Source organism: Kitasatospora azatica KCTC 9699 (assembly GCF_000744785.1).
Taxonomy (GTDB): domain Bacteria; phylum Actinomycetota; class Actinomycetes; order Streptomycetales; family Streptomycetaceae; genus Kitasatospora; species Kitasatospora azatica.
Window position 1 is genome coordinate 3369828 of sequence record NZ_JQMO01000003.1, and the last position, 114760, is coordinate 3484587.

Genomic DNA, 114760 nt, shown 5'->3' on the forward strand with positions numbered 1-114760 from the left:
ACTACGCGCACTTCTGCTACCTGCTCGCGGTGATCTGCATCGCGGTCTCGCTGCGGGAGCTGATCAGGGCACCGATGGAGAACGGCCACGAGCTGGCCGCCTGCCTGGTGGCGCCCGGTGCCGGGCTGTACTTCCTGGGCTTCTGCTACTCCCGTTGGCGGATGTACGGCAGCGCCGCGCTGAGCCGGTTCGCGGCCGCGCTGGCCTGCTTCGCGGTGATGCCGCTGACCCCGCTGCTGCCGGCCGTCGCGGTGGCCGGCCTGGTGGCCGCCCTGGTGATCGCGCTCAACGTCGTCGAGTACTGGGTGATCACCACCGGGCGTCCGGTGATCTTCCTGCACACGCCGAAGTGCTGGGTCCGCTGGCGGCAGCGCAGCCGGGACCTGAACAAGTCCGAATGACGAAGTCGGACTGTCGCGGCTGCCCTGGCCTGGGCGTTGACCCTCCGTCAGCCGCCCGGTGAGCATGAACGGGAATCGGGGGCCGGGGAGAACCGAGCAGGTTCGGGGCCGGCCCGGAAGAGGAGGCAGGACCATGTCCCGGCAGAGTTTCGCCGAGTTCATCACCGCGGTCGCGGCCGATCCCGAGCTGCTCGCCCGCTACGACCGGTACAGCCTCGCCCAGTTGACCTTCCACGCGAAGAACGCGGGCTACGAGTTCGGGCCGGCGGACATCGAGGCGGTGGTCGGCGCACTGGAGATCACCACCATTCTGGAGAAGGACCGCCAGGACGTGGACGGCAACGCCGCGCTGTGGCGCGAGATGTGGGGCGTGCGCCACCTGGACTACCTGGCCAGCCGGGTGCGTACCCGGTTCACCGACGAGGAGTTCCGCGCGCTGGTCGGCGGACTCGAGGAGACCGCGGCATGAGCGAGCAGAACGTCATCGAGTTCCTCACCCTGCTGGCCGACCGGCAGGACCTGTTGGACGAGCTGCGGGTGAAGAGCAAGTCCGAGGTGCTGGCGGCCGCCGCCGAGCTCGGACTGCCCTTCACCGAGGAGGACTTCGACCCGCTGGTCTGGGGTCTGGAGATCAAGCTCGCCGAGCACCGGGGCGACAGCTTCGACAACACCTTCCCGCTCTGGGCCACCATGTGGGGCCGCTACTACCTGGACTACCTGGTCGAGGACGTGGTGCCGAGCCTGCGCCAGACCGGCCTGCTGGCCTGAGCCCCGACCGGCCCCAGACGAGGAGACGCTCCCGTGGCGAGTGAAGAGAATTTCGACTACATCGTGGTGGGGGCCGGTTCGGCCGGCTGTGTCGTCGCCCGCCGGCTGCTGGACCGGCTGGACTGCCGGGTGCTGCTGCTGGAGGCGGGCGGCTCGGACGACCGGGCCAGTGTGCACGCCACCGACCTCGGTTCGATGACCTCCATGTGGGGCCCTGAGGACGTGAGTTGGCCGTACCGGACGGCTCCGCAGCCGGGCCTGGACGGCCGTCGGATCGACCTGACCCAGGGTAAGATCATCGGCGGCGGCAGCTCGATCAACGCCATGATGTACGTGCGCGGCAACCGGCACGACTTCGACCACTGGGCCGAGCTCGGCAACCCCGGCTGGTCCTACCAGGACGTGCTGCCGTACTTCCGGCGGGCCGAGCGCTACGCGGGCAAGCCCTCGCAGTACCGCGGCACCGACGGTCCGCTCTCGGTGATCGACTACGAGAACCCCAGCGCCGTCTCGCAGGCCTTCGTGGCCGGCGCGGCCGAGCTGGGCCACGACGTGGAACACGACTACAACGGCGAGCGGCAGGAGGGTGGCGGGTTCTTCTACCAGTCCACCCGGACCCCGGACAACCAGCGGGCCTCCACCGCGGCGGGCTACCTGGACCCGGTGCTCGACGACCCGCGGCTGACCGTGCTGACCGGCGCCCTGGTGAGCCGGGTGCTGGTCGCCGACGGGCGGGCCACCGGCGTGGAGTTCCGCCAGGACGGGCAGACCAGGACGGCGCGGGCCGACGCCGAGGTGATCCTCACCGCCGGCGCGCTGGCCTCGCCGAAGCTGCTGCTGCTCTCCGGCATCGGCCCCGAGGAGGAGCTGCGCCGGCACGGCGTCCCGCTCGTCCACGAGCTCGCCGGGGTCGGCCGCAACCTGCAGGACCACCTGCTCTTCGGCGTCGGCTACGAGAGCCTCCAAGACCTTCCGTTCCCCCAACTGCTGGCCGAGGCCGGTCTGTTCGCCCGTTCGCGGGAGCGCGAGGGGATCACCGGCGGCGGGCCCGACCTGCAGTTCTTCTTCGGCCCGGTGCAGTTCATCGCCGACCAGTACAAGACCGAAGGGCCGGGGTTCACCTTCGCCCCGATCCTGGCCCAGCCGCGCAGCCGCGGCTTCGTCCACCTGAGCTCGGCCGACCCGGCCGCGCTGCCGGTGGTGGACCCGCACTACCTGACCGCCGAGGCGGACGTGCAGGTGCTGGTCCGCGGCCTGGCGCTGTCCCGCGAGATCGTCCACACCAGCGCCTTCGACCCCTTCCGCGGGCGGGAGTTGGCGCCCGGCCCCGAGGCGGTCGACCCGGCCGAGCTGGCCGGCTACGTGCGCCAGAACGCCTCCACGGTCTGGCACCCGGTGGGCACCTGCCGGATGGGCCACGGGCTGGACGCCGTGGTCGACGCCGCGCTGCGGGTGCACGGAATCGAGCGACTGCGCGTCGCGGACGCCTCGATCATGCCGACCATCACCACCGGCAACACCAACGCCGCGACGATCATGATCGCCGAGAAGGCCGCCGACCTGATCACCGACGCCGCACGCTGACCAGAAAGGTCACTCAACAGATGACTGACACCTTCGACTTCATCGTGGTCGGCGGCGGTGCGGCCGGCCTGGTCGTGGCCGCCCGGCTGACCGAGAACCCCGAGGCCCGAGTCCTGGTCCTGGAGGCCGGCGACGACAGCCACCCGAACATCCTGCGGGACCCGGAGCTCTGGGCCGCGACCAACCTGTCCCGGTTCGACTGGGCCTACCTCAGCGAGCCGCAGCCCACCATGGGCGGCGACCAGGTGTACTCGCCGGCCGGCTTCGGCCTGGGCGGCACCTCGAACATCTACCACGCGATCCACCAGCGCGGCCGCGACGCCGACTACGACTCCTGGGCCTACGGCGGCGCGACCGGCTGGTCGGCCGCGGACGTGCTGCCCTACCTGCAGAAGCTGGAGAACCAGGAGGACGGCACCAACCCGACCGGAGGCCTCGGCGGCCCGATCAACGTGGTGGACTCCGGCGCCGAGGGCAACGCGGTCTCGCAGACCTTCCTGGACGCCTGCGCCGAGCTGAACTACCCGGTCATCGCCGACCACAACGCGGGCGTCTCCGGCGCCGGCTACCACCACATGGACATCACCAAGGACGGCGAGCGCAACGGCACCTGGGCGGGCTACTACCAGCCGGCCAAGGACCGCCCGAACCTCACCGTGCGGACCGAGGCGATCGCCGGCAAGCTGATCATCGAGGGCAAGCGCTGCGTCGGCGTCCAGTACCTGAAGGACGGTCAGACGCACACCGCCCGGGCCGACCGCGAGGTGATCCTCTCGGCCGGCTCGCACGAGTCGCCCAAGCTGCTGATGCTCTCCGGCATCGGCCAGCCCGAGCAGCTCTCCGCCTTCGGCATCGAGGTGGTCGAGGCGCTGCCCGGCGTCGGCGAGAACTACCAGAACCACCCGCTGGTGATCGGCCCGACCGGCTACCTGGACCGCCCCGGCCCCGACACCGGCACCGCCAACGAGCCCGCGCTGTTCTGGAACTCGCAGCCCGGCCTGCTCTCGCCCGACCTGGAGATCTGGTTCCTGCCGCGGGCCCCCTGGGGCGAGCAGCTGATCGCCCGGCTGGCCGAGTGGAAGGTCACCGGCGACACCACCGGCATCACCGAGCAGAACGACGTCGACCCGCGCCTGGTGATCACCCTGCCCGGCCTGGTCCGTCCGCTCTCCCGCGGCTGGGTCCGACTGGCCGGCACCGACCCGACGCAGCGCCCGCGGTTCAGCCCCAACTACTACGGCGAGCCCGCCGACCTGGACGCGATCACCACCGCGGTGGAGATCGCCCGGGAGATCTACCGCACCGAGGCCTTCACCAAGGAGTGGGGCATCACCGAGCTCACCCCCGGCCCCGATGTGACCACCCGGGCCGAGCTGCGCAAGTGGTGCAGCCTCAACACGGGTTCGTTCCACCACTACACCGGCACCTGCAAGATGGGCGTCGACAGCCTCGCCGTGGTTGACCCGCGGCTGAAGGTGCGCGGCATCGAGGGCCTGCGGGTCGCGGACGCCTCGGTGATGCCCTCGGTGGTGTCCGGACACACCCACACCACCACGGTGATGATCGGCGAGCGGGCGGCCGACTTCATCAAGCAGGACCACCAGCTCTGATCCCGCTCCATCACGCTGCGCCCGAGGAGAGATGATGATCCATCAGTTCATTCTGGCTGCCCCGAAGCCGGGCATGACCGCCCAGGAGTTCCAGGACTACTGGGTGAACGTGCACGCGGTGAAGTTCGCCGCCAAGATCCCGCAGATCCGCAAGTACCTGATCGACAGCCGGATCCCGTTCGCCGGCGACCTCGGCTCCCCGGCGCTGCCGCACCAGGGCATCGCCGAGATCTGGCTGGAGAACGGCGAGGAGCAGCTGGCCTCGCTGCAGACCGACGAGTTCCTCCAGGGCGCCCGGCTGGACGAGCCGAACTGGGCCGCCTTCTGGCAGACGCTGGTGATCGACACCGCCGCGCACGAGATCGTGCCCGGCCCCGCCGAGGCGCAGCCCGGCCGGGTCAAGCTGACCGTGCTGCTCAAGCGCGCCCCCGGCCTGGACCTGGCCGAGTACCGGGCCCGCACCCTGGGTGCCTATGCCGAGGTGGTGGCCAAGGCCCCCGGCCTGCGCCGGGCCCTGCACGCGCACACCCAGGACGGCTACTACGTCTTCGGTGAGGCGAGCTTCGACAGCGTCGAGCAGCTCTGGTTCGACGACGAGCAGGCGCTGGCCGCCGCGCTCGAGTCGCCCTGGTTCGCCGAGCTGAAGGCCGCTCAGGAGGGTCTGGTCGACCCCAAGTACGTCTTCTCGCTGGCTTCCACCGAGACCTGGATCATCGGCCCCGAGGCCCGCTGACCGCCCGCCCTCCCGCTGAAGGAGACACCGCCGATGGCGAAGAAGCGCATTCTCATCGTTCTTTCCGAGTACGGCTACTGGGGCGAGGAACTGGTCGGCCCCCTGGAGACCTTCGACAAGGCCGGCTACGACGTCACCTTCGCGACGCCGACCGGCAAGCGGCCGGTGCCGCTGCCGCCCAGCTTCGACCCGGAGTACATCGACCCGCCGCTGGGTCGCGGGGTGACCAGCACCGAGATGGCCGAGAAGGTCATCGCGCTGGACAAGTCGGACCGGCTGGACCACCCGCTGGACCTGTCCTCCTGGCTGCCGGACCGGCCGTACCGCAGCCGTTCCGACTTCCTGCGCGCCTGGGAGGGGTACCACAACCGTCGCCAGCACGTGCAGGCGCAGATCGCCGAGCGCTACGACGCGCTGCTGATCGTCGGCGGTTCCGGCCCGATCGTGGACCTGGGCAACAACTGGCGGGTGCACGACCTGGTGCTGGCCTTCTACCACCTGGACCTGCCGATCGCCGCCGAGTGCTACGGCGTCACCTGCCTGGCCTTCGCCCGTGAGCAGGACGACCGGATCAGCATCATCCGCAACAAGCACGTCACCGGGCACTGCATCGAGTACGACTACAAGGACAGCACCGGGTTCATGGGGACCGACTTCGTGATCGGCCCGCCGCCGTACCCGCTGGAGTACATCCTGCGCGACGCCACCGCGCCGCACGGGGCGTACCACGGCAACTACGGCCACGAGACCTCGGTGATCGTCGACTACCCGTTCATCACCGGGCGTTCCACTCCCGACTCCTACCTCACCGGCCAGAAGCTGGTCGAGGTCCTGGAGCAGGGCCTGCGCCAGTGGGGCTTCCGGCCGGACCTGTACCAGGCCTGAGCCGGCGGCTCCCCAGCGAGGCCCTGGGCGGGCGGCCGCATCCGGCGCGCACCGCGCGGCCGCCCGCCCGACCCCGTGTCGAAACCGCTCGTATCCGAAGTCGCAGAGATGAGGCTGACATGGCCAGCAGCAGGCCCGCCCGGGTGGCGATGCTCGAACAGTTCAAGGCCGACGGCGTCCAGTACATGTTCGGCAACCCCGGCACCGTGGAGCAGGGCTTCCTGGACGAGCTGCGGTCCTTCCCCGAGGTGCAGTACATCCTGTCGCTGCAGGAGGCCGTGGTGGTCGGCATCGCCGACGGCTACGCCCGGGCCACCCGCAAGCCCACCCTGCTCCAACTGCACTCCGGTGTGGGGCTGGGCAACGGCATCGGCATGCTCTACCAGGCGATGCGCGGCCACGCCCCGCTGGTCTGCGTGGTCGGCGAGTCCGGCCTGGCCTACGACAGCATGGACGCCCAGATGGCCGCCGACCTGGTCGGCATGGCCAAGCCGGTGACCAAGTGGGCGACCCGGGTGGTGGACCCGCAGTCCACCCTGCGGGTGCTGCGGCGGGCCTTCAAGGTGGCCGCCACCCCGCCCTACGGCCCGGTACTGGTCGTACTGCCGGCCGATGTGATGGACCAGGACACCACCGAGGACGCGGTCCCCACCTCCTACCTGACCACCACCAGCATCCCCGACGCCGGCTCGATCGAGCAGGCCGCGAGCCTGCTGGCCGGCGCCCGGCACCCGCTGATCCTGGCCGGCGACGGCGTGCACTTCTCCGGCGCCCAGGCCGAGTTGGCCGAGTTCGCCGAGGCCTGGGGCGCCACCGTCTGGGGCGCGGACTGGGCCGAGGTCAACCTGCCGGCCGAACACCCGCTGTTCGGCGGCCAGTTGGGCCACATGTTCGGCGAGGCCAGCGCCAAGGTGATCAACCCGGCGGACGGCGTGCTGATCACCGGCACCTACACCCTCAACGAGGTCTACCCGCTGCTCGACGGGGTCTTCTCGCCCGGCACCAAGGTGGTCCACCTGGACCTGGACAGCGGTGCGATCGCCAAGAACTTCCCGGTCGACCTCGGCCTGCTGGCGGACCCCAAGCAGACCCTGCCCAAGCTCACCGAGGCGCTGCGCCGCCGGCAGACCGGCGAACAGAAGTCCGACGCGCTCGCCCGGCTGACCAAGGCCCAGCAGGACAAGAAGATCGCGGCCATCGAGGAGAACGCCACCTTCCTGTCCGGGGTGGGCCAGGACCCGCTCTCCGCCGAGCTGTTCGGCTTCGAGCTGGCCAAGCAGCTGCCCGCCGACGCGGTGCTCTTCGACGAGGCGCTGACCTCCTCGCCCGGCCTCTTCAAGCACCTGCCGGCCAACCTGCCCGGGCACTGGCACCAGACCCGCGGCGGCTCGCTGGGTGTCGGCATCCCCGGTGCGATCGGCGCCAAGCTGGCCCACCCCGAGCGCACCGTGATCGGCTTCACCGGCGACGGCGGCAGCATGTACACCGTCCAGGGCCTGTGGACCGCGGCCCGCTACGACATCGCCGCCAAGTTCGTGATCTGCAACAACGGCCGGTACCGGCTGCTGGACCTGAACATCGAGGAGTACTGGAAGACGGTCTCGGTCGAGCACCACGCCTTCCCGGACCCGTTCGACCTCGACCAGCCGGCGATCGACTTCGTCAAGCTCGCCGAGTCGCTGGGCGTGCGCGCCGTCCGGGTGGAGAAGCCCGAGCAGGCCGCGCCGGCCATCACCGAAGCCCTCGCCCACCCCGGCCCGTTCCTCATCGACCTGGTCATCGGCCGTTCCTCCTGAACGAGTTGACCACCTAGTTAAGGAGTGCGCCGTGGCGCTGAACGGCCAGAAGATCGCCGTCCTGATGGAGAGCGACTTCTACGAACCGGAGATCCTCTACTACCAGCGCCGGTTCGCCGAGGAGGGAGCCGAGGTGCACTTCCTCACCCGGCTCTGGGGCGGTGACCGGCTGGTCTTCCGCGGCCATGAGCACCGGATGCCGTTCGAGGTGACCGAGTCCTTCGAGGAGCTGGACGAGTACGGTCTCAAGGAGTACGCGGCGCTGATCGTGCCCTCCGGGATCGTCGCCGACCGGCTGCGCTACACCGAGAAGGTCGACCAACTGCCGCCGGCCGCCGTGCTGCTGCGGCGGGCCTTCGCCGACCCGGCGATCGTCAAGGGGATCATCTGCCACGGCATGTGGCTGGCCGCGCCGATCCCCGCGGTGATCCGCGGCCGGCGCGCCGTGGTGCACAACAACCTGCTCGGCGACCTGCGCAACATGGGCGGGATCTACGTCGACCAGGACGTGGTGGTGGACGAGGACCTGGTCACGGCCAGGACCGGCAACCACTGCCACCTGTTCGCCCGCCAGATCATCGAGGAACTGACCAAGCGGAGCAGCCGGCGCCACGCCGCGCTGTCCTGACGGGCTGACAGGGGGAGAGACACAGATGACCGACCTGGTCACGCGCGCCGTGCCGGCGCCGGTGGAGCCGGTGGCCGAGGCCCTGGTGGGCCGAATACCCGTGCTCGACCTGAGCCCCGTGGTGGAGGGTGGACGCCGCCCCGCCAAGGCGGTGTTGGGGGAGGCCTTCCTGATCAGCGCCACGGTCTTCCGGGAGGGCCACGGCAAGCTCGGCGCCAACGTGGTGCTTCGCGACGCCGAGGGCCGCCCGGGGCCGTGGACACCGATGCGCGAACTGGCCCCGGGCACCGACCGGTGGGGCGCCGAGGTCACCACGACCACCATGGGCCACTGGAGCTACACCGTGGAGGCCTGGAGCGACCCGGTGAGCAGTTGGCTGGACCGGGCCGTGATCAAGCTCCCGGCCGGCCAGGACATCGAACTCACCCTGGAGGAAGGCGCCCTGCTGCTCGAGCGGGTGGCGGTCGGGGTCCCGCGCGGCTCCGGCCGCACCGCGGTGCTGACCGCCGTGGACGCGCTGCGCGACCGCACCCGGGCGCCGCTGACCCGGCTGGCCGCCGCGCTGCTGCCGGGCGTGGCGGTGGTGCTCGGCCGCTACCCGCTGCGCGAGCTGGTCACCGCCTCGCCGACCTACTCGCTCCAGGTGGAGCGGCGCCGGGCGCTGTACGGCTCCTGGTACGAGTTCTTCCCGCGCTCCGAGGGCGCCACCCTGGAACCTCCCTCCTTGCCCGGCAACGGGCAGGAGGGGCCCATGCGCTCGGGCACCTTCCGGACCGCCGCCGAACGGCTGCCGGCCGTCGCCGCCATGGGCTTCGACGTGCTCTACCTGCCGCCGATCCACCCGATCGGCCGCTCCTTCCGCAAGGGCCCCAACAACACCCTGACCGCCGGCCCGCAGGACGTCGGCTCGCCCTGGGCGATCGGCTCGCCCGAGGGCGGGCACGACGCGATCCACCCGGACCTCGGCACCATCGAGGACTTCGACGCCTTCGTGGACCGGGCGACCGAGCTGGGCCTGGAGATCGCGTTGGACTTCGCCCTCCAGGCCTCGCCCGACCACCCGTGGGTCGAGCGGCATCCGGAGTGGTTCAGCCACCGGATCGACGGCACTATCGCCTACGCCGAGAACCCGCCGAAGAAGTACCAGGACATCTACCCGATCAACTTCGACCAGGACTTCCACGGACTGGTCGCAGAAACGTTGCGGCTGCTGCGCCACTGGATGTCGCACGGCGTGCGGATCTTCAGAGTCGACAACCCGCACACCAAGCCGGTGCACTTCTGGGAACGGGTGATCGGCGAGATCAACCGGACCGACCCGGACGTGGTCTTCCTGGCCGAGGCCTTCACCCGCCCGGCGATGCTGCAGACCCTGGCGAAGATCGGCTTCCAGCAGTCCTACACCTACTTCACCTGGCGCAACACCAAGCAGGAACTCACCGAGTACCTCACCGAGTTGACCGAGCAGACCGGCGCCTATCTGCGCCCGAACTTCTTCGTCAACACCCCGGACATCCTGCCGAGCGGGCTGCAGCACCAGGGCCCGGCCGCCTTCGCGGTGCGCGCCGTGCTGGCCGCCACCCTCTCGCCCAGCTGGGGCGTCTACGCCGGCTTCGAGCTCGCCGAGAACACCCCGGTGGCCGCCGACGGCGAGGAGTACCTGGACTCGGAGAAGTACCAGCTGCGCCCGCGCGACTGGACCCGCACCGACACCCTCGCCCCGCTGATCACCCGGCTGAACGAACTGCGCCGCATCCACCCGGCCCTGCAGGACCTGCGCAACCTCGACTTCCTGCCCACCGACAACGACCAGGTGATCGCCTACGCCAAGCAGACCGGCGAGGACCAGCTGATCGTGGTGGTCAACCTGGACCCGAGCAACGTCCAGCAGGCCATGGTCACGCTCCCCGGGATCACCGGCCCGGTCGCGGTGCACTGCGAACTCACCGGCGGCGACCACACCTGGCACCACCAGAACTACGTCCGCCTCGACCCCGAGCAGGGCCCGGCACACATTCTGACGGTCCGCCAGGAGGATTGAGATGCCCGCGACCCTGTGCGCCACCTGCCTGAGCGCGGAGCACGGCGCCGAGCTGCAGGCCGACGAACTGCTGCGCCCGCTGCTGCCCGCGCTGCTGCCCTGGCTGGTCACCCGCCGCTGGTTCACCCACGAGCAGGGCCACCTGGAGGGACTGACCCCGGTCAGCGCCTCGGTCCTCGACGGCGGCGCGGACGCGCCGGTGCTGCTGCACTCGCTGCTGGACGCCCGGCACGGAGGCAGCGGCGCCCACCACTACCAGCTGCTGGTCGGGCTGCGCCCCACCCTGCCCAACTCGCTGGCCAAGGCCGAGATCGGCCGGGCCAGCGGTGGCCGCTGGGACGGCTGGTCGCTCTACGAGGCCACCGAGGACCACGAGTTGATGGAACGGCTGCTGGAGCGGACCACCCGCGGTCCGGAGGCCGGCGAGCTGCGGATGTCGCTCACCGGCGCCGAGCAGGTACCGCGCGGCCTGAGCGCCCGGGCCCTGGCGGTCGAGCAGAGCAACAGCACCGTGATCTACGGCGACCGACTGCTGTTCAAGATCTTCCGCCAGCCCGAGCCCGGCCCGCACCCGGAGACCGACGCACTGCGCGGGCTCACCCGGGTGCACTGCGACCGGATCCCCGGCCTGGCCGGCTGGCTGCACACCGAGGGCGACCCGCAGGACTCGGTGGTGCTCGGCATCCTGGAGGAGTTCCTGCCGGCCCGCGGCGACGGCTGGAAACTGGCCGTCGAGCAGGCCGCCGACTGCATCAGCGGCTCCTGCCGCACGGTGCCCGCGCTGGACGGCTTCACCGACGAGGCCCGCACCCTGGGCGCCGCGGTGGCCGAGGTGCACACCGCGCTCGGCGAGGCCTTCGGCCAGGTCGAGCTCGGCCCGCAGGAGATCGTCGAGCTGGTCGACCGGATGCGCCAGGAACTGCGCGCCGCCACCCGCCAGGTGCCCGAACTGGAGCCCTACGCGGGCCGGGTGGGCGGGCTCTACGAGGACTTCGGCAAACTCGCGCTGCGCGGGCGGGGCCTGCGGGCCCAGCGGATCCACGGCGACCTGCACCTGGGACAGGTGCTGCGCACCGAGGACGGCTGGAAGGTCATCGACTTCGAGGGCGAGCCGGCCCGCCCGGTCGCCGAGCGCTACCTGCCGCAGCCGGTGCTCAAGGACGTGGCGGGCATGCTGCGCTCCTTCGAGTACGCCGGCCAGCAGGCGCTGGCCGGCCTGCCCGCACTGCCCGAGGACAGCCAGTCCTCGGCCGGGGAGTCGGCCGAGCAGGCGGCCGCCCGGCTGCGCCGCAGCCGCCGGGCCTACGCCTGGGCCGTGCGCAACCGGCGGGCCTTCACCGCCGGTTACGCGGCCGCCGGCGGGGTCGACCCGCACTGCCACCCGGTGGTGCTGCGCGCCTTCGAGGCCGAGAAGGCCGTCTACGAGGCGGTCTACGAGGCCCAGCACCGGCCGGCCTGGCTGCCGATCCCGATGGCCGCGATCCAGCGCCTGGTCTTCGGCCGCTGAACCGCCGTCCCCCAGTTCACCGTTCTCCCGAGTCTCGCGACTCCCTCGACGACAGGATCTGCTCCCGTGACTCCGCGCCTCGCTCTCGAACTGGATCCCCCGGTCCTGCAGCTCTCCGCGGCGCGGCCGTCCGCGCAGGAGTCCGCCCGACTGCTGGCCGGCCGGCACCACGACCCGCACGCCGTGCTCGGCGCCCACCCGGTCCGCGGCGGGGTCGCGCTGCGGGTGCTGCGCCCCGGCGCCGACTCGGTGGTGCTGGAGACCGAGGTCGGCCGGCTGGCCCTGGCCCCGGCCGCCGACGGCCTGTTCACCGGCCTGCTGCCGCCGAGTTGGCAGGCCGCCTACCGGCTGCGGGTGATCGACTCGAACGGCGAGCGGGTGGAGGAGGACGGTTACCGGTTCGCGCCCACCCTCGGCGAGTTCGACCTGCACCTGATCCGGGAGGGCCGCCACGAGCAGCTCTGGCAGGCGCTCGGGGCGCAGCCGCGCACCGTCGACGGGGTGGCCGGCACCGCGTTCGCGGTCTGGGCGCCGAACGCCGAGGGGGTGCGGCTGGTCGGCGACTTCAACTACTGGGACGGCACCGGGTCCCCGATGCGTTCGCTGGGCGCCAGCGGGGTCTGGGAGCTGTTCGTGCCCGGCATCGGCGAGGGCGCGACGTACAAGTTCGAGATCGCCACCCGGGACGGGCAGCTGGTGCAGAAGGCCGACCCGATGGCCCGCCGCACCGAGGCACCGCCGGCCACCGCCTCGGTGGTGGCCGACTCGCACTACGTCTGGGGCGACGCGCGCTGGCTGGCCCGTCGCGGCGAGACCCCCTCCCTGGCCTCCGCGATGTCCGTCTACGAGCTGCACCTGGAGTCCTGGCGGCCGGGCCTGACGTACCGTCAGCTCGCCTCGGTGCTGCCCGCCTACCTGCGGGAGCTGAACTTCACCCATGTGGAGTTCATGCCCATGATGGAGCACCCGTTCGGTGGTTCCTGGGGCTACCAGGTGTCCGGTTTCTACGCCCCGACCGCGCGGTTCGGTTCGCCGGACGACTTCAAGTACCTGATCGACGCGCTGCACCAGGCCGGGATCGGGGTGATCGTCGACTGGGTCCCGGCGCACTTCCCCAAGGACGGCTTCGCGCTGGCCCGTTTCGACGGCGAGCCGCTGTACGAGCCGGCCGACCCGCGCCGCGCCGAGCACCCCGACTGGGGCACCCTCACCTTCGACTACGGCCGTGCGGAGGTGCGCAACTTCCTGGTCGCCAACGCGGTGTACTGGTGCGAGGAGTTCCACATCGACGGGCTGCGGGTGGACGCGGTGGCCTCGATGCTCTACCTCGACTACTCGCGCGTGGACGGCCAGTGGCTGCCCAACGAGCACGGCGGGCGGGAGAACCTGGACGCGGTCCGGTTCCTGCAGGAGATGAACGCCACCGTCTACCGGCGCTGCCCGGGCGTGGTGACCATCGCCGAGGAGTCCACCGCCTGGGACGGTGTCACCCGCCCCACCGACAGCGGGGGGCTGGGCTTCGGCCTGAAGTGGAACATGGGCTGGATGCACGACTCGCTGCGGTACTTCAGCCGGGACCCGATCCACCGCCAGTACCACCACAACGAGTTGACCTTCTCGATGGTCTACGCCTACTCCGAGCACTACGTGCTGCCGATCTCGCACGACGAGGTGGTGCACGGCAAGGGCGCGCTGGTCTCCAAGATGCCCGGCGACTGGTGGCAGCGGCGGGCCAACCACCGCGCCTACCTCGGCTTCATGTGGGCCCACCCCGGCAAGCAACTGCTGTTCATGGGCCAGGAGTTCGCCCAGGGCGCCGAATGGGACCACGAGCAGGGCCCGCAGTGGTGGCTGCTGGACGACGACTGGCCGTCCGCCGCCGACCACCGCGGTGTGCAGCGCCTGGTGACCGAGCTGAACCGGATCTACCAGGACTACCCGGCGCTCTGGCAGCAGGACAGCGACCCGGCCGGCTTCCAGTGGCTGGACGCCGACGCCGGCGCGGACAACGTCTACTCCTTCGTCCGCCGCGACGCCGCCGGCCGGACCCTGGTGGCCGTCAGCAACCTGTCGCCGACGGTCCGCGCGCAGTACCGGATCGGGCTGCCGGCCGGCGGCCGCTGGTACCCGGTGCTGGACACCGACGACCCGCGTTTCGGCGGCAGCGGCGCCGGCTCCACCGAGCCCCTGACGGCCGACGAACTGCCCTGGCAGGGCCAGCCGTTCAGCGCCGAGCTGACCCTGCCGCCGCTGGCCACCGTGTGGCTCTGCCCGCAGGGCCCCGAGCTGCCGCTGGCCCCCGCCCGCCCCGACTCACCGCTGAGGACCGACGATGACGCCTGAGCTCGCCGCCCGCCTGGTGAAGGCCTACGACATCCGGGGCCTGTCCCCGCAGGAACTGGACGAACCGGCCGCGCACCGGATCGGCACCGCCTTCGCCCGACTGACCGGTGCCCGTGAGATCGCGGTGGCCCGCGACATGCGCGACACCTCACCCGGCCTCGCGGCGGCCTTCACCGAAGGGGTGCGCGAGCAGGGCGTCGCCGTGGTGGACGCCGGCCTCGGCTCCACCGACTACCTGTACTTCGTCTCCGGCCGCCTCGGGGTGCCCGGCGCGATGTTCACCGCGAGCCACAACCCGGCGGCCTACAACGGCATCAAGCTCTGCCGGGCCGGCGCCGTACCGGTCGGCGAGGGCAGCGGCCTGGAGCTGATCCGGGCCGCGCTGACCGAGCCCGCGCCGCCCCGGGGCGGGCTGTACGGCGCCCGGCGCGAGGTCGCGCTGCTCGACGAGTACGCCGCCCACCTGCACGGCCTGGTCGACCTGTCCGCGCTGCGGCCGCTGAGGATCGTGGTGGACGCGGGCAACGGGATGGCCGGCCTGACCGTCCCGCTGGTCCTGAACCAGCCCCAACTGACCATTGTGCCGATGTACTTCGAGCTGGACGGGACCTTCCCCAACCATGAGGCCGACCCGCTGAAACCGGCCAATGTGGCCGCGCTCAAGGAGCGGGTCCGGGCCGAGGGCGCCGATCTGGGCCTGGCCTTCGACGGCGACGCCGACCGCTGCTTCGCGGTGGACGAGCGCGGCGAGGCGGTACCGGCCTCCTCGGTGATCGCACTGGTGGCCGCCCGGCTGCTGGCCGACGAGCCGGGCGCGGCGGTGGTGCACAACCTGATCACCTCACTCGGCGCGGTCGAGGTGATCGAGGAGTCCGGCGGCAAGCCGGTCCGCTCCCGGGTCGGCCACTCCTTCGTCAAGGCGCTGATGGCCGAGCACCAGGCGGTCTTCGGCGGCGAGCACTCCGGGCACTACTACTTCCGGGACTTCTGGTTCGCCGACACCGGGATGCTCGCGGCGCTGCACATCATCGCCGAACTCGCGGCCTCCGATGGCCCGCTGTCGCGCCTGGTGGCCGGCTACCGGCGCTACCAGAGCTCCGGCGAGGTGAATGTCACGGTGGCCGATCCGAGCGCCGCAGTGGCCGCCGTGGAGCGTTCGCTGGGCGACGGCGGCGCCCGGGTGGACCACCTGGACGGGCTGACCGCGAGCTTCCCGGACGGGTCCTGGTTCAACCTGCGGGCCTCCAACACCGAGCCGGTGCTGCGGGTCAACGCCGAGGCGGGCGACGCCGCGACGCTGGCCGCGCTGCGGGACCAGGTGCTGGCGGTGCTGCGGGCCGCGGAGCCGGCGGCGGGCTGACCGGTGCCCCGGCCGCGGACGGCCCCCGCCGTCCGCGACCCGGGCCGCCGGGTCAGCTCAGCTCAGCGGGACCGTCATCCTGGCCGGAGCCTGGAGCGGCGGCAGGCCGGCTCCGGTCAGCGCCCGCTGGTACAGCGCCATCGCCTCGGCCACATGGCCGTTCGCCTGCCAGACGTCCCCGGCCTGGCGCCACACCTGGGCCGTGTTGCGGTTCGACGGGCTCTGCAGCAGCTCGCGCTCCACCGCGCGCAGCGTCTCGGCGGCGGCCTGCTCCTCGCCCTTCTCGAACTGCGCCTGGGCCAGCAGCACCCGGGCGAAGGCGGAATCCGTACGGGCCTCGCCGCGCAGCAGGCCCAGCGCCCGACTGGCCCGGTTGATGGCGGAGTCCGGAGTGCCCTGGCGCAGGGCCAGCCGGGTGAAGCCGATCTCCACCTTCGCCTGCTCGACCGCGGTGCCGCCCTCCAGGACCGACTCCTGGGCGTCGCCGAGCAGCGACTCCACCCGGTCCAGGTCACTGCTGTCGGAGTCCAACAGGTAGACGGCGCAGTTGAGTTTGAGGATGCCCAGGTGCCGGGCGTTGTCCGTCTCGGCCATCAGCACCAGGGCCCGCTCGGTCAGTGCCAGCGCCTCGGCGAGCTGCCCGCGCGAGTTCGCCACCTGGGCGGCGTTCCAGTAGACCGAGCCGCGGGCCACCCGGGAGCCGGCCTGCTCGGCCAGCTGGGTCAGCCGGTTGACCAGCAACTGCGCCTGGGTCAGATCGCCGCGGTGGTAGTAGCAGCTGATCAGGGTCGAGCCCAGCTGGATGTGGTCGTCGGTGAAGTCCAGGCCGAGCCGGTCGAGCCTCTTCATGGCCCGCTCGCCGACCTCGACGCTCATCATCTGGTCGCCGGCGTCCCGGTAGGCGCGGCACAGGGCGACGGCCAGCTGGGCCCACTCGGCCGAGCCCGGCACGGTGGCCGGGTCCTCGTACAGCGTGGTGAACAGCTGGATGGCCGCCTCCAGCCGCCCGAGCTTCTCGAAGGCCAGCGCCTGGCCGAGCTTGGCCCGGTGGATCATCGCCTCGCCGAGCAGCGGGGCGTTGGCCAGCGCCTCGCTGAACGACTGCAGGGCCTCGCCGTTGGACCCGTTGCGCAGCGCCATGTCCCCGAAGGCGACCTTGAGTTCGAGCTCCTTGACCCGGGCGTCGTCACGACCGGTCTTCAGATAGTCGACCGTGCACCCGACCCGTTCGGCGAGCGCCTTCAACACGGTCTCCGACGGGGCTCGCTTGCCGGTCTCGATCAGCGACACGTAGCTCACCGAGATATCCGCGGATGCGAGGTCCTGCTGGTTCAGACCGCGCTTCTGACGCAGCTCGCGGAGCCGCTGCCCGATGCCATTCGTCCCGCTCTGTGATTGGTCCATGGTTCTCCGGTCAACGGGGAGGACGGCTGATCGAGCCGTACCTCGGGGGTGCCCATTTGACTCCACTGTTTACACCACCTGCTGGCAGTCGCCAAGGCTACTGGTCGGCATACGCGGCGCGCAGCCGACGACAACGCTTTCTCCATACCGTCCTCTTCCCCGAGATCGCATGGTCACTCTCCGTGCCATGAGGTTACTTGTAAAAGATGATCATTGACAGCCGGGGTCAACTCGGATTGACTCTGGTTGTCAACAAATCTGACTAGCGAAAGGCACCACTGCCATGCGCAAGATCCTCTCGCTCGCTGCTGCGGCTCTCGTCCTGACTCTCTCGGGTGTGCTGCTCAGCATCGACAGCGCCGCCGACTCGGGTGCTGGATCCACCACCCCGATCACCAGCTCGGCGACCCAGCCTCCGGCCACCGCCAGCCCGATGGGCACCAGCTCGGCCGGCTCCTGCTGCTGACCTCCGCCCATCTCGCCAGAAGGGACCCACTCATGCGGATCGACCTCCTGACCAGGGAATACCCTCCGGAGGTGTACGGCGGCGCCGGCGTCCACGCGGCCGAGCTCACTCGTGCGCTGCGGCACCTGGCCGACGTCGAGGTCCGCTGCCTGGGAGCACCGCGCTCGGAGCGCGACACCACCGCCTACCCGGTGCCCGAGGATCTGGCCGCAGTCAATCCGGCTTTACAGTTCCTCGGCGCCGATCTGCGGATCGCCTCCGACTGCGCCGGGGCCGATCTGGTGCACAGTCACACCTGGTACGCCAACGCCGCCGGCCACCTGGCGAAACTGCTGCACGGGGTCCCGCACGTGATGACCATGCACAGCCTGGAGCCGCTGCGGCCCTGGAAGGCCGAGCAACTCGGCGGCGGCTACGCACTCTCCAGCTGGCTGGAGCGCTCCGCGGCCGAGGCGGCCGACGCGCTGATCGCGGTCTCCGCGGCGATGCGCGAGGACATCCTGCGCGCCTACCCGGCGGTGGACCCGGACCGGGTGCAGGTGATCCACAACGGGATTGACACCGATATTTACCAGGCCGACCCGCGCACCGACGCGCTGGACCGCTTCGGCATCGACCCGGAGCGCCCGATCCTGCTCTTCGTCGGCCGGGTGACCAGGCAGAAGGGTCTGCCGCACCTGCTGCGGGCGGCCTTCGAACTGCGCCCCGAGGCCCAACTGGTGCTCTGCTGCGGCCAGCCGGACACCCCGGAGATCGCCGCCGAGGTGGCCGACCTGGTGGCGGAACTGAGCCGTTCGCGCAGCGGCGTGTTCCGGATCGACGGCATGCTCGACAGTCGCTCGGTACGCCAACTGCTCACCCACGCCTCGGTCTTCGTCTGCCCCTCGCTGTACGAGCCGATGGGCATCGTCAACCTGGAGGCGATGGCCTGCGGGACGGCGGTGGTGGCCACGGCGGTCGGCGGGATCCCCGAGGTGGTCGAGGACGGCGGCACCGGCCTGCTGGTGCCCTACCAGGCCCGGCCCGACGGCACCGGCGAGCCCGCCGACCCCGACCGGCTGGCCGCGGACCTGGCCGCCGCGCTCAACCGGCTGCTCGACGACCCCGACCTGGCCGAGCTGCTCGGTGCCGCCGGCCGTCGCCGCGCGGTCGAGCGGTTCTCCTGGACCGGGGTGGCCGAGCGCACCCTGCGGGTCTACGAGAAGCTGGTCGGCTGAGCGGCCGTGGCCGCCTCGTCGGTGCGCGAAGTTCTCGCGGTTCCATCGGCCTCGCGCCCGGCCGGTACCGGGCGCGGCGCCAGCAGGCTCAGCGCCGGGCCGGCCGCGGCGGTCGCCAGCAGCGCCACCACCAGCAGTGCCTCGAAGAGCCGGTGCCCGATCAACCCGGCCTGGTAGCCGGTGCTCAGCACCACGATCTCGGTCAGGCCCCGGGTGTTCATCAGCACCCCGAGCCGCAGCGCGTCCCGGGCCGGGTAGCCGAACCGGGTGCCGACCAGCGCGCAGGCGACCAGCTTCGACACCGTCGCCACCACCAGCAGCAGGCCCACCAGCAGCAGGAAGTGACCATCCGTCAGATCGGCGCCCAGGTCCACCTGCTGGCCGGCGCCGAGGAAGAAGCAGGGCAGCAGCACGGCGGCCAGCTGGCTGATCGCCGGATGCGTCGCGGTCGAACCCGGCCGGCCGTGCGAACTCCCGGCCGCACTGTCCAGCACCCTGCTCCCCGCGTCCTGGCCGGCGGTCGGCGTGCGGTGGCCGGGCCAGGCCAGGCCGAGCATCAGTCCGCCGAACAGCGGGTGCAGCCCGAGCCCGGAGGAGACGGCCGCCGCCAGGCAGATCGCCCCGGTGGTGGTCACCGCGCCCGCCACCCGGGTGGAGCTGCCCGGCCGCCGGGCCCGCCGCCGCGCCACCAGCCCGGCCGCGCCCGCGCCCAGCAGCGCGGCCACCAGCTGCACCCAGCCCATCCGGCCGGCCAGCCAGAGCGCCAGCCCCAGCAGGCACCAGCAGACGCCGTCGCCGATCGAGGCGGCCAGCAGGCTGAGCCGGCCCACCGTGGTCCGCTCCAGCCCGCGGTCCTGCAGGATCCGGGCCAGTACCGGCACCGCCGTCACGCCGAGCGCGCAGGCCAGGAAGAGTGCGAAGGGGCCGGTCCCGATCCCGGTCCCGGACAGCTGCCGGGCGTGCAGTGCGGGGGCGAGCGCCACGCCGGCGGCGCCGGGGGCCAGCAGGGAGACGGCGGCCAGTACCAGCGGCGCCCGGCCGAGCGGTCGGGCACCGGCCCGGTCGGCCGGGGTGACCAGGTGCCGACCGATCTCGAAGGCGTAGAGCGCCACCGCGAGTTGGGCCAGTCCGTTGAGTACGGTCTGTACGTCGTGGCCGAACAGTCGGCTGTGCACACCGGGCAGCAGTCGGCCGAGCAGGGTGGGGCCGAGCGCCACGCCGACCGCGATCTCGGCGAGCACGGCGGGCTGCCCGAACCGGGTGGCCAGCTTTCCGGCGGCCCGGCTGAGGCCGAGCAGCAGGGCCAGCCCGGCGAGCAGCAGGGTGGTGGTGTCGAGAGATCTCACCGCTTCCGGCCCCGCTTCCGGCCACCGAGCGTGGTCGGCGCCCGGTCGGCGACCGGGTGAACGGGCAAGCTGGGCGCCATGCTGAACCTCCCGCACTCCGGGTGGCTATCGGCGTGCTGCGATCGACTGATTGTTACTGTTGAATTGACTGAAAGAAATATATCCAGTCACAGTCAATCGTCCCCGGTCCTTCCCGCTGCCGGGCCGCACTGTCCGATGTACCCGTCCCGTCGCAAGCTGTCGATTTGCCCGTGACTCTTCGTGCTCCCCGCTCCTGCGTCCCAGGTTGTCCGCAAGTTGCCACCGCCCGAGTTCACCCGATGTCCGATCGCTGGACGGCTCCCGGGCGGCCCGGCGCCCGGGTGCGAGGATGGCGACAGTACCGTCGCGGTGATCAAGGAGCCTTGCCATGACCAGCAGCGCTGTCCATCCCCAGCGGATCGCCTTCCTCGGCACCGGCAAGATCGGCGAGGCGCTGCTCTCCGGCCTGCTGCGGGCCGGCAAGCGCCCCACCGAGCTGCTGGTCACCGCCCGTCGACCCGAACGGGCCGCCGAACTGGCCGAAAAGTACGGGGTGGTGGCTTGTACCAATCGGGAGGCGGCCAAGCTCGCCGACACCCTGATCCTGGCGGTCAAGCCGCAGGACATGGGCATCCTGATGGAGGAGATCGGCCCGCACGTGATGCCCGGCCGGCTGGTCATCTCGGCCGCCGCCGGCATCCCGACCCGCTGGTTCGAGGCCCGGCTGCCGGCCGGCACCCCGGTGGTCCGGGTGATGCCCAACACGCCGGTGCTGGTCGACGAGGGCATGAGCGTCATCTCGGGCGGCTCGCACGCCAGCGAGGATCACCTGCTGCGCACCGAGGAGATCTTCCAGTCGGTGGGCAAGGCGCTGCGGCTGCCCGAGTCCCAGCAGGACGCCGCCACCGCGCTCTCCGGCTCCGGCCCCGCCTACTTCTACTTCCTGGTCGAGGCGATGACCGACGCCGGCATCCTGCTCGGCCTGCCCCGGCACGTGGCGCACGACCTGATCGTGCAGTCGGCGATCGGCGCCTCGGTGATGCTGCGCGACTCCGGCGAGCACCCGGTCAAGCTGCGCGAGGCGGTCACCTCGCCGGCCGGCACCACCATCGCGGCCATCCGCGAGCTGGAGAACCACGGCGTGCGGGCCGCCCTGCTCGGCGCGCTGGAGGCGGCCCGGGACCGGTCCCGCGAACTCGCCTCCGGCGGGAAGTAGCTCGGAGAACAGGACCGGGCCGACCCCTCCCCAAACAGCGGCGCACCACCTACGCTCTCGCCAACATCTTCGTACCGGCCAGTAGGCACTGCGCCGGTGGTGAGCGAGGTCCCGGATGACCACCGAAGTCACAGCGCGGCTGCGCCAGGCCCGCACCGCGCTGCTGGTCGCCTTCCTGCTCCAGGGCGTCACCTTCGCGCTGCTGGTCACCCGGATCCCGGGCATCCAGCGGCAGTACGGGCTCTCCGACGGCACGCTCACCGTCTTCCTGGCCGCCGTACCGATCCTGGCCGGGGTCGGCTCGATCACCTCCGAGCAGATCGTCAAGCGGACCAGCCCGCGTTCGGTGCTGCGGATCGTCCAGCCCGCCGTCTGCCTGACCCTGGTCGGGGTCGGCCTCGGGCACCAGCTCTGGGAGCTCGGCCTGGCCCTGGCCGCCTTCGGCCTGCTGGTCGGCGCGCTGGACGCCTCGATGAACATGCTCGGCGTCGGCCTGCAGCACCGCTACGGCCGCTCGATCATGCTCGGCTTCCACGCCGCGTTCAGCCTCGGCGGCATCCTCGGCGCGCTGCTGGCCAGTGCCGGCGCCCACCTGAGCCTGCTCACCCTGTTCGGTGGCAGCGTGGCGGTGCTGATCCCGGCCGCGCTGGTGGCCGGACGCCACTTCGCCGGCCCGGACGAGCTGGGCAGCGCCGTCCAGGAAGCCGCCGAGGCCGCCGCCCGGTCCATCCCGTGGAAGCCGCTGCTGCCGCTGTGCGCGGCGATGGCCTTCGCCTACATCGCCGACTCCACGGTCTCCAACTGGAGCGCCAAGTACCTCACCGAGACCCTGCACAGCACCGACCGGGTGGCCGCGCTGGCCTACGCCGGCTACATGGTCGCGCTGCTGCTCGGCCGCACCTTCGGCGACCGCGGCGTCCAGCACTTCGGTGCCGTGACCGTGGTGCGCTGCGGGGCGGCGGTGGCCGCGCTGGGCTTCGGGATCGCCGCCCTGGCCCCGGCCGCCTGGGCCGGCATCGCCGGCTTCACCGTGCTGGGCCTGGGCATCTGCGCGGTGATCCCGCAGGTCTTCGCGGCCGGCGGCCGGCTCTTCCCCAAGGACTCGGACGCCGCCGTGGCCCGGCTCAACCTCTTCAACTACGTGGGCTTCCTGGTCGGCTCCCCGCTGGTCGGCGCGATCGCCGGGGCCGTCTCCTTCCGCTGGGCGCTCTGCGCGCCGATGCTCCTGGTGCTCGCCGTCGTCCCGCTCGCCGGGCACTTCGCCCCGGCCGCACGCCATTCGCTAGCCTCGGACCATGCCCCGAGTCGACTCTGACCAGCCCTGCCAGCTGCGCCTCTTCTGGGACGAGGGCGTCACCGCCTACGACTTCGGCCCGCAGCACCCGATGGACCCGACCCGGCTGGCGCTCACCATGCGCCTGGTCGAGGCCTTCGAGCTGCCCGCCGCGCCCGGTGTGACGGTGGCCGGCGCGCCGCCGGCGGGGGAGTCCACGCTGGCCCTGGTGCACCGGCCGGAGTACATCGAGGCGGTCCGCCGGGCCGGCGAGCACCCGCAGGGCCTGGACCCGCGGCACGGCCTGGGCACCGAGGACAATCCGGTGTTCCCCGCCATCCACACCGCCTCCGCGCTGATCGCGGGCCAGTCGGTGGGCGCCGCCGAGGCCGTCTGGCGCGGCGCCGCCCGACACGCCGTCAACTTCGCCGGCGGCCTGCACCACGCGATGCCGGGCCAGGCCTCCGGCTTCTGCGTGTACAACGACGCGGCCCTGGCGATCGCCCGGCTGCTGGAGCTCGGCGTCGAGCGGGTCGCCTACGTGGACGTGGACGTGCACCACGGCGACGGGGTGCAGCGGGCCTTCTGGGACGACCCCCGGGTGCTCACCGTCTCGTTGCACGAGCACCCCAGCACGCTCTTCCCGCAGACCGGCTGGTCCACCGAGACCGGCGGCGAGGACGCCCCGGGCTCGGCCGCCAACCTGCCGCTGCCGGCCGGCACCGGCGACGCCGGCTGGCTGCGCGCCTTCCACGCCCTGGTCCCCGAGCTGCTGGCCGGCTTCCGCCCGCAGGTGATCGTCAGTCAGCACGGCGCGGACACCCACCTGGAGGACCCGCTGGCCCATCTCGCGGTCACCGTGGACGCCCAGCGCGCGGTGGCGGCGAGCCTGCACGAGCTGGCCCACGAGCACTGCGAGGGCCGCTGGGTGGCGCTCGGCGGCGGCGGTTACGCGGTGGTGGACGTGGTGCCCAGGACCTGGACCCATCTGGTCGCGATCGCCGCCGGGCGGCCGATCGAGCCGGAGACCGAGACGCCCGAGCAGTGGCGCGCCGAGGTCTACCGCCGGACCAGACGCCCGGCCCCGTTGCGGATGACCGACGGCGCCGACGCGCACTTCCGCGACTTCGCCGAGAGCGGCTACGACCCGGGCGACCGGCTCGACCAGGCGATCCTGGCGGCCCGTCGGGCGGTCTTCCCGCACCACGGCCTGCTGCCGTAGCCTCGGTGGTGGCGACGGAGCGCAGTGGAGCTGCTACAGAACGCCGACCGGTCGGCTGATGCAACCGACTTATTCCCGACCGTACAAGGAGTCGGCATCTCCCTCTTCCCACCCGTACCACGCGCAACTACTCTGGGGATACGCGTGTGTCGGTCGAGTCACCGGAGGGGAAGCCGGTGCCTTGCACACGGTTAAGGGTCGGGTGAGGTCATGAGTTCCGGCGAACGCCCCCTGCAAGAGGTCAACTTCTTGACCGTGGCGGAAGTCGCTTCGGTGATGAGGGTGTCCAAGATGACGGTCTACCGGTTGGTGCACAGCGGAGAGCTGCCGGCCATCCGGGTCGGCCGGTCCTTTCGGGTGCCCGAACAGGCGGTCCACGACTATCTCAAGGACTCCTACGTCGGGCGGCAGAGCGCCTGACGTTCACGCTCGGGTGGTCCCGATTACAGGTGGGACCGCGCGGACGGTAGGCTAGGCCCTCCGTCAGTCGTATGGACTCCGTCTCTCACGGGCGGGAGTCTCAGTGAGCGAGGGTTGTTCCGTGGGCTCTGTCATCAAGAAGCGTCGCAAGCGTATGGCCAAGAAGAAGCACCGCAAGCTTCTGAAGCGGACCCGCGTGCAGCGTCGCAACAAGAAGTAACACCTGCGGAGCTCGCTCCAGGTGCCTGGGTGCTGCCCGTTCCGACCGAAAGGCCGGGGCGGGCAGCACCCGTTTTCATGTCCCGACGCGGTACGGTGCAACCACGCGTGGCAGCTGTGGCTCGGAGGGTGGCGGACAGGTGGGCAAGGTCGTGCTGGTCACCGGGGTGGCCCGGCAGCTCGGCGCCCAGTTCGCCGAGCGGATCCGGCATGAGCCCGGAGTGGACCTGGTGGTCGGGGTGGACGTGCTGCCACCGCGCCCCACCTTCCCGAGCGGCCCGAGACCGTCGGTGTCCGGCCGGCCCCTGGCCGACTACGTCTTCGCCCCGGTCGACCTGCGCCGGCCGGCGATCGCCCGGGTGCTCGCCGAGCACGCGGTGGACACCGTGGTGCACCTCAACGTCAGCGGCACCAACCCGGGCGCGCCGGGGCGGGCCACCGTCAAGGAGATCAACGTCATCGGCAGCATGCAGCTGCTCGGTGCCTGCCAGCAGTCCGCGCAGGTCCGCCGACTGGTGGTGAAGTCCACCACCGGCGTGTACGGCTCCACCTCGCGCGATCCGGCGGTCTTCGCCGAGCGGACCCAGCCCAAGACCCTGCCGCCGGGCGGCTTCGCCAAGGACGCCGCCGAGGTCGAGGGCTACGTCCGCGGCTTCGCCCGGCGCCGCCCCGATGTCGCGGTCACCGTGCTGCGGTTCGCCAACCTGGTCGGGCCGGTCTCGGACACCCCGCTGGCCGAGTACTTCGCACTGCCGGTGCTGCCGACGGTGCTCGGCTACGACCCGCGGCTGCAGTTCGTGCACGAGGACGACGCCGTCGAGGTGCTGCGGCTGGCGGCGATCGACCCGGCCCCGGGCACCAAGCAGCAGGCGTTCGACAGGGCCGGCACCTTCAACGTGGCCGGCGAGGGCGTGCTGCTGCTCTCCCAGTGCGCCCGCAGGCTCGGCCGGCCCACCCTGCCGATGCTGCGCCCCGCACTCGGCTGGGCGGCGGCGCTGGCCAAGCAGTCCCGGGTCTCGGACTTCTCGCCGGAGCAGATCGACCTGCTGACCCACGGTCGGGTGGTGGACACCACCGCGCTGCGCGAGGTCTTCGGCTACCGGCCGTCCTTCACCACCCCCGAGGCCTTCGCCGACTTCGCCGCCGGACAGCGCGGCGGTCTGCTGCCGCCCGAGCGGCTGGCCGCCGTCACCGACCGGCTGGCCGCCCTGCTGAACCGTGACCCGCAGCCGCGGGACCGCCACGACAGGAGCTGAGGCCCGATGACAGCCGCCCCCGATCACTTCAGCGGCGAGGCCAAGGTGATCCCGATCGAGTCCGCGCCCAGCTGGGCGGGCACCGAGGACGATCCCGCCGCCCCCTTCGGCGAGCGGCTCGCCGACTCGGTCGCCGGTCTGCTGGCCGGCCGGCTCGGCGCGGCCGCGCAGTCCGTGCTCGGCAAGGACTGGGAGGACCGGGCCGCCGGCGGGCTGGCCTTCCTGCGCCGGCGGATCACCGGCGACTACGAGGTGGACGAGTTCGGCTTCGACGAGGAGCTGACCGAGGAGGTCTTCCTCTCGCTGCTGCGGCCGCTGGCCGAGAAGTACTTCCGGATCGAGGTGCGCGGGATCGAGAACATCCCGGCCGAGGGCGGCGCCCTGGTGGTGGCCAACCACTCCGGGGTGGTGCCGCTGGACGCGCTGATGACCCAGGTGGCGATCCACGACCACCACCCGGCCGGGCGCCACCTGCGGATGCTCGCCGCCGACCTGGTCTTCATGCTGCCGGTGGTCGGCGAGCTGGCCCGCAAGGCCGGGCACACGCTGGCCTGCAACGAGGACGCCCAGGCGCTGCTGGAGCGCGGCGAGGTGGTCGGGGTCTGGCCGGAGGGCTTCAAGGGGATCGGCAAGCCGTTCGCCGACCGGTACAAGCTGCAGCGGTTCGGGCGCGGCGGGTTCGTCGCCTCGGCGCTGCGCGCCGGGGTGCCGATCGTGCCCTGCTCGATCGTCGGGGCGGAGGAGACCTACCCGATGCTCGGCAACGCCAAGACGCTGGCCCGGCTGCTCGGCCTGCCGTACGTGCCGATCACGCCGACCTTCCCGTGGCTGGGCCCGCTGGGCGCGATCCCGCTGCCCACCAAGTGGACCATCCAGTTCGGCACCCCCATCGCCACCGACCGGCACCCCCCGGAGGCGGCGGAGGACCCGATGCTGGTCTTCAACCTCACCGACGAAGTCCGCGAGACCATCCAGCACACCCTCTACCGGCTGCTGGTGGAACGCCGGTCGGTCTTCTTCTGACGTCTCCCGGTGTCTCCTGACGTCTCCGTCTCCTGACGTCGAGAAGGGGTGGGGCGCGGTCTGCGCCCCACCCCTTCCCGGTCCGTCAGCTGCCGTCCAGGCCGAGCCCCGGGAGCAGACCCGGGATCAGCGGTGGCAGGTTGAGCCCCTGCGGGGCGGACGGGGTGGCGCTCGGCGAGGCTGCCGGGGCGTCGGGCGAGGCACCCGAGTCGGCAGCCGGGCTGCCCTGCGCGGGGCCGGACGGCGCCGGCGAGGCCGCCGGGGCCTGCCCGGTCAGACTGCCCGTCAGCCCGTTGACCAGGCCGCCCACCGGGTTGCCGCCGACCGGGTTGGCCGGCGCGCTGCCGCCCTGCGCCGCGCCGCCCGCCGGGGACTGGCTCGCCCCCTGGTGGCTGCCCGGTGCGCCCTGCTCGGCCGGGTGCGCGCCCTCGCCGACGACGGGGCTGCCGCTCGGGGCCGGGCCGTTGCTGCTGCCCGCCGCCGGTGAGGCCGGGTGTCCGCCGCCGGGGCGGCCCTGGGCCGGGTCGAGGTGCAGCGGGGCCACGTCCTCGTTCATGTCGCCGAAGAGCTGGTCGACCTGGCCGGCCACCGGGGTCAACTGGGCCGGCAGCTGCGGCTGCAGGTCGTTCCAGTGGTTGTCCTGCGCCTCGGTGAACTCGGCCAGCTTGCGCATCGGGTCGAGCGAGCCGTTCGCCCGGTAGACCGAGCGCAGCAGCTCGCGGCCCTTGGCGGCCTCCGCGTGCATGTCCTTCAGCGCGGCGCCGAGCCGGCTGACCGTCTCGGGGCTCAGGCCACTGGCACTGCCCTGACCGACCAGCGAGCGGGCCTCCTCCAGCCGGGTCGAGGCCTGGTCCAGCAGCAGCGAGCCGCGCTCGGCGTCCGATCCCGCCAAGTCCAGCCGCAGGCCCTCGAGTCCACGCTTCATCCCGTACAGCGGGTCGCCGGGCAGCGCGCCCGAGCTGGCGGTGGCCACCCCGGCGAAGCTGCCGACGGTGACCCCGGCGACCAGCCCGGTGATCGCGAACCTGCGCCCCCAGCGCCGCCGGTGGCCCACCCGCTCGGCGCGGTGCCGCCGTTGGCGGGGCACCAGCAGGCCGCCGCCGGCCACGGTCTGCTCGAACGCGGCCATCAGCTGGGCGCGTTGCACCGCACGGGTCTCGGCGCCCAGGCCGGGCTTGGCGATCGAGCCCAAGGCCTCGGCGGTGTCGAGGAGTTGCCGCAGCGGTGCGTTGCCGACCGGTTCGCTCGGCAGTTCTTGCCCTGTCCGGTGGGCCTCCAGCGCCTCGGCGAAGGCCTTCGCCCGCCGGTGCTCCAGCACGTTAGCCGTCACGGGCCACACCTCCCTTCGTCGTTGTCGACTCCCCGGCCTGCCGGACGGTTGCCTCGGCGGGCCAAATCCACTCCTTCGGGTGACTGTCCACGGCTTCGCTTGACCGGGAGCCCCGAGGGGGTTTGCACGCTGGGCAACGAGCGGTGCGGGTGGTCGGTTACGCACGAGTGATCATGTGACCGCATTCTCACCCGGACGTGTGGGAACCGTCTTCGGGATGACCAGTCGTCAGCTATGTTCATCGGGCCGGGCTCACCTGGCGTCGGGCGGCAGCAGTCGGGCCAGGGTGCGCACGGCGCGGTACTGGAGAGTCTTGATCGCGCCCTCGTTCTTTCCCATGATCCGGGCCGTCTCGGCCACCGAGAGGCCCTGCAGGAAGCGCAGCGTCACGCACTCCTGCTGCTGCGGGTTGAGCCGCCGCACGGCGTCCAACAACGCGGCGTTGGACAGCGATTCGAGCACCGAGTCCTCGGGGCTGCGCTCGCACTCGTTGGAGTCGAGCATCTCCCCGGTGGTCACCTCCAGCCGGAACCGGCTGGACTTGAAGTGGTCGGCGACCAGGTTGCGGGCGATGGTCACCAGCCAGGCGCCGAAGTCCCGGCCCTGCCAGGTGAAGGTGCTGATCCGGCGCAGCGCGCGCAGAAAGGTCTCGCTGGTCAGGTCCTCGGCGGTGGCCCGGCTGCCGACCCGGTAGTAGATGTACCGGTAGACCGTGTCGCAGTAGTGGTCGTACAGCTGCCCGAAGGCCTCGCTCTCGCCGGCCTGGGCCCGTTCGACCAGCTCCATGATCGGGTTGTGCTCGGTCTCGGTGCCCTGGTGCGGCAGCGTCCGGGAGCGGCCCCTGGTGCCGCCCGGGGTGGTGCCCGGGCCGGTGGTGGCCCGACTGCGGGTGCCGGCCGGACCGGCGGCGGTGGAGCGCAGCGCCAGACCCGGCAGCGCGGCCCCGGCGGGCACCAACTGCGGGACGGGGGGCAGCAGCTGACTGCGCAGCAGTTCGCGCAGCAGGCGCAGGTTGCGCGCGGCGGGGATCACGACTTCGGACACCGGGCGACTCGTGGTGACGGGCGGCGACGGGCGGGAGGGAGCAGGCGCGTCGTTCCGGACGGGTGGGTACACGGGACTCCCAGAGGCAGAACTGTGGACGGATCACCTCCGCCTGCGCGGAGAGCACGCGCCCCGTCACCCCGTCGGGGGGACACCTGGGGTGAGCGTGCATCCAGGAGAGAATAACGCTTTGTGCAATGACAGCTACACCCTGTGGCCGAAGTGGTCGATTGGGATCCACTTCGCGTGGTATATGACCCGAAACTGACCGAACAGCCCGCCGAACTGCACGCCATCGGTGATCACATCATGGCGGAGTGTGACCGATTGGGAGGTCGGACGGGCGGTTTCCCGGGCGACGCGGCTGCCAATCCCAGACTTTCCTGGGGGCTCGAACGATCAGAACCGGTCAGCGCAAAACCGTGGCAGGAACCGGCGTTTGATGCCTGTTCAGCGCTGCCGGGGAGCCGTTCCGAGGCGGTTTCAGCGCCGGCGGCGGCGCAGCGCCATGCCCGCCAGGGCCGCTCCGGCCAGCGCGCCGAGCCCGATCGCGGCGGGGACCCCGACCCGGGCCGCCTTCCGGCCGGTGCGGAAGTCCTGCACCCGCCAGCCGTGCGCCCGGGCGTACTTGCGCAGCCGCCCGTCGGGGTTGACCACGAAGGGGTGGCCGACCAGCGAGAGCATCGGGATGTCGTTGGCCGAGTCGCTGTAGGCCGCGCAGTGGTCCAGGTCCAACTGCTCGCGCCGGGCCAGCGCGCGGACCGCGGCCGCCTTGGCCGGGCCGTGCAGCATCTCGCCGACCAGCCGGCCGGTGTAGACGCCGTCCACCTCCTCGGCCACCGTGCCGAGCGCCCCGGTCATGCCGAGCCGGCGGGCGATGATCCGGGCCACCTCCAGCGGCGCCGCGGTGACCAGCCAGACCCGCTGCCCGGCGTCCAGGTGCATCTGCACCAGCGCCCGGGTGCCCGGCCAGACCTTGGCGGCGACGATCTCCTCGAAGATCTCCTCGCAGATCGCCTCCAGGTCGGCGGTCCGCTTGCCGGCCACCAGGGAGAGCGCGGTGTGCTGGGCGTCGGCGATGTGCTCCGGGTCCTCGGCACCGTGCAGCCGGAACCAGGCCTGCTGCCAGGCGAACCTGGCCACGTCGCGACGGTTGAAGAAGTTCCGGCGGTACAGGCCGACGCCGAGGTAGAAGACGGCGGCGCCCTGCAGGATCGTGTTGTCGCAGTCGAAGAAGGCGGCGGCCTGCGGGTGGTCCACCGGCGGCGCGGCCTCCTCCTCGAAGACCTCCACGGTCTCGGTTCCGGTGGCGCCGGCCTCGCGCAGTGCCTGCTCGGCCGCGTCGGCGGCGGCCTCGCCGGCCAGGGCGGCCCGCTCGGAGGGGGAACGCCTTGCCTGGGTGAGCCTTCGCAGCGCGGCCATGGCACCGAGCATAGTCAGCCACGGTGACCGGCGGGCGCGCGGTGGCAGCGCACAATGGTGCGGTGAGCCCACTGCTGCGCCGTGACACCAAGTCGGACCCTGCCTCCCGCACGGTCACCCTGATCGCCAAGCCCGGATGCCACCTGTGCGACCAGGCCCGCGAAGTGATCCTGAAGGTCACCGCCGAGCTGGGGTCCGGTTTCGAGGAGCGCGACATCACCCAGGACGAGGCGCTCTACCGCAGTTACTGGGAGCAGATCCCGGTCACCCTGATCGACGGTCGCCAGCACGACTTCTGGCGGGTGGACGAGCAGCGCCTGCGCAAGGCGCTCACCGCCCAGCGGCCCTGACGCCGGTCTGGACCAACTCCGGCGCTCCGCCTACGATCGATCCCGTTCCGTGCCGTCGGGGGTTCGATCCGCAGGAGGGTCAGATGCCCCGTGGCGGCTTTGCCGTGGTCGATGTCGAGGCCACCGGGCGGAGCCCGTGGCGGCACCGGGTGGTCGAGGTCGGCGTGGTGCTGCTGGACGGCGCGCTGCGCACCGAGCGGGAGTTCACCAGCCTGGTCGACCCGGCGGGCCCGGTCGGGCCGACCCATGTGCACCGGATCACCCAGCAGGACGTCGCCGGGGCGCCCAGGTTTCGCGAGCTGGCCCCGTTTCTGCTCGAACTGCTGGCCGGTCGGGTCCTGGTGGGTCACCATGTGAGCTGTGACCGGGCCTTCCTGGAGCGCGAGTTCGCGCGCATCCACGTACCGCTGCCGCCGGTCCCGCTGCTCTGCACGATGCGCCTGGCCCGGCGTCACCTCCCCGAGGCGACCGGTTTCGGCCTGGCCGCCTGCGTGGCCGCGGCCGGTCTCGGCGGCTTCACCGCGCACACCGCGCTCGGCGACGCCCGGGCCGCCGCGGGGCTGCTGCGGTACTGCTGGGGCGAACCATCCGGAGCTGCCAAGGGCGGGCCGGTCGACTGGGCCGACTCGCTGCGTCAGGCGGCCGCCGTGCCCTGGCCCCGCCTGGGCCGGTGCCGAGCCGTCGCGCTGGGCCGCGCCGGAGGGCACCGCGAGCTGCGGGCGTGATGCGCGTCACTGTGACGGGACAAATCGGACACCATCTTTGTGCACACGTTCACAAACGCATAGCCTGGCAGCCAAAGCCCAGCTTCACCCACAGGAGCACCGTGGCAATCGGCCGATCCACCCCCAAATCCTCGCCCCCCAGCCCTGCCGACGGAGGCTCCATGCGCCGCACCCCTGTGGGACGTCAGACGCGTGCTCGCGGTATCCCCGAGGCCACCGTGGCCCGACTGCCGCTGTACCTGCGCGCACTGACCGCCCTGTCCGAGCGCTCGGTGCCCACCGTCTCCTCCGAGGAGCTGGCGACCGCGGCCGGGGTGAACTCCGCCAAGCTGCGCAAGGACTTCTCCTACCTGGGCTCCTACGGAACCCGCGGGGTCGGTTACGACGTCGAGTACCTCGTGTACCAGATCTCGCGTGAGCTGGGTCTCACCCAGGACTGGCCGGTCGTGATCGTCGGGATCGGCAACCTGGGCCACGCGCTCGCCAACTACGGAGGCTTCGCCTCCCGCGGATTCCGGGTGGCGGCCCTGCTGGACGCCGACCCGGCCGTGGTCGGCAGCAGCGCGGCGGGCCTGCCGGTGCGGCACATGGACGAGCTGGAGTCCATCGTGGAGAGCCAGCAGGTCTCCATCGGTGTGATCACCACTCCGCCGGGCGCCGCCCAGCAGGTCTGCGACCGCCTGGTCGAGGCCGGGGTGACCAGCATCCTGAACTTCGCGCCCACCGTGCTGACCGTCCCGGACGGGGTCGACGTGCGCAAGGTCGACCTGTCGATCGAGCTGCAGATCCTGGCCTTCCACGAGCAGCGCAAGGCCGGCGAGGAGCCCGAGGACGAGCCGAGCGCCGAGGAGCCGGTGCGCGAGCGGACGCCCGGTCCGGTGCGCGCCGCCGCCGCCAAGCTGCGCCGCGCGGCCGGTGCGGCCAAGGAGGCCAAGGACAAGGGCGAGACCGACCGGCAGGCGGTGTTGCCGGCATGAGTTTGCTTGTCGTCGGTCTGAGTCACCGCACCGCCCCCGTCACCGTCCTGGAACGCGCGGCGCTGACCGGTGAGGTCCCCACCCGCCTGCTGCACGACGCGGCGGCCACGGCCACCGTCTCCGAGGCGGCCCTGCTCAACACCTGCAACCGGATCGAGCTCTACGCGGACGTGGACAAGTTCCACGCCGGCGTCGCCGAGCTCTCGCTGCTGCTGGCCCACCACAGCGGGGTGGACCTGGAGGAGCTGACCGGGCACCTCTACGTGCACTACGAGGACCGCGCGGTGCACCACCTCTTCTCGGTGGCCTGCGGCCTGGACTCGATGGTGGTCGGCGAGGGCCAGATCCTCGGCCAGCTGCGCGACGCACTGGCCACGGCCCAGGACGAGCACACCGCCGGGCGCGGCCTCAACGAGCTGTTCCAGCAGGCCCTGCGGGTCGGCAAGCGGGCGCACAGCGAGACCGGGATCGACAAGGCGGGCCAGTCGCTGGTCACCTTCGGCCTGGAGCAGGTGGCGGCCGGGGCCGGCGAGATCGCCGGCAAGCGGGCCCTGGTGGTCGGCGCCGGCTCGATGAGCTCGCTGGCCGCCGCCACCCTGGCCCGGGCCGGGGTCAGCGACCTGGTGATCGCCAACCGCACCGCCGAGCGGGCCGAGCGCCTCGCCGCGAGCCTGGGCGCGCGGACGGTGGACTTCGCCAAGGTCCCGCAGGCACTGGCCGACGTCGACCTGGTGATCTCCTGCACCGGCTCGGCCGGGGTGGTGATCCCGGCCGCCGACGTGGCCGCCGCCGTCGCGGTCCGCTCCGCCGTCACCCCGCTGGCCTTCCTGGACCTGGCGATGCCGCGCGACGTGGACCACGCGGTGCACGAGCTGCCCGGCGCGCTGCTGGTCGACCTGGAGTCGCTCTCCGAGGCCGACGCGGCCACCCCCGGTGCGGGCGACGTCGACGCGGTCAGCGGCATCGTCGCCGAGGAGGTCGCCGCCTTCGGCGCCGCCCAGCGGGCCGCCCGGATCGCCCCCACCGTGGTGGCGCTGCGCGCGATGGCCTCCGAGGTGGTCGGCGCCGAGCTGGCCCGCCTCGAGTCGCGACTGCCCGACCTGGACGAACGCACCCGCGCCGAGATGGCGCAGACCGTTCGCCGGGTGGTCGACAAGCTGCTGCACGCGCCCACGGTGCGGGTCAAGCAGCTGGCCGCCGAGCCCGGCGGCGCCTCCTACGCGGAGGCGCTGCGCGAGCTGTTCGACCTCGACCCGGGCGCGGTGCGCGCCGTGTCGGGCACTCCGGTGGCGATCACCGAACAAGCAGGGCCCAAGAACCGGCCCGCCAGCGGTAGTCTCGCGGGCGGAGCGGCGCGATGAACCATCTTCTCGACCACCAGCACGACCGGGACGATAACGTTATGAATGGTCAACTGAGCACGCAGCAGGGCCAGTTGGACGCCGAAACGATACCGCTGCGGCTGGGTACCCGGCGCAGCGCGCTGGCCATGGCCCAGTCCGGCATGGTGGCCCGCGAGGTCACCCGGGTCACCGGCCGCCCCGTCGAGCTGGTGGAGATCACCACCTACGGCGACACCTCCCGCGAGCACCTGGCGCAGATCGGCGGCACCGGGGTGTTCGTCTCCGCGCTGCGCGACGCGCTGCTCGAGGGCCGGATCGATTTCGCCGTTCACTCGCTCAAGGACCTGCCCACCGCCGACCCCGAGGGCCTGCGGCTGGCCGCCGTGCCCGAGCGCGAGGACGTCCGCGACGCCCTGGTCAGCCGGGAGCACCTGGACCTGGAGACGCTGGTGGAGAAGTGCGTCGGGCGCCCCGCCCGGATCGGCACCGGCTCCCCGCGCCGGATGGCCCAGCTCAACGCCTGGGCCCGGGCCCGCGGCGCGGTGATCGAGACGGTCCCGATCCGCGGCAACGTGGACACCCGGATCGGCTTCACCCAGTCCGGCGAGCTGGACGCGGTGGTGCTCGCCACCGCCGGCCTCAACCGGCTCGGCCGCGCGGCCGAGATCGGCGAGCACCTGGCGCCGGAGCTGATGCTGCCGGCCCCCGGCCAGGGTGCGCTGGCCATCGAGTGCCGCGCCGACGACCCCGAACTGGCCGCCGCCCTCGGCCTGCTCGACCACGCCCCCACCCGCGCCGCCGTCGTCGCGGAGCGCGCCCTGCTGGCCGCGCTGGAGGCAGGCTGCTCCGCCCCGGTGGCCGCGTTGGCCACGGTGAGCGGCGAGAACGAACTGCGGCTGGAGGGCGTGGTCGGCACTGTCGACGGCGCCACCCTGCTGACGATGTCCACCACTGGTCCGCTCGTGCTCGACGAGACGGCCGAGCAGGCAGCGCGGGCCCTGGGCCACGCGCTGGCGGCCCGGCTGCTCGACGGCGGGGCGGCCGGTCTGATGGGGGAGCGAGTCTGATGAGCCCCACCGCTACCGCCGACCGCTCCGGACGCTGCACCTTCCTGGGTGCCGGTCCGGGCGACCCTGGACTGCTCACCCTGCGCGCGGTCGAGGTGCTGGCCTCGGCCGACGTCCTGATCGCCGACCCGCTGACGGCCACGGCCGTGCGCAGCCACTGCCCGGCGGGCGTTCAGGTGCACAGCCCGGCCGCGCTGGAGAGCGAGTCGGCGGAGTTCGACGCCGCCGCGCTCAGCAAGCTGATCGGCGACGCCGTGAAGGCCGGCAAGCAGGTGGTCCGCACCGTCGACGGCGACCCCGGGCTGGACGGCCGGGCCGCCGAGGAGATGCTGCTCTGCGCCAAGGCCGGGCTGCCGTTCGAGGTGATCCCGGGCGTCGCCCAGTCGGTCGGCGTGCCCGCCTACGCGGGTGTCCCGCTGCGCGGCAGCAACGGCGCCGACGTGCGCTTCGTGGACGGCTCGGCGCTGCTGGCCGGCGCGCTGGTCGACCTCGGCGCCCCGGAGACCACCCTGGTGGTGCGCACCACGCTCGGCCAGCTGCCCGCCACCGCGAACGCGCTGGTCACGCACGGCCGCAAGCCGGACGCCGCGCTCTGCGCCACGCTGTCGGGCACCACCACCCGGCAGCGCACCTTCACCTCCACGCTGGCCGCCATCGCCGGCGACCTGAAGGCCGCCCGGGTGCTGCCCTCGCCGGTCTCGGCCCCGGTCGACCCGGCCACCTCGGTGATAGCCGTGGTCGGCGAGCAGGTCCAGCACCGCTCCTCGCACTCCTGGTTCGAGACCAAGCCGCTGTTCGGCTGGAACGTCCTGGTGCCGCGCACCAAGGAGCAGGCGCACGGGCTCTCCGAGCAGCTGCGCTCCTACGGCGCGGTGCCGCAGGAGGTGCCGACCATCGCGGTCGAGCCGCCGCGCACCCCGCAGCAGATGGAGCGGGCGATCAAGGGCCTGGTCACCGGCCGCTACGAGTGGATCGCCTTCACCTCGGTCAACGCGGTCCGCGCGGTCCGCGAGAAGTTCGAGGAGTACGGCCTGGACGCCCGCGCGTTCGCCGGCATCAAGGTCGCCGCGGTCGGCGAGACCACCGCCCAGGCGCTGGTCGACTTCGGCGTCAAGCCCGACCTGGTGCCGTCCGGCGAGCAGTCCGCAGCCGGACTGCTTGAGGACTGGCCGCCCTACGACCCGGTCTTCGACCCGATCGACCGGGTGCTGCTGCCGCGCGCCGACATCGCCACCGAGACCCTGGTGGCCGGCCTGGTCGAGCTCGGCTGGGAGGTGGACGACGTCACGGCCTACCGGACCGTGCGCGCCTCGCCGCCGCCGGCCGAGACCCGCGAGGCAATCAAGGGCGGCGGTTTCGACGCGGTGCTCTTCACCTCGTCCTCGACCGTGCGCAACCTGGTCGGCATCGCCGGCAAGCCGCACAACGTCACGATCATCGCCTGTATCGGTCCGGCCACCGCCAAGACCGCCGAGGAGCACGGCCTGCGGGTCGACGTGATGGCGCCCGCGCCGTCCGCCTCCGCGCTGGCCCAGGCGCTGGCCGAGTTCGGCGCTGGACGCCGGGACGCGGCCACCTCGGCCGGTGAGCCGGTCTACCGGCCCAGCGAGCGCCGGCCGGGCTCCCGTCGCAAGGCCCGCTGAGTACTGGAGGACGTCATGAGTTTCCCCGCCGCCCGGCCTCGCCGGCTCCGCACCACCCCGGCCATGCGCCGACTGGTCGCCGAGACCCGGTTGCACCCGGCGGAGCTGATCCTGCCGGTCTTCGTCCGCGAGGGGATCAGCGAGCCGGTACCGGTCAGCTCGATGCCGGGCGTGGTCCAGCACACCCGCGACACGCTGCGCAAGGCCGCGGTGGAGGCGGCCGAGGCGGGCATCGGCGGGATCATGCTGTTCGGCATCCCGCAGACCAAGGACGCCGTGGGCTCGGCCGGCACCGACCCGAACGGCATCCTGCAGCTGGCCATCCGCGACGTGGTCGGCGAGGTGGGCGAGCAGCTGGTGGTGATGTCCGACCTGTGCCTGGACGAGTTCACCGATCACGGGCACTGCGGTGTGCTGGCCGCCGACGGCAGCGTGGACAACGACGCGACGCTGGAGCGGTACGCCGAGATGGCCGTGGTGCAGGCCGCGGCCGGGGTCCACACGGTCGGCCCGTCCGGCATGATGGACGGTCAGGTCGGGGTGATCCGGCGAGCCCTGGACGCCGCCGGGTACCAGGACGTCTCGGTGCTGGCGTACACCGCCAAGTACGCGACGGCGCTGTACGGGCCGTTCCGGGAGGCCGTCGACTCCTCGCTCAAGGGCGACCGCAAGACCTACCAGCAGGACCTGGCCAACGCCCGCGAGGCGCTGCGCGAGCTGGAGCTGGACCTCGCCGAGGGGGCCGACCTGGTGATGGTCAAGCCGGCCCTGCCCTGCCTGGACATCCTGCGCCAGGTCGCCGACCGCTCGCCGGTCCCGGTGGCGGCCTACCAGATCTCCGGCGAGTACTCGATGGTCGAGGCCGCCGCCGCCAACGGCTGGATCGACCGGGAGCGGACCATCCTGGAGACCCTCACCTCGATCCGTCGGGCGGGCGCCCAGCAGATCCTCACCTACTGGGCCGTCGAGGCAGCCCGGATGCTCTAGCGGTTTCCGGAACGTCTGAGGGGGCGTCGGCTTCGTGGCCGACGCCCCCTCAGTTCTTGCCCGGCTCAGCCCATGTGGTGGTGACCGTGGTGCCAGCCGTCGATGTCGATCTGGTTGCCGCCCTCGCCGCCGGCGGCCTCGTCGGTCGCCCACCAGGCGTGGTCGAAGGCCGTGTGCACGTGGTCGGTGCAGGCGAAGCCCTCGCCCCAGCCGGCCGCGAAGACCGGGTCGGCCGAGACCACGCCGCCGCCTTCGCCGCCGGTGGAGACATGGGCGTAGGCCGGGGCGGCGATACCGGCGATCATCAGCGCGCCGGCCGCGACGACGACGGCCCTGCCCAGCATCTTCTGCATCAGGTCGGTCCTCTCTTCGGTGGGATGCTCTCTGGATCAACTGATCGTCATTCGAGCGGCCGCACTTGAGTCGGCTCACCCGAATGACAGAGCGGGGTTGGCGGAGGTGCTCCGCCAACCCCGCTCGGGTACTGCTCCGTCGGGTCAGGCACTGCTCTGGAGGGTCAGGTACTGCCGTCGAACCGAGTGGAACGTCAGCCGATCAGGTGCGAGACACCGCTGTCGCCGGCGCTCTGGGTGTTCTGGCCGACGTTGCAGATCTGCTTCGGGGTGCTGTTGAGGACCGGAACCTCGACCGGCACCGCGACGCCGATCACGGCGACGGCGATGTTGTGGACCTCGGGCAGGCAGATGTTCGGGTTGTCCAGGGTGTGGAAGTTCGGGCTGTGGTCGCCCGTGGTGCCGGTCGCGTTGGTGCCACCGTCACCCTGGACGGACGCGGCCGAGCCGTCGGAGTCGGCGATGGCCATCGCGGGGGCGGCGGACAGGGCGAGCGCGGCGCAAACCATGCCGGCGGCGGCGAGGGTCTTCTTGATCATTGTGCTTCCTCTGAGAGTTGATTCGGATAGTGCGGTGATGCGGGTGGTGCGGATTGTGTGGGCTGCGGGTCAGCCGACGAGGTGGGACACGCCGCCGTCGCCGTGGCTCTGGGTGCCCTGCCCCTGGGTGCAGTACTGCTTGCCGCCGCTGTTCGCGATCGGGACCTCGACCGGGACCGCCACGCCGAGGACGCCGACACCGATGTTGTGAATCTCGGGCAGGCAGATGTTCGGGTTGTCCAGGAAGTGGAAGTTCGGGCTGTGGTCTCCCCAGGTCCCGGTGACGTTGGTGCCACCGTTGCCCTGCACCGAGGCGCCAGAGCCGTCCGAGTCACCGATGGCCACGGCCGGGACCGTGGAAGAGGCGACCGCGGCGGCCACCAGGCCGACCGCGGCGAGCGTCTTCTTGATCATGAGATTTCCCTCTCTGGAATGCTTTTCTGCTGGTTGGCGTATTGGGCACTCGTCTGAGCGAAATGTTCAACGAATGTCCCGGTCTGCGGTCACTGCTCACATCGGGGCGGAGTCAGGAATGCGATCACGGATCCCGAGCTGATCCGGCATCCGATCCTGTCCGTTGCCGTGCGGCGACATGGATATCAAAGAGCGGCGGGCTGGAAGGTTACGCAACGAACCACGGAAAAGTCGCCACAAGCCTCTCCGGATCGGCGTGGGGATCCGATTATTAGGCCATTCCGGTTAAGCCTCGCCATCGCGCGGGCTCTGGGTCGTTGAGGCAGATTGCCCTCGGCTGTATTCGTCAGCGGGCAGCTGTCTAGAAGCCTCAACAGATCCTCGACAGATCGGACATGAAGACGATGGAGCTCTCCAAGCGGACCGGCGCGCTGCTACTGGTGGTCGGCGCGTCGGCGGCGGCCGCTCAGGGTGTCGCGGCGGCGGCTCCCGCCACGCCGATGACGCCCGGTCAGGTGGCGGCCCTCGAGAACGGACTGGCGACCAGGACGGTGCCGCTTCGGATCCCGCTGAAGACGGTCAGCGACGCCGCGCCGATGCTGCCGCTCAGCGGCGACCTCTCCGGCGCCGTGCCCGCCTCGCCGGTCCTGCCCCCGGTCCCGGCCGAGCAGGACCGGCACCAGGTGATGCCGGACAAGGTGGTGCCGGCGCTCAACTTCAGCAAGGTCGGGCCCAGCCTGGACACCGCGGTACCGCTGCCGGCCCTGGCCGACGGCGTGCGGCCGGGCAACCTGGACCTCAACTCGCCCGAGGCGCCGCTCAAGGCGGTCGGCCCCGCGGTCGGCGTCGGGCACCCGCTGAGCTTTGTCGAGGGCGCCGACGGGCAGCTGAAGGACGGCGCGCTGTCGGCCGGCGACCTGGACCCGCGGGTGCTGCCCGGCGCGATCTCGGCGGTGCCCGGGGCCAAGGCCTCGCTGGGCGGCCCGGACAAGCACACCTCGCTGGCGGAGACCGCGCAGAACCTGCTCGCCGCCACCTCGGCGGTCGCCGAGGAGGCCACCACCGAGCAGGGCTGAGGCCGCCGGGCGGACGAAGGCCCGGTGCGGATCGCCGCACCGGGCCTTCGCCGTTCTCAACGCTTCGCCGTTCTCACTGCTTCACTGTTCTCAACGCTTCACTGCTTCATCGCTTCATTGCTTCGTCAGCCCGGCAGTGCGTGCAGCAGCAGCCCGGCGACCGGCAGGTCCTTGGCGCCGCCGCCGTCGCTCAGCGCGCCGGTCGCGGCGGTGCTGCTGACGTGCGGCACGCCGTTGTCCGGCTCCAGCGCGACCGCGTTGTTCAGGGGGTCGGCGGCGGACTGCGCGAACGGGTCGAGCCGCAGGTCCTTGGCCGGGCCCAGGACGTAGCCGGTGGTGCCGTTCAGTGCGCCCAGCGCCGGTCCGACCTGGGTCGGCTGCAGTGCGGTGGTCGGAAGCTTGGGCGCGGCGGCCGCAGCGGCACCGGCGGCCGCGGGGGTGAGCAGCAGCGCCGTACCGAGCGCGGCCAGCGCGCCGGTGGTGGGGGAGAGGGGCAACGGAGGTCCTTTCGACGGTGCTTCACACGGCACTGCCCCCCGGACCAGGGAAGTCCGGGGGGCAGCGGCTCACGAGACTTCGGCTGCTCAGCAGTCGTCGTCGTCGTGGTGGTGCTTCTCGGCCTCGGCGTTGATGCAGGTGTTGCCGAAGGCCGGGTTCAGGGCGCCGATCACGTTGACCGTGTTGCCGCAGAGGTTGACCGGGATGTGGATCGGCAGCTGGATCTCGTTGCCGGAGGCCACACCGGGGGAGCCGGCGGCAACGCCCTCCGCGCCGGAGCTGGCCGCGGCGGCGCCGGCGCCACCGAGCACCAGGCCGAGGGCGGCGGTGGAGAGTACGGCGAGCTTCTTCGCGTTCTGCATGATTGGGATCTCCTAAGTGCTTCTGGCTCAGCCGTTGTTGACGCAGGTGTTGCCGAACGCCGGGTTCAGCAGACCGATCACGTTGACGGTGTTGCCGCAGAGGTTGATCGGGACGTGCACCGGAACCTGAACCAGGTTGCCGGAGAGCACGCCGGGGGAGTGCGCCGCGACGCCCTCCGCGCCCGAGCTGGCGGCGGCCGCACCGGCGCCACCGAGCAGCAGGCCGGCGGCCGCAGCGGAGAGGACGAGAGACTTCGAGAACTTGCGCATGGTGGTTAATCCTCCGTTGATTTCCCGGGCGGGTTCTCCTCCCGGGGCACCGAGCGAAACAGGAATAACGGCCGGAAGGTTCCGGCCGGCCACCGGAAATCACTCAGGCGGACCTGTTGCCGAAGCCGGCTTCGGTTTCTTGCTTCGGGGACTACAACGACGGTCGGGCGAGCGCGAAACGGGTGCCGCGCATTGTCACCCGATCGCCTGACCCGGTGGCTGCGTTCGTACGAACGGGTGATTCCTGGCGCGGGCCCGCAACTCACGGGCAAGGGGGTCGTTCCTGCTCATGCACGCATCGTGCTCAGCAACAAGGAGACTCATATGAGCGTCAAGAAGGCTGCCGCTGTCGGCGCCGCCGTGGTTGGCATCGTGGCCGCGGGAGCCGGGACCGCCATGGCCAGCTCGGGTGCCGAGGGTGCCGCGGTCGGCTCCCCGGGCGTGCTGTCCGGCAACCTGGTCCAGGTGCCGATCCACATCCCGGTGAACGCTTGCGGCAACAGCGTCGACGTGATCGGCCTGCTGAACCCGTCGTTCGGCAACACCTGCATCAACGAAGGCTGATCCAGCCCGCAGCGAAGCCGCTGTCCGGCGTCTCCCCTCCTGAGGCGCCGGGCGGCGGCTTCGGCGTTTTCCAGGGGGCCTGATGCCCCAGCAAGACATGAGGGTGGCTCAGTTTTCTCTGTCCCAAGCCTTGTTGTGTTACTTGTCAGTACCTACGATGTGAACCCGCTCACAGCACCACTCCGCCACCCCACCAAGGAGTCATGCGTGATCAGGAGACTCACCTCGGGCCCACCAACCGTGCTGCTGGCCGTGGCCGGCCTGGTCGCCACCCTCGGCCTGGCCGCCGGCGCCCCGCAGGTGCACGCCGCCACCACCAGCACCCGGGCCGACCTGCCCGCCGCGATCGTCTCGCTCGGCGACAGCGCGATCTCCGGCGAGGGTGCCGGCACCGACACCAGCGACGGCTACTTCGCCGGCACCGACGGACCGACCAACTACTGCCACCGGCATCCGCAGTCGGAGATCTTCGACACCGGCCTGTCCGGACTGACCCCCGTCGACCTGGCCTGCTCGGGCGCCCAGACCGGCGACCTGACCAGCGACCCGACCCTGGCGCAGGTCACCGGCGGCGGCAGCGGCGACTTCGGTGAGCCCAAGCAGGACGTCCAACTCGCCCAGACCGCGGCCAAGTACAACGTCAAGATGGTCGTCGTCACGATCGGCGCCAACGACGACTTCGACTTCAGCGGAATCATGGAGAGCTGCCTCGCGCAGTACTTCCCGATCCCCAAGTCCCAGGGCTGCCGCGACACCATCGGCAGCGCCGCCATCACTCAACGGGCCGCCAAGGTGATCCCCAAGGTGACCGCGGCGATCACCGACATCCGTCAGACCATGCGGGCGGCCGGCTACGCGGACGGCGACTACCAGCTGGTCTACCAGTCGTACTTCACCCCGATCACCCCCGACATCCGCAGCAACGCGTACGTCGACAAGATCGCCCAGGGCTGCCCCGCCTTCCCGGAGGACCTCGCCTGGGGCCACAACTGGGTGGTGCCCACCTTCGACAACGCCCTGCGCCAGGCCGCCGAGGCGGTGCCCGGAGTGCGCTTCCTGGACCAGCGCCGGGTCTCCTACGGCCACGAGGTCTGCGCCGCGTGGAGCAGCTCGCCGTACGAGTACACCAACGGCGACGTGATCGACCTGTCGGAGAACACCCGCAACGGGTGCGACTACCCGATCGGCATCCTCTCGCTCTGCGAGAACGAGATCCGCCAGTCCTACCACCTGCGGGTGGCCGGCTACCGGGGCGAGGGCGCCTGCCTCGGCTCCTTCTACCGCGCCCCCGCCCAGCAGGAGGCCTACTGCACCCTCAACCAGGGCGACGGCACCTCGATCCAGCCGTTGACGCCCGGTCAGCCCTTCGCCGACGCCCCCGAGGACGGCGCCTGGTACCAGCTGACCAATGCCGCCAACGGCCAAGTGCTCGACCTGGCCGGCGGTGGCACCTACGGCGACAGCAGCAAGGGCCGCCTCGCCATCACCTATCCGGCGAGCGGCAGCCTCAACCAGTCCTTCGTCCTCGAGGCCAAGCCCGGCGGCAGCTTCGAGCTCGACTTCAGCGGCAACCGCACCATGTGCCTCGACGCCACCGGCGCCGTCACCACCCCCGGCACCCGCCTCGAACAGTGGGGCTGCAACGGCGGCGCCAACCAGCACTGGCTCGTCTCCCCCTCAGCCAACGGCACCTACAAGCTCGCCGACTCCCAGTCCCCGGGCATGGTGGCCACCCTGAGCGCTGATCACGACGCCCAGTCCAACCCCGTCGTCGAACTCGCCCCCGACACCGGCTCAGCGGCCCAGCAGTGGCAGCTGACCAAGCTCGGCATCGTCTACCTGCACGGCTGACCAGACCGTCGGGGGGTGGAGAGCCGGCCCGTCCGGCCCTCCACCCCCCCGACGCGTCCAGGGTCTTCCCGCGGACGGGCCTGTGGTCCGGGCCACTGGGGGCTCGGAATGTGACGGTCTGCGGTGGTGGCCGTGCAGGGCGTTGACCGATCGGCCGGGAATCCGGGTGGCCTCGGTCACAACGGGCCGCAGGCGGGTGGGGCGGTTTGCCGAGTTTTCGGTGGTTTCCGCCGGTTTCCCGGGCCGAGTTTCCGCGGGTAACGCCCGCTGGCCTGCGCCGATCCCAAAATGGTTGATAACGGGCAGCCGGTTGCCTAACTTCGATCTCAGCGCAGCAAGCGCAACCCGGGACCACCCGAACACCCCACCGCGGCTCACGCGGTGCGGCACCACGGGGGGCCGGGACGGAGCGGGACGTCCCCTACGTCACCGTCCGTCCGCAGGACGCGGCCAGCGAACCAGCCAAGGCATCCGCCTCTGGTTCCGTGCGCCCACCGGGACCTTGTCGAGAGGGATCACTTTGACTTTCCGTAACGAGAACACCGCCACCGCCACCGCCACCACCACCCCGAAGAAGCGCAACCGGGTCCGGATGGCCGTCATGGGCGGCGCGATGCTCGCCCTTCCGGTGGCGGGCCTCGTCGCGGCCAACACGGCCTCCGCCGCCCCCACCTCCACCTGGGACGCGGTCGCCCAGTGCGAGAGCACCGGCAACTGGAGCATCAACAGCGGCAACGGCTTCTACGGCGGCCTGCAGTTCACCTCCTCCACCTGGGCGGCCTACGGCGGCACCCAGTACGCGGCCAGCGCGGACCAGGCCACCAAGGACCAGCAGATCGCGATCGCCGAGAAGGTCCTCGCCGACCAGGGCCCCGGCGCCTGGCCGGTCTGCTCCGTCAAGGCGGGCCTGACCGCCGGCGGCGCCCCGGCCGCGGTCGACACCTCGTCCTCGACCACCACCGGCTCCACCACCGCCACCAAGCAGAGCGCCCCGGTCCAGCAGGCCACCCCCAAGGCCGCCACCCCGGCGCAGCAGCCGACCGCCCCCAAGGTCGCCGTGAAGCCGGCCGTGAAGCCGGCCGAGAAGCCGGTCGTCGCGAAGGCCGCCGACAAGCCCGCCGCGCCGACCAGCACCAAGCCCACCACCGGCGCCACCTACACCGTCAAGAGCGGTGACACCCTGAGCGCCATCGCCGCCGCCCACGGCACCAACTGGCAGAGCCTGTACCAGCACAACGCGCAGGTCGTCGGCGCCAACGCCGACCTGATCCTGCCCGGCCAGGTCCTCAGCATCTGAGGCAGCTGAGCCACAGCACCAAACCCGGCGCCCCCTTCCCACTGCCATGGGAAGGGGGCGCCGGGTCTTCGGCATACCCGTGCTGGATTCCCTTGCTGACGGGGCATCGGCGCCGGGTGGCCACCCGTCAGAAACCGACGAACGCGCCCACACAGTTGACATGCCGGCCGTCCCCGATCACGGGGGCGAGCTGTCGGGGTGACCGGTCCTCAGGAAGCGGCGAGCCTGCGGCTCAGGGCCACACCAGGCAGTACAGCTGGTGCCCCGCGTCGTGCAGGCGGTTCGCGAAGTCCTGCCACTCGTGCAGCATGCTGTAGATCACGAACGCATCCCGCGGCCCTCGCCGGTCCGGGACGGTGGACCAGATGAACGCTGCGGCGCCCAGCTCGGTCTCGTCGGCCTTGCGGAGTGGTTCGACGACGGTGTGGGGGAGTTGGACGACGGCGTAGTCGGGGTGCAGGACGACCAGTTCGAGTGGGGGGACCTGGTGGAGGGGGACGCCCTGGATGCCGGTGAGGACCATGGCGCTCATGGTCTCCGGCTTGATCTTGGTGGAGAGGTGGCCGTTGGGGGAGCCGCTGGTCTCCATGAGGTCGCCGAGGCGGCCGAGCGAGCCGAGCTCGCCGGCGTCCAGGCCCAGGCCCCCGGGGCCGAGGGCGGTGGGGACTCTGGCGGCGGTCGCGCGGTCGGGTGCGCCGAAGTACTTGTACGTCACCCCCACGCGTCCTTCACCCCGCTCTCCCCTTCCCGCGCGAGCGGCCTTGTGGCCGGCCCCCGTGGACTCCTCGAAGCCGTCCTGCTCCTCGGACACTCGGACCATCCTCACCGGAATTCGCCGGAATCGACAGACCCCCGGACCATCGGTGTCCCGCCGATGGTCCCATTTTCCCGTTATGTCACGCTTGTACGCCCAGCATTCGGCCAGGTTCGACCAAATCGCGTCAGATCGACCTCGCACCGGGGCGCGCGGTCGCGCTCTCCAGTGTGCGGGATGAACGGAGCGGTGGCCGCACACGGATCATCGTTCCAGATGATCGGCCTCGACATGCAGAGGTAAAGGACACGATTTGAGACCGGAGCTGTTTGAGAGGATGGGTTCTCGTGAGCTACCCGTATGAAGCACCCCAGTCCCAGTCGCTCTTCGAGCGCGCCTCGGTCGTCACCCCCGGCGGGGTGAACTCCCCGGTGCGCGCCTTCCGCGCGGTCGGCGGCACCCCGCGCTTCATGGTCTCCGGCAGCGGCCCCTACCTGACCGACGCCGACGGCCGCGAGTACGTCGACCTGGTCTGCTCCTGGGGCCCGATGATCCTCGGCCACGCGCACCCGGCGTTGCTGGAGGCCGTGCAGCAGGCCGTGGTCCGCGGCACCTCGTTCGGCACGCCCGGTCAGGGCGAGGTGGAACTGGCCGAGGAGATCGTCGCCCGGGTGGCTCCGGTCGAGCAGGTCCGCCTGGTGTCCAGCGGCACCGAGGCGACCATGTCCGCGATCCGACTGGCCCGCGGCTTCACCGGTCGCGCCAAGATCGTCAAGTTCGCGGGCTGCTACCACGGTCACGTGGACGCGCTGCTGGCCGCCGCCGGTTCCGGGCTCGCCACCTTCGCGCTGCCGGACACCCCCGGCGTCACCGGCGCCCAGGCCGGCGACACCATCGTGCTGCCCTACAACGACCTGGCCGCCGTCGAGGAGGCGTTCAAGCTGCACCCCGGCGAGATCGCCGCGGTGATCACCGAGGCCTCCCCGGGCAACATGGGCGTGGTCCCGCCGCTGCCGGGCTTCAACGGCGGGCTGGCCAAGCTCTGCCGGGAGAACGGCGCGCTCTTCATCTCCGACGAGGTGATGACCGGCTTCCGGGTGTCGAAGTCCGGCTGGTACGGACTGGAGGCGGCCCACGAGGGCTGGGCCCCGGACCTGCTCACCTTCGGCAAGGTGATGGGCGGCGGCTTCCCGGCCGCGGCCTTCGGCGGTCGCGCCGACGTGATGGCCCACCTGGCCCCGGCCGGCCCGGTCTACCAGGCCGGCACCCTGTCCGGGAACCCGATCGCCACCGCCGCCGGCCTGGCCCAGCTGCGGGGCTGCACCGACGAGGTGTACGCGACCGTGGACCGGGTGGCGGCCCAGGTCTCCGGCCTGGTCACCGAGGCGCTGGCCAAGGAGGGCGTGGCGCACCGTCTGCAGCGGGCGGGCAACATGTTCTCGGTCTTCTTCACCGAGGACGAGGTCACCGACTACGCCTCGGCGAAGCGCCAGGAGGCCTTCCGGTTCACCGACTTCTTCCACAGCCTGCTGGCCGACGGGGTCTACCTGCCGCCGTCCGCCTTCGAGTCCTGGTTCGTCTCGGCCGCGCACGACGAGCGCGCGATCGAGAAGATCGCCGCCGCCCTGCCGGCCGCCGCCCAGGCCGCCGCCCGCGCCACCGCCAACTGAGAGGCCGTCAGATGACCGAGATCACGGTGGTGCACCTGATGCGGCACGGCGAGGTGCACAACCCCGAGGGCGTGCTCTACGGCCGGCTGCCGGACTACCACCTGTCCGAGCTGGGCCGGCAGATGGCCGACCGGGTCGCCGAGCACCTGGCCGACCGCGACATCACCTATGTGGTGGCCTCCCCGCTGGAGCGCGCCCAGGAGACCGCCGCGCCGATCGGCAAGGTGCACGGCCTGGACATCGCCGCGGACGAGCGGCTGATCGAGGCGGAGAACATCTTCGAGGGCAAGACCTTCGGGGTGGGCGACGGCTCGCTGAGGAACCCGGCCTACTGGAAGTACCTGACCAACCCGTTCCGCCCGTCCTGGGGCGAGCCGTACATCGAGCAGGCGGTGCGGATGATGGGCGCGCTGGCCGCCGCCCGGGACGCCGCGCGCGGGCACGAGGCGGTGGCGGTCAGCCACCAGCTGCCGATCTGGACCGCCCGCTCCTTCGCCGAGAAGCGGCGCCTCTGGCACGACCCGCGCAAGCGGCAGTGCTCGCTGGCCTCGCTGACCAGCTTCACCTACGAGGGCGACAAGCTGGTGTCGATCGGCTACCGGGAGCCGGCCCGCGACCTGCTCCCGGCCCACCTGGTCGGCAAGGGCAAGAAGGGCGACAAGCCGGTCGGCAAAAGCTTCGGGGCCTAACCGTCGAAGCCGCTTAAGGGATCTTGCTCACAAGATCCTTATGGTCCCAGGCCAGTGGGGGTCCGGCACGCAAACGCGGACCCCCCTCAAGGGCGTGGAAGTCCCATGCGAAACTTTTCACATGTCTGGTACGCCCCGCTTCCGCACGGCCGCCTTCCTCACCGCGGCGGCAGCCGCCCTCGCGCTCGCCGGCTGCAGTTCCTCAGGCGGCGGCAGCGGTGACGCCCAGGCCGGGTTCGTCACCGGCCACGGCGGGATCGACAGTGCACCGGCGGCGAACCGCAAGCCCGCCCCGGCGCTCGGCGGCGACGACCTGGAGGGCAAGCCCACCGCGCTCTCCGACTACCAGGGCAAGATCGTCGTGCTCAACATCTGGGGCTCCTGGTGCTCGCCCTGCCGCGGCGAGGCCAAGGGCCTGGAGCAGGTCTACGAGAAGTACAAGGACCAGGGCGTCGCGTTCCTCGGCATCAACACCCGGGACACCGACGTGACCAACGCCAAGCAGTTCGAGATCACGCACGGCATCACCTACCCGAGCCTGTACGACCCGGACGGCGCCCAGATCCTCAAGTTCCCCAAGGGCAGCTTCAATCCGCAGTTCCTGCCGACCACCATCGTGGTCGACCGGGAGGGCCGGCTGGCCGCCCGCTCGCTGCGGGCCGTCACGCCCGACGAGCTGGAGGCCATGCTGACGCCGATCCTGGCGGAGCAGCACTCGTGATCCTCGCCGCCGCCGGGGCCAACGAGACGGTGCTCAGCGGCTCGCTGCTGCTGGCCGTGCCGATCGCCGTACTGGCCGGCCTGGTCTCCTTCTTCTCGCCCTGCGTGCTGCCGCTGGTGCCGGGCTACCTCTCCTACGTGACCGGCTTCTCGGCCGCCGACCTGGCCGACGCCGAGGGGCGCCGACGCGGGCGGATGCTGCTGGGCGCGCTGCTCTTCGTGCTCGGCTTCTCCGCCGTCTTCGTCTCCGGCGGGGCGCTGTTCGGCGAGTTCGGCCGGACGCTGCAGGAGCACAAGGAGCTGATCAGCCGGGTGATGGGCGCGCTGACCGTGCTCATGGGCCTGGCCTTCATGGGCCTGCTGCCCGGGTTCAGCACCCGGGAGATCCGCTCGCACCGCCGCCCGGCGGTCGGGCTGGCCGGCGCCCCGCTGCTCGGCCTGGTCTTCGGGGTCGGCTGGACCCCGTGCCTGGGCCCGACCATGGGCGCGCTCAACGCGCTCTCGCTCAGCCAGGGCAGCGCCGGGCGCGGCGCCTTCCTGATGGCGGTGTACTGCCTCGGCCTGGGCGTACCGTTCGTGCTGGCGGCGCTGGCCTTCCGGCGGGCGATCGGCGCCTTCGGCTTCGTCAAGAAGCACTACCAGTGGGTGATGCGGCTCGGCGGCGGCATGTTGGTCGCCGTCGGGATCCTGCTGATCACCGGCGGCTGGGACTATCTGGTGAACCAGCTCCAATACGTGGCCCCCAGCGGCGAGATCGGAATCTGACCGTGAGTGACACCGACCTCAAGCCCGAGCCTGCTGCGCCGGCCGGCGACGAGACCGACGCCGAGCGGCTGACCAGTGCCCCGCTCGAGGCTGACGGTCCCACCGGCATGAGGCCGCTCGGCTGGCTGCGCTGGATGTGGCGCCAACTCACCTCGATGCGGGTCGCGCTGATCCTGCTCTTCATGCTCTCGCTGGCCGCCATCCCCGGCTCGCTGATCCCGCAGACCAGCCAGAACGCCTTCAAGGTGCAGACCTGGAAGGCCGCGCACAAGGGCATCACCCCGCTCTACGAGAAGCTCGAGCTGTTCAATGTGTACAGCTCGGCCTGGTTCTCGGCGATCTACATCCTGCTCTTCATCTCGCTGGCCGGCTGCATCATCCCGCGCACCTGGCAGTTCGTCGGTGTGCTGCGGGCCAAGCCGCCGGCGGCTCCCGCCAACCTGACCCGGATGCCGGTCTACGCGGCCTGGCGCACCAACGCCTCCCCGGAGGCCGCGGTGACGGCCGCTCAGCGGCTGCTGCGGGCGCGCCGGTTCCGCGCGCACGGCTCGGGCAGCGCGGTGGCGGCCGAGAAGGGCTACCTGCGCGAGGTCGGCAACCTGCTCTTCCACCTCTCGCTCTTCGCCCTGCTGGCCGGCTTCGGCTGGGCCAGCCTGGCCAGCGGCCAGGGCGGCAAGCTGGTGGTCGAGGGGGCCGGCTACACCAACACGATGACGCAGATGGACGACTTCAGCGGCTCGGCCTTCTACGGCTCGGAGGACCTGGACCCGTTCGGCTTCAAGCTGGACGGCTTCACCGCCAAGTACCAGACCACTGGCGACCAGATCGGCAGCGCCCGCGAGTTCACCGCGCACATCCGCTACTGGCAGGGTGCCGACAACTCCAAGCTGAAGTCCGGTGACATCCAGGTCAACCACCCGCTGGAGATCGGCGACAGCAAGGTCTTCCTGATCGGCCACGGCTACGCGCCGGTGATCACGGTCAAGGACGCCAGTGGCAAGGTGGTCTTCCACGACGCGGTGCCCTTCCTGCCGCAGGACGGCAACCTGACCTCCACCGGCGTGGTCAAGGTCGGCGACTACGGCCAGAAGGACGGCAAGAAGGTCCAGCTCGGCTTCCAGGGCTTCTTCCTGCCGACCGCGCCCGCCAACTTCGGCCCGAACACCGGCCCGCGCTCGCTCTTCCCGGGCGACGCCGACCCGGCCCTGGTGCTCACCGCCTACGCGGGCGACCTGGGCACCGACTCCGGGCTGCCGCAGAACGTGTACCAGCTCGACCTGACCAAGATGACCCAGCTCCAGCAGGACGGCCAGATCGCCAAGGAGCGGATGAAGCCGGGCCAGGGCTGGACGCTGCCGGACAACTACGGCTCGATCAGCTTCGACGGCTACAAGCAGTGGGCCACCTTCAGCGTCTCGCACCGGCCCGGCAACTCGATCGCGCTGGCCGGCGCGGTGCTGGCGATCGCCGGCCTGGTCGGCTCGCTCTTCGTGCAGCGCCGCCGGATCTGGGTGCGGGCCGTCGCCACCGCGGACGGCTCGACCCTGGTGGAACTGGCCGGCCTGGCCCGCAGCGAGTCGGCGAAGACCGCCGAGGAGCTGGCCGAGCTGGCGGTGGACCTGCAGGACGACGCCCCGGCGTTGGACGAACCGCTGGACGAGCCACAGGACGAACCGGTCGAACCGGCCCAACCGGCCGACGCCGACACCACATCCAAGGAGTAGACGGTGCAGCAGCTCGCCTCCGGGGTGAACACCCACCTGGCGGACCTCTCCAACAAGTGCATCTGGTCGGCCATGGCGGTGTACGCGCTGGCCATGTTCGCCCACATGTTCGAGTGGACCTTCGGCAGCAAGGGCGCCGTGGCCCGCCGCTCCGCCGAGCAGGCCTCGCTGGCCGAGACGGCCGCCGCGGCCGCACTGCCCGCGCAGAGCAAGGCCAAGAAGGTGACCGTCACGGTCGCCTCCGCCGACGGCGGCACCACCACGCTGACCCGCACCGCGCTGGCCGGCGAGGGCGCCATCGTGGTCACCAGCGGCCGCGGCGACGGCGAGCAGCCGATCGACGGCCCGGGCGCGGCCGGCACCAGCGAGCGGGCCGACCTGTTCGGCCGGATCGCCATCTCGCTGACCGTCCTGGGCGTGCTGCTCAACGCCGGCGGCGTCTTCCTGCGCGGGCTGTCGGTGATGCGGCCGCCGTGGGGGAACATGTACGAGTTCTCCTGCGCCTTCGCCGTCACCATGGTCGGCGCGTACCTGATCCTGCTGGCCCTCGGCAAGCCGGTCCGCTGGCTCGGCCTGCCCGCCGTGGTGGCCGCCTGCCTGACCCTGGGTCTGGCCACCAGCGTGCTCTACACCGACTCCGAGCAGCTGGTCCCGGCACTGCACTCGTACTGGCTGGCCATCCACGTCTCGACCGCGATCGTCTGCGGCGGCGCCTTCTACGCGGCCTTCGCCACCACCGCCCTCTACCTGGGCCGCGAGTCCTACGACCGGCGCGTGGCCGAGGGGCTGACCGGCGGTCCGTTCCGCATCCCGGCCTCGTTCTGGGAGCGGCTGCCCGCCACCGCGACCCTGGACAAGCTCTCCTACCGGATCAACGCGATGGTCTTCCCGCTGTGGACCTTCACCATCATCGCGGGCGCGATCTGGGCCGAGGCTGCCTGGGGCAAGTACTGGGAGTGGGACCCGAAGGAGACCTGGTCCTTCATCACCTGGGTGGTCTACGCCGCCTACCTGCACGCCCGGGCCACCGCCGGCTGGAAGGGCCGCAAGGCCGGGTACCTGGCTCTGCTAGCGTTCGCCTGTTTCTTGTTCAACTACTACGGCGTCAACATCTTCGTCACTGGCAAGCACTCCTACGCCGGCGTGGGCTGACGCCATCCGAGGGGGGATCGGCGTGGCCTGCCCGCAGTGCGGTGGGGAGAACATCCGGACGGCGCGTCAGCTGTACGAGCTCACGGAGCCGGCGCCGCCCGGGCTCGATCCCGCGCGGCTGGCACCGCCACCGGCGCCGCCGGGGACAAACACTCTGACGGCCGGGCAGGCGCAGTCCAACGGCAAGGCGAAGGCGCTGATCGCGATCGGTGGCGGTCTGGTGGTGCTGCGGCTGCTGACCCTGGCCGCCAACGGCTACACGGGGACCGGCCCGAGCTACACGATCAGCTGGCTCGGGTTGATCCTCCCGGTGATCCTGCTGGTCCGGGGCGTCGTGCTGTTCAACCGCAACCGCGCGGCCGCGCCCTACCAGCCCGTCGACGACCAGGCCCTGGCCAACCGCGCCCTCTACACCCGGCGGATGCAGGTCTGGGAGCACGCCCAGGTCTGCCGGGACTGCAAGGGTGCCTTCTTCGCCGAGGGCGTGCTGCACCCCGGGATCCCGGCCTCGCCGCTGATCACACTGGATCAGTTCCCGCTCATGGTGGTCACCATGGCTGAACGGGCCTACGGGCGGGCAGCCTGAGTGAGGGCACAGGAATGGCTGTGACAGAGTAGGACGTACCGGTACCAATCGCCGGTGCGCCAGCGAGGAGGGCCGCGACGTGGACAGCGAGGAGATCATGCTGACGGTGCGGATCACCGTCGCGGAGCGCGCGTTGCTGCGGCAGTTGGCCCAGGGCCACCGCAGTGACGTCTCCGAGGTGGTCGCCGACGGGCTGCTCGACGTCCTGCCCACGCTGCACGGCACCGCTCGCGCCCACCAGTTGCTCGCCGGCCTCACCGAGCCCGCCCCGTGCGCCCTGACGGTCTGGCTGCCGGCTCCGCTGGCCGATCTGCTGGTGCCGGCCGCCGCGCAGGTGGCGCTGGCCACCGGGGTCCGGCTGGGCTGCGGCAGCGCGATGCTGGGCGCGGCGCTGCGGCTCTGGCTGGCCCAGGATCCGCAGCTGCTCGCCGCCCACCTCAACTTGATGCACGCCGGTCGCCCCGCAGCCCTGGCCGCCGCCTAGGCCCCGCCGCCTAGAAGCCGGACGGCGGCCCGTACGCGGCGCGCTGGTTCGAGAAGGAGCTGCGCTCCGTTACGCGGCCCACTGCCAGCTGACCGGCGAGTAGTACACCGGGCGGCGCTCCAGCCGCTGCCAACGGGCGATCGGCTCGACCGGGGCGAGGGCGGTGGCGGCCTGCTGGGCGGCCGAGCGGGCCGCCAGGACGGCGGTGAGGGCGGCGAGTTCCTCGTCGGTGAGGGTGCCGCGGGTGACGCGGACGAGCGGATCGCTCATGGTGTTCTGGTCTCCCCAGAGGTGGTCGGAAAAGTCGGTGTGGGCCCGGCGGTTCGTCACCCGTTACATCGGCGGGTTGCCGTGCTTGCGGGACGGGAGGTCGGCGTGCTTGGTGCGCAGCATGGCGAGTGCGGAGGCGAGGACGGTGCGGGTCTCGGCCGGGTCGATGACGTCGTCCACCAGGCCGCGTTCGGCGGCGTAGTAGGGGTGCATCAGCTCGGTCTTGTACTCCTTGATCTTCTGCGCGCGCATCGCCTCGGGGTCCTCGGCGCCGTTGATGTCGCGGCGGAAGATGACGTTGGCGGCGCCCTCGGCGCCCATCACGGCGATCTCGTTGGTCGGCCAGGCGTAGGACAGGTCGGCGCCGATGGAGCGGGAGTCCATCACGATGTAGGCGCCGCCGTAGGCCTTGCGCAGGATCAGCTGGATGCGCGGGACGGTGGCGTTGCAGTAGGCGTAGAGGAGCTTGGCGCCGTGGCGGATGATGCCGTCGTGCTCCTGGTCGACGCCGGGCAGGAAGCCGGGGACGTCGAGCATGGTGACCAGCGGGATGTTGAAGGCGTCGCACATCTGGACGAAGCGGGCGGCCTTCTCGGAGGCGTTGATGTCCAGCACGCCGGCCAGGGACTGGGGCTGGTTGGCGATCAGGCCCACCACGTGGCCGTCGATCCGGGCCAGCGCGACGATCACGTTGGTGGCCCAGCGCTCGTGGATCTCCAGGTACTCGCCGTGGTCGACGATCTCCTCGATCACCTTGCGCATGTCGTAGGGGCGGTTGCCGTCGGCGGGCACCAGGTCCAGCAGGGACTCGCAGCGCCGCTCGACCGGGTCGTCGCCGGCGGTGGCCGGCGGCATCTCGCGGTTGTTCTGCGGCAGCATCGACAGCAGGTAGCGGACCTCCTCGATGCAGGACTGCTCGTCGTCGTAGGCGAAGTGCGAGACGCCGGAGACCGAGGAGTGGACGTCGGCGCCGCCCAGGCCGTTCTGCGAGATCTTCTCGCCGGTGACGGCCTGGACCACGTCGGGTCCGGTGATGAACATCTGCGAGGTCTCGCGGACCATGAACACGAAGTCGGTCAGCGCGGGCGAGTACGCGGCGCCGCCGGCACACGGGCCCAGCATCACCGAGATCTGCGGGATGACACCGGAGGCCTTGGTGTTGCGCTGGAAGATGCCGCCGTAGCCGGCCAGCGCCGTGACGCCCTCCTGGATCCGGGCGCCCGCGCCGTCGTTCAGCGACACCAGCGGCGCACCCGCCGCGATCGCCATGTCCATGATCTTGTGGATCTTCTGCGCATGGGCCTCGCCCAGCGCACCACCGAAGATCCGGAAGTCATGGGCATAGGTGAACACCGTCCGCCCGTGCACCGTGCCCCAACCCACGATCACACCATCGGTGTGCGGCTTCTTCCCCTCCAGGCCGAAACCCTGCGCCCGGTGCCGCCGCAACGGCTCCACCTCGTGGAACGAGCCCTCGTCCAGCAGCAGCTCGATCCGCTCACGCGCCGTCAGCTTCCCCTTGGCGTGCTGCGCCTCGGTCGCCTTCTCGCTCGGGCCCCGACGCACCTGCTCCCGCAGCGCGTGCAGTTCCTCGACGCGGCCCCGCGCATCGGCGGCCTCCCGCACAACCGTCATCTCGAACTCCCAGGTAATTGAGTGAGCGAGCAGTCGGGTCGGCTTTGGCTCCGGCTGCGATTTCCTTCTTCCCCTACGACATTACGAGGGGGGAGCACTTCGATTCGGCGTTGGTTCTGTACAAGGTCGACGAGGTTTACCTGTCGAGGCCATACAGAAAAGCTGCTCGGGCACCCCTGCGGCGGGTGATCCCGGCTATCCGATGGGCACAGTCGTGCAGGGTGCACGTCAAGTTCGGCGGCGGAGTCTACCGCCTGATGATTCCCCAGGTCAGATGGGGTCCCCATGGGTTGTTCGGAGGTCCGGTGATCGGGGTGGAGGTACGCCGTGGCGGGTCCGCGATGTCTCCCAGGGGGTGGCGTTCACGTAGAGGCAATCGTAGGGATACGCCAAAAGCAACACAGGGGTGTTCCATCGAGGCACCGGACCCCGGGGCAGCCCGCCGGAGGGCCGGTGCCCGATACTGGCTCGCATGGCATACGACGACCTCCGCTCGTTTCTGCGGGCACTGGAACGCGAAGGCGACCTCAAGCGGATCAAGGCCGAGGTCGATCCCCATCTGGAGGTCGGGGAGATCGTCGACCGGGTCCAGAAGGCCAAGGGCCCGGCCCTGCTCTTCGAGAACGTCAAGGGCTCGGCGATGCCGCTGGCCATGAACGTCTTCGGCACCGAGCGGCGGCTCGCCAAGTCACTCGGCCTCAAGTCGCCGGACGACATCGCGCAGAAGATCGCCGGCCTGCTCAAGCCCGAACTGCCGCACGGCTTCACCGGGGTGCGGGACGCCTTCGGCAAGCTCGCCTCGATGACCCACGTGCCGCCGCGCAAGGTCAAGACGACCGAGGCGCCGGTGCAGGAGGTGGTGCTGACCGGAGAGGACGTCAACCTGGACGAGCTCCCGGCCCTCTTCACCTGGCCCCAGGACGGCGGCTCCTTCTTCAACCTCGGCCTGACCCACACCAAGGACCCGGACACCGGGGTGCGCAACCTCGGCCTCTACCGGCTGCAGCGGCACGACCGGCGCACCATCGGGATGCACTGGCAGATCCACAAGGACAGCCGCAACCACGCCGCCGTGGCCGCCCGGCGCGGCGAGAAGCTGCCGGTGGCGATCGCCTTCGGCTGCCCGCCGGTGGTGACCTACGCCGCCACCGCCCCGCTGCCGGGCGACATCGACGAGTACCTGTTCGCCGGCTTCGTGGCCGGCGAGCGGGTGAAGATGGTCGACTGCAAGACCGTGCCGCTGCAGGTCCCGGCCGACGCCGAGGTGGTGCTGGAGGGGTGGCTGGAGCCCGACCAGCTGCTGCCGGAGGGCCCGTTCGGCGACCACACCGGCTTCTACACCCCGCAGGAGCCGTTCCCGGCGCTGACCATCGACTGCGTCACCATGCGCCGCCGCCCGATCCTGCAGTCCATCGTGGTCGGCCGACCGCCCACCGAGGACGGCCCGCTCGGCAAGTTCACCGAGCGCTTCTTCCTGCCGCTGCTCAAGGTGATCGTCCCCGACATCGTGGACTACGACCTCCCGGAGGCCGGCGGCTTCCACAACTGCGTGATCGTCTCGATCGACAAGAAGTACCCGAAGCACGCCCAGAAGGTCATGCACGCCATCTGGGGCGCCCACATGATGTCGCTGACCAAGCTGATCGTCGTGGTGGACGCCGACTGCGACGTGCACGACTACCAGGAGGTCGCCTGGCGGGCCCTGGGCAACGTGGACTACAGCCGTGACCTGAGCGTGGTCGAGGGCCCGGTGGACCACCTCGACCACGCCTCGTACCAGAAGTTCTGGGGCGGCAAGGCGGGCATCGACGCGACCCGTAAGCTCCCGGAGGAGGGCTACACCCGCGACGGGGGCTGGCCCGAGATGATCACCTCGGACCCCGCGATCGCCGAACAGGTGACGCGGCGCTGGAAGGAATACGGGCTGTGACCACCGCCGCCGATCTGTTCGAGACACCGCCGCCCGGCAAGGTCAAGGCATTCCTGCGGCTGGTCCTGATCGAGCACTCGGTCTTCGCCCTCCCCTTCGCCTACATCGCCACCCTGACCGCGATGTTCCTGGCCGACAAGCGGGTGCACTGGGGCGAGCTGCTGATCGTCACCGTCGCCATGGTGTCGCTGCGCACCTTCGCGATGGCCGCGAACCGGATCATCGACCGCGAGATCGACGCCCGCAACCCGCGCACCGCCAACCGCGAACTGGTCACCGGCGCGGTCTCGCTGCGCACCGCCTACACCGGCTCGGCCGCCGCGCTGCTGGTCTTCCTCGGCGCCGCCGCGCTGCTCAACCCGCTCTGCCTGGCGCTGGCCCCGGTCGCCGTGGTGCCGATGGTGGTCTACCCGTACGGCAAGCGGTTCACCGACTTCCCGCACGCGATCCTGGGGCTGGCCCAGGCGATGGGCCCGGTCGGCGCCTGGCTCGCCGTCACCGGCAGCTGGTCCTGGGACGCGGTGGTGCTGGGCCTGGCGGTCGGCATCTGGATCGGCGGCTTCGACCTGATCTTCGGCTGCCAGGACGTGGCCGCCGACCGGGCCGAGGGGGTCCGCTCGGTGCCGGCCCGGTTCGGGATCGCCGGCGCGCTGTACGGGGCGCGTGCCTGCCACGTCGTCACCACCGGGCTGCTGGCCTGGTACGGGGTGCTGACGCACGCCGGTCCGGCCTTCTTCGTCGGACTGGTGGTGGTGATCGGGGCGTTCCTCTACGAGCACTCGATCGTCAAGCCCGGCGACCTGTCCCGGCTCAACCGGGCCTTCTTCACCACCAACGGCTTCGTCGGCATCTCGCTCTTCGGCTTTGCTCTGCTCGACCTGGTCCTGCGCGGCCTGCGCATCGGCTGAGACGGTCCGCCGCGACTGATCTGATCGGAGCCTGGGATGATCGGAGTGTCGTCCCGAGGAGGCTGCGATGCTCGGCTCACTGCAGTGCGTGGTGCTGGACTGCCACTACCCGCCGGCGCTGGCCCGGTTCTACGCCGTGCTGCTGGGCGGGGAGCTGGACCGACCCGATCCGCGCTGGTCGCTGGACGACAGCTGGTCGACCCTGCACACCCCGACCGGTCTGGTGCTGGCCTTCCAGCGGGTCGAGGACTTCCACCCGCCGCAGTGGCCCGACCCGGCGCACCCGCAGCAGTTCCACCTGGACGTCGAGGTGGCGGACCTCGCCGCCGCCGAGCGTGAGGTGACCGAGCACGGCGCGGCCTTCCTGCGACGGGAGCAGGGCTGGGTGATCTACGCGGACCCGGCCGGGCACCCCTTCTGCCTGCTGCCCGCCGCCGCGCCGCAGGCCACACCACAGGCTTCAGAGCAGCCGTAGCCGGGCGCCGACCCGCAGCACCCCGGGGGCGCTGACGGTCGCCAGCGCGTCCAGCCGGTTGTCGTGGGCCTTGGCGACGGCGCGCAGGATCTCGGGGGCGTACGGCAGCCCGGGCTGGGCCACCGTGGTCATCACGCACCGCTCGCTGGCCCGGACGAAGGCGAGTCGCAGGCCCGACCTCAGCTCCCCCTCGCGGCCGAACCAGTCGTCCTCGACGAACGGCCGGGTGCCGGGCGGGGTGCGCAGCAGGATGTTGGGGCGGAACCGGCGCTCGTCCACCAGCGCGGTCGGTACGGCCTCGCGGACCCAGTCCAGGGTGGCGGTGGTGAGCAGGCTGACCGGCAGCTGGTCGAGGTGCGGGACGGTGTCCTCGCGGGCCAGCTCGACGTCCGGGCGCTGCAGGTAGGCCCGCAGGAAGGCGCTGGGGTCGCTGACGGCGCGGCCGAGCGGGTCCAGCAGTTCGGGGCCGTGCAGTGGGTGCCCGAGCCGGGAGCCGAGCCGCAGCAGGCCGTCCATCCGGCGGAACCGGCGGGTGTTCTTGCCGGAGCCGAGTCTGCCCTCGCCGTCCCGGACGGCGTAGAGCCGGTCCCCGGCCAGGCCGCGTTCATCGACGCCCACCTCGCTGAGGCGCTCCCCGGCGGTGGATTTCACGGGGTAGCGCCAGAGCCGCTCGACCACTCCGACGATCTCTGCCATGGCTGGTCAGCCTATCGGCGGCCGTCAGGTTGGTCTAGACCTATCCGGCGGGGTCGGCCGATCAGCCGACCCGCGCCACGGCCCGCACCGGCGCCCCGTCGGCGGCCGCCAGCCGCAGCGGGAACAGGCTCAGACTGACCGGCTTGTCCCGGGCCTGCGCCTCCAGCAGCGGTGTCAGGTCGGTCAGGTTCTCCACGATCACCCCGCCGCCGCCGGCCGCGAGCAGGATCCGGTGCGCGGCCAGCACCGGTTCGGCGGCCGCGGGCGCCGTGTCGTGCTCGTCGGCCAGTCCGGCCAGCAGCGCCGCCACCGCCGGGTCGGCCGGGCCCGGGTCGGGGGTCGGGTCCACGCTGAGCGCGTCCACCCCGACCGTGCGCACCCCCGCCGCGGCGATCGCCTCGGCCGCCTCGGGCGTCAGGTACGGGTGCGCGAGGTAGCGATCGGTCCCCCAGAACCGCGGCCAGCCGGTGGCCAGCAGCAGGATCGTCCCGGGCGTCACCCGGGCCAGCGCGGGGGCCAGCTGATCGGGCGTCACGGCGGTCCTGGCCGGCAGCGCCCGCAGGTCGGCGATCACGGCCGGACCGGTGAAGCGTTCCAGCGGCAGCCCGTCCAGGGTCGGCCAGGTGACGTCCACGTGGTACGGCGCGTCCACATGGGTGCCGGACTGCGAACCGAGGTGCACGGAGAGCACGTTGACGCCGGCCGTGTCGGTGGTCAGGGCCGGGCGCAGGGACACCTCGGGGTCGCCCGGGTAGACGGGCATCCCGGTGGTGACCTGATGGGTGAGGTCATGGAGAACCGGAGCAGTCACCCCACCATCCTCCCGCGTGCCAGGCCCTAGGGTGCCAGGTATGGGCAATGAACAATCCCCGACGCGGCGGCCGTGGGTGGTCGCGGTCTCCGGCGCCTCCGGCACCCCGTACCCGGCCGCGGTGATCCGGGCCCTGCTGGCGGCCGGTGAGGCGGTGGACCTGGTGGTCAGCCGGGCGGCCCGGTTGACCATCCTGGACGAGACCGGGATCTCCTTCCGCGACGCCCACTGGCAGACCGACCTCGCGGCCTGGATCGGCGCCGAGCAGGACCTCGGCAACGTCCGCCACTGGCCGGCCGGCGACTTCGCGGCCGGCCCGTCCAGCGGCTCCTACCCGGCCAAGGGGATGCTGGTGGTGCCCGCCACCACCGGCGCGGTGGCCGGCATCGCGCTGGGCCTGAGCAAGGACCTGCTGCAGCGGGCCGCCGCCGTCACCCTCAAGGAGCGCCGCCCGCTGGTGGTCTGCGTCCGTGAGACACCGCTCGACGGAGTGACACTGCGTCATCTGGTGGAGCTGGACGCGGCCGGCGCGGTGGTGCTGCCCGCCTCGCCCGGCTTCTACGCCGGCGGGTCCAGCGCCCAGGAACTGGTGGACTTCGTGGCGGGCCGGGTGCTGGACGCGGTGGGGGTTCCGCACACCCTGTACCGGCGCTGGACGGGCCGGCTGGGCGAGGCCCGAGCGGCCGACGGGGCGTAACCGGGCCCACGCCGAGGCCGAGGGGGCGTAAGAGCGCCCATGCCGGGAGAGTATGTTCTCTGCGATATCTGGGTCGGAAGGACGCGGGACGGTACATGGACACAGTGGACAGGCAGCTCATCCAGGCACTCCGGGAGAACGGCCGCGCCTCCTACGCGGAACTGGGCCGGCTGGTGGGCCTGTCGGGTCCGAGCGTGACAGACCGGATCAACCGGCTGGAGCAGGCCGGGGTCATCACCGGCTACCGGGCCACCGTGAATCCGGCCTCGCTCGGCTTCGGGGTAACCGCCCTGATCGGCCTTCAGCTCACCGACGCCGCCGACCACGAGGACGTGGCGCACCGGCTGAAGGACCTCGGCGAGGTCGAGGACTGCTGGTTCATCGCGGGCGACGACTCGTACATGCTCAAGGTCCGGGTCTCCGACGTGGAGGGCCTGGAGTCGGTGGTCAAGCGGCTCTCCGGCACCAAGGGAGTGGCCCGCACCCGGACCACCGTGGTGCTCTCCACCAAGTGGGAGAATCGGGTCAGCGAACTGCCTTTCTCGAGCGACTGAGTTGCGACGCGGCGGAGGAGCAGCTCACCAAGCGGTCACATCGAGTCGGGGGAGTGATGATCTGATGGCACTGGTCGGTCTGGAAGAGATCCGCGCGGCGCAGAAGCGGATCGCCGGGGTCGCCGTGCGCACCCCGCTGATGCCCTGCCCCTGGGCGGCGGACGGCAACCGCCGGCTCTGGCTCAAGCCGGAGAACCTCCAGCCGACCGGCGCCTTCAAGATCCGCGGCGCCTACAACCGGCTGGCCGCGCTGACCGAGGAGGAACGGGCCCGCGGCGTGGTCGCCCAGTCCAGCGGCAACCACGCGCAGGCCGTCGCCTACGCGGCCCAGCTGCTGGGCATCAAGGCGGTGATCGTGATGCCGGACACCTCGCCCGCCGTGAAGGTGGAGAACACCCGCTCCTTCGGCGCCGAGGTGGTGCTGGTCTCACCCGCCGAGCGGGACGAGTTCCCCTCGGAGCTGACCCGCAGTCACGGCTACGTCTGGGTGCCGCCCTTCGACGATCCGTACATCATCGCCGGGCAGGGCACCGTCGGCCTGGAGATCGGCGAGGACGCCCCCGACGAGCTGGACACCGTGCTGGTGCCGGTCAGCGGCGGCGGCCTGATCAGCGGCACGGCGGCGGCGATCAAGCTCACCACGCCCGGTGTGCGGGTGATCGGGGTGGAGCCCGAGCTGGCCGCCGACGCGCAGGGCAGCCTGCGGGCCGGCACCCGGGTGGTCTGGCCGGTCGCCGACACCTACCGGACCATCGCCGACGGGCTGCGCACGCCCGCGGTCGGGGTGCTGAACTTCGAGCACCTGCAGGCCTACGTGGACGACATCGTGACGGTCAGCGAGCAGGAGATCCGCGACACCGTGGCGGTGCTGGCCCGGCGCGGCCGGATCGTCGCCGAACCGTCCGGCGCGGTCGCCACCGCCGCCTACCTGCACCGTGCGGGGGAGCTCGGCATGGGGGCACCCCTGGCCGGAGGCGGGGGGAGGGTCTTCGCGGCCGTGGTCAGCGGCGGCAACCTGGAACCGAAGCTGCTGTCGGAGTTGCTCGCGGCATAGGCGTAATCTCGGATCGGTCACTGGATTCGAGGATGTAGGAGGCGGGCCACCGCATGGACGCAGGGCTGAAGCGCGAGCTGGAGGCGAAGGTCTACGCGGGCGAGCGCCTGACCCGCGAGGACGGCATCGCGCTCTACGAGAGCGACGACCTGGCCTGGCTGGGCGGTCTGGCCCACCATGTGCGGACCCGGAAGAACGGCGACGTCGTCCACTTCAACGTCAACCGCCACCTCAACATGACCAACGTCTGCGCCGCCTCCTGCGCCTACTGCTCGTTCCAGCGCAAGCCGGGCGAGAAGGACGCGTACACCATGCGGATCGAGGAGGCGGTGCGCCTGGCCAAGACGATGGAGAGCGAGTCGCTCACCGAGCTGCACATCGTCAACGGCCTGCACCCCACCCTCCCGTGGCGCTACTACCCGCGCAGCCTGCGCGAGTTGAAGGCCGCGCTGCCGAACGTCTCACTGAAGGCCTTCACCGCCACCGAGATCCACTGGTTCGAGCGGATCAGCGGGCTGAGCGCGAGCGAGATCCTGGACGAGCTGATCGACGCCGGCCTGGAGTCGCTGACCGGCGGCGGCGCGGAGATCTTCGACTGGGAGGTCCGCCAGCACATCGTCGACCACGAGACCCACTGGGAGGACTGGTCGCGGATCCACCGGCTGGCGCACAGCAAGGGCCTCAAGACCCCCTGCACCATGCTCTACGGCCACATCGAGGAGCCCCGCCACCGGGTGGACCACGTGCTGCGGCTGCGCGAGCTGCAGGACGAGACCGGCGGCTTCCAGGTCTTCATCCCGCTGCGCTACCAGCACGACTTCCACGACTCCAAGGACGGCGTGGTCCGCAACCGGCTGATGGCCCGCACCGAGATGGCCACGGGCGCCGAGGCGCTGAAGACCTTCGCGGTCTCCCGGCTGCTCTTCGACAACGTCCCGCACGTCAAGGTCTTCTGGGTGATGCACGGCGTCACCACCGCGCAGCTGGCGCTCAGCCACGGCGCGGACGACATGGACGGCTCGGTGGTCGAGTACAAGATCACCCACGACGCGGACAACTTCGGCACCCCGAACAAGCTGGGCCGTGACGACCTGCTGGAGCTGATCCGGGACGCCGGTTTCCGGCCGGTCGAGCGCAACACCCGCTACGAGATCATCCGCGAGTACGACGGCCCGGACCTGAACCGCCGGGAGACCCCGCAGGCCATGCGCCTCTGATCCCACCGCCCTTCACCAGCGCTGATTCCTCTTCACAGGGATTTAGGGCAGCCCGGGTTTACCGATCGGTTATCTCTTTGGGAGGATCGATCGCATGTCCGGATCCCATCGTGCCTCCGACCACCGCCGCCGAAAGAGCGGGCCGCCCAGCGCGGACCTGCCCGGCGGCGGTGCCGTCCCCGGCCCGCGAGCCCAGGCGCGCGGGCGGCGGCGCAAGGCACGCAAGCGGCGCGGACGGGCCTCGGCGGGCACGGCGGTGATGCTGCTCGCCGCGGCGGCGGGCTGGTTCGGTTTCGGCCCGGGCGGGATGCTGGCCGCGCACGGCCGGGGCATCGCACTGCCGCGCAGCTCTCCCGACCTGCCGTCCGAGCAGCGGACGCCCGCCTCGGCCGACCAGGCGCCGGCGACCCCCGCCGTGGACCCGCACAGCGGCACCCCGGCCGCCGACCGCTCGGACCGCTCCGACGGCACGGTGGCCCAGCTCCCCGGCCTGAGCGCCGCCTTCCTGGCGAAGATCCCGGCCGAGTCCAACCAGGTGGTGCTGGCCACCGGCAGCGGCAAGGACGCCTCCGACACCACCGTGACCCTGTGGAGCCGCACCCCCGACGGCCGCTGGCGCCCGGGGGCCGCCTGGCCCGCGCACAACGGCTACGCCGGCTGGACCGAGGACCACAAGGTCGGCGACCTGCGCAGCCCGATCGGCGTCTTCAGCCTCAGCGACGCGGGCGGCCGCAAGGCCGACCCGGGCAGCAAACTGCCCTACCACCAGGACGAGGGCTTCGTGGCGGCCGGCACCGGCTTCTCCGGCGAGCCGCTGGCCGGCGCCTTCGACTACGTGGTCGCGATCGACTACAACCGGGTGACCGGCAGCTCCCCGCTGGACTCCCGCGAGCCGCAGGGCACCGCCAAGGGCGGCGGGATCTGGCTGCACGTCGACCACGGCGGTCCCACCCACGCCTGCATCTCGCTCGCCGAGGACCACATGGCCGAGCTGCTCAGGACCCTGGACCCGGCCGCCCACCCGGTGATCGTGATGGGCGACTCAGTCTCACTGGCCTCCTGAGGGGCGTTGCGGGACAAGGCCCGTTGTACGGCTCCTACAGCTTCCGGGGTCGGACCTTGTCACAGGCCGTGAGCAGTTGACGCACCGGTAACCGGGTTGAGTGGCAACATGACCGGTTCCCGCATCGTAGCGCTCGGCCACTACCAGCCGGCCAAGGTCCTCACCAACGAGGATCTGGCCACGCTGGTCGACACGGACGACGAGTGGATCCGCAGCCGGGTGGGCATCCGGCAGCGGCACATCGCCGAGGACGAGACGCTCGTCGACCTCGCCACCGAGGCCGCACAGAAGGCGCTCGCCGCGAGCGGGCACACCGCCGCCGAGATCGACCTGGTGGTGGTCGCCACCTGCACCGCCGTCGAGCGCAGCCCCAACACGGCCTGCGCCGTCGCAGCCCGGCTCGGCATCCCGGCGCCCGCCGCCTACGACATCAACACCGTCTGCTCCGGCTTCTCCTACGCGCTGGCCACCGCCGACCACGCGATCCGGGCCGGCGCGGCCCGCCGGGCGCTGGTGATCGGCGCCGAGCGGATGAGCGACACCATCGACTGGACCGACCGCTCCACCTGCGTGATCTTCGCCGACGGCGCGGGCGCGGCGGTGGTCGAGGCCCAGCCGGAGGGCGCCGAGCCCGGCATCGGACCGGTGGTCTGGGGCTCGGAGCCGGAGAAGAGCGAGGCGGTGACCATCACCGGCTGGAAGCCGGTGATCAGCCAGCAGGGCCAGTCGGTCTTCCGCTGGGCCACCACCCAGATCGCCCCGCTGGCCCGGCAGACCTGCGAGAAGGCCGGCATCGACCCGCGCGAGCTCAAGGGCTTCGTGGCGCACCAGGCCAACCTGCGGATCATCGACGCGATCGCCAACAAGCTCGGCGCGCCCGACGCGGTGATCGCCCGCGACGTGGTGGACTCCGGCAACACCTCGGCGGCCTCGATCCCGCTGGCGCTCAGCAAGCTGGTCGAGCGCGGCGAGCTGACCACCGGCGACCCGGTGCTGCTGTTCGGCTTCGGCGGCGGCCTGGCGTACGCCGGTCAGGTGATCCGCTGCCCGTGACGGCCCTGTCGGCCCCCGGACACGACGGTGGGGCGGGACCCTGGTGACCAGGGTCCCGCCCCACCGTCGTGCGGTTGTGCGGGCGCGCTGCGGTACGTCGGCGAACCTCCCCCGAGGACACGGCCGCCGCCCGACGTCCACCGGACAGGAGGCCGGGGCACGCGCGAGCACAGGTTGTACGGAGAACTACGGGTAGGTGGGGGGCTTACCTGGGCGGCTTCTTGCCGGTGACGCCCAGGTACACCATGGGGGCGAGGGTGGGCTTGAGGTCCTTGACCTTGACGCCCCAGGAGGTGAAGGCCTTCTGGTGCTCGGCGGCCGAGGCGAGCAGCGAGATCAGTGATCCCGCCACCGCCGCGGCGTCCTGCGCCTTGTCGGCCTGGCCCTTGGCCTGGAGGTCCTTGATGGCGTCCGCGAGCGGCTTGGCCACCGAGTTGAGGACGGTCATGCGGATCTTGAAGAACCGCTTGTCCCCTTCCGCGGCACCCAGGGTGACGACTCGCAGAATGGCATCGTTCTTGCGCCAGAAGGCAAGGAATCCGTCCACCAGTTCTTCCGAGGTGGTGGCGCCGGACTTTCCTGCCCAGGACTTTCCGTCGATCAGCTCTTTGAGCTCGACGCTGTCCTTGGCCATTTCCTCTGCGATGTCGAGGACTGCGCCCTCGACATCCGGGAAGTACTGGTAGAAGGTCGCGGGGGAGGTACCCGCCATACGGGCGACGTCGATGACCTTGACGTCCCGGTACGGCGACGTGCTGAGCATCTCGCGGAGGCAGTCGAGCAGCTTCTGCCGCGTCTCCTGTCCGCGTCGCCCGGCGACGCGACCGTCGACGGTGCGAACTTGTCCTGTCATGCCGTCAGCTTACCGCGCACCGATCATGGCGCGATTCGGTGATGCGACTATTAGTCCGCTCGGGGGTGGTAATCATGGCGGGGATAGCGATATTCGAAGCCCCCCCGTGTGCTGATGGCGGCACAGAGTGACGGCTAGTGGGCTGAAGGGCCCTCGGGTCGCTCTGCGTAGCCTGGCGCATGAATGCGGTGACATCCGAAGGAACGTCAGAACGCGGCGCCACGCGTACAGCTGACGAGGTGGCCGGAACGCGTCGTCCGCCCGCGACACGGCCGAGGTCCGCGGACGGGGGGAGATTGGCTCAGACGCCGAGGGCATTGGAGAATCAGCTCCGGCCCCCGATCGGGTGGCCTGCGGGACGGGGAGGTGGCAGCCGAGTGGACCAGCTGACGGCGCAGGATCCGAGACGGATCGGGCCCTTCGAGGTGCTCGGGCGCCTCGGCGCCGGTGGGATGGGGCTGGTGTACCTGGCGCGGTCCGCCTCGGGTCGCCGGGTGGCGATCAAGACGGTGCGCGGCGAACTCGCCGAGGACGAGCTGTTCCGGGTCCGGTTCGCCCGGGAGATCGCGGCGGCCAAGACGGTCGGCGGCTTCTACACGGCCGCCGTGGTGGACGCCGACGCGGACGCCCGGGTGCCCTGGCTGGCCACCGCCTACGTGCCGGCGCCCTCGCTGGAGGACCTGGTCGGCGAGTGCGGGCCGCTGCCGGTGGACGCCGTGCGCTGGCTGATCGCCGGGATCGCCGAGGCCCTGCAGTCCATCCACGCCGCCGGCCTGGTGCACCGTGACCTCAAGCCGTCCAACGTGCTGGTGGTGGAGGACGGCCCCCGGGTGATCGACTTCGGGATCGCCGCCGGGGTCTCGCACACCCGGCTGACCATGACCAACGTCGCGGTCGGCACACCCGCCTACATGTCGCCGGAGCAGGCCAAGGACAGCCGCAGCGTCACCGGCGCCAGCGACGTCTTCTCGCTCGGCTCGCTGCTGGTCTTCTGCGCCACCGGGCACGCGCCCTACCGGGGCGGCAACCCGGTCGAGACGGTCTTCAAGCTGCTGCGCGAGCAGCCGGACCTGTCCGGGCTGCCGGTCGAGCTGGTGGACCTGGTGCGGGCCTGCATGCGCCCGGCGCCGGAGCACCGGCCGACTCCGGAGCAGATCCAGACCGAGCTGGCACCGCACCTCTTCTCCCGGGACGACGCGGGGGAGTCGGAGGGGGACTGGTTGCCGCCCTCCGCGCTGGAACTGATCGAGCGCAGGCGGGGACGGCGGGTGCCGGGAGCCCGGGCGGCGGCCGCCGCACCGGTTGCCGCGCCCGCCGCCGCTCCGGTGGTGCCCCCGGTGCCGTCGGCGCCGCCGGTGGTGCCCGCGCCCTACCTGTCACCGGCACCGGCGGCTGCGGCCGCTCCGGCGACAGGACCGGTCGGCGGTGCGCACGCCGGTCCGGCCGCGCCCGAGGGGCACTGGGGGCCGGCCCGGCCGCCGGCGCAGCCGGAGCCGGTGGATCCGCGCACCGGGGCGCTCGCGGCCCAGGGAACGCCTGCCCAGGGCGCGTCGGCTGTTCCGGGCGGGTCGGCTGTTCCGGCCTCGGCGGCCCAGGTCTCGGCAGCCGGGACCGCAGTGGCGGGGGGCGAGGTGGCCACCGCCAAGCTCGGCGCGGCCCGTCGGCACCGGCGCGATCCCGCGCAGGAGGTGCAGCTCTCCGGGGCTTCGGTCCGGATAGGGCCGGGACCGCAGGCCCACGGGGTGGAACCGGCCAAGGCCACCGGGCCGACGCCGGCCGAGACGGACTGGGTCCGGCGGGCCGGTGCGCTCTCGGCCGCCGCACCGGCTCCCGTCCCGCCGGCCCCGCCGGTGGAGCAGCCCGGGCAGCCGCGCTGGCGGCCCTGGCGGTTCCGGATGTCCAACGACGTCTGGGGCACCCCGCTGGTCGCCGACGGCACCCTGTTCATCTCCAGCTTCGAGGTGCACGCCCTGGACATCGCCTCAGGGCGGCGCCGCTACAAGACCCGTGACGTGGCCTGGGCGGTCGCGGTGGACGCCGGCCGGCTGCACGCCGCCGACGGCCCGCACCTCTACACGGTGGACGTGGCCGACGGCACCGAGCGCTGGCGCACCTCGCTGGACGGCTGGGTCTACTCGCTGGACGCCGCCGACGGGGTGCTCTGCTGCGGCCTGCGTGGCGGCGGCGTGCAGGTGCGCTCCACCGCCAACGGCGCCGAGCTGTGGCGCGCCGAGGACGCCCAGCAGGACTACGAGAACCCCCAGTCGGGGCCGGCCCTGATGGGCGGTTCGGTCTTCTACTACGGGGGCGGCCGGCTGCGCTGCGTGGACGCCCGGGGCGGGCTGCCGCGCTGGACCTTCCCGGTCGGCGAGGACGTGCCGTCGCGCCCGGTGCTGCGCGGCTCGCTGGTGTACGTCACGGCGGGCACCCGGGTGTACGCGCTGGACGCGGCCACCGGTGCGCAGCGCTGGCGGTTCGACGCGCCGGTGGTGCTCTTCACCCCGCCGAGCTTGGACGACTCGGCCACCCCGGCCGTCTACGTGGCCGACTACCTGGGCACCCTCTACGCCCTGGACGGTGCCTCGGGGCAGGTGCGTTGGCAGGCCCGCACGGCCAGCCGGCAGGGGGCCGAGCCGGTGGTGCTGGCCGGTCGGACCGCGCTGATCGCCAGCGGGGACACGCTCTACGCCTTCGACACCGCCGACGGCGTGGAGCGGTGGCGCTACGCGGCCCGCGGCGAGATCGTCGGTGCCCCGGCGGCCGCCGCCGGCCTGGTGCACCTGGGCAGCCGGGACCACTCGCTGCACACCGTGGACCTGGCCACCGGCCGGCTGCGCTGGGAGCTGGGCACCAAGGGCGAGCTGACGGGCTCTCCGGTCACCGTCGGCGGCCGGGTCTTCGTGAGCAGCAAGGACCGCTGCGTCTACGCCCTCGACGCGGCCTACGGGACGGCGGTCCCCGACTCGCGGTAGGGCTGCGGCGGCGCGCCGCTGGGCTGAATTCGGACATAAAGGTGAAATGCTGACAAAGCCTGGCCTGGGTCGGGTGGCATTCCCGCATGGACGAAACCGGAGGCAGCTCAGGTGCACCCCACGAAGGATCACACTCGCCCGCTCCCGGCCGGTCCCCGTCCAACCGGGCCCAAGGCCTTCGGTGGGCTGCTGCTGCCCGGCACGGCGCTGCTCGCGGCCGCGCTCACGGTGAGCGGCTGCACCAGCGGCAGCAGGTCCTCGTCCTCCTCGTCCACCACCGCCGGCGCCGCGGTCGCCACCGCCTCGCCCAGTGTCAGCAACTCGCTGCAGGACGACTACCAGCGGGTGATCGCCAATGTGCTGCCCTCGGTGGTGCAGATCACCACCGCCTCGGGGCTCGGCTCGGGGATCATCTACGACGGCAAGGGCGACATCATCACCAACGCCCACGTGGTCGGCACGGCCAGCACCTTCCAGGTCAGCCTGGCCAACAGCACCACGCTGCTGGACGCCACCCTGGTCGGCAGCTACCCCGACTCGGACCTCGCGGTGATCAAGCTGTCCAGCCCGCCCGGCGGCCTCAAGCCGGCCGCCTTCGGGGACAGCGGCAAGGTCGAGGTCGGTCAGATCACCCTGGCCATGGGCAGCCCGCTGGGCCTGTCCAGCAGCGTCACCCAGGGCATCGTCTCGGCCACCGGGCGGACCGTCACCGAGCCGAAGAGCACCGACTCGCCCGGCGCCACCATCGGCAACATGGTGCAGACCTCGGCCGCGATCAACCCCGGCAACAGCGGCGGCGCCCTGGTCAACCTGTCCAGCCAGGTGATCGGCATCAACACGCTGGCCGCGGTCGACCAGGAGACCAACGGCAGCGCCGCCCCGGGGATCGGCTTCGCGATCCCGAGCGCCACCATCACCAGCATCGCCGACCAGCTGATCAAGGACGGCAAGGTCACCAACTCGGGCCGAGCCGCCCTGGGCATCAGCGCCCGGACCTTCTACGGCAGCGACTACAAGCCGGCCGGTGTGCTGATCGTCGGCACCACCCCGAACGGCCCGGCCGCCTCGGCCGGACTGCAGGCCGGGGACGTGATCACCAAGGTGGGCGACACCCCGGTCACCTCGCTCAGCTCGCTGACCACCGCGCTCGCCTCGCTCTCGCCGGGCAGCAAGACCACAGTCACCTATGACCGCGGCGGCCAGACCAAGACCGCCGACGTGACCCTGGGGACGCTCGGCCCCTGACCCCGCGTCGGGGAGCCGACCAGAGCAGGTCCGGTGGCGGCGCACCGCGCAAGGGTCTGCCGCCACCGGACCGTCGTACCGGGCGCGCCGTGATGGCGCCGGCTAGCCGGTGACGGCCCGGGCGGTGCGGGTGCGCCAGGGCAGTTCGACGGTCACCGTGGTGGGCCCGCCCTCGGGGCTCTCCACCAGGAAGACCCCGTCCACCGCCCGCACCCGCTCGGCCAGACCGGCCAGCCCGCCGCCCGGGCGGAACCCGCCGCCGGGCGCGGTGGCCCCGCCCCGTCCGTCGTCCGCGATCTGCAGCATCAGACGGTCGGCGGAGCGCCAGGCGTCCACCGTGGCGGAGCGGGCGCCGGCGTGCTTGGAGGTGTTGGTGAGCAGCTCGCTGACGGTGAAGTAGGCGATCCCCTCGACCGCGGAGTCCGGCCGCTCGGTGCTGCCGTCGGGGCCGGAGAGGTCCACCCGGACGGTGACCCCGCCGGGCACGGTGCAGCGGGCGGCCACCGCGGAGAGCGCGGCGTCCAGCCCGCGGTCGGTCAGCACCGCCGGGTGGATGCCCCGAGCCAGGTCGCGCAGCTCCTGCAGGGCCAGCTTCACCTCGCCGTGCGCGGCGTCCACCATCTTGGCGGCCGAGGCCTGCTCCGCGGTCAGCTCGGTGTCCAGCAGCTTCTCCTTGGCCAGGCCGAGGTCCATGGCCAGCGCCACCAGCCGGGCCTGGGCGCCGTCGTGCAGGTCGCGCTCGATCCGGCGCAGGTCGGCGGCGGCGGTGTCGACCACCGCGCCGCGGTCGTCCTCCAGCTCGCGCACCCGGACCGAGAGCGCGTTGGGGCAGAGCAGCAGCTCCACCAGCAGCCGGTGGGCCACCGCCAGGTACCGGACCACGAACGGCAGCAGCGGCCAGCCGATGATCAGGAAGACCAGGGTGACGGTGAAGGTGATCACGCCCCAGGGGAGTATCAGCACGCAGTACAGCGCGGAGCGCCAGCTGAGCCCGTCGGCCAGGGTGGCGAGCACCATGGCGGTGGTGCCGGGCCGAGCCGGTGCCAACGGCTCGGGCTCCTCGACCTGGGCCGCCAGGCTGGCCCGGGCCCGGCGCCGGGACAGCGCGCCCAGCCGGCGGGACCCGCGCAGCCCGAGGGCGAGCAGCGGCAGCCCGACCACGGTGACGCTCAGCGCCGCGCCGACCGAGAGCGTGACCACGGTGAAGACGAAGGTGGCGATGCCGAAGGGCAGTCCGACCAGGTGGTGACGGACCTCGCGCCACATCTGAGCGCCGTAGAGCGGCCGGGCTTTCATCGGGTGCGGTCCCCTAACAATCGGCGGGCAGTCGGTCGGCAGGCGGTGGGCGGTCGGTCGGCAGGCGGTGGGCAGGCGGTCGGCAGGCGGTGGGCGGTCGGTCGGCAGGCGGTGGGCGGTCGGTCGGCAGGCGGTGGCTCGGGAGGCTGGCGATACCAAGCTTGGCGGGTGCCGATCGCCCTGTGCACTGGGGGTGGGCCCACTCTTCTGCGGGGGTTAACCCCACCCCCCTAGGTGTCCACCAGGTGTCTTGCGGGTCGGGCAGGGGTGCCGGGTGGGACAGCGGTGGTCTTAGACTCACGCCATAACGAGGTTATGGATGTGTAAAACCTGCTGGAGGCGAACGCATGGAGGGGCCCTGGGCCGCAACCCTCGCGGCCGACCCCGCGCTGGGCAGTGGCTACTTCAACGCCTACGCCGCGGTGGGTCTGCTCGCAGTGGTCGGCGTGCTCTTCGTCGCGGTGTCGTTCACCGCCAACCGGCTGTTGCGCCCGGCGATCTACTCGCCGGAGAAGCTGCTCACCTACGAGTGCGGGGTGGACCCGGTCGGTGAGGGCTGGGCGCACACCCAGGTCCGCTACTACATCTACGCCTTCCTCTATGTGATCTTCGCGGTCGACGCGATCTACCTCTTCCCGTGGGCGACCGTGTTCGCCGCCGCGGGGTACGGCATGGCCACGCTGGTGGAGATGTTCATCTTCCTCGGCTTCCTCGCGGTCGGGCTGCTCTACGCCTGGAAGAAGGGCGTTCTGGAATGGACGTGACCCACTCGCACGGTGCCGGCGGACCCGTCCAGCTCGGCCTGCCGGACCCGGGCAACCCCGGCCCCGGCGCGCTGGAGCAGCGTCGGCTCGGCCCGCTGGCCCGGCTCGCCCCGGACCCGGTCAAGGTGGTGCTCAACTGGGGGCGCCGCTACAGCCTCTGGTGCTTCAACTTCGGCCTGGCCTGCTGCGCGATCGAGTTCATCGCGGCCTCGATGGCCAAGCACGACTTCATCCGGATGGGCGTGATCCCGTTCGCGCCCGGCCCTCGGCAGGCCGACCTGATGATCGTCTCGGGCACCGTGACGGACAAGATGGCCCCGGCCGTCAAGCGGCTCTACGAGCAGATGCCGGAGCCGAAGTACGTGATCTCCTTCGGCGCCTGCTCCAACTCGGGCGGCCCGTACTGGGACTCCTACTCGGTCACCAAGGGCGTGGACCAGATCATCCCGGTCGACGTCTACGTGCCCGGCTGCCCGCCGCGGCCCGAGGCGCTGCTGCAGGGCATCCTCAAGCTGCAGGAGAAGATCGCCGCCGAGTCGCTGCCCGAGCGCTACACCGGTCCGTCGACCGGTGCGCTGCGCCGCCCGCTGCTGCCCGGCCCCGGGGGTGCACAGTGACCGCACCGCTGACCGCCGAGCAGACCGCCGCCGCGATCGGCCCCTGGGCGAGCGCCGCCGAGGCCTACGAGCTGCTGACCGTCGACGTGCCCGCCGAGCACTGGATCGAGGCGCTGACGGCCGCTCGCGACGGCCTCGGGCTGGGCTTCTTCGACTGGCTGAGCGCGGTGGACGAGCTCGCCGAGGGCTTCTCGGTCTGCGTCCACCTGGCGGACGTCGGCGGGCCCGGCGCGGTGCGCCGGGTGCTGCTGCGCACCCGGGTGCCGCGCGCGGGGGCCGCGCTGCCGACCGCCGCCGGCGTGTACGCCGGAGCCGGCTGGCACGAGCGCGAGACGCACGAGATGTTCGGGATCGACTTCACCGGCCACCCGCACCTCGCGCCGCTGCTGCTGCCCGAAGGCTTCGAGGGGTACCCGCTGCGCAAGGAGTTCGTACTCGCCGCGCGGGTGGCCAAGGCCTGGCCCGGCGCCAAGGAGCCGGGCGAGAGCGACCACGGGGACGGGCCGGCCCGGCGCAAGATGCAGCCGGCCGGGGTGCCCGACCCGAACGAGTGGGGGCCGTTGAAGGGCACCCTGCCGCCGGTGGCCGAGCGGCCTGCCCGCGGCGCCGCGCGCGGGGCCCGGGCTGCGGCTGCGGGTGCTGGTGCTGCCGGCGCGGAGGGCGCGCCGCCGGTGCGGGCCGACCGGCCGCGGCGCACCCGGAGCATCACCGAGGGCTCGACCAGCCAGACCGCGCCCACGCCGGCGCCGGCTGCAGAGCCGCCCACCGTGGCCCGGACCCAGAGCTCGGACGCCCCGTGGCACTCACCGGTGCCGGCCCACGAGACACCTGCCGAGCCTTCCGAGCCCCGGAAGCCGGCCGGTCCGACGCCCGAAGCGCCCGACACCGACACCCCATCAGCCCCCCAGGACGGAGACAGCGCGTGAACCTGCTCGACACGCTGCTGCGCTGCGTCGGCGCGCTGGTGGTCTTCCTGACCTTCCCGCTGATCATCGGCCAGACCGAGCACAAGGTGATGGCCCACATGCAGGGCCGGCTCGGCCCGATGTACGCGGGCGGCTTCCACGGCTGGGCCCAGCTGGTGGCCGACGGCGTCAAGTTCGCGCAGAAGGAGGACATCGTCCCGGCCGGCGCCGACCGACGCGTCTTCCAGCTCGCGCCGGCCGTCTCGCTGCTGCCGTACCTCTTCGTGCTGCTCGCCGTCCCGGTCGGGCCGAACGGTTTCGTCGGCCAGGCGATCGACGCCGGTCTGTTCTTCGTGCTCGCCGTGATGGGCGTCGGAGTGATCGGCAAGCTGATGGCCGGCTGGGCCTCGGCGAACAAGTTCTCGCTGCTCGGCGGCCTGCGCACGGCGGCCCAGCTGATGTCCTACGAGCTGCCGATGGTGCTCGCCGCCGCCTCCGTGGCGATGGCGGCCGGCACCCTGTCGCTGACCGGGATCGTGCACGCCTTCCACTGGTGGTGGATCCCGTGGCAGGCGATCGGCGCCTTCGTCTTCTTCACGGCCGGCCTGGCCGAGCTGCAGCGGCCGCCGTTCGACATGCCGGTGGCCGACTCCGAGATCATCTTCGGCGCCTACACCGAGTACACCGGCCTGCGCTTCGCGTTCTTCCTGCTCTCCGAGTTCGCGGGCATCCTGGTCATCTGCGCGCTGACCACGGTGCTCTTCCTCGGCGGCTGGCACGGCCCGATGCCGGACAGCCTCGGCTGGCTCTGGACGCTGCTGAAGACCTTCGCGCTGGCCTTCGTGGTGATCTGGGCCCGGGTCACCTTCCCGCGGTTGCGCGAGGACCAGCTGATGCGCTTCGCCTGGACCGGCCTGGTCCCGCTCGCGCTCGTCCAGCTCGCCCTCACCGGCATCATCAAGGTGGCGATCTCCCAGTGAACCTCCCCGGCTCCGGCCTGGCCAAGGGCCTCGCCGTCACCCTGCGGACGATGACGAAGAAGACCGTCACCGCGCAGTACCCCGAGGTGCAGCCGCAGCTGCCGCCGCGCAGCCGCGGCGTGATCGGGCTGCTCGAGGAGAACTGCACGGTCTGCATGCTCTGCGCCCGCGAGTGCCCGGACTGGTGCATCTACATCGACTCGCACAAGGAGACGCTGCCGGCGGTCGACCCGAATGCCCGGGCGCGGACCCGCAATGTGCTGGACCGCTTCGCAATCGACTTCTCGCTCTGCATGTACTGCGGGATCTGCATCGAGGTCTGCCCGTTCGACGCGCTCTTCTGGTCGCCGGAGTTCGAGTACGCCGAGACCGACATCCTGGAGCTGACCCACGAGCGGGACAAGCTGCGCGAGTGGATGTGGACGGTGCCGGCCCCGCCGGCCCTGGACCCGGCCGCCGAGGAGCCCAAGGAGATCGCCGCCGCCCGCAAGGCCGCCGAGAAGCTCGCCGCCGCGGCGGGTGAGGCCTCGTGAGTCCGCTGTTGCTCGCCGCCACCGGGCCGCTCGCGCCCGCCACCCGTGGCTTCCTCTCGCCGACCGGCGTGGAGATCGTCTTCGTCCTGGTCGGCCTCGCCGTGCTGGGCGCCGCCGTGGTCTCGGTGACCACCAAGCAGCTGGTGCACGCCGCACTCTGGCTGGTGGTCGCGCTCGGCGGCCTGGCCGTCGAGTTCCTGCTGCTCACCGCCGAGTTCGTGGCTTGGGTGCAGGTACTGATCTACCTCGGCTCGGTGGTCGTCCTGGTGCTCTTCGGTCTGATGCTCACCAAGGCGCCGATCGGCCGCTCGCCGGACGCCGACTCCAAGAACCGCTGGGTCGCCCTGGGGGTCGCGCTGGCCGCCGCCGGCACCCTGGTGACCCTGGTGGTGGACGCCTTCCGGACCTCCTGGATCGACCTCGGGGCCGGCGGCGGCAGCACCGCAGCGGTCGGCGAAAGCCTGTTCCGGTACTGGGTGCTGCCCTTCGAGGCGCTCTCGGTGCTGCTGCTCGCCGCGCTGGTCGGGGCGATCGTGCTCTCCCGGACCGGGAAGAGCACGGCCAGGCCGCGCGCGGGCAAGCCGCGCAGCACCACAGCCTCGACGACGCGGCAGGAGCGCTGACCACCGATGCACCTCGCCTACCCGGCCGTCCTCGCCGCGCTGCTCTTCAGCATCGGCGTGTACGGCTTGCTCGCCCGGCGCAACACCGTCCTCGTCCTGATGTCGGTCGAGCTGATGCTCAACGCCGTCAACCTCAACCTCGTCGCCTTCGACGCCTGGCTGCGCGACGCGCTGCACGCCGGGCAGGCGCTCACCCTCTTCACCATCACCGTCGCCGCCGCCGAGATCGGTCTGGGCCTGGCCATCGTCCTGCTGGTCTTCCGGACCAAGGGCAGCGCCGACATCGACCGGCTCACCGACCTGGGCGACCGCGCCGCCGAGGTCCCGGCCCAGCCGGGAGCAGCTGACGAAGCGTCGAAGGGCCAGGCCGTCTCGTGAACATCGCCCTCCCCGCGCTGGTCCCGGCGCTGCCCGCGCTCGGTGCTGCCGCCGTCTTCGCCACCGGCCGCCGCGCGCCCGGCTGGACCCGTCCGCTGGCGATCCTGCCGGTGCTGGCCGCCGCCGTGCTGGCCCTGGTCACCGCGCTGCAGCTGGGCACCGGCCGGACCCTGGACGCCGCCACCAGGCTCACCCCCACCGGTGGCCCGGACATCTCGCTGGCGATCCACCTGGACGGCTACACCTCGCTGATCACCGTCCTGGTCGGCCTGGTCGCGAGCTGCGTGCAGATCTACTCCACCGCCTACCTCAAGGCCGACCCGCGCTACCCGTCGTACGCCGCGCTGGTCTCGCTCTTCACCGCCGCGATGTTCCTGGTGGTCTACTCGGGCGACCTGATCGTGCTGCTGGTCGGCTGGGAGGTGATGGGCATCTGCTCGTACTTCCTGATCGGCCACCACTGGGAGACCGCGGACGCCCGGGGCGCCTCGCTCAAGGCCTTCCTGGTCACCAAGCTCGGCGACGTGCCGTTCCTGTTCGGCATCTTCGTGCTGGCCGCGGACGCCCACACCTTCCGGATCTCCGGGGTGCTGGAGACGGCCGCGCACGGCGGACTGCACCACCCGACGCTGATCGCCCTGCTGCTGCTCGCCGGCGTGGCCGGCAAGAGCGCGCAGTTCCCGCTGCACACCTGGCTCCCCGACGCGATGGCCGGCCCGACCCCGGTCTCCGCGCTGATCCACGCCGCCACCATGGTCGCGGCCGGCATCTACCTGGTGGCCCGGCTGCTGCCGGTCTTCCTGCTCTCCGGCGCCGCGCTGGTGGTGCTGTCGGTGATGGCCGCCGTGACGATGATCGGCTCGGCCCTGTGCGCGCTGGCCCAGGACGACATCAAGCGGGTGCTCGCCTACTCCACCGTCGGCCAGCTCGGCTACATGGCCGGCGCGCTGGCCAGCGGCGACCGCGAGGCGGCCGTCTTCCACCTGGTCAGCCACGGCGCGTTCAAGGCGCTGCTGTTCCTGGCCGCCGGCGTGCTGATCCACGCCGCGCACACCAACTCGCTCTCCGCGATGGCCAAGCTGCCCGGACTGCGCGACCGGGTGCCGGACGCCCGCTGGACGCTCGGCATCGGCCTGGTCGCGCTGGTCGGCCTGCCGCCGTTCGCCGGCTTCTTCAGCAAGGAGGCGGTGTTCACCGCCGCCGAGAAGGCCGCCAACGGCGAGGCGCTGACCAACGGCGTCGGCCCGGCGGACGCGGTGCCGCAGGCGGCCGGCTGGATCGTGCTGGTCGCCGCCGCGCTGACCGCGGTGCTCACCGCCGCCTACGCGACCCGGCTGTGGCTGCTCGCCTTCCCGAGTCGGGCGGCCGCGACCGCCGCCGCGACGCCGACCCCCGAACCGGGCGCGCCCTACTCGCCCGAGCTGGACGAGGCCGACCCCGCCCACGCCGAGCCCGCCGCGATGCGCTGGCCGCTCTGGGTGCTGGCGATCCCGGCGATGGGCTTCGGTGTCGCGAGCCTGCGCACCGACTGGCTGCCCAAGCTGCTGGACGGCGGCTCACTGCGCCCCTCGCCGGCCACCGCGGTGATCGGCACCGGCCTGGCCGTGGCCGGCGTGCTGATCTGCTGGGCCACCTGGCGGACTGTCACCGCCCGGGCCGCCAGTGCCGCCCCTGCCCGGGTGGTGGAGGCCGACCCCGGCCGCACCCTGCTCGGCCCGCTCTACGGCCCGGCCCAGCACGGCTTCCGGCTCGACCGGCTGTACAGCCTGCTCTTCGTCCGCCCGACGGTGGCCGCCGCCGAGCTGGTCAAGTTCCTCGACCGCGAGGTGATCGAGGGCTACGTCCAGGGCTCCGGCGGCGCGGCTCGGCTGCTCGGCTGGGTGGTGCGGCGCGCCCAGACCGGCAACGCCCAGACCTACCTGAGCGCACTGCTGGCCGGCGTGGTGCTGATCGCGGTCTTCGTGGCGGTGGGCGCATGATCCTCCGCCAGCCCGTGCTCCTCTGCCAGCCCGTGCCCCTCCGTCAGCCCGTGCCCCTCCGTCAGCCTCTGAAGGCCGGGAGCCCCCGATGAACGCACTCCTCATCGCGCTGCTGCTGCTCCCGCTGCTCGGCGCGGCCGCCACGCTGGCCCCGGCCGGCCTCTTCGGCCCCGACCCCGAGGTCCAGGACCGCCGCGCGCTGCGCTTCAACGCGGTGGTCACCGCACTGGTGCTGGCGCTGGCCGTCGCGCTGGCCGCCGGCTTCGACCACGCCCACCCCAGCCGGATGCAGGGCGTCACCGACGTCCGCTGGATCCCGGCCCTGAACATCCGCTTCCACCTGGGCGTGGACGGCGTCTCGCTGCCGCTGGTGGTGCTCACCGCGCTGCTCACCTTCCTGTGCGCGCTCTACTCCACCAAGCGGCTGCCGAACGGTGCGGGAACCCCGTCGGCGCGGTCCTTCACCGGGCTCTTCCTGCTGCTCGAAGTCGGCATGCTGGCGACGTTCCTGGTGCTGGACCTGATCCTCTTCTTCCTGGCCTTCGAGATCGTGCTGATCCCGATGTACTTCCTGATCGCACGGTGGGGCAGCGGCGCCCGGACGGCCTCGGCCTACCGGTTCATCCTCTACACGCTGCTCGGCTCGGCGGTGATGCTGCTCGGCTTCCTGCTGGTCGGGCTGAACGCGGGCACCTTCGACATGACGGCGCTGGCCGCCGCCCACGGCCAGGGCCTGACGCACAGCACCCAGGTGCTGGCGGCGCTGGCGATCGGCCTCGGACTCGCCGTCAAGGCACCGGCCTGGCCGCTGCACAGCTGGCTGCCCGACGCCCACACCTCGGCGCCGACCGTCGGCTCGGTGCTGCTGGCCGGTGTGCTGCTGAAGATGGGCACCTACGGCCTGGTCCGGGTGCTGCTGCCGATCGTGCCGGACGGCACCGCCACCTTCGCCCCGTACCTGGGCGCGCTGGCCGCCGTCGGCATCGTCTACGGCTCGCTCGCCTGCCTCGCGCTGGCCCGACCCGGGCGCAAGGGCGACCTCAAGCGCCTGATCGCCTACTCCTCGGTCGGCCACATGGGCTTCGTCCTGCTGGGCATCGCCTCGCTGACCCCGGTGGGCCTGAACGGCGCGCTCTTCGCCAACATCGCCCACGGCCTGATCACCGGCCTGCTCTTCTTCATCGTCGGCTCGCTGAAGGACCGTTACGGGACCGCCGACCTCGACACCCTGTCGGGCGAGACCGGCGCGGCGCTGTACGGCCGGGCGCCCAGGCTCGGCGCGCTGCTCGCCTTCGCCGCCGTGGCCAGCCTCGGCCTGCCCGGGCTGGCCGGCTTCTGGGGCGAGCTGCTGGCGATGTTCGGCTCCTTCCACCCCGCCGCGGGCCTGTCCCGCCCGGCCTTCCTCACGTACCTGGTGCTGGCCGGTCTCGGCACCCTGCTGACCGCCGCCTACCTGCTGATCGTGGTTCGCCGGGTCTGCATGGGCGACCCGGCCCAGCGTGCCGCCGCCGAGCCGGCCGAGCTGCGCCCGTACGAGGCGGTCAGCTGGACCCCGCTGGCCGCGCTCACCCTGGTGGCCGGGCTCTGGCCGGCGCTGCTGCTGAGCCTGTCCGACCCGGTCGTCAAGCATCTGCTGGATGTGGGCTGACCGATGACCCTCGCCACTCACCTCCTGGGGCAGCCCACCGTGAACCTCGCCGTGTCGCACCCGGGCGCGCTCATCCAGTCCGTCGACTGGGTGGCGATCGCCCCGCCGCTGATCGCCGGCCTGGCCGCGCTGGCGGTGCTGCTCGCCGACCTGCTGCTGCCGGAGAGCCGCAAGCGGCTGCTCGGTCCGCTGACCGCCGTCGGCCTGCTGCTGGCACTGGCCGCGCTGCTGCCGCTGACCGGCGGCCGACCGCGCAGCACCTTCTGCACCGACTCGGGTTGCTCCTACGTCGCCGATCACTTCGCGCTGGCCTTCCAACTGCTCGCGCTCGGCGGTGCGCTGATCGCCGCGCTGCTCTCGCTGGCCACCGTGGACGAGCAGCGGCTGCCGGCCGGCGAGTACTGGTTCCTGCTGCTCAGCAGCGCCGCCGGGGCCGCCCTGCTGCCCGCCGCCCGCGACCTGGCCACCCTGGTGATCGCGCTGGAGGTGGTCTCGCTGCCCTCCTTCGCGCTGGTCGCGCTCAAGCGGGACGCCAAGGGCGGCGAGGCCGCGCTGAAGTTCTTCCTCTCCTCGGTCACCTCGACGGCGGTGATGCTGCTCGGCGTCGGCTTCGTCTACGCGGCCACCGGCAGCCTGCAGCTGACCGCGATCGCGGACGGCCTGCAGCACCTGCCCGGTCAGCTGAAGCCGCTGGCCGAGGCGGGCGCCATGCTGACCCTGGTCGGCTTCGCCTTCAAGGTGGCCGCCGTCCCGTTCCACTTCTGGGTGCCCGACACCTACGCCGGTGCCCCGCTGCCGGTCGCCGGCTACCTCTCGGTGGTCGGCAAGGCCGCCGGGTTCGCCGGTCTGGCGCTGGTGACCAGCATCGGCCTGCGCCCGTACGGCCACATCTGGGGCCTGCTGCTCGCCGTGCTGGCGGCCGTCACCATGACGGCGGGCAATGTGGCGGCGCTGCGCCAGCGGTCCGACTCGGCGCAGGGCGCGGTGCGGCTGCTCGCCTGGTCCTCGGTGGCCCAGGCCGGCTACCTGCTGGTCCCGCTGGCCGCCGCCGGCTACGCGGGCAGTGCCCACCCGCTGGGCGCCACCCTGGCGTACGCGCTGATCTACGGCCTGGTCAACCTGGGCGCCTTCGGGGTTGCCGCCCTGGTGGCCCGGACCAGCCCGGCCAACCGGCTGGACGACTACCAGGGCCTGTTCAGCCGCGACCGCTGGGCGGCGCTGGCGCTCGCCTTCTTCCTGCTCTGCCTGGCCGGGCTGCCGCCGGGCGTGGTCGGTCTCTTCGGCAAGGTGGTGGTCTTCCGGGCGGCCATCGACGCCGGGCTCGGCTGGCTCGCGGTGGTCATGGCGGCCAATGTGGTGATCGCTCTGTACTACTACCTGGCGTGGACCGCGAAGCTCTTCGCGCCGGCCCCGGTGCAGCTGGCTCCGGTCCGCACGCCGGCCCCGCTGGCCACCACGCTCGGCCTGACCGCGGCCGGCGCCGTGGTCCTCTCGGTGGCGCCGCAGCTGGTGCTCCAGGTGGTCTCCGGCTCGCTCTTCTAGGACCGACCGGGCTGCGGCACCCGTGCTCACGTGGGAGGAAGGGAACCCGGGCCCCGACCTCCTCCGTTGACCATGCACGAGGGATGTGAACAGAGGGCTTCCCACCGCACCACTTGGAGGGGCCGCCGTGCACCGCCAGCACAACGGACTGAGAACAGCCGTCCTACTCGGCGGACTGTCGGCACTGATCCTGGTGATCGGCAGCTTCTTCGGGCGGACCGGACTGATCATCGGCCTGCTGATTGCTGTGGCCACCAACGGCTACGCCTACTGGAACAGCGACAAGCTGGCCCTGCGCGCGATGCGGGCCCGCCCGGTCAGCGAGATCGAGGCGCCCGGCCTGTACCGGATCGTCCGCGAACTCTCCACCTCCGCGCGGCAGCCGATGCCCCGCCTCTACATCTCCCCGACCGAGGCACCGAACGCCTTCGCCACCGGCCGCAACCCGCGCAACGCCGCCGTCTGCTGCACCGACGGCATCCTGCGGCTGCTGGACGAGCGCGAGCTGCGCGGTGTGATCGGCCATGAACTCAGCCACGTCTACAACCGCGACATCCTGATCTCGTCGGTGGCCGGAGCGCTGGCCTCGGTGATCATGTTCCTGGTGCAATTCGCCTGGCTGATCCCGTCCGGCCGCGACGAGGACGACGACGGACCCGGGCTCTTCGGCATGCTCGCCATCATGATCCTGGGCCCGCTCGCCGCTTCGCTGATCCAACTGGCCGTCAGCCGCTCCCGCGAGTACCAGGCCGACGCCGACGGCGCCCGGATCACCGGTGATCCGCTGGCCCTGGCCAGTGCGCTGCGCAAGCTGGAAGCCGGCACCCAGCGGCTGCCGCTGCCGGCCGAGCCGCAGATCCAGACGGCCAGTCACATGATGATCGCCAGCCCGTTCGGCGCAGGCCAGGCGGGCACCCGACTGTTCTCCACCCACCCGCCGATGGGCGAGCGGATCGCCCGCCTGGAACGCATGGCCGGCCGCCGCTGACCCCGAGCTCTCGGAGATCTCCTTGTTCGCCGTCACCCTCACCTACACCGCACCGCTGGACCGCATCGACGCGCTGCTGCCGGAGCACGTCGCCTGGCTGGACCGGCACTACGCCACCGGCGCGCTGCTCGCCTCCGGCCGCCAGGTGCCCCGCACCGGGGGCGTGATCCTGGCCCGCGCCGTCAACCGCCAGGCGTTGGACGCCATCCTCGCCGAGGACCCGTTCGGCCGCGCCGGGGTGGCCGAGTACCAGGTGGTCGAGTTCACCCCGACCAAGGCGGCACCGGGGCTCGGGGCGCTGCTCGAGGGGTGAGCCCCGATGCTGGAGGGGCTCGGCGGCTCGGACTTGGGCCAACGCTCACCCGCCGGTCGGGCCTCGGCCGCCTGACCCATCCCGCCGGTTCACCGGGCGGGGAAGGGAGCGCTGGGGCGGGCCGACCGGCCTGCGGGAGCGGAGGGGACCACCATGTGCGTCAACGGGACCTGCGGGCAGCACGAGCCGCCGGAGCATGATGGGCCGGCGGAGCAGCACGGGTCGGCGGACCGGCATGCCGCGCCGGACCGGCGGGCGCTGCTGCGCGGGGGTCTGCTGGCCGGCGCGGCCACCGCGCTGACCCTGGCACCGGTCTCCTTCGCGGCCGCCGAGACACCGGGCGGCACCCCCGGCAGCACCAGCAGGACCTTGACCGGCCACCTGGACACCGGCGTGGCCGACTTCGTCTACCTGCCCGTCGAGGTCCCCGAGGGGGTCCGGGAGATCGCCGTCTCCTACAGCTACGACAAGCCCGCCGTCCCCGCCGGCACCCCGGGCAACTCCTGTGACATCGGCATCTTCGACGAGCGCGGCACCGAACTCGGCGGCGACGGCTTCCGCGGCTGGTCCGGCGGATTCCGCACCTCCTTCGCGATCAGCAACTCCGCGGCCACCCCCGGCTACCTGCCGGGCCCGGTCAACGAGGGGACCTGGCACATCGTGCTGGGCCCCTACCAGGTCGCGCCCCAGGGCCTCGACTACCAGGTCCAGGTGACCCTCTCGTTCGGTGAGCCCGGTCCGGACGCGCCGGTGAACTACCCGGCGGACCGGGCCAAGGGGCGCGGCCGCGCCTGGTACCGCGGTGACTGCCACCTGCACACCGTCTACTCGGACGGCCGTCGGCTGCCCGAGGAGGTGGCCGCCGGAGCGCGGGCGGCCGGCCTGGACTTCATGGTCTCCACGGACCACAACACCTCGGCCTCGCACGCCGTCTGGGGCCCGCTGGCCGGCCCCGACCTGCTGATCATCACCGGCGAGGAGATCACCACCCGCAACGGCCACTGGCTGGCGCTCGGCCTGGAGCCGGGCGAGTGGGTCGACTGGCGCTACCGGGCCCGGGACAACGCCTTCGCCCGGTTCGCCCGCCAGGTGCACCGCTCCGGCGGCCTGGTGGTGCCCGCCCACCCGTACTGCCCGTACGTCGCCTGCCAGTGGAAGTTCGGCTACCAGGGGGCCGACCTGGTCGAGGTGTGGAACGGCCCGTGGACCTACGACGACGAGTCCGCGGTGGACTCCTGGGACTCGCACCTGGCCGAGGACCTGCGGGCCGGCCGGCCGTGGCTGCCGGCCATGGGCAACAGCGACGCGCACAGCGTCCCGCAGGTGATCGGCTCCCCGCACAACGTGGTGCTGGCCGAGGACCTGACCCGGGACCAGATCCTGGACGGCCTGCGCTCCGGACGCAGCTGGCTGGCCGAGTCCGCCGCCGTGCAACTGGAGTTCACCGCCACCGGGCACGGCCGGCAGGCCGGCATCGGGGAGCGGCTGACGCTGCCGGCCGACGCGCCGGTGGATGTGCGGCTGACGGTCTCCGGTGTGCCGAACGGCACGGTGCGGTTCATCACCGACGAGGGCCAGCTGCACCAGGAGTCGCTGCCCGCCGCCGGAGCCGGCACCGTCAGCTGGCGCACCACGGCCTCGCTGGCCGGCTACGTCCGGGCGGAGGTCCGCCACCCGCTGGCCGACGGCACCCCGGGCAAGGGCAACGCGATGGGCCCGGCGCTGCCCTGGGGGCCGATGGCGGCGCTCACCAATCCGATCCTGCTCAGCGCCGAGCAGCGGTAGTCGGCCGGGGGTTGTCACTGATCGTGGTCACTGGTCGCGGTCGCCGTCCTCCGGGGGCGGCGGCCACTGGGCGGCCGGCTCGCCCGGGGCCAGCCGGGCCACCACCTCGGCCAGCCCCAGACAGGCCTGCTCGATCCTGTTGTAGGTGCTCTTCTGCTCGGCGATGATCGCGGAGAGCAGCAGCCCGGTGAGTGCGGCGCAGCCGTTGAGTGCCTGCAGCACGACCATCTCCGCCACCAGCCCCTGGTTGTCGAACGGCCCGGTGTGGTCCCGGGCGGCCGCGACGGTGAGCACCGAGACCAGCAGCACGCACGGGGCCGCCCCGATCATCTGGTACCTCAGCGCGGCCCAGATCAGCACCGGGAAGACCAGGAAGAGCAGGCTGAGGTGGGTCGAGGTGGCGACCACGGTCACGCCGGCCGTCACGGCCAGCAGCAACAACGGCTCGACCCAGTCGAACGCGCCGGGGTCCTCGGGCATCCGGGCGATCCGCAGCGCGAGCAGCAGCGGAGTGAAGACCAGCACGCCCATCGCGTCGCCCGTCCACCAGGCCGACCAGGTCGACCAGAAGCTGTGCAGCGGCAGCGAGCCGTCCCAGACCAGCACGCAGGTGCCGATGGTCGCGCTGATCAGCATCCCGCCCAGCGCGCCGAGGAAGACCAGCGCCAACCCGTCCCGCAGCCGGTCCAGTTCGATCCGGAAACCGACCCGGCGGAGTATCAGGCAGGCGGCGAGCGGGGCCAGGGTGTTCCCGCCGATGATGCCGATCGAGGAGGGGTGGACCGGGCCGATCGTGGCGATCACCAGGAAGGCGCCGAGTGCGATGCCAGGCCAGACGCCGAGCCCGAGCAGTAGCAGGCAGGTGACCGCGATGCCGGTGGGCGGCCAGAGCGGAGTGACCTTCGCGCCGGCGACCACCACCTGCTGCAGCAGGCCGATCCGGCCGGCGGCGAGGTACACGGCAGCGACCGCGAGGATTTGCAGGCCGAGGACGGAAAGTCGGCGCAGGTCCGGGGGGCGTAGCACGGCAGTGAGCGGCACGCAGTCAACGTATCGGCCGTCGTGCCCGGCGCGACACGCGCGGGGGCGTGTCGGGGGTGTCGCGCGGTGTCGAGCCGCGCCGTGCCGTGTCGAGCCGCGCCGTGCCGCGCCGTGCCGTGCCGTGCCGCGCCGCGCCGCGCCGTGCCGCGCCGTGCCGTGCTGTTCGGTGCCGTTCGGTGTCGTGGGACCTACTCGTCGTGGCGCAGGACCAGGACCGCGGCGTCGTCGGTGTGCCCGGTCAGGTCGGCCACGGTGAGCACGGCGGCGGCCAGCTCGGCCGGGTCGGCCCCCGAGCCGGCCCGCACCACGCGTGCGACCTGCTCGAGACCGGCCTCTATCGGGAACTTCGGGCCCTCGATCACCCCGTCCGTGACCAGCACGAACGCGCCCGAGCCGGTCAGCCGCCGACGGGTCACCGGGTACTTCTCGCCGGGCAGCACACCGAGCGGCAGGCCGCCGTCGTCCTCGCAGAAGCCCCAGCCGCCCTCCTCGGAGGCCCAGATCGGCGGGACGTGGCCGGCCCGGGCGTGCGCCAGCTCCCTGGTCTGCGGGTCGTAGCGCAGGAAACTGCAGGTGGCGAAGAGCCGGGTGTCCAGCGAGAGCAGCAGCTCGTTGGCCCGGCTGAGCACCTCGCCCGGGTCGGCGGCGGTGGCGGCCACCGCGCGCAGACCCACGCGGACCTGTCCCATGAAGGCGGCCGCCTCGACGTCATGGCCCTGGACGTCGCCCAGCGAGAAGGCGAGCGAGCCGTCCGGGAGCTGGAAACCGTCGTACCAGTCGCCGCCGATGTTCAGCCCGTGCCGGGCGGGCGCATAGCGGGCGGCCGAGCGCAGTCCGGGCAGCTGGGGCAGGGCGGCCGGCAGCAGCTCGCGCTGCAGCGCCTCGGCCAGTTCGACCCGGGCCTGCTGCAGCTCCGCCCGCTCCAGGGCCTGCGCGGTGAGCCGACCGAGTTCGGTCAGCAGATCATCCGCGCTCGCGTGGCGGGTGGGGCGGCGTCGGGTCATCGACCCTCCGAGTGCGGCGGGCTGGCAGGTGCCAGAGCCATCCTATGCTCCACCGTCCGGGTGGTCCCCGTCAGCCGAATGGTCCTGTTTTGTGTCCGGTCCCGTCACCGACCGCGACAGCCGTCGGACCACCGCCCGCTGCGGCGGACCCGGCTGCAGGCGAGTTCAGGCCCGCTTCGGGTGGGCCACAACGTCGGGTGCGTGAAACGCTGAGGGCATGAAGGTGATCAATTTCGTCCTCAACGTCCTCTGGTTGATCTTCTGCGGCTTCTGGATGGCCATCGGCTACGCCATCGCCGGCATCATCTGTTGCGTACTGATCATCACCATTCCATTTGGTATTGCCGCCTTCCGGCTGGCCGGCTTCATGTTCTGGCCGTTCGGGCGGACGACGGTGGAGAAGCCGGATGCGGGTGCGGCGTCCTGCGTCGGCAATGTGATCTGGTTGGTCTTCGCGGGCTGGTGGCTGGCGCTCGCTCACCTGGTGACCAGCATCCCGCTCTTCCTGTCGATCATCGGGATCCCGTTCGGCTGGGCCAACCTGAAGATGATCCCGATCTCGCTGATGCCGCTGGGGCGCGAGGTCGTGTCGACGGATCAGGGCTTCGGCGGTCGGTGAGCTACGGCCCGGGCGGGGTGCGGGTACGGTGGGCGGGTTCCGAACGCTCGTACTGAGGGGATCCGGTCGCCTTGCCCAGTTGGCGCACCACCTTGACCGCCGCCGCGATCACCGAGGAGTCGCTGCGGGCTGACTACACGGTGGCGGCACGCCGAGTGCTGCGGCGGGAGCAGGCTCCGTATCTGGCGTTGCGCCTGTTGGCGGCGCCGTCGTTGGTGCCCTACCTGGCGAGCGGGCTGGCCTTCATGAACCTGGTGGACGACCTGGCCGAGAACGGATCGCCGCAGCAACGGGCGGACGGGCTGGGGGCGTTGGGTGATCAAGTGGCGGCGGTGCTGGAGTCCGGCCGGAGCGCGGACCCGGTGCTGCGGGCGTATGCGCACGCGGTGCGTACGCGTGGGCTGCCGGAGCATTGGATATCCGATTTTCTGACCGGTGCGGCCACGGCTGAGGCGGGATTCACCGGCTTCGAGGCCGAGTCCGACTATCAGCAGTATCTGGACGCGTACGCCTGGCCGGGCGTACTGGTCTTCACCGGCCTCCAGTACCGGGGCGGTCCGGACGAGCAACAGGCCCGGGGTTGGCGCCGGTTCGTCGATGCCGCGCAGCGGGTGGACTTCCTGGCCGACCTGGCCGGGGACCTCGCGGCCGGGCGGCTTTGCATACCGCAGGAGCGGTTGGCCGAGCACGGCGTCACCCGGTCCGAGCTGGAGCAGGCGCAGGACCGCCCCGGGGTCCGGGCGCTGCTGGCGGACCAGAGCCGGCGGGCCCGGGAGGCCCTGGCGGCCGCCTCGGACGTGGTCCAGCTGGCCGACCCGGGCCTGCGCACGGTGGCCCGGACCATGACGGAGCTGATGGCGCACCAGCTGGCGGCCGTGGAGCGGGCCGGCGTGGGCGCACTGCGGCGCGACGTCGGCTACGGGGTGCTGGCACCGCTGCGGATCCTGGCCAAGGCGCGCCGGAGCGCGCGCGGCTGAGCCCGTCAGCGGGGGAGCGGGCCCTGCGGGGCGGGCACCGGCTGCGGGGCGGGCGGGCCCACGTAGCGGGCGGCGGGGCGGATGATCTTGGAGTCGGCGGCCTGCTCCAGGATGTTGGCGCTCCAGCCGATGGCGCGGGCCGCGGCGAAGGTCGGGGTGAACATCTCGCGCGGCAGGCCGCACAGGTGCATGACCACGCCGGCGTAGAACTCGACGTTGGTGTGCAGCTCCCGGCCCGGCTTGAGCTCGGCGAGGATCGCCTCCACCCGCTGCTCCACCGTGACGGCGAACTCGATGAGCTCGCCACCGAAGCCCTCGGCCACGGTGCGCAGCATCCGTGAGCGCGGGTCCTCGGTGCGGTAGACGGGGTGGCCGAAGCCCATGATCCGGTCACCGGCGAGCACATGGGCGCGGATCCAGTCGTCGATCCGGTCCGGGGTGCCGATCTCGTCCAGGGTGTCCAGCGCTCGGCTCGGGGCGCCGCCGTGCAGCGGACCGGAGAGCGCGCCGAGTCCGCCGAGCAGGCAGGCGACCAGGTCGGCGCCGGTGGAGGCGATCACCCGGGAGGTGAAGGTGGAGGCGTTGAAGCCGTGGTCCACGGTGGCGATCAGGTACTGCTCGATGGCGCGGGCCTGGGCCGGCTCGGGTTCGCGGCCGGTCAGCATGTAGAGGTAGTTGGCGGCGTACGTCAGGTCCGCGCGCGGCTCGACCGGCTGCTCGCCCTGCTGCAGGCGGTGCAGCGCGGTGAGGATGGTGGGGACCAGCGCGGTGGCGAACAGCGCGTCCTCGATCCGCTGCTCGGGCGCGGTGTCGTAGAGCGGTCGGACGCCCCGGTCGGCGGCGGCGATCGACAGTGCGGCGCCGAGGCCGGCCAGCGGGCCGCTGCGCGCGGTGGCCGCGGCGAGTGCGGGCAGCAGCGGGCGCAGCCCGTCCGGGAGCCGTCGCAGCGGCGCGGTGCGGGCGCGGAAGGCGCTCAGCTGGGCGGCGTCGGGCAGTTCGCCGAGCAGCATCAGGTGCCAGACGTCCTCCAGGCTGCGCTGCTGGGCGAGGTCGATCGCCGAGTACTGGCGGTAGTGGTAGAAGCCCTCGAGTCCGCGGACGTCGCTGAGCCGGGTCTCGGTGACGACGACACCTTTGAGGCCGCGCGGGACCTCGATCTCGGTGGGGTTGATCTCGGTGGGGTTGGTCTCGGTCGCGCTCGCCATGTGACGCCTCCAGGAAGTTCCTTGCTGTCCTCGCTGCCCTCTGTACTCTCCGAGCGTTGATCCATATTGTCAATGTTGATTGAAATCAATGTGAGATACTGCAGTCGACATCAAGGAGGCTGTGTCCATGGCCGAGCACCGCACCCCGCATCACGCCGAGCGGCTGACCACCCAGCAGGTGGCCGAGCTGCTCGGCGTCAAGGTGGAGACCGTGTACGCCTACGCCAGCCGGGGCCAGCTCAGCAGTGAGCGGGCACCCGGCGGCAAGGGCAGTACCTTCGACGCCCGCGAGGTGGCGGCGCTGGCCGGCCGGACCAGGCGCCCGGCCCGCCAGGTGGCCGACGAACCGGTCACCGTGCGGACCGGGCTGACCCTGATCGAGGGCGGTCGGCTCTACTACCGGGGCGTGGACGTCGTGGAGTTGTCGCGTCGGCACGGCTTCGAGGCCGCCGTCGGCTGGCTCTGGGGTCGCGGTACCGACCCGGGCGTCACGCTGCGCGCGCCCGCCGCCCTGACCGCCGTACTGGCCCGGGCCGCCGACGCGCTACCGGCGCAGACCCGGCTGCCCGACCGACTGCGGGTCTCGGTGGCGGTGGCGTCGTCGGCCGACCCGCTCCGCTTCGACCTGCGCGAGGAGAACGTGCTCTCCATCGGCGCGGGGCTGATCGCCGCGATGGTCGAGTCGCTGCCGCCGGCCGGCAGTGCGGTGCGCGGTGACAGCAGCCTGGCCGCGCGCCTGTGGACCAGGCTCACGCCCGTCCCGCCCGCTCCCGGCGCGGTGGCCTGCCTGGACCGCGCACTGGTGCTGATGGCCGACCACGACCTCGCGGTGTCCACCGTCGCGGCCCGGGTGGCGGCCTCGGCGCGGGCCCACCCGTACGCCGTCGTCTCGGCCGGCCTCGGCGCACTGGACGGCCCGCTGCACGGCGCCGTCGGCTCACTCGCCTACCGGCTGCTGAGCGAGGTGCTGGCCAGTGGCGACGCGGTGCAGGTGGTCTCGGAGTACCTGCGGACCGGCCGGTCGATCCCCGGCCTGGGCATCCGGGTCTACCCGGAGGGCGACCCGCGAGCCGCCGCACTGCTCTCCTCGATGCGGCAACTGCCCGACTCCGACCGGGTGTTGCATGCCGTGGAGGCGGTGGTGCGGGCCGCTGCCGGACCAGCCGGCGCCGCCGAACAGCCCGGGCTGCGCCCCAGCGTCGACCTCGCGCTCGCCGCGTTCGCCCTGGCCGTCGGCATGCCGGCCGAGGCGGGTGAGGTGGTGGTCGCTGTCGCCCGGACCGCCGGCTGGTTGGCCCACGCGGTGGAGGAGTACCGCGAGGAGCCGCTGCGGATGCGGGCCCACGGCATCTACACCGGGCCGCCTCCGGAAGGGAGTTGACGCACCGTCAGGACGGGCTGGCAACCTGGACGATCATCTTCCCGATGTTCGCCCCGTCGAGCATGCCGAGGAAGGCGCCGACCACGTTCTCGAAGCCGGTCACCACCGTCTCGTTCGGCACCACCCGGCCGGAGCGGATGTGCGGCACCAGGAAGTCCGTCAACTCCTGCTGCGCGTCCCAGTGGTTGCGGACGTCCCGGTTGATGCAACGGCGGCTTCCATGAATCCCGCTCATGGAAGCCGCCCCCGGAAGCCGTCACAGCCGCCGACCGCGACTACCCCTCCTCCGTCAGCGCCTCCCGCAGCGTGCGGAACTCCGTCGCCAGCCCGTCCAGCGTGTAGTGCGCATTGAGGCCACTGGGGTTCGGCAGCACCCAGACCTCCGTCCCGCCCAGCCCCTCCGGCTGCCGGCCGATCACGGTGCGCGGACGCCCGAAGGCCGTCCGGTACGCGCCGATGCCCAGCACGGCGAGGACCCGCGGCCGCAGCCGCTCCACCCGTTCGGCGAGCGCCACTCCGCCGGCCTCCAGCTCCTCGCGGGTCAGCTCCGCGGCCTTGGCGCTGGCCCGCGCCACCACATTGGTGATGCCGAGCCCGAGACCGAGCAACTCGCCCTGCTCGTCCGGTCGTAGCTGACGGGGCGTGAACCCGGACCGGTGCAGGGCGGGCCAGAACCGGTTGCCCGGACGGGCGAAGTGATGCCCGGTGGCGCCGGACCACAGGCCCGGGTTGATCCCGCAGAACAGCACCCGCAGATCGGGCGCGATGACGTCGGGAATGGTGGTGTCCTGGGCGGCGGCGAGCTGTTCGGGTGTAGGGCGCACGGAGTCCAGTCTGCTACCCGCGCTCCAGCCTGCGTTCCGCGCGGCGGTCCAGCAGCCGCCCCAGGCCGAAGACCACCACTGCCGCGTACGCCCACCCCATCAGGATGTCGATCACGAAGTGCTCGGCCCCGTAGACCAGCGTGAAGGCCATCGCCAGCGGATAGAGCGCCAGCAGCACCCGCAGCCTGCGCCCGGCCGTCGGCCAGAAGAAGAGCGCCAGCAGCATCGGATAGGCGGCGTGCAGCGAAGGCATCGCGGCCACGTCGTTGTCGAACCGGCTGCCGTTCTCGAAGATCGACCCGGCCCGCGGCAGCCCGCTCTGGGTGAGGACGTCGGAGACCACCCGGGTCAGCTGCGGCAGGTGCCCGTTCTGCGCGGTCAGCCACGGCGGGTCGGCCGGATACAGCACATAGGTGGCGAAGGCCGCGAAGGTGAGCGCCAGATAGAGCGCCACCAACCGGGTGAACCGGTCGTGCCGCCGCTTCCAGAGCGCCGCCATCACCACGAACACCGCGAAGAAGTGCGACATGTAGACCGCGGTCGCCGCGTAGTCGTACCAGTGCGGGTGGCCCGGCGTGTACAGCCACTGCTGCAGTCGTACCGTCCACACCTGGCCGAAGCCGACCGCCTTGTCGAACGCCAACTGGGGCGCCCAGTGCACCGCCCACGGCGTGTGCGCGCCGTAGCCGCGGAGCAGCGAGTACGCCCAGACCGCAGCCATCACCGGCACCCAGTCGCGCAGCACCCGCAGCCAGCCGAACCGGTACCCGCTGTGCACGGCCGCCGCGATCAGCGCCCCGATCAGCCAGCAGAAGACCAGGTCGTTCTGGTACGGCACCCCGTTGTCGGCTATGTACCGCCAGAGCGCGAGGAAGTACGCCGGCCAGGCGAGCATCCGCAGGTAGCGGGTCCAGGTGCTTGGTCTGCCCTGAGTTGTCGTGGCTCGTGGCGTGTCGGTGGCGGGACGGGCGGGGTGGAGCAGACTGGTCACCGGTGGCGTCCCCTTCGCGAGATCAACTGGGGGCTTGCCGGGTCAACGTAACGCTCGTTTTTTAAGAATCTCTGAGCCAGCCACTGCCACCGGCCCCCGCCCGCAGCACCCCCGAGCCCGCCGTACCAGCGACAGCCGCCGTGCAGGTACCCATCAAACTCTCAGAAACCAGCCGGCACGCCGAAGGGGCGCCGCCACCGGCGACGCCCCTTTCGTGTCCTGCTCCCGCCACACCGACTAGCGGTAGTTCACGAACTGCAGCGCGAAGTCCAGGTCCTTGCCCTTGAGCAGCGTCTGGACGGTCTGCAGGTCGTCGCGGCTCTTGGAGGAGACCCGCAGCTCCTCGCCCTGGATCTGCGCCTTGACGCCCTTCGGGCCCTCGTCCCGGATGATCTTCGAGATCTTCTTGGCGTTCTCCTGGGAGATGCCCTCCTTGATCGTCGCGAAGATCTTGTACTCCTTGCCGGACAGCTGCGGCTCGCCGGCCTCGACCGCCTTGAGCGACACCTTGCGGGCGATGAGCTTGCTCTGCAGCACGTCGAGGATGGCCTTGACCCGCTCCTCGCCGTCGGCCTTCATCTCGATCTTCTCGCCCGACCGGTCAATCGTGGCCCCGACGTTCTTGAAGTCGTAGCGGGTGGCGATCTCGCGGGAGGTCTGGTTGATCGCGTTGTCGACCTCCTGCATCTCGACCTTCGAGACGATGTCGAAACTGGAGTCGGCCATCTGTGGTGGTCTCCTTGCGAACTCGGCGACTGGCGGCCCCACCCATGCGGGGCACTCACGCCGACAGCCTATCCAGCCCCACCCCACCCAGCCTCCTTGATCATCACGTGACCAATCGAGTGGCGGAGCACCCCCCGTCATCAGGTATCGTTTACCCAGTCGAACGGGGCAGTCCCCCGCAAGACACCAATCCTGGCTGGTTGCCCGAGCGGCCAAAGGGAGCAGACTGTAAATCTGTCGCGCAAGCTACGCAGGTTCGAACCCTGCACCAGCCACAGGATAGAGAAACAGCCCCCGATCTGCGGAAATGCGGATCGGGGGCTGTTTCGTTGTGCACCGCAGTGCTGTCGTCCGCGCGTGGTGCCCTGAGCGGAGTGGTGACTGGACAACGAGGAGGCCCTCGGCGGCGCTGGTCGTCAGCCGCTGACCTCCACCGTGACCAGATAGTCGCGTTGGTCGGGCGCGCACACCATGGCTTCCCCGCAGGTGGTGCGCGTGGTGGTCAGTTGGGCGGTTCCGGCCGCCCGGGCCTGGAAGGAGCTGACCACCGAACCGCATCCGCCGCCGACCGGGCAGGCTCCGTGCGAGCCCGACCCGGTCGGTGCCGGGTGCGAGACCGTGACGGGGGCGAGCACTGCGGGGGCGGAGCTGGTGACCTCGGGCCAGTAGGTGCTGTGCAGCGTGACCACCACGGAGGTGCCGACCCTGGTGTGCACCGTGGTGTGGTTGGCGGCCTCGTCCAGGTTCAGCACCGCGGGGCTGGCCGAGGGCGGGACGCTCACCGAGGGGGACGACGCCCCCGACCCGCAGGACGCCAGCGTCAACGCCACCCCGAGCGCCGCCGCTCCCATCAGAATCCGGTTGGCCGGCATTCCCGTCACCTCCACTACTCGCGCCCCGCGAAGCTGCGGACCTCGATCAGACGCGCCGGCCGCCGTTTCGGATCCGGGCGAGCACAGGTCCACGGCCGCGCCGGTTTGTCCGCATACGCTCGCGGTTGTGTTCAATGTGCCTTCGGTGCTCAAGCGTCTCGTGATCGGCAAGGCCATGCGCAGCGAGGAGCTGGGCGAGACCCTGCTCCCGAAGCGGCTGGCGCTGCCGATCTTCGCCTCGGACCCGCTCTCCTCGGTGGCCTACGCCACCCAGGAGATCCTGCTGGTGCTCACCCTCGGCGGCACCACGTTCCTCTACCTCACGCCGTGGGTCGCGGCCGCCGTGGTCGCGCTGATGGCGGTCGTGGTGCTCTCCTACCGCCAGGTGGTGCACGCCTACCCGAGCGGCGGCGGCTCCTACGAGGTGGTCTCCCACAACCTCGGCGCGAGCGCCGGCCTGGTGGTGGCGGCCTCGCTGCTGGTCGACTACGTGATGACGGTGGCGGTCTCGGTGGCGTCCGGGGTGGACAACATCATCTCGGCCTTCCCGGGCATCGCCAGCTTCCGGGTGCTGATGGCGGTCGGCTGCGTCGCGCTGCTGGCCGCGGTGAACCTGCGCGGGGTGCGCGAGTCCGGCAAGGCGTTCGCCGCGCCGACGTACCTGTTCATCACCGGCATCATGCTGATGGTGATCACCGGCGTGGTCCGGATCGCGTTCGGCCACGGCCCGGTCGCGGCCAGCGCCGGGTACGGGATCATCCCGGCCGACCACAAGGACACGCTGGCGGGGCTGGGCCTGCTGATGCTGGGCCTGCGCGCCTTCGCCTCCGGCTGTACCGCGCTGACCGGGGTCGAGGCGATCTCCAACGGCGTGCCGGCCTTCCGCAAGCCGAAGTCGAAGAACGCGGCCACCACGATGTCCGTGATGGGCATCACCGCGGTGGTGATGTTCATGGGCATCACCGCGCTCGCGCTCACCTCGAAGATCCACATCACCGACGACGCCTGCCGGCTGACCGGCTTCCCGGGAGACTGCCACAGCGCCCCGCAGCAGACCGTGATCGCCCAGCTGGCCTCCGCGATCTTCGGCGGCGACCACAGCGTGCTGTTCTACTTCATCCAGGCCGTCACCGCGCTGGTCCTGGTGCTGGCCGCGAACACCGCCTTCAACGGGTTCCCGCTGCTCGCCTCGATCCTGGCCCAGCACCGCTACCTGCCCCGGCAACTGCACACCCGCGGCGACCGCCTCGCCTTCTCCAACGGCATCATCGCGCTCGCGGTGGTGGCCGGCGGCCTGCTCTGGCTCTACGGCGCGAACGTCACCAGCCTGATCCACCTCTACATCCTGGGCGTCTTCACCTCGTTCACGCTCTCCCAGATCGGCATGGTCCGGCACTGGAACCGGACGCTGGCCACCGAGACGGACGGCAAGGTCCGGTCCGGCGCCCACCGGTCCAGGGTGATCAACGGCTTCGGCGCGGTCACCACCGCGCTGGTCCTGGCGATCGTGCTGCTCACCAAGTTCACCCAGGGGGCCTGGCTGGCCGTGGTGGCGGCGATCGTGCTCTGGGTGATGATGCGCGGCATCCGCCGGCACTACGACGCCGTCGCCGACGAGCTGACCGTGGACGACCCGCACGCCGAGTCGGTCCGTCCGTCCAAGGTGCACGGCATCGTGCTGGTCTCCAAGCTGCACAAGCCGACCCTGCGGGCGATCGGGTACGCGGAGGCGTTCCGCCCGGACTCGCTGGAGGCGGTCAGCGTCTCGGTGGAGAAGGAGTCCACCGAGGAGCTCGAGGCCAAGTGGGAGGAGTTCGACGTCCGGGTGCCGCTCAAGGTGCTGGACTCGCCGTTCCGCGAGATCACCAAGCCGGTGGTGGCGTACGTCCGCTCGGTGCGCCGCAGCAGCCCGCGGGACGCGGTGGCGGTGTTCATCCCGGAGTACGTGGTCGGCCACTGGTGGGAGCACCTGCTGCACAACCAGTCCGCGCTCTGGCTGAAGAGCCGGCTGCTCTTCACCCCGGGCGTGATGGTGATCAGCGTGCCCTGGCAGCTCTCCTCGGCGCCGCACGCCGACCACCCGGCCCGCCGGGCCCCCGGCTCGGTCCGCCGCGGCGAGCCGGCCGGCAACCGCTCGGCGCGCGAGGCGATCAAGGCTCCGGAGAACGTCTGAGCGGTCCCGGAGAACGTCTGACCGCCGATCCGCCACCCCCGGGGGCGCTAATGATCCGTCAAGACCGTTGCACGGGGTGCCACAGTCGGGCCGGTGCGGCGCAGAATGCGGGATGACGCCGGGTCAGGAGCCCGGAGCGGTGTCGGGGGAGAGGCGCGCGGCCATGGCAACGGGGACCAGTACAGCGGCAAGACCACGGGAAGCGGAGAGACCGAGGAGCGCGGCCGCCGCCCCGATCCGGACCGGCGCCCCGAACCGGGCCACCGCCCCGATCCGGACCGGCGCCCTGAGCCGCCTGCGCGCCGCCGTCCTCGGCAGCACCCCTCGCCAGGTCCGCACCCTGACCGTCACCGCGCTGACCACGGTGCTGGTCTTCGCCGCCGTCGTCGGCACCGTGCTGAGCGGCACCCGGGACAGCACGGACGCGATCGGCCTGCGCGCGGCCCCCCAGGCGGTGCGCGCCGCCGACCTCTACTTCGCGCTCAGCGACCTCGACGCGCAGGCCGCCAACCTGCTGCTGGTCGGCGCCGACCAGGACCACTTCGCCCAGCGCAAGGCCGTCAGCGACCTCTACAACCAGCGCCGCGCCCAGGCCGACGCCGACCTGGAGCAGGCCACCGAGGCCGCCGCCGGCGACCCGGGAGCCCGCAGGACGGTCAGCGGCCTGCTGGACGCGCTCGGCCAGTACGAGGCCCTGGTCGCCCGCTCCGACCTGCAGGAGACGGTGGCCAAGGCGGCGCCGGGACAGCCGCCGGCCGACGCGCTCGTCTCCTACCAGCAGGCCACCGACCTGCTCCGGCAGGAGCTGCTGCCCGCGGCCGACCAGGTGGCCGGCGACAACGAGGCCACCGTGACGCGGATCTACGCCGGGCAGCGGGCCGACCTCGGCAAGGGCCGGACCTGGCTGCTGGTCACCGGACTGCTGGCACTGGGTGCCCTCGGCGCGCTGCAGCGCACCCTGACAGTCCGCTACCGCCGCCGGGTCAGCCCGCCGCTGGTGGGCGCGCTGCTGCTCACGGCGATCGGCCTCGGCTACGGGCTCACCCTGGCCGCCGATGCGCAGGACCAGCTGCACACCGCCAAGGCCAACGCCTACGACTCGGTGATCGCGCTCGGCCGGGCCCGCGCGGTGGCCTACGACAGCAACGCCGACGAGAGCCGCTGGCTGGTCGACCACAACCGGGCGGCGGCCTACCAGCAGAGCTTCTTCGACAAGACCCAGCAGATCGTCCGGCTCGACGGCACGACGCTGAACAGCTACGACGACGCGCTCGCCAAGGTGGTGGACGCGCACCGGGCGAGCCCCCGGGTGCTGGGCTTCACCGGGTACCTGGGCGACGAGCTGCGCAATGTCACCTTCCCCGGTGAGCAGCAGGCCGCGGACCGGGTGCTGACCGCGTTCCAGACCTACCAGCGGGACGACCGCAGGATCCGGGTGCTCCAGCAGCAGGGCCGGCTCGGCGAGGCCATCGCCTTCGACACCGGCACCGCCGAGGGCCAGTCCAACGGCGACTTCGCCCAGCTCAGCGACGCCTTCGACAAGGTGATCGCGATCAACCAGCAGGCCTTCGACCGGACGGTCCGGCAGAGCGACGCCGAGCTCGGGGCCGGCGCCGCCGTCTGGCTGGCCCTGCTGGTCGCGGGGACCCTCGCCCTGACCGTGCTGGCGGTCCGCCCCCGCCTGCGCGAGTACCGCTAGCGGTGGTGCCCGCCCTGGCGGGGGAGGGCCAGGGCGACGGTGTCGGCGAACTCGCGGACCGCACTGGTGCGGGAGACCACCCGGCCGCCGTGCACCACCAGGCGGCTGTGGCCGCCGGACAGGGCGCCGGCCAGGCTGTCCCCGCGCACGGCCAGCAGCTCGGCGGGGAAGCCGGCGTCCACCCGGACCGGCGGCAGGCCCATCAGCAGCCGGGCCTGCCCGCTGACCGCCTCGTAGGCGGCCGTCGCGCTCAGCGCCCCGCCGGCCGCCAGCAGGTAGGCGGCCTCCAGCGGATCGGCGCGGCCCACCGGGTTGACGGCGTCCCGCAGCGCACCGCTGCCCGCCGCCAGCGGCAGTTGATGATCCGTCAGTTCACGTACCACCGCCGGGGTGAGCCCGCCGGGCGGGCCGTCCAGCGCGCCGCAGGCGCCGTTCTGCGGCAGGCAGACCACCCGGGCGCCGGCCGCGCGCAGCGCAGCGCCGCCGCCGGGCCCGAGCCGGTCGCACGGGCCCACCGCGAACCGTGGCCGCAGCGGGGCCAGCAGGGCGGTGAGCCGGGCCAGCTGGCCGGGGTCGCCGCCGCGCAGGTGCAGGTCGACCGGGCAGTCGAACTCGGCCGCCAGCTCGGCCACCACCTGGACGAAGCCGACCGGGTCCGGGTCCAGCTCGGGGCAGCCGCCGACCGCGTCCGCGCCCAGTCGCAGCGCCTCGCGCAGCGCGGCCCGGCCGTCGGCGCCGACCGTGCCGGTGAGCAGCCGGGGAACCGCCACCGCCTGCAGCTCGGCCAGCCCGCGCAGGGCCTGGCGGGCGGTGAGGACCGCCTCCAGCCGGCGCAGGCCGTGCACGTCGCCGATCCGTACGTGGGTGCGCTGGGCGGTGGCGCCGTAGCCGAGCGAGGTGAGGGCCGCCTCGGTGACCCGGCGGATCAGCTCGCCCGGGCTCTCGGCGCCCGGCGCCGTCGGCGGGGCCGTGGGCGGGGCGACCGGGCGGGCCGCGTCCGCGAACGCGGGCGGGGGCAGCGCGGTGAAGGCGGTGTCGTGGTGGGCGTGCGGCTCGGCGGGCGCGGCGAGCAGCAGATAGCCCGTCAGGTCGATCCGGGCGCCGGCCGCCACGGCCGGCTCGTGCTCGCCCGCCAGGCTGATCGCGCTGCCGCAGGGCAGGGCCGACTGCGGCAGCGGGCCGAGGCTGCCGGCGGTGCCGACGGCCTGGATCCGGTCGCCGCTGATCCGCACGTCCACCACCCGGCCGTCGGCCAGTCGGGCACCGGCCAGCAGCAGCACCGGGCCGTGCCCGAGCGGATTGCCGCCGGAGCTGCCCGGTCCGGCCGCGCCCGAGTCCGACCGGTTGCCGTGCTGCGGTCCGTCGGGAGATGCGCTGTCCGCGTTCATCGGCCGACTCCTCTCAGCGACAGGACCCCAGGGCCCGGGTCTGGAAGATCAGTGGCGGTCGAGCCTATGGTCAGCGTGCGCGCGATGCCCGCAGGCTCGCGCGTCAGGCGCGCTGCGACCGCATCGGGAGTCGAACGCCCCACCCGGGGTCGCTCGCCCGTGCGAGCCCGCCGACCTGCGATCTTGCGGTCGGGATACGGATTTCACCTCTGGCCCGGAAGCGTGTAATCTCTTCCTCGTTCAACCGGTTCGCCCCTATAGCTCAGTCGGTAGAGCGTCTCCATGGTAAGGAGAAGGTCTGCGGTTCGATTCCGCATGGGGGCTCTGATGGACGGGCTTCACCTCGGTGAAGTGCGATCATCAAAGCGGTGTAGCTCAGTTGGTAGAGCAAGCGGCTCATAATCGCTGTGTCACCGGTTCAAGTCCGGTCACCGCTACCCCGCGTAGTCGGTCGGGAGATCGAACTCCCGATCGGCTACTCTTGTTGTGTCATCACCCATTGTCCAAGGAAGGCACTCCCGTGGCTGCCACCGATGTCCGCCCGAAGATCACGCTGGCCTGCGTGGAGTGCAAGGAGCGGAACTACATCACCAAGAAGAACCGGCGTAACGACCCGGACCGTCTTGAGATGAAGAAGCACTGCCCCCGCTGCAACTCGCACACCGCGCACCGCGAGACCCGCTGACCCCCTAGGGCGTCGCCGGGCCTGGCAGTGATCAGGTCATCGACTTCAGGCCGCACCCTTCGGGGTGCGGCCTGAAGTCGTTTCTGCACACGCACAACTGAGGAGTAGTCCATGGCGCTCGACCCCTCCTTCATCGGGCGGACCTACCCGCCCACTGAACCGTACGAGGTGGGCCGGGAGAAGATCCGGGAGTTCGCGGTCGCGGTGGGCGACCCCAACCCGGCGTACACCGAACGGGAGGCGGCCAAGGCGCTCGGTCACCCGGACGTGATCGCGCCGCCGACCTTCCCGTTCGTGCTCACCTACGCGGCCGCCGCCCAGGTGGTCGAGGACCCGGAGCTGGGCCTGGACTTCAGCCGGGTGGTGCACGGCGACCAGAAGTTCGCCTACACCCGCCCGCTGCGGGCCGGCGACCGGGTGCGGGTGGAGATCGCCATCGACAACATCAAGTCGCTGGCGGGCAACGACGTGCTGACCGTGCGTGGCGAGGTGGTCGAGGAGAGCGGCGAGCACGTTGTGACCTCCATCATGACGCTGGTCGCCCGGGCGGCCGACGAGCAGGCCGACGAGAAGGCGGGAGAGCAGTGATGGCTGTCAGCTTCGACGAGGTCGCGGTCGGGACCGAACTGCCCGCGCAGTCCTTTCCCGTGAGTCGCGCCACACTGGTGCGCTACGCGGGTGCCTCGGGCGACTTCAACCCGATCCACTGGAACGAGAAGTTCGCGGTAGGGGTCGGCCTGCCGGACGTGATCGCCCACGGGATGTTCACCATGGCCGAGGCGGTCCGGGTGGTCACCGACTGGACCGGGGACCCGGGCGCGGTGGTCGAGTACGGGGTGCGGTTCACCCGGCCCGTGGTGGTGCCCAATGACGAGGCCGGGGCGGTGATCGAGGTCTCCGGCAAGGTGGCCAAGCTGCTGGACGGCCGCCGGGTGCAGGTGGACCTGCTGGTCACCAGTGCCGGGCAGAAGGTGCTCGGGATGTCGCGCGCGGTGGTCCAGCTCGGCTGATTCACCGCTCCACGCCGCCCTCGGGAAGCCCCGGGGGCGGCGTTTTCGTTTTCACACCCACCTTCCACAGTTGAACATCGGCAGTGTCTGCCAGCTTTCTCACCGGAAGCTCCCAGTGTGCGGCAATTCCCGCTCTGACGTGCGGTTTTCTGGTAGACAGCGCGTCAACTAGCTGGGTTTACCGATTTCCTGACTATCTATCAAATCGGATTTGACGAGCCGCCTGTAGGTGACCCGCCGTGTTTACACACGGTTAGTTGCGCGGTCAGTTCCCCCCGACGTACGGTCCTGACCAAGACCTGGAGCGCTGGCATACAACCTGGTCAGCCAGCGGTCGCGGGTCCACGGCAGTCGGGCCCGGCGCCTCCGGTGCCGTCCTGTGTCGAATTCGGCCGCCCCGGCACCAGTCTGTCCGGATCACTGAATGTCCGTATTCAGACGGCCCGCCATCCACCGTCAGCCAAGCCTCATTCACTGCATTTCATCGTCATTCAGCGCCATTCACAGGTCGAACAGACCGGTTTCCGGGCTGCTCGACGCCCTTTTTCAGAGCTATTCCTGACGGCCCGTCCGGGCCCACGATCAGGGAGGGACATCCCGTGTCCGTAGTGTCAGCGGCCGAGGCCCAGCAGTGGCTGATCGAGAAGATCGCCCATCGCCTCGGGGTGCCGCAGAGCGAGATCGCACCCGAGCAGTACTTCGACGAGCTGGATCTGGACTCCACCGAAGCCCTGATCCTGGCCGGTGAGCTGGAGAACTGGCTCGGCTTCGAGCTGGGCAGCACCACCCTCTGGTACCACCCGACGGTCAAGGACCTGGCCGAGTACCTGGCCCAGGAGTCCGCGTCGCAGGCCGAGGGCCGGCATGCGGCCTCGGCGTAACGCGGGCCCGGCCGCCGTCCACCGCCTGCGGGCGGCGGCCGGCGGGCGCGGCACGGTCTACCTGGTCCACCCGGGGGCGCTGGCCGCCGGTGTGCACCAGAGCCTGGCCGGGGCACTGCCGCCCGGGGTCGGGCTGACCGTGCTCGACCTGTCCGGGCTGCCGGAGTACTTCGAGGCCGCGCTCACCGGCGGGCGGGCCGACACCACGGTGGAGGCCCTGGCCGACCGGCTGGCCGCCGAGCTCGACGCCGAGCTGGACGCCGAGCTGGACGCCGAGCTGGACGCCCGGTCGGACACCCGGCCGGACGCCACCGAGGCCTACACGCTGGCCGGTTGGTCCTTCGGCGGAGTGGTGGCCCAGGCCATGGTGGAGCGCCGGCCCGCCGAGCGGCGCCCGCGCGAGCTGGTGCTGCTCGACAGCATCGCGCCCACCGAGGCCTACCAGCAGCCCGACGACGCCCTGCAACCCCCGTTGCTGCTGGGCTGGTTCGCGATGTACCTGGGCGCCAAGCGGGGGCGCCCAGTCGACCTCGACCCGGACCGGCTGGCGCACTGCGACACCGAGGACGGACTGCTGCTGGTGCTGGACGCGGCAGTGGCCGGCGGAGCCCTGCTCCCCGACACCCCGCTACCGGGCCTGCGCAAGCTCTACGACACCTACGTGGACGGGCTGTTGCGCAACAACCGGCTCACCGCCCCCTACCGCCCGCGGCCCTCCTCGGTGCCACTGGTGCTGGTCACCGCCGAGCGCAGCCTGCTCCCGGGCGACCGCACGCTCGGCTGGCCGCCGCTCGCCCCGCACGGACTGACGGTCCATCAGAGTCCGGGCGACCACTACACGATGCTCACCAGGCCGGACGCGTCGGCGCTGATCTCGCGGTTGGTCAGCCCGGCCGAGTACCGCTGACACCGCCCGCGCCGCACCCGTTCGGTCACCCCGCTCCCTCCCCTGGGCCGTCCCCGGCCCGAAGAGACCAAGAGAGCCCTGCCGTGAACGATTCGCAGCCCAGCAATCCGTCACCCATACCCTCGGCACAGTCGCGCTCGGACGATGATCTGGACCGCAGACTGGCCAGAAACCCGATCGCCATCGTGGGCCTGTCCGCCCTCTACCCCAAGTCCCGTGACCTGCGGGAGTTCTGGGGCAACGTGGTGGCGGCGGCCGACTGCATCGAGGACGTCCCCAGCACGCACTGGGACGTCGCCGAGCACTACGACCCGGACCCGGCCGCGCCCGACAAGACCTACGCCAAGCGCGGCGGCTTCATCCCGCCGGTCGCGTTCAACCCGATGGAGTTCGGCCTGCCGCCGACCACGCTGGAGGTCACCGACGTCCTGCAGCTGCTCAGCCTGGTGGTCGCCCGTGACGTGCTCAAGGACGCCGGCGCCGACCAGCCCTGGTACGACCCCGAGCGGACCGGCGTGGTGCTCGGCATCACCGGCGCCAACCAGCTGACCCAGCCGCTCTCCGCGCGCCTGCAGACGCCGGTGCTCAAAGAGGTGGTCCGCAGCTGCGGGCTGAGCGAGCGCGACGCCGAGGAGATCGCCGAGAAGTTCAAGTTGGCCTTCGCGCCCTGGGAGGAGAACTCCTTCCCCGGCATGCTCGGCAACGTGGTGGCCGGGCGGATCGCCAACCGCCTCGACCTCGGCGGCACCAACATGACCATCGACGCCGCCTGCGCCAGCTCGCTCGCCGCCACCAAGGCCGCGGTCAGCGAACTGCTCGAGGGCCGGGCCGACACCATGCTGGCCGGCGGCTGCGACGCCGAGAACACCATCTTCATGTACCTCTGCTTCAGCAAGACCCCGGCCTTCTCCAAGAGCGGCCGGATCCGCCCGTTCGACCAGGACGCGGACGGCACGCTGATCGGCGAGGGCATCGGCATGCTGGCGCTGCGCCGGCTCGCCGACGCGGAGCGGGACGGCAACGAGATCTACGGGGTGATCCGCGGCATCGGCACCTCCAGCGACGGTCGGTTCAAGTCGATCTACGCGCCCCGCAAGGAAGGCCAGATGGTGGCCCTGCGGCGGGCGTACCAGGACGCCGACGTCTCGCCGGCCGCGGTCGAGCTCTTCGAGGCGCACGGCACCGGGACGGCGGTCGGGGACGCCACCGAACTCTCGGCGCTGGCAGCGGTGGTGGCCGAGGCCACCGAGGAGCAGCGGTTCGCCGCGGTGGGCAGCGTCAAGTCGCAGATCGGGCACACCAAGGCGGCGGCCGGCGCGGCCGGGATGATCAAGCTGGCGCTGGCGCTGCACCACAAGGTGCTGCCGCCCACCATCAACGTCGAGCAGCCCAGCTCGGCCGTCGGCGGGCCGTTCTACGTCAACACCGAGACCCGGCCGTGGATCAAGGACCCGAACCGGCCGCAGCGGCTGGCCGCGATCTCCTCCTTCGGTTTCGGCGGCACCAACTTCCACTTCGTGCTGCAGGAGTACGGCGAGGGCCAGGACCTGCAGGTGATGTTCCCGGTCGCGCAGGCGCAGCTGTGGCACGCGCCGGACGCCGAGGCGCTCGCGACGCTGCTCGCCTCGGGCGCGCCCGGGGTGCCGAACGCGGCAGCGGTCCCGGCCGACCACGCCCGAGTGGCGCTGGCCGCACGCGGCGAGGCGGAGCTGACCGAGCTGCGCGAGCTGGCCGTGCGGGAGCTGCGGCAGCGCGGCGACGCCCAGGAGTGGGCGCACCCCAAGGGCGTCTGGTACCGGCGGCGGGCCGCCGAGCTCGGCAAGGTCGGGGCGCTGTTCGCCGGCCAGGGCAGCCAGTACGTGAACCCCGGGCACCGCGCGGTGCTCGCGCTGCCGCCGCTGCGGGCCGCCTTCGACCAGGCCAACCGGCACTTCACCGGCAGCGACACGCTGGCCCGGGCGGCCTTCCCGCCGCCCGCCTTCGACCAGGCCGCCCGGACGGTGCAGGAGGCGGCGCTGCGGCGCACCGAGTACGCGCAGCCCGCGATCGGCGCGCTGTCGGCCGGGCAGTTCCGCTACCTGACCGAACTCGGCTTTGCCGCCGACGGACAGCTCGGGCACAGCTTCGGCGAGGTGACCGCGCTCTGGGCGGCCGGCGCGCTGGGCGACGAGGAGTACTTCGCGCTGGCCCGGGCCCGTGGGGCGGCGATGGCGCCGCCGGCCTCCGAGGCTGCCGGTGACTTCGACCCGGGAGCCATGGCGGCGGTTGCCGCGGATGACCAGACCGTCAGCCAACTGCTCAGCGAATATCCCGAGTTGATGGTCTGCAACCGCAATGCGGCGGACCAGGTGGTGGTCGGCGGCGCAACCGCCGCGGTGGAGCGGCTGGTCGCGGCGGCGGGCACGAAGGGCATCCGGGTCAGCCGGCTGCCGGTGTCGGCGGCCTTCCACACGCCGTTCGTGGCGCATGCCGTGGAGGCCTTCCGGACGGCCGTGGAGCGGGTCGAGGTGCGCGAGCCCCGGACGCCGGTCTTCGCCAACACGCCGGGCGGCGCCTACGGTTCGGACCTCGCCGCGAACCGGACGCTGCTCGCCGAGCAGCTGGTCAACCCGGTGCACTTCGCCGACCGGGTCGAGGAGATGTACGCGGCCGGGTACCGCACCTTCGTCGAGTTCGGGCCGCAGGGCGTCCTGACCAAGCTGGTTCGCCGGATCCTCGGCGAGCGGCCGCACCAGGCCGTCCAGCTGGACGCCGGACCGGGCGGCGACGCGGACCTCGCGATGAAGCGGGCGGTCGCGCAACTGGGCGTGCTCGGCCTGCCGTTGGCGTTGGCCGACCGCTATGTCGCGCCGGTGGCCGAGGCGGCGCCGAGCAAGGGCATGACGGTGCTGCTCAACGGCATCAACTACGTCTCCGAGCCGCGAAAGGCGGCGTACCGGGAGGCGCTGGAGAACGGGTACCGGGTGGCGCTGCCGAGTGCGCCCGCGCCTGCTCCGGCGGCCGTTCCCGCATCTGCGCCGGTGCCCGTGCCCGCACCGCCCGCTCCGGCGGCGGTGGCTGTGCCGGTGACGGCGCCGGTGGCGGTGCCGACCCCTGCTGTCGAGACCACGGTGACCGCTGTGTCGGTCCCGGCTCCCAACCAGGAGAACCTGCCTGTGGACCACGAACACCAGCCGGACCGGCTGGCCGAGCTGATCGCCGACCATCTGGCGCTGCACGACGACTACCTCAACGGACAGCTGCAGAGCGCGCAGCGGCTGGCCGGGCTGCTGGAGAACGCGGCCGACCAGGGCCGGGTGGACGAGGTCCTGCCCGGGGTCACGGCCGTCAAGGAACACGGGCTGGCGATCGGGCGCACCCACCTGCGGGCCAACGAGATCCTGCGGGACCTGGCGGCGCTGGAACTGGTGCCGGGAACGGGCGCGGTGGCGCCGGTCGCCCCGGTGGCGCCCGCTGCTCCGGTGACGCCGGCGGCGTCGGTCGCTGCCCCGGTGGCCGCTCCGGTGCCTGCGGTGGCGGTGGCGCCCTCGCTGCCGCCGATGGCGCTGCCCGCACCGGCGGTGCAGGCCGCTGCTCCGGCGACCGAGCCCGTTGCGGCTCCCGTTCCTGCTGCCGCTCCTGCCGTTCCTGCCGCTGCTCCTGCCGGTTCCGCTGTGACGGCCGAGCGGGTCGCCGAGGCGCTGTTGGTGGTGGTGGCGCAGAAGACGGGTTACCCGGCGGAGATGCTCGAGCTGGGGATGGATGTCGAGGCGGACCTGGGGATCGACTCGATCAAGCGGGTCGAGATCATGGGTGTGCTCTCGGAGCAGTTCCCGAGCGATGCGCCGGTGGGCCCCGAGCAGTTGGGCGAGCTGCGCACGCTGGGCCAGATCGTGGAGTTCATGGTCGGTGTCGCGGCGGCTGCGCCGACCGCTGCCGCCTCTGCTGCTCCTGCCGGGGCCGGTGTGACGGCCGAGCAGGTGGCCGAGGCGCTGTTGGCGGTGGTGGCGCAGAAGACGGGTTACCCGGCGGAGATGCTCGAGCTGGGGATGGATGTCGAGGCGGACCTGGGGATCGACTCGATCAAGCGGGTCGAGATCATGGGTGTGCTCTCCGAGCAGTTCCCCAGTGACGTCCATGTGGGCCCCGAGCAGCTCGGTGAGCTGCGCACGCTGGGCCAGATCGTGGAGTTCATGGCCGGTGTCGCGGCCGCTCCGGCTGCCGCTGCCGCTGCCACTGCTCCGGCGGCCTCCGCTTCGGCCGGTGTGACGGCCGAGCAGGTCAGTGCCGCGCTGTTGGCGGTGGTGGCGCAGAAGACGGGTTACCCGGCGGAGATGCTCGAGCTGGGGATGGATGTCGAGGCGGACCTGGGGATCGACTCGATCAAGCGGGTCGAGATCATGGGCGTGCTCTCCGAGCAGTTCCCGAGCGACGTCCATGTGGGCCCCGAGCAGCTCGGTGAGCTGCGCACGCTGGGCCAGATCGTGGAGTTCATGGCCGGCGGCCCCGCGAGCGCTCCGGCGCCGGCCGCCACGCAGCAGCCCGCAGCCGAGCAGCCCGCAGCCGCGCCCGGGGTCACGGAGCAGCCTGCCAAGGAGCAGCCCGCCAAGGAGCCCGCGGCGCCCCGTCCCGGCGCGATCGGCCGCGCTCAGGCCGTGCTCGCCGAACTCCCACACCCCGACCGCCTGGTGGCCGCCTACCCGGCCGGTGCCGGCGCGCTGCTGATCGACGACGGCGGCGACCTCGTCCCGGCCGTGGCCGAGCGCCTGCGGGCGACCGGCTGGCAGCTGCGGGTGCTGCGACTGCCCTCGGTGTCCCGCACCGTCGAGGGTGCCGTCGACTTCTCGCTCAGCGGCTGGGGAACCACCGAACTCGCCGAGCGCACCGAGGAGTTGCTGGCCGAGCGGGTGTCCCTGGTGATCGCCTTCGGCACCCGCCAGGACAGCGACTGGGCGGAGGGCGTCCGCCGCCTGGCGCACGCCCTGCTGGTCGCCAAGCACCTGGTCGAGCCGCTGACCAAGCAGGCCGCCAACGGCCGGGCCGGCTTCGTCACCGTCACCCGGCTCGACGGCGCCTTCGGCCTCAGCGGCGTCGCCGAGCAGCTGGTCCCGGCCGGCGGCTACGGCGGCCTGGCGAAGACGCTCTCCGTCGAGGCGCCCGAGCTGTTCTGCCGGGCCCTGGACCTGGCGCCCTCGCTGGATCCGGCCGCGGCCGCCGACTTGGTCCTGACGGAGCTTCAGGACGCCTCGGTCAGCCCCGTCCAGGTGGCCCGCGCCGCCGACGGCCGGCGGTACGAACTGACCCTCGGCGAGCGTCCGTCGACGCTGGCGCACCAGGAGAGCGGCCCGCTGCCCGCGCCGACCTCCGAGGACCTGCTGGTGGTCACCGGCGGCGGCCGCGGCATCACCGCGGGCTGCGTGATCGACCTGGCCAAGGCGCACCGTCCCGGCCTGCTGCTGCTCGGCCGTACCGCGCTCGGCGAGGAGCCGGCCTGGGCGGCCGGTCTGACCGGCGCCGCCGAGCTGAAGGCGGCCGCCGTCGCCCAGCTGAAGGCAGAGGGCGAGAAGCCCACCCCCAAGCGGGTCGAGCAGCTCTACCAGGCGGTGGTCGGTGAGCGCGAGGTCCGCGCCACGCTGGCCGAGCTCGCGGCGGCCGGCAGCACGGCCGAGTACCTCGCGGTGGACATCACCGACACCGCCGCCACCGCCGCCGCGCTGGCCCCCTACGCGCACCGGATCACCGGTCTGGTGCACGGCGCCGGGGTGCTTGCCGACCAGCTGATCGCGCAGAAGAAGGCCTCCGAGATCGAGCGGGTGTTCGCTGCCAAGCTGGGCGGTCTGCGCTCGGTGCTGGACGCCCTGGACGCCGACCGGTTGCGGCACGTGCTGCTCTTCTCCTCGGTGGCCGGCTTCTTCGGCAACCAGGGCCAGTCGGACTACGCGATGGCCAACGAGGTGCTCAACGCCTGGGCCTCCTCGTTCAAGCGCCGGCACCCGAAGGCCCGGGTGAGCTCGCTCAACTGGGGTGCCTGGGACAGCGGGATGGTCTCGCCGCAGATCAAGGCGGTCTTCCAGGAGCGCGGCATCACGCTGATCGCGCCGCAGACCGGAGTCGCGCTGTTCACCGGGCAGTTCGCGTCGGAGCGCGGCCACGACGTGGTCACCGTGCTCGGCCCGACCACCCCGCTCTCCGTTCGCTCGGCCGAGGTCCGTCCGCGGGCCGCCGTGCTGGAGCGGGAGTTGGCCGAGCTGACCGCGGCGGCGATCGTCACCGACCACCAGATCGGCGGGGTCCCGGTGCTGCCGGCCGCGCTGGCACTGGGCTGGGCGATCGGCGCGGTGGAGCGGCTCAGCGGCGGCACGGTCCGCCAGGTGCGGGACTTCGCGGTGCACAAGGGCGTGGTCTTCGACGGCACCGAGCCGGCCCGGCTGCAGCTCTCGGCCAACCCGGCCGGGGACCAGGCCACCACCGAGGTGGTGATCCGCTCGGTCGCCGCCGACGGCGCGGTGCGCCCGCACTACGCGGCCAGCGTGGTGCTCGGCGCCGATCCGGCCGGGGAGTTCAGCCACCCGATGGCGCTGCCGGCCCTCGGCGAGGGGCGCGACGCCGGCGGCTTCTACCAGGACGGCACGCTCTTCCACGGCAGCTCACTGCGCGGTGTGCGACGGGTGCTGGCCGAGGAGGAGTCCCGGCTGGTGCTGGAGTGCGCGCTGGCCGAGCACCGGCCGGCCGGCGGCGCCTGGGGCGGGCGGCTGTACTCGCCCGGCACCGCCGACCTGCTGCTGCAGGCGGGCCTGGTCTGGATGCGCCGCTTCAAGGAGACCGCGAGCCTGCCGCTCTCGGTGACCCGCGCCGAGTTCCACCAGGCGCTGCCGGACGGTGAGCCGTTCCTCGCGGTGGTCGAACCCACCGCCGTCAACGGCAGTTCGGCGAGCCTGACGGTCACCGCAGTGGGCCGAGACGGCCGAATCCTGGCCCGGCTCACCGGCGTCAGCCTGGTCTCCACCCCGCAGCTGGCCGCCAAGTTCGCCACCAGCTGACGCCCCGAATCGATCGGTCCGGCCTGTCGCCCCGCGCGGTGGGCCGGACCGGCCGACCCCTGGAGGGATTCGAACTTCCATGACCAAGTACGCCATTGTCGGCCTCTCCTGCCTCTTCCCGGGTGCGGCGACCCCGGACGCGTTCTGGCAGAACCTCAGCACGGGGACGGACAGCCGCACCGAGGGCGGCGCGGCGGTCTTCGGGCCCGCCGCCGCGCACACCGACCCGCAGCACCGGATCTACTGCACCAAGGGCGGCTTCGTCCGGGACTTCAGCTTCGATCCGACCGGCTACCAGCTGCGGCCCGAGCGGCTGGCCGGCCTCGACCCGGTCTTCCACTGGTCGCTGCACGTGGCCCGCGAGGCACTGCGCGACAGCGGCCACGCCGACAGCGCCGCACTCCTGCCGCGCACCGGACTGGTGCTGGGCAACTACTCCTTCCCGACGCCCGGTTCGGCCCGGATCAGTGTGCCGCTGGTGGACGAGGCGGTGCGCGAGGGACTGCGCCGGGCCGGCGCCGAGCTGCCCACCGGCTCGCTGCTCGGTGCCGCCGACCCGGCCGACGCCCGGGTGAGCGGGGCCCCGGCCCGGATCACCGCCGCCGCGCTGGGCCTGGGCGGCCCGCGCTACGCGCTGGACGCGGCCTGCTCCTCGGCGCTCTACGCGCTCAAGCTGGCCTGCGACCACCTGGCCACCGGGCAGGCCGACCTGATGCTGGCCGGCGGCGTCTGCGCCCCCGACCCGACGCTGATCCACCTGTCCTTCTCCGACCTGCACGCCTACCCCGAGAGCGGCTTCAGCCAGCCCTTCGACGCCCGCTCGGGCGGCATCCTGACCGGCCAGGGCGCGGGCATGTTCGCGGTCCGTCGGCTGGTCGACGCGCAGCGCGACGGTGACGTGATCCACGCGGTGATCGACGGCATCGGCCTGTCCAACGACGGCGCGGGCCGCCACCTGCTGGTGCCGAGCGGCTCGGGCCAGCAGCGCGCCTACGAACTCGCCTACGCGCAGGCCGACGCCGCGCCGAGTGACATCGACTACCTGGAGTGCCACGCCACCGGCACCCCGATCGGCGACAGCACCGAGGCCGCCTCGGTCGCCGAGTTCTTCGGCGGCCACGGGCCGCTGCCGCTGCTCGGCTCGGTCAAGGGCAACATCGGCCACCTGCTCACGGTGGCCGGCCTGAGCAGCATGCTCAAGGTGATCCTGGCCATGCGGCACGGCCAACTGCCGCCCACCATCGGGGTGTCGGAGCCGATCGACGGTGCGGCGGGCGCGGCCCTGGTGCGCGAGGTGCGCGCCTGGCCGACGCCGGCCGGGCAGCGTCGGGCCGCCGTCTCCGCGTTCGGCTTCGGCGGCACCAACGCGCATGTGGTGCTGGGGGATTCGACTCACGGACCGGAGCAGACCGCGCCCGGCGAGGGTACGGGTGAAAGTGCCGGGGCGGGCGCGCGCCCGGAGCTGCCCGCGCTGGACATCGTCGGCGTCGGCGCCCACTTCGGCTCCTTCACAAGCGCCGCCGCCTACGAGCGGGCCGTGCACGACGGCCTGGACGCCTTCGGTCCGCTGCCCGAACGCCGGTGGCGCGGGCTGGAGTCCACCGGTGGCGGCACCCTGGCCGCCGCCGGACTGAGCCGCGACGGCCTGCCCGAGGGCGGCTTCGTGGACACCGTCGGCCTGGACCCGGTGGACTACCGGATCCCGCCCGCCGACCTGCGCAACTACAACCTGCAGCACGCGCTGATCTCCAAGGTGGCGGACGAGGCACTGACCGACGCGGGCTACCGGCGCGAGGCCGCACCCGGCCAGTCGGTCCCGGCGGCGCGCCGGGTGGGCGTGGTGATCGCCATGGAGATCGAGCCGAGCGCCCACCTGCACCTGGCCCGGTACGGCCTCGGCGACCGGCTGCGGGAGCAGCTCGCCGCCGCAGGCCTCGAACTGACGGACAGTCAGTGCGAGGAGCTGGCCGCACTGGCCCGCGACGGGGTTCACGAGCCGATCGTCGCCAACGAGGTGCTCAGCTACATCGGCAACATCATGGCCAGCCGGATCTCCTCGCTGTGGAACTTCACCGGCCCCTCCTTCACCCTGTCCGCCGAGGGCGCCGGCACCGCCCAGGCGCTGGAGACCGCCCGGCTGCTGCTGCTCGACCCGACCGTGGAGTCGGTGCTGGTCGGTGCGGTCGACCTGGCCGGTTCGCCGGAGAGCCTGCTGCTGCGGCTGGGCACGGACCAGGCGCCGGTCGCGGGGGCCGGGCTGAGCTTCGGCGAGGGCAGCCGGGGGTGGCGGATCGGCGAGGGCGCGGGCGCGGTGGTGCTCACCCGTCCCGGCGAGGGCAACCGCCCCGCCTATGCCCGGCTGGACGCCGTCGCGGTGCGCCACGCCGTCGCGGTGGACGGTGTGCTGCCGGAGGCGGATGCCGAAGCGCTGGCCGCCGCTGCTGAGCAAGCGCTTGCTCAAGCCGGGGTGACGGCCGATCAGATCGGCTACCTGGAAGCCCACGCGGGCGGCACACAGGCCCAGGACGCGGCCGAACTGGCCGCGCTCGCCAAGGTCTACCCGGCCGGCGGCGCCGAACTCGCACTCGGCAGCGCCAAGGCCCAGCTCGGCGACGCGCAGGGCGCGGCCGCGATGGCCGGACTGCTGCGCGCCGTCTTCTGCCTGCACCACGGCTACCTGCCCGGGGTGCCCGGCTGGCAGCGGCCCGCGCCGGAGCTGACCGAGGCACTGGCCCGTACCGGCTGCTACCTGCCCGACACCGCCCGCCCCTGGCTGCGCGCGGCCCGCGACGGGCGGCGGCACGCGGCCGTCTCCTTCCTCGGTGCCGGCGGGGCCCACGGCCACCTGCTGCTCTCCGCCGAGCGGACCAGCGGCGCCCTGGAGGAGCGCGCCTGGCAGCGCGCCGGCGGCCCGATCCTGCTCGCGCTCGGCGCGACCGACCCGGCCGGGCTGCTCGCCGAGGTCGACCGGCACCGGACCGCCCTGGCCGAGGGCACCGACCCGCTCACCCTGGCCCGGACCGCCGCCGGCCGGCTGGCCGAGCTCGCCCCGGGCGGTCCGCGAGTGGTGCTGGTCGGGCGCGACGGCGCCGAACTGCTGAGCCAGCTGGAGCTGGCCGCCAAGGACCTGCCGGGCGCCCAGGCGCGCGGCGAGGACTGGGCCACGCCGGCCGGCAGCTACTTCGCCGCCCGCCCGATCGGCCCGCAGGGCAAGGTCGCGCTGGTCTACCCCGGCGCGGTCAACTCCTACCCGGGGCTGGGCCGTGACCTGTTCCGGGCCTTCCCCGGCCTACTGGAGCGGTTCGAGGCCGAGGTGGCGGCACCCGACCTCACCTTCCGCACCGCCCGGCTCCATCCGCGCGGCCAAGTGACACCGGGCCGACGCGAGTTGATGGCCCTGGAGGCGGAGCTCAGCGAGGACCTGCCGTTCATGCTGGCCACCGGGACCACCTTCGCGATCCTGCACACCGACCTGGTGCGCGAGATCCTCGGCGTCCCCGCGCACGGCGCCTTCGGCTACAGCCTGGGGGAGAGCAGCATGCTCTTCGCCACCGGCGGCTGGCAGCGCACGGCCCGCCGGGACGACCGGATCAGCGCCACCCCGCTCTTCAAGCACCGGCTCAACGGCCCGCGCCGCACCGTGCGCGAGCTCTGGGGCCTGCCCGAGGAGACCCCGGACCCGGCGGTCTGGGGAAGCTTCGTGCTGCTCACCGGCGCCGACACGGTTCGCGCGGCGCTGGCCCGTTACGAGCGGGTCTTCCTCACCCACGTCAACACTCCCGCCGAGGTGGTGGTGGCCGGCGATCCGGCCCAGTGCCGGGCGCTGATCGAGGAGTTGGGCTGCCCGGCGGCCCGCTCGCCGGTCAACGGGGTGATGCACTGCCCGGTGGTGGACGGCGAGCTGGCCGGTCTGGCCGAGCTCAACAACCACCCCACCGGCTCACCCGGTGGCCTGGAACTGCTGAGCGCGTACGACTACGGGCCGATCGAACGGTTCGAGCAGCACGAGCTGGCCGACCGGATCGCGCACACGCTGCGCAGCACCATCGACTTCCCGCAGCTGGTGCGCACCGCCTACGACCGGGGCTTCCGCTACTTCATCGAGGTCGGCCCGAGCGCCACCTGCACCCGCTGGGTGCGCGAGACGCTGGGCGGCGCCGACCATGTCGCCGTCTCGGT

General features: G+C 72.1%; 104 protein-coding genes and 3 tRNA genes (2 of these 107 only partly in view). 80 read left to right on the plus strand and 27 right to left on the minus strand.

All coding sequences use genetic code 11. The features are described 5' to 3' along the window. From BR98_RS25595 to BR98_RS25655, 13 genes are all read left to right on the plus strand, one after another. On the plus strand, positions 1-401 hold the end of the coding sequence (locus BR98_RS25595; RefSeq protein WP_035847890.1) for a low temperature requirement protein A. Its footprint begins 904 nt before the window's first position; only the last 401 of its 1305 coding nucleotides appear in the window; its start codon lies off the left edge, out of view; its stop codon occupies positions 399-401. 133 nt (positions 402-534) lie between these two features. Beyond that, positions 535-870, plus strand: a complete 336-nt coding sequence (locus BR98_RS25600) for a Nif11-like leader peptide family natural product precursor (RefSeq protein WP_035847893.1) — start codon at positions 535-537, stop codon at positions 868-870. After that, entirely contained in the window at positions 867-1169 is a 303-nt protein-coding gene (locus BR98_RS25605; protein WP_035847895.1) for a Nif11-like leader peptide family natural product precursor, read from the plus strand. Before BR98_RS25600 ends, BR98_RS25605 begins: the two co-directional genes overlap by 4 nt. A 33-nt stretch (positions 1170-1202) precedes the next feature. Continuing rightward, on the plus strand, positions 1203-2753 hold the full coding sequence (locus BR98_RS25610) for a GMC family oxidoreductase (RefSeq protein ID WP_035847897.1): 1551 nt from the start codon (positions 1203-1205) through the stop codon (positions 2751-2753). A 20-nt stretch (positions 2754-2773) separates the two neighbouring features. Continuing rightward, a complete protein-coding gene (locus BR98_RS25615; protein ID WP_035847900.1) occupies positions 2774-4363 on the plus strand; it encodes a GMC family oxidoreductase in 1590 nt (529 codons plus the stop codon). A 31-nt stretch (positions 4364-4394) separates the two neighbouring features. Further along, positions 4395-5096 carry an EthD domain-containing protein gene (locus tag BR98_RS25620; RefSeq protein WP_232247549.1) on the plus strand — a complete coding sequence of 234 codons (702 nt, stop codon included), beginning with the start codon at positions 4395-4397 and terminating at the stop codon, positions 5094-5096. Positions 5097-5129: 33 nt separating this feature from the next. Further along, positions 5130-5981 (plus strand): type 1 glutamine amidotransferase domain-containing protein, encoded by an 852-nt coding sequence (locus BR98_RS25625; RefSeq protein WP_035847907.1) that lies wholly within the window; start codon positions 5130-5132, stop codon positions 5979-5981. A gap of 119 nt (positions 5982-6100) precedes the next feature. Further along, the gene (locus BR98_RS25630; protein ID WP_035847910.1) at positions 6101-7777 is read left to right on the plus strand and encodes a thiamine pyrophosphate-binding protein; all 1677 of its coding nucleotides are present in this window, start codon (positions 6101-6103) and stop codon (positions 7775-7777) included. Positions 7778-7808: 31 nt separating this feature from the next. Beyond that, positions 7809-8405 carry a DJ-1/PfpI family protein gene (locus BR98_RS25635; RefSeq protein WP_035847914.1) on the plus strand — a complete coding sequence of 199 codons (597 nt, stop codon included), beginning with the start codon at positions 7809-7811 and terminating at the stop codon, positions 8403-8405. A gap of 25 nt (positions 8406-8430) precedes the next feature. Next, complete coding sequence (locus tag BR98_RS25640) at positions 8431-10446, plus strand: alpha-1,4-glucan--maltose-1-phosphate maltosyltransferase (RefSeq protein ID WP_051970214.1); 2016 nt, start codon at positions 8431-8433, stop codon at positions 10444-10446. Position 10447: 1 nt separating this feature from the next. Next, positions 10448-11953, plus strand: a complete 1506-nt coding sequence (locus BR98_RS25645) for a maltokinase N-terminal cap-like domain-containing protein (protein WP_063774843.1) — start codon at positions 10448-10450, stop codon at positions 11951-11953. A gap of 66 nt (positions 11954-12019) precedes the next feature. Next, positions 12020-14296 (plus strand): 1,4-alpha-glucan branching protein GlgB, encoded by a 2277-nt coding sequence (glgB, locus tag BR98_RS25650; RefSeq protein ID WP_083976977.1) that lies wholly within the window; start codon positions 12020-12022, stop codon positions 14294-14296. Further along, positions 14286-15656, plus strand: coding sequence for a phosphomannomutase/phosphoglucomutase (locus tag BR98_RS25655; protein WP_035847917.1), 1371 nt, complete (start codon positions 14286-14288; stop codon positions 15654-15656). The genes glgB and BR98_RS25655 overlap by 11 nt, the downstream gene beginning before the upstream one ends. A gap of 57 nt (positions 15657-15713) precedes the next feature. Here BR98_RS25655 and BR98_RS25660 read toward each other — a convergent pair whose 3' ends face one another. After that, on the minus strand, positions 15714-17060 hold the full coding sequence (locus BR98_RS25660; protein ID WP_035847920.1) for a helix-turn-helix domain-containing protein: 1347 nt from the start codon (positions 17058-17060) through the stop codon (positions 15714-15716). Positions 17061-17343: 283 nt separating this feature from the next. Between BR98_RS25660 and BR98_RS25665 the strand changes: the two genes are divergently transcribed. Together BR98_RS25665 and glgA are read left to right on the plus strand one after the other, a co-directional pair. Then, positions 17344-17526: a hypothetical protein gene (locus BR98_RS25665; RefSeq protein WP_035847923.1), complete on the plus strand. Its 183-nt coding sequence runs from the start codon at positions 17344-17346 to the stop codon at positions 17524-17526. Positions 17527-17558: 32 nt separating this feature from the next. Further along, positions 17559-18743 (plus strand): glycogen synthase, encoded by a 1185-nt coding sequence (glgA, locus tag BR98_RS25670; RefSeq protein ID WP_035847927.1) that lies wholly within the window; start codon positions 17559-17561, stop codon positions 18741-18743. Here glgA and BR98_RS25675 read toward each other — a convergent pair. Beyond that, positions 18722-20089 (minus strand): cation:proton antiporter, encoded by a 1368-nt coding sequence (locus BR98_RS25675; RefSeq protein ID WP_035847930.1) that lies wholly within the window; start codon positions 20087-20089, stop codon positions 18722-18724. The two genes, glgA and BR98_RS25675, sit on opposite strands and share 22 nt — an antisense overlap. 409 nt (positions 20090-20498) lie before the next feature. On the opposite strand from BR98_RS25675, the gene proC reads away from it, so the two are divergent. The 7 genes from proC to BR98_RS25705 all read left to right on the plus strand — a co-directional run bounded on the left by proC (position 20499) and on the right by BR98_RS25705 (position 26739). Then, positions 20499-21326, plus strand: a complete 828-nt coding sequence (gene proC, locus BR98_RS25680; RefSeq protein ID WP_035847933.1) for a pyrroline-5-carboxylate reductase — start codon at positions 20499-20501, stop codon at positions 21324-21326. Positions 21327-21441: 115 nt separating this feature from the next. Then, on the plus strand, positions 21442-22641 hold the full coding sequence (locus tag BR98_RS25685; RefSeq protein ID WP_035847935.1) for an MFS transporter: 1200 nt from the start codon (positions 21442-21444) through the stop codon (positions 22639-22641). After that, the gene (locus BR98_RS25690; RefSeq protein ID WP_035847938.1) at positions 22622-23821 is read left to right on the plus strand and encodes an acetoin utilization protein AcuC; all 1200 of its coding nucleotides are present in this window, start codon (positions 22622-22624) and stop codon (positions 23819-23821) included. Before BR98_RS25685 ends, BR98_RS25690 begins: the two co-directional genes overlap by 20 nt. A 210-nt stretch (positions 23822-24031) precedes the next feature. After that, positions 24032-24241 carry a helix-turn-helix domain-containing protein gene (locus tag BR98_RS25695; RefSeq protein WP_035847941.1) on the plus strand — a complete coding sequence of 70 codons (210 nt, stop codon included), beginning with the start codon at positions 24032-24034 and terminating at the stop codon, positions 24239-24241. A 121-nt stretch (positions 24242-24362) separates the two neighbouring features. Continuing rightward, the gene (locus BR98_RS38400; protein WP_003948845.1) at positions 24363-24461 is read left to right on the plus strand and encodes a 30S ribosomal protein bS22; all 99 of its coding nucleotides are present in this window, start codon (positions 24363-24365) and stop codon (positions 24459-24461) included. A gap of 139 nt (positions 24462-24600) precedes the next feature. After that, positions 24601-25716: an NAD-dependent epimerase/dehydratase family protein gene (locus BR98_RS25700; RefSeq protein WP_051970215.1), complete on the plus strand. Its 1116-nt coding sequence runs from the start codon at positions 24601-24603 to the stop codon at positions 25714-25716. Between the two features lie 6 nt (positions 25717-25722). Then, positions 25723-26739 carry a lysophospholipid acyltransferase family protein gene (locus tag BR98_RS25705; RefSeq protein WP_035847944.1) on the plus strand — a complete coding sequence of 339 codons (1017 nt, stop codon included), beginning with the start codon at positions 25723-25725 and terminating at the stop codon, positions 26737-26739. An 85-nt stretch (positions 26740-26824) separates the two neighbouring features. Here the strand turns inward: BR98_RS25705 and BR98_RS25710 are convergent, their stop codons facing one another. The 3 genes from BR98_RS25710 to BR98_RS25720 all read right to left on the minus strand — a co-directional run bounded on the left by BR98_RS25710 (position 26825) and on the right by BR98_RS25720 (position 30535). Further along, positions 26825-28069, minus strand: coding sequence for a DUF5667 domain-containing protein (locus tag BR98_RS25710; protein WP_035847947.1), 1245 nt, complete (start codon positions 28067-28069; stop codon positions 26825-26827). Positions 28070-28321: 252 nt separating this feature from the next. Beyond that, entirely contained in the window at positions 28322-29113 is a 792-nt protein-coding gene (locus tag BR98_RS25715) for an ECF subfamily RNA polymerase sigma factor, BldN family (protein WP_407639496.1), read from the minus strand. Between the two features lie 483 nt (positions 29114-29596). Next, entirely contained in the window at positions 29597-30535 is a 939-nt protein-coding gene (locus tag BR98_RS25720) for an HAD family hydrolase (protein WP_035853933.1), read from the minus strand. A gap of 62 nt (positions 30536-30597) precedes the next feature. On the opposite strand from BR98_RS25720, the gene BR98_RS25725 reads away from it, so the two are divergent. The 7 genes from BR98_RS25725 to hemB all read left to right on the plus strand — a co-directional run bounded on the left by BR98_RS25725 (position 30598) and on the right by hemB (position 37627). Beyond that, positions 30598-30885, plus strand: a complete 288-nt coding sequence (locus BR98_RS25725; protein WP_035847949.1) for a glutaredoxin family protein — start codon at positions 30598-30600, stop codon at positions 30883-30885. Positions 30886-30968: 83 nt separating this feature from the next. After that, positions 30969-31610: a 3'-5' exonuclease gene (locus BR98_RS25730; RefSeq protein ID WP_083976981.1), complete on the plus strand. Its 642-nt coding sequence runs from the start codon at positions 30969-30971 to the stop codon at positions 31608-31610. Positions 31611-31771: 161 nt separating this feature from the next. Then, on the plus strand, positions 31772-32587 hold the full coding sequence (locus BR98_RS25735; protein WP_035847951.1) for a redox-sensing transcriptional repressor Rex: 816 nt from the start codon (positions 31772-31774) through the stop codon (positions 32585-32587). Then, positions 32584-33948, plus strand: a complete 1365-nt coding sequence (locus BR98_RS25740; RefSeq protein ID WP_051970217.1) for a glutamyl-tRNA reductase — start codon at positions 32584-32586, stop codon at positions 33946-33948. The genes BR98_RS25735 and BR98_RS25740 overlap by 4 nt, the downstream gene beginning before the upstream one ends. Positions 33949-33989: 41 nt before the next feature. Continuing rightward, entirely contained in the window at positions 33990-34997 is a 1008-nt protein-coding gene (hemC, locus tag BR98_RS25745) for a hydroxymethylbilane synthase (RefSeq protein WP_051970218.1), read from the plus strand. Further along, positions 34997-36640, plus strand: coding sequence for a bifunctional uroporphyrinogen-III C-methyltransferase/uroporphyrinogen-III synthase (locus tag BR98_RS25750; RefSeq protein WP_035847953.1), 1644 nt, complete (start codon positions 34997-34999; stop codon positions 36638-36640). The genes hemC and BR98_RS25750 overlap by 1 nt, the downstream gene beginning before the upstream one ends. Positions 36641-36655: 15 nt before the next feature. Next, positions 36656-37627 carry a porphobilinogen synthase gene (hemB, locus tag BR98_RS25755; protein WP_035847956.1) on the plus strand — a complete coding sequence of 324 codons (972 nt, stop codon included), beginning with the start codon at positions 36656-36658 and terminating at the stop codon, positions 37625-37627. Between the two features lie 65 nt (positions 37628-37692). Here hemB and BR98_RS25760 read toward each other — a convergent pair whose 3' ends face one another. From BR98_RS25760 to BR98_RS25770, 3 genes are all read right to left on the minus strand, one after another. Beyond that, entirely contained in the window at positions 37693-37980 is a 288-nt protein-coding gene (locus BR98_RS25760; RefSeq protein WP_035847958.1) for a hypothetical protein, read from the minus strand. Positions 37981-38174: 194 nt separating this feature from the next. Further along, positions 38175-38519 carry a hypothetical protein gene (locus BR98_RS25765; protein WP_035847960.1) on the minus strand — a complete coding sequence of 115 codons (345 nt, stop codon included), beginning with the start codon at positions 38517-38519 and terminating at the stop codon, positions 38175-38177. A gap of 69 nt (positions 38520-38588) precedes the next feature. After that, positions 38589-38933: a hypothetical protein gene (locus BR98_RS25770; RefSeq protein ID WP_035847962.1), complete on the minus strand. Its 345-nt coding sequence runs from the start codon at positions 38931-38933 to the stop codon at positions 38589-38591. A gap of 395 nt (positions 38934-39328) precedes the next feature. On the opposite strand from BR98_RS25770, the gene BR98_RS25775 reads away from it, so the two are divergent. Beyond that, complete coding sequence (locus BR98_RS25775) at positions 39329-40009, plus strand: hypothetical protein (RefSeq protein ID WP_157537935.1); 681 nt, start codon at positions 39329-39331, stop codon at positions 40007-40009. A 125-nt stretch (positions 40010-40134) separates the two neighbouring features. On the opposite strand, the gene BR98_RS25780 is transcribed toward BR98_RS25775, so the two are convergent. From BR98_RS25780 to BR98_RS25790, 3 genes are all read right to left on the minus strand, one after another. Beyond that, positions 40135-40506 (minus strand): hypothetical protein, encoded by a 372-nt coding sequence (locus BR98_RS25780; RefSeq protein WP_035847968.1) that lies wholly within the window; start codon positions 40504-40506, stop codon positions 40135-40137. Between the two features lie 87 nt (positions 40507-40593). Then, positions 40594-40869, minus strand: a complete 276-nt coding sequence (locus tag BR98_RS25785) for a chaplin (protein ID WP_035847971.1) — start codon at positions 40867-40869, stop codon at positions 40594-40596. Positions 40870-40896: 27 nt separating this feature from the next. Then, complete coding sequence (locus tag BR98_RS25790) at positions 40897-41139, minus strand: chaplin (RefSeq protein WP_035847973.1); 243 nt, start codon at positions 41137-41139, stop codon at positions 40897-40899. A gap of 324 nt (positions 41140-41463) precedes the next feature. Between BR98_RS25790 and BR98_RS25795 the strand changes: the two genes are divergently transcribed. The 3 genes from BR98_RS25795 to BR98_RS40530 all read left to right on the plus strand — a co-directional run bounded on the left by BR98_RS25795 (position 41464) and on the right by BR98_RS40530 (position 44851). Then, positions 41464-41703, plus strand: a complete 240-nt coding sequence (locus BR98_RS25795) for a chaplin (protein WP_035847975.1) — start codon at positions 41464-41466, stop codon at positions 41701-41703. A gap of 207 nt (positions 41704-41910) precedes the next feature. Next, positions 41911-43554: an RICIN domain-containing protein gene (locus BR98_RS25800; RefSeq protein ID WP_232247552.1), complete on the plus strand. Its 1644-nt coding sequence runs from the start codon at positions 41911-41913 to the stop codon at positions 43552-43554. Between the two features lie 520 nt (positions 43555-44074). After that, a complete protein-coding gene (locus BR98_RS40530) occupies positions 44075-44851 on the plus strand; it encodes a transglycosylase family protein (protein WP_083976985.1) in 777 nt (258 codons plus the stop codon). Positions 44852-45083: 232 nt separating this feature from the next. Here BR98_RS40530 and BR98_RS25810 read toward each other — a convergent pair whose 3' ends face one another. Then, positions 45084-45671 (minus strand): hypothetical protein, encoded by a 588-nt coding sequence (locus tag BR98_RS25810; protein ID WP_407639497.1) that lies wholly within the window; start codon positions 45669-45671, stop codon positions 45084-45086. A 281-nt stretch (positions 45672-45952) separates the two neighbouring features. Here BR98_RS25810 and hemL point away from each other — a divergent pair, with 281 nt between their 5' ends. The 8 genes from hemL (at position 45953) to BR98_RS25850 (ending at position 53395) form a co-directional block, all read left to right on the plus strand. Then, positions 45953-47275, plus strand: coding sequence for a glutamate-1-semialdehyde 2,1-aminomutase (gene hemL / locus BR98_RS25815; RefSeq protein ID WP_035847976.1), 1323 nt, complete (start codon positions 45953-45955; stop codon positions 47273-47275). A gap of 11 nt (positions 47276-47286) precedes the next feature. After that, the gene (locus BR98_RS25820; RefSeq protein WP_035847978.1) at positions 47287-47964 is read left to right on the plus strand and encodes a histidine phosphatase family protein; all 678 of its coding nucleotides are present in this window, start codon (positions 47287-47289) and stop codon (positions 47962-47964) included. 121 nt (positions 47965-48085) lie between these two features. Then, positions 48086-48685 carry a TlpA family protein disulfide reductase gene (locus tag BR98_RS25825; RefSeq protein WP_035847980.1) on the plus strand — a complete coding sequence of 200 codons (600 nt, stop codon included), beginning with the start codon at positions 48086-48088 and terminating at the stop codon, positions 48683-48685. Further along, positions 48682-49449: a cytochrome c biogenesis CcdA family protein gene (locus BR98_RS25830; protein WP_035847983.1), complete on the plus strand. Its 768-nt coding sequence runs from the start codon at positions 48682-48684 to the stop codon at positions 49447-49449. The genes BR98_RS25825 and BR98_RS25830 overlap by 4 nt, the downstream gene beginning before the upstream one ends. Before the next feature lie 2 nt (positions 49450-49451). Beyond that, entirely contained in the window at positions 49452-51173 is a 1722-nt protein-coding gene (resB, locus tag BR98_RS25835) for a cytochrome c biogenesis protein ResB (protein WP_051970220.1), read from the plus strand. Between the two features lie 3 nt (positions 51174-51176). Next, positions 51177-52325 (plus strand): c-type cytochrome biogenesis protein CcsB, encoded by a 1149-nt coding sequence (gene ccsB / locus BR98_RS25840; protein ID WP_035847986.1) that lies wholly within the window; start codon positions 51177-51179, stop codon positions 52323-52325. A gap of 22 nt (positions 52326-52347) precedes the next feature. Beyond that, the gene (locus tag BR98_RS25845) at positions 52348-52911 is read left to right on the plus strand and encodes a hypothetical protein (RefSeq protein ID WP_035847988.1); all 564 of its coding nucleotides are present in this window, start codon (positions 52348-52350) and stop codon (positions 52909-52911) included. 79 nt (positions 52912-52990) lie between these two features. Beyond that, on the plus strand, positions 52991-53395 hold the full coding sequence (locus BR98_RS25850) for a hypothetical protein (protein WP_035847991.1): 405 nt from the start codon (positions 52991-52993) through the stop codon (positions 53393-53395). Between the two features lie 69 nt (positions 53396-53464). Here BR98_RS25850 and BR98_RS25855 read toward each other — a convergent pair whose 3' ends face one another. Continuing rightward, the gene (locus BR98_RS25855) at positions 53465-53665 is read right to left on the minus strand and encodes an acyl-CoA carboxylase epsilon subunit (RefSeq protein WP_035853943.1); all 201 of its coding nucleotides are present in this window, start codon (positions 53663-53665) and stop codon (positions 53465-53467) included. A gap of 63 nt (positions 53666-53728) precedes the next feature. Then, positions 53729-55300 carry an acyl-CoA carboxylase subunit beta gene (locus BR98_RS25860; RefSeq protein ID WP_035847993.1) on the minus strand — a complete coding sequence of 524 codons (1572 nt, stop codon included), beginning with the start codon at positions 55298-55300 and terminating at the stop codon, positions 53729-53731. Positions 55301-55772: 472 nt separating this feature from the next. On the opposite strand from BR98_RS25860, the gene BR98_RS25865 reads away from it, so the two are divergent. The 3 genes from BR98_RS25865 to BR98_RS25875 all read left to right on the plus strand — a co-directional run bounded on the left by BR98_RS25865 (position 55773) and on the right by BR98_RS25875 (position 58613). Next, positions 55773-57230 (plus strand): menaquinone biosynthesis decarboxylase, encoded by a 1458-nt coding sequence (locus tag BR98_RS25865; protein ID WP_035847996.1) that lies wholly within the window; start codon positions 55773-55775, stop codon positions 57228-57230. Next, positions 57227-58138, plus strand: coding sequence for a menaquinone biosynthesis prenyltransferase MqnP (gene mqnP, locus BR98_RS25870; protein ID WP_035847999.1), 912 nt, complete (start codon positions 57227-57229; stop codon positions 58136-58138). The genes BR98_RS25865 and mqnP overlap by 4 nt, the downstream gene beginning before the upstream one ends. Before the next feature lie 67 nt (positions 58139-58205). Beyond that, positions 58206-58613 carry a VOC family protein gene (locus BR98_RS25875; RefSeq protein WP_035848002.1) on the plus strand — a complete coding sequence of 136 codons (408 nt, stop codon included), beginning with the start codon at positions 58206-58208 and terminating at the stop codon, positions 58611-58613. Here the strand turns inward: BR98_RS25875 and BR98_RS25880 are convergent. Then, entirely contained in the window at positions 58599-59309 is a 711-nt protein-coding gene (locus BR98_RS25880) for an MOSC domain-containing protein (RefSeq protein ID WP_035848006.1), read from the minus strand. The two genes, BR98_RS25875 and BR98_RS25880, sit on opposite strands and share 15 nt — an antisense overlap. A 61-nt stretch (positions 59310-59370) precedes the next feature. Then, a complete protein-coding gene (locus tag BR98_RS25885) occupies positions 59371-60120 on the minus strand; it encodes a cyclase family protein (protein ID WP_035848010.1) in 750 nt (249 codons plus the stop codon). 40 nt (positions 60121-60160) lie between these two features. Between BR98_RS25885 and BR98_RS25890 the strand changes: the two genes are divergently transcribed. The 6 genes from BR98_RS25890 to BR98_RS25915 all read left to right on the plus strand — a co-directional run bounded on the left by BR98_RS25890 (position 60161) and on the right by BR98_RS25915 (position 65758). Beyond that, entirely contained in the window at positions 60161-60817 is a 657-nt protein-coding gene (locus BR98_RS25890) for a UbiX family flavin prenyltransferase (protein WP_035848013.1), read from the plus strand. A gap of 95 nt (positions 60818-60912) precedes the next feature. Next, positions 60913-61371, plus strand: coding sequence for an Lrp/AsnC family transcriptional regulator (locus tag BR98_RS25895; protein WP_035848022.1), 459 nt, complete (start codon positions 60913-60915; stop codon positions 61369-61371). A gap of 64 nt (positions 61372-61435) precedes the next feature. Further along, the gene (locus BR98_RS25900) at positions 61436-62425 is read left to right on the plus strand and encodes a threonine ammonia-lyase (RefSeq protein ID WP_035848024.1); all 990 of its coding nucleotides are present in this window, start codon (positions 61436-61438) and stop codon (positions 62423-62425) included. Positions 62426-62478: 53 nt separating this feature from the next. Then, positions 62479-63642, plus strand: coding sequence for an aminofutalosine synthase MqnE (gene mqnE / locus BR98_RS25905; RefSeq protein WP_035848027.1), 1164 nt, complete (start codon positions 62479-62481; stop codon positions 63640-63642). A 94-nt stretch (positions 63643-63736) separates the two neighbouring features. Next, positions 63737-64705: a L,D-transpeptidase family protein gene (locus BR98_RS25910; RefSeq protein ID WP_035848029.1), complete on the plus strand. Its 969-nt coding sequence runs from the start codon at positions 63737-63739 to the stop codon at positions 64703-64705. 108 nt (positions 64706-64813) lie between these two features. Continuing rightward, positions 64814-65758: a beta-ketoacyl-ACP synthase III gene (locus tag BR98_RS25915; RefSeq protein ID WP_035848031.1), complete on the plus strand. Its 945-nt coding sequence runs from the start codon at positions 64814-64816 to the stop codon at positions 65756-65758. 205 nt (positions 65759-65963) lie between these two features. Here the strand turns inward: BR98_RS25915 and BR98_RS25920 are convergent, their stop codons facing one another. Continuing rightward, positions 65964-66611: a TetR family transcriptional regulator gene (locus tag BR98_RS25920; protein ID WP_035848034.1), complete on the minus strand. Its 648-nt coding sequence runs from the start codon at positions 66609-66611 to the stop codon at positions 65964-65966. A gap of 377 nt (positions 66612-66988) precedes the next feature. Between BR98_RS25920 and BR98_RS25925 the strand changes: the two genes are divergently transcribed. After that, on the plus strand, positions 66989-69583 hold the full coding sequence (locus BR98_RS25925; RefSeq protein ID WP_035848037.1) for a serine/threonine-protein kinase: 2595 nt from the start codon (positions 66989-66991) through the stop codon (positions 69581-69583). A gap of 186 nt (positions 69584-69769) precedes the next feature. Further along, a complete protein-coding gene (locus tag BR98_RS25930; RefSeq protein WP_035853944.1) occupies positions 69770-70828 on the plus strand; it encodes a S1C family serine protease in 1059 nt (352 codons plus the stop codon). Between the two features lie 102 nt (positions 70829-70930). On the opposite strand, the gene BR98_RS25935 is transcribed toward BR98_RS25930, so the two are convergent. Continuing rightward, a complete protein-coding gene (locus BR98_RS25935; protein ID WP_051970222.1) occupies positions 70931-72124 on the minus strand; it encodes a sensor histidine kinase in 1194 nt (397 codons plus the stop codon). A gap of 347 nt (positions 72125-72471) precedes the next feature. Between BR98_RS25935 and BR98_RS25940 the strand changes: the two genes are divergently transcribed. The 13 genes from BR98_RS25940 to BR98_RS26000 all read left to right on the plus strand — a co-directional run bounded on the left by BR98_RS25940 (position 72472) and on the right by BR98_RS26000 (position 85179). Then, a complete protein-coding gene (locus tag BR98_RS25940; protein WP_035848039.1) occupies positions 72472-72888 on the plus strand; it encodes an NADH-quinone oxidoreductase subunit A in 417 nt (138 codons plus the stop codon). After that, positions 72879-73505: an NADH-quinone oxidoreductase subunit B gene (locus tag BR98_RS25945; RefSeq protein WP_035848041.1), complete on the plus strand. Its 627-nt coding sequence runs from the start codon at positions 72879-72881 to the stop codon at positions 73503-73505. The genes BR98_RS25940 and BR98_RS25945 overlap by 10 nt, the downstream gene beginning before the upstream one ends. Then, a complete protein-coding gene (locus BR98_RS25950; RefSeq protein WP_051970223.1) occupies positions 73502-74431 on the plus strand; it encodes an NADH-quinone oxidoreductase subunit C in 930 nt (309 codons plus the stop codon). The genes BR98_RS25945 and BR98_RS25950 overlap by 4 nt, the downstream gene beginning before the upstream one ends. A gap of 2 nt (positions 74432-74433) precedes the next feature. Further along, positions 74434-75390, plus strand: coding sequence for a complex I subunit 1/NuoH family protein (locus BR98_RS25955; RefSeq protein WP_035853947.1), 957 nt, complete (start codon positions 74434-74436; stop codon positions 75388-75390). Between the two features lie 50 nt (positions 75391-75440). Continuing rightward, a complete protein-coding gene (locus BR98_RS25960) occupies positions 75441-75923 on the plus strand; it encodes a 4Fe-4S binding protein (protein ID WP_051971175.1) in 483 nt (160 codons plus the stop codon). Further along, positions 75920-76546 (plus strand): NADH-quinone oxidoreductase subunit J family protein, encoded by a 627-nt coding sequence (locus BR98_RS25965; RefSeq protein ID WP_051970224.1) that lies wholly within the window; start codon positions 75920-75922, stop codon positions 76544-76546. The genes BR98_RS25960 and BR98_RS25965 overlap by 4 nt, the downstream gene beginning before the upstream one ends. A gap of 6 nt (positions 76547-76552) precedes the next feature. Further along, positions 76553-76924 (plus strand): NADH-quinone oxidoreductase subunit NuoK, encoded by a 372-nt coding sequence (nuoK, locus tag BR98_RS25970; protein WP_035848045.1) that lies wholly within the window; start codon positions 76553-76555, stop codon positions 76922-76924. Further along, the gene (locus BR98_RS25975) at positions 76921-78903 is read left to right on the plus strand and encodes an NADH-quinone oxidoreductase subunit 5 family protein (RefSeq protein ID WP_035848047.1); all 1983 of its coding nucleotides are present in this window, start codon (positions 76921-76923) and stop codon (positions 78901-78903) included. Before nuoK ends, BR98_RS25975 begins: the two co-directional genes overlap by 4 nt. An 88-nt stretch (positions 78904-78991) precedes the next feature. Next, positions 78992-80551 (plus strand): complex I subunit 4 family protein, encoded by a 1560-nt coding sequence (locus BR98_RS25980; protein ID WP_035848050.1) that lies wholly within the window; start codon positions 78992-78994, stop codon positions 80549-80551. A 3-nt stretch (positions 80552-80554) separates the two neighbouring features. Then, positions 80555-82093 (plus strand): NADH-quinone oxidoreductase subunit N, encoded by a 1539-nt coding sequence (locus tag BR98_RS25985; protein ID WP_083976987.1) that lies wholly within the window; start codon positions 80555-80557, stop codon positions 82091-82093. A 127-nt stretch (positions 82094-82220) separates the two neighbouring features. Next, on the plus strand, positions 82221-83081 hold the full coding sequence (gene htpX, locus BR98_RS25990) for a zinc metalloprotease HtpX (RefSeq protein WP_035848052.1): 861 nt from the start codon (positions 82221-82223) through the stop codon (positions 83079-83081). Positions 83082-83103: 22 nt separating this feature from the next. After that, on the plus strand, positions 83104-83394 hold the full coding sequence (locus BR98_RS25995) for a YciI family protein (RefSeq protein WP_035848054.1): 291 nt from the start codon (positions 83104-83106) through the stop codon (positions 83392-83394). 153 nt (positions 83395-83547) lie between these two features. Next, a complete protein-coding gene (locus tag BR98_RS26000; RefSeq protein WP_198042282.1) occupies positions 83548-85179 on the plus strand; it encodes a CehA/McbA family metallohydrolase in 1632 nt (543 codons plus the stop codon). A gap of 27 nt (positions 85180-85206) precedes the next feature. Here BR98_RS26000 and BR98_RS26005 read toward each other — a convergent pair whose 3' ends face one another. Beyond that, positions 85207-86205 (minus strand): MASE1 domain-containing protein, encoded by a 999-nt coding sequence (locus tag BR98_RS26005; protein ID WP_051971177.1) that lies wholly within the window; start codon positions 86203-86205, stop codon positions 85207-85209. A gap of 203 nt (positions 86206-86408) precedes the next feature. Continuing rightward, complete coding sequence (locus BR98_RS26010) at positions 86409-87224, minus strand: PP2C family protein-serine/threonine phosphatase (protein ID WP_035848056.1); 816 nt, start codon at positions 87222-87224, stop codon at positions 86409-86411. A 217-nt stretch (positions 87225-87441) separates the two neighbouring features. Here BR98_RS26010 and BR98_RS26015 point away from each other — a divergent pair, with 217 nt between their 5' ends. Next, positions 87442-87843 carry a YccF domain-containing protein gene (locus tag BR98_RS26015; RefSeq protein ID WP_035848058.1) on the plus strand — a complete coding sequence of 134 codons (402 nt, stop codon included), beginning with the start codon at positions 87442-87444 and terminating at the stop codon, positions 87841-87843. Between the two features lie 71 nt (positions 87844-87914). Continuing rightward, on the plus strand, positions 87915-88820 hold the full coding sequence (locus tag BR98_RS26020) for a squalene/phytoene synthase family protein (protein WP_035848061.1): 906 nt from the start codon (positions 87915-87917) through the stop codon (positions 88818-88820). A gap of 5 nt (positions 88821-88825) precedes the next feature. Here the strand turns inward: BR98_RS26020 and BR98_RS26025 are convergent, their stop codons facing one another. Then, positions 88826-90025 (minus strand): citrate/2-methylcitrate synthase, encoded by a 1200-nt coding sequence (locus tag BR98_RS26025; RefSeq protein ID WP_035848064.1) that lies wholly within the window; start codon positions 90023-90025, stop codon positions 88826-88828. A gap of 127 nt (positions 90026-90152) precedes the next feature. Here BR98_RS26025 and BR98_RS26030 point away from each other — a divergent pair, with 127 nt between their 5' ends. Further along, a complete protein-coding gene (locus BR98_RS26030) occupies positions 90153-91406 on the plus strand; it encodes a citrate synthase (RefSeq protein WP_035848067.1) in 1254 nt (417 codons plus the stop codon). Between the two features lie 7 nt (positions 91407-91413). Here the strand turns inward: BR98_RS26030 and BR98_RS38405 are convergent, their stop codons facing one another. From BR98_RS38405 to BR98_RS26045, 4 genes are all read right to left on the minus strand, one after another. After that, positions 91414-91641, minus strand: a complete 228-nt coding sequence (locus BR98_RS38405) for a hypothetical protein (RefSeq protein ID WP_198042283.1) — start codon at positions 91639-91641, stop codon at positions 91414-91416. A 40-nt stretch (positions 91642-91681) separates the two neighbouring features. After that, positions 91682-92230, minus strand: a complete 549-nt coding sequence (gene mug, locus BR98_RS26035) for a G/U mismatch-specific DNA glycosylase (protein ID WP_035848070.1) — start codon at positions 92228-92230, stop codon at positions 91682-91684. A 13-nt stretch (positions 92231-92243) separates the two neighbouring features. Next, on the minus strand, positions 92244-93221 hold the full coding sequence (locus BR98_RS26040) for a phosphatase PAP2 family protein (protein ID WP_157537937.1): 978 nt from the start codon (positions 93219-93221) through the stop codon (positions 92244-92246). Positions 93222-93458: 237 nt separating this feature from the next. Beyond that, on the minus strand, positions 93459-93947 hold the full coding sequence (locus BR98_RS26045; RefSeq protein WP_035848073.1) for a YajQ family cyclic di-GMP-binding protein: 489 nt from the start codon (positions 93945-93947) through the stop codon (positions 93459-93461). Between the two features lie 194 nt (positions 93948-94141). On the opposite strand from BR98_RS26045, the gene BR98_RS26050 reads away from it, so the two are divergent. Continuing rightward, a tRNA-Tyr gene (locus BR98_RS26050) sits at positions 94142-94222 on the plus strand. Between the two features lie 141 nt (positions 94223-94363). Here BR98_RS26050 and BR98_RS26055 read toward each other — a convergent pair. Then, complete coding sequence (locus tag BR98_RS26055; protein WP_035848075.1) at positions 94364-94819, minus strand: hypothetical protein; 456 nt, start codon at positions 94817-94819, stop codon at positions 94364-94366. Between the two features lie 175 nt (positions 94820-94994). Here BR98_RS26055 and BR98_RS26060 point away from each other — a divergent pair, with 175 nt between their 5' ends. Beyond that, on the plus strand, positions 94995-96992 hold the full coding sequence (locus BR98_RS26060; RefSeq protein WP_198042387.1) for an APC family permease: 1998 nt from the start codon (positions 94995-94997) through the stop codon (positions 96990-96992). Between the two features lie 163 nt (positions 96993-97155). Next, positions 97156-98691, plus strand: a complete 1536-nt coding sequence (locus BR98_RS26065; RefSeq protein WP_035848078.1) for a hypothetical protein — start codon at positions 97156-97158, stop codon at positions 98689-98691. On the opposite strand, the gene BR98_RS26070 is transcribed toward BR98_RS26065, so the two are convergent. Beyond that, positions 98688-100079, minus strand: a complete 1392-nt coding sequence (locus BR98_RS26070) for an amidohydrolase family protein (RefSeq protein ID WP_051970227.1) — start codon at positions 100077-100079, stop codon at positions 98688-98690. The two genes, BR98_RS26065 and BR98_RS26070, sit on opposite strands and share 4 nt — an antisense overlap. A gap of 251 nt (positions 100080-100330) precedes the next feature. On the opposite strand from BR98_RS26070, the gene BR98_RS26075 reads away from it, so the two are divergent. The 9 genes from BR98_RS26075 to BR98_RS26115 form a co-directional block, all read left to right on the plus strand. Then, positions 100331-100403 (plus strand) — tRNA-Thr (locus BR98_RS26075). Between the two features lie 40 nt (positions 100404-100443). After that, positions 100444-100516, plus strand: a tRNA-Met gene (locus BR98_RS26080). 83 nt (positions 100517-100599) lie between these two features. After that, positions 100600-100764 carry a 50S ribosomal protein L33 gene (gene rpmG / locus BR98_RS26085; RefSeq protein WP_006604855.1) on the plus strand — a complete coding sequence of 55 codons (165 nt, stop codon included), beginning with the start codon at positions 100600-100602 and terminating at the stop codon, positions 100762-100764. A 111-nt stretch (positions 100765-100875) separates the two neighbouring features. Then, positions 100876-101352: a MaoC family dehydratase N-terminal domain-containing protein gene (locus tag BR98_RS26090; protein WP_035848081.1), complete on the plus strand. Its 477-nt coding sequence runs from the start codon at positions 100876-100878 to the stop codon at positions 101350-101352. Continuing rightward, complete coding sequence (locus tag BR98_RS26095) at positions 101352-101774, plus strand: MaoC family dehydratase (protein WP_035848083.1); 423 nt, start codon at positions 101352-101354, stop codon at positions 101772-101774. Before BR98_RS26090 ends, BR98_RS26095 begins: the two co-directional genes overlap by 1 nt. Before the next feature lie 599 nt (positions 101775-102373). Beyond that, positions 102374-102655 (plus strand): acyl carrier protein, encoded by a 282-nt coding sequence (locus tag BR98_RS26100; RefSeq protein WP_035848085.1) that lies wholly within the window; start codon positions 102374-102376, stop codon positions 102653-102655. Further along, positions 102639-103562, plus strand: a complete 924-nt coding sequence (locus tag BR98_RS26105) for a thioesterase domain-containing protein (RefSeq protein WP_035848087.1) — start codon at positions 102639-102641, stop codon at positions 103560-103562. Before BR98_RS26100 ends, BR98_RS26105 begins: the two co-directional genes overlap by 17 nt. 83 nt (positions 103563-103645) lie before the next feature. Beyond that, positions 103646-110581, plus strand: coding sequence for an SDR family NAD(P)-dependent oxidoreductase (locus BR98_RS26110; RefSeq protein WP_407639500.1), 6936 nt, complete (start codon positions 103646-103648; stop codon positions 110579-110581). Positions 110582-110660: 79 nt separating this feature from the next. After that, positions 110661-114760, plus strand: partial view of a type I polyketide synthase gene (locus BR98_RS26115; protein ID WP_035848089.1) — the 5' portion only. Its footprint extends 3226 nt past the window's final position; the window shows 4100 of its 7326 coding nt (coding positions 1-4100); its start codon is at positions 110661-110663; its stop codon lies beyond the right edge, outside the window.

Bases quoted from the DNA above. Each gene is read 5' to 3' on its own strand.
- BR98_RS25880 (WP_035848006.1), bottom strand. From the start codon at position 59,309: ATGGCAGAGATCGTCGGAGTGGTCGAGCGGCTCTGGCGCTACCCCGTG.
- BR98_RS25655 (WP_035847917.1), top strand. From the start codon at position 14,286: ATGACGCCTGAGCTCGCCGCCCGCCTGGTGAAGGCCTACGACATCCGG.
- BR98_RS26000 (WP_198042282.1), top strand. From the start codon at position 83,548: ATGTGCGTCAACGGGACCTGCGGGCAGCACGAGCCGCCGGAGCATGAT.
- BR98_RS25940 (WP_035848039.1), top strand. From the start codon at position 72,472: ATGGAGGGGCCCTGGGCCGCAACCCTCGCGGCCGACCCCGCGCTGGGC.
- mqnE (WP_035848027.1), top strand. From the start codon at position 62,479: ATGGACGCAGGGCTGAAGCGCGAGCTGGAGGCGAAGGTCTACGCGGGC.
- BR98_RS25770 (WP_035847962.1), bottom strand. From the start codon at position 38,933: ATGATCAAGAAGACGCTCGCCGCGGTCGGCCTGGTGGCCGCCGCGGTC.
- BR98_RS26045 (WP_035848073.1), bottom strand. From the start codon at position 93,947: ATGGCCGACTCCAGTTTCGACATCGTCTCGAAGGTCGAGATGCAGGAG.
- BR98_RS25795 (WP_035847975.1), top strand. From the start codon at position 41,464: ATGAGCGTCAAGAAGGCTGCCGCTGTCGGCGCCGCCGTGGTTGGCATC.
- BR98_RS25645 (WP_063774843.1), top strand. From the start codon at position 10,448: ATGCCCGCGACCCTGTGCGCCACCTGCCTGAGCGCGGAGCACGGCGCC.
- BR98_RS25720 (WP_035853933.1), bottom strand. From the start codon at position 30,535: ATGGCCGCGCTGCGAAGGCTCACCCAGGCAAGGCGTTCCCCCTCCGAG.
- BR98_RS25695 (WP_035847941.1), top strand. From the start codon at position 24,032: ATGAGTTCCGGCGAACGCCCCCTGCAAGAGGTCAACTTCTTGACCGTG.
- BR98_RS26095 (WP_035848083.1), top strand. From the start codon at position 101,352: ATGGCTGTCAGCTTCGACGAGGTCGCGGTCGGGACCGAACTGCCCGCG.
- BR98_RS25820 (WP_035847978.1), top strand. From the start codon at position 47,287: ATGACCGAGATCACGGTGGTGCACCTGATGCGGCACGGCGAGGTGCAC.
- BR98_RS25890 (WP_035848013.1), top strand. From the start codon at position 60,161: ATGGGCAATGAACAATCCCCGACGCGGCGGCCGTGGGTGGTCGCGGTC.
- BR98_RS26090 (WP_035848081.1), top strand. From the start codon at position 100,876: ATGGCGCTCGACCCCTCCTTCATCGGGCGGACCTACCCGCCCACTGAA.
- BR98_RS25765 (WP_035847960.1), bottom strand. From the start codon at position 38,519: ATGATCAAGAAGACCCTCGCCGCCGCCGGCATGGTTTGCGCCGCGCTC.
- BR98_RS25945 (WP_035848041.1), top strand. From the start codon at position 72,879: ATGGACGTGACCCACTCGCACGGTGCCGGCGGACCCGTCCAGCTCGGC.
- BR98_RS26070 (WP_051970227.1), bottom strand. From the start codon at position 100,079: ATGAACGCGGACAGCGCATCTCCCGACGGACCGCAGCACGGCAACCGG.
- BR98_RS25605 (WP_035847895.1), top strand. From the start codon at position 867: ATGAGCGAGCAGAACGTCATCGAGTTCCTCACCCTGCTGGCCGACCGG.
- BR98_RS25600 (WP_035847893.1), top strand. From the start codon at position 535: ATGTCCCGGCAGAGTTTCGCCGAGTTCATCACCGCGGTCGCGGCCGAT.
- BR98_RS26015 (WP_035848058.1), top strand. From the start codon at position 87,442: ATGAAGGTGATCAATTTCGTCCTCAACGTCCTCTGGTTGATCTTCTGC.
- BR98_RS25900 (WP_035848024.1), top strand. From the start codon at position 61,436: ATGGCACTGGTCGGTCTGGAAGAGATCCGCGCGGCGCAGAAGCGGATC.
- BR98_RS25630 (WP_035847910.1), top strand. From the start codon at position 6,101: ATGGCCAGCAGCAGGCCCGCCCGGGTGGCGATGCTCGAACAGTTCAAG.
- BR98_RS25775 (WP_157537935.1), top strand. From the start codon at position 39,329: ATGAAGACGATGGAGCTCTCCAAGCGGACCGGCGCGCTGCTACTGGTG.
- hemB (WP_035847956.1), top strand. From the start codon at position 36,656: ATGAGTTTCCCCGCCGCCCGGCCTCGCCGGCTCCGCACCACCCCGGCC.
- BR98_RS25730 (WP_083976981.1), top strand. From the start codon at position 30,969: ATGCCCCGTGGCGGCTTTGCCGTGGTCGATGTCGAGGCCACCGGGCGG.
- BR98_RS25960 (WP_051971175.1), top strand. From the start codon at position 75,441: ATGACGAAGAAGACCGTCACCGCGCAGTACCCCGAGGTGCAGCCGCAG.
- BR98_RS25985 (WP_083976987.1), top strand. From the start codon at position 80,555: ATGACCCTCGCCACTCACCTCCTGGGGCAGCCCACCGTGAACCTCGCC.
- glgA (WP_035847927.1), top strand. From the start codon at position 17,559: ATGCGGATCGACCTCCTGACCAGGGAATACCCTCCGGAGGTGTACGGC.
- BR98_RS26055 (WP_035848075.1), bottom strand. From the start codon at position 94,819: ATGCCGGCCAACCGGATTCTGATGGGAGCGGCGGCGCTCGGGGTGGCG.
- BR98_RS26025 (WP_035848064.1), bottom strand. From the start codon at position 90,025: ATGGCGAGCGCGACCGAGACCAACCCCACCGAGATCAACCCCACCGAG.
- BR98_RS25735 (WP_035847951.1), top strand. From the start codon at position 31,772: ATGCGCCGCACCCCTGTGGGACGTCAGACGCGTGCTCGCGGTATCCCC.
- BR98_RS25980 (WP_035848050.1), top strand. From the start codon at position 78,992: ATGAACGCACTCCTCATCGCGCTGCTGCTGCTCCCGCTGCTCGGCGCG.
- BR98_RS26105 (WP_035848087.1), top strand. From the start codon at position 102,639: ATGCGGCCTCGGCGTAACGCGGGCCCGGCCGCCGTCCACCGCCTGCGG.
- BR98_RS25825 (WP_035847980.1), top strand. From the start codon at position 48,086: ATGTCTGGTACGCCCCGCTTCCGCACGGCCGCCTTCCTCACCGCGGCG.
- BR98_RS26060 (WP_198042387.1), top strand. From the start codon at position 94,995: ATGCGCAGCGAGGAGCTGGGCGAGACCCTGCTCCCGAAGCGGCTGGCG.
- BR98_RS25935 (WP_051970222.1), bottom strand. From the start codon at position 72,124: ATGAAAGCCCGGCCGCTCTACGGCGCTCAGATGTGGCGCGAGGTCCGT.
- BR98_RS25790 (WP_035847973.1), bottom strand. From the start codon at position 41,139: ATGCGCAAGTTCTCGAAGTCTCTCGTCCTCTCCGCTGCGGCCGCCGGC.
- BR98_RS25690 (WP_035847938.1), top strand. From the start codon at position 22,622: ATGCCCCGAGTCGACTCTGACCAGCCCTGCCAGCTGCGCCTCTTCTGG.
- BR98_RS26010 (WP_035848056.1), bottom strand. From the start codon at position 87,224: ATGACCCGACGCCGCCCCACCCGCCACGCGAGCGCGGATGATCTGCTG.
- BR98_RS25615 (WP_035847900.1), top strand. From the start codon at position 2,774: ATGACTGACACCTTCGACTTCATCGTGGTCGGCGGCGGTGCGGCCGGC.
- BR98_RS25620 (WP_232247549.1), top strand. From the start codon at position 4,395: ATGATGATCCATCAGTTCATTCTGGCTGCCCCGAAGCCGGGCATGACC.
- BR98_RS25875 (WP_035848002.1), top strand. From the start codon at position 58,206: ATGCTCGGCTCACTGCAGTGCGTGGTGCTGGACTGCCACTACCCGCCG.
- BR98_RS26030 (WP_035848067.1), top strand. From the start codon at position 90,153: ATGGCCGAGCACCGCACCCCGCATCACGCCGAGCGGCTGACCACCCAG.
- BR98_RS38405 (WP_198042283.1), bottom strand. From the start codon at position 91,641: ATGAGCGGGATTCATGGAAGCCGCCGTTGCATCAACCGGGACGTCCGC.
- BR98_RS25895 (WP_035848022.1), top strand. From the start codon at position 60,913: ATGGACACAGTGGACAGGCAGCTCATCCAGGCACTCCGGGAGAACGGC.
- BR98_RS25685 (WP_035847935.1), top strand. From the start codon at position 21,442: ATGACCACCGAAGTCACAGCGCGGCTGCGCCAGGCCCGCACCGCGCTG.
- proC (WP_035847933.1), top strand. From the start codon at position 20,499: ATGACCAGCAGCGCTGTCCATCCCCAGCGGATCGCCTTCCTCGGCACC.
- BR98_RS25920 (WP_035848034.1), bottom strand. From the start codon at position 66,611: ATGACAGGACAAGTTCGCACCGTCGACGGTCGCGTCGCCGGGCGACGC.
- BR98_RS25760 (WP_035847958.1), bottom strand. From the start codon at position 37,980: ATGCAGAAGATGCTGGGCAGGGCCGTCGTCGTCGCGGCCGGCGCGCTG.
- nuoK (WP_035848045.1), top strand. From the start codon at position 76,553: ATGCACCTCGCCTACCCGGCCGTCCTCGCCGCGCTGCTCTTCAGCATC.
- BR98_RS25705 (WP_035847944.1), top strand. From the start codon at position 25,723: ATGACAGCCGCCCCCGATCACTTCAGCGGCGAGGCCAAGGTGATCCCG.
- BR98_RS25785 (WP_035847971.1), bottom strand. From the start codon at position 40,869: ATGCAGAACGCGAAGAAGCTCGCCGTACTCTCCACCGCCGCCCTCGGC.
- BR98_RS25625 (WP_035847907.1), top strand. From the start codon at position 5,130: ATGGCGAAGAAGCGCATTCTCATCGTTCTTTCCGAGTACGGCTACTGG.
- BR98_RS25740 (WP_051970217.1), top strand. From the start codon at position 32,584: ATGAGTTTGCTTGTCGTCGGTCTGAGTCACCGCACCGCCCCCGTCACC.
- hemC (WP_051970218.1), top strand. From the start codon at position 33,990: ATGAATGGTCAACTGAGCACGCAGCAGGGCCAGTTGGACGCCGAAACG.
- BR98_RS25860 (WP_035847993.1), bottom strand. From the start codon at position 55,300: ATGACGGTTGTGCGGGAGGCCGCCGATGCGCGGGGCCGCGTCGAGGAA.
- BR98_RS25855 (WP_035853943.1), bottom strand. From the start codon at position 53,665: ATGAGCGATCCGCTCGTCCGCGTCACCCGCGGCACCCTCACCGACGAG.
- BR98_RS25910 (WP_035848029.1), top strand. From the start codon at position 63,737: ATGTCCGGATCCCATCGTGCCTCCGACCACCGCCGCCGAAAGAGCGGG.
- BR98_RS25640 (WP_051970214.1), top strand. From the start codon at position 8,431: ATGACCGACCTGGTCACGCGCGCCGTGCCGGCGCCGGTGGAGCCGGTG.
- BR98_RS25915 (WP_035848031.1), top strand. From the start codon at position 64,814: ATGACCGGTTCCCGCATCGTAGCGCTCGGCCACTACCAGCCGGCCAAG.
- BR98_RS25750 (WP_035847953.1), top strand. From the start codon at position 34,997: ATGAGCCCCACCGCTACCGCCGACCGCTCCGGACGCTGCACCTTCCTG.
- BR98_RS26065 (WP_035848078.1), top strand. From the start codon at position 97,156: ATGGCAACGGGGACCAGTACAGCGGCAAGACCACGGGAAGCGGAGAGA.
- BR98_RS25865 (WP_035847996.1), top strand. From the start codon at position 55,773: ATGGCATACGACGACCTCCGCTCGTTTCTGCGGGCACTGGAACGCGAA.
- BR98_RS25810 (WP_407639497.1), bottom strand. From the start codon at position 45,671: ATGGTCCGAGTGTCCGAGGAGCAGGACGGCTTCGAGGAGTCCACGGGG.
- BR98_RS25665 (WP_035847923.1), top strand. From the start codon at position 17,344: ATGCGCAAGATCCTCTCGCTCGCTGCTGCGGCTCTCGTCCTGACTCTC.
- BR98_RS25660 (WP_035847920.1), bottom strand. From the start codon at position 17,060: ATGGACCAATCACAGAGCGGGACGAATGGCATCGGGCAGCGGCTCCGC.